Below are 115,343 nucleotides of genomic sequence, written 5' to 3' on the forward strand. Positions count from 1 at the left end.
TTACAGCATTAGATCCGGCCTCCATTAACGATAACGCTTGTATCGAACAAGTCTATTGCTTGTTTTTTACCAGAGCGATTTCATTTAGATTTGTACATGGACACACATGTAATACACCAGGGGCGTAACGTAAAGCGGATTCGGGAGATGCTTGGGATCAAGCAGGATGTTCTGGCAACGTCATTGGGACTTAGTCAGCAGTCAATCTCTCAAATAGAGCAAAAAGAAGTATTAGAGATTGCTACATTGCAAAAAGTATCAAAAGCCCTTGGCGTTTCAGAAGACGCCATAAAGAGTTTTTCTGAAGAAGCCGTAGTTAATATTGTAGCCAATACGATCAACAACCATGATCAATCGGCTGTTGTAAATTACTATCCAACCTTCAATCCGATTGATAAAATAGTTGAATTGTACGAAGAAAAATCAGCCCTTTACGAGAGAATGCTCACACTGGAAAAAGAAAGAAATGAATTGTTACTGAAACTACTAAATTCAAAAGAATAAGCTGGAAAGAATTTACCATTTTTGGGCAAATAGAGGAGACGCATCGGCTGCGGCTTGCCCGTGTTCTAATAGAATTTCACGATATTTAATCAGTGCAATAGACTTATAATCAGCTTCTGATATAAAATCAGGTAGCTTAAAAACATCTTTAGCAATCACATTTCGCATCCACATTTCAGCGATCGGCGAATGTTCTAATTTGGGTTCATAACCTGAAAATCTAGTCAGCTACTTGGGCAATGAAATCAGCTTGACTCAGTTGACCCTGCCAATAGTTTTGCACGAGTAAGCGTAAATAGGGTTCGTATGGTATGATTATACTATCACTCGGCAAATAGCCAAGATGGGCCTCAATCAGAACGTGCCCTTCTCTCTTGAGGTTTGGTATATTGTGGCATCAAGAAGCAGATTATCCCAGCTTACTGTATCTAGACGAGCTTCCAGGAGTGTTCCAGTAAAAACGATTTCAAAACATTTATCGTCACTGTTATTTTTTTAATATTTTTTTGACGCACATCCATTGTCCGCACCTATATTATAAGTGATCCAATTTATTTATATTAGCATAATAATATTAAATATCAAGGCATAATTTATTAAAATAAAGATAGTTTCCTTTACTTTAAACTAAATTATCATGGGAGAAAAAGAAGTCCACGCTCAGCAGTATAAAGAGCGCTTTGATTTAAACGAGCAACAAGCCAAAACATGGGGAGAATTTCTTAAACGGAAACGCGATTTCACGCAAAGATACGGCGCTGATTATACTGACATTTTGCTGAAAGACGAGAAAAAAACATTAGAGGCTAAATTTAGCCAAGATCATAAAGATTTGAATGAACAACACTACCAAGAATGGTTGAAATATCACGAAAATGAACCACAGAGTAAGCCTTACAACCTACCCAAATTTCTAAAAAATCCAGAAGGAATAAAAGACCAAAGCAGAACTGATAAAAGCCCTAACCAAGTCGTTAGCCACACTTTTCGTCAACCACTATTTGTTAATCCTTTTAAGCAAGTAGATGAAGTACAACAGAACCTACCCCCCAGCCAAACAAAGAATAGTGAGGCATCAAAAGATTTTTTGAACACAACGCACCCTACGTCAATAGAAAACTCTGAAAAAGAAACTACAGAACTAACAGAAAGGAAGATTGACACCATGTCTTCACGGTTTTCGCAGAGTTTGAGGTATACTCAAGCTCGTGAGAGTATTGGGCAGTTCTCCGGGAAAGTGCGTGACCTAAAGACCAAAAAGGGTAAAGATAGAGAATAAGCTTTGTCTATGTCAGTCCTTATCAGGTTCGATGTGCCGACCTTTCGTTCTATTTGGCGTATTAGGTCGATCCCCTTTCAACCAAGATGGAAGTCGATCCCTAGTTTGCTCCTTTATAAGTTGCTGCCTACCTGCTTGAAAACCGGCGTTTCGTATATTCTCAACATTAATTTTCGCCAATTGCTCAGCAAGTTCTGGCATGTATGCTGCGATGGTATAACCTTCATTAAAGCCTTTTAAATAGTCTGGTTCGACTTTATCTTGATCTTCCATAGTTAGAACGTATTTTTAGCGTTTTGCTCAAGATAAGCTTCAACTGAAGCTCGGTCGTAAAGAATAATCTTTTTTTGCGGTTGAGTAAAACGAATCTTCCCTTCATCTCTCAATTTCTGCAATGTTGTTTTCGATTTGATATTTAAAAGCAGCATCGCTTGTTCGTCGGAAACCCATTTTTCTTTTTCCTGCCCTGCCTTCTCTATAAGCCGAGCAACAACCTGCTCAATCAGAATATAAAAAGCTTCGTCTTGCAGGCAGATTACTTCCATTTTATTTAATAAACGTAAGATTAAAGCTGTAAATAAGTAGACTATTATTTATAAGAAATCATTTTTAATTCACTTACTCTTATTTTCTATTTGCAAATTAAGATTATTAAAGCCGACAACCTTATAAAATTGCCCAAGCCGTGTAGTTTCTTCCCCAATGCCTGATTTCACGAATCCAAATAGTACGCGCAACCATTGCAATCCCATACTTATTATTGATCCGTGAATTAATCTGTAAAGAAGGCTACCTCCTTTTTATGGAAGAAGACCTGAACTAGTTTCCGATTCCCCTCTAATAAATTGACCTGTTCTAAGACCGCTACCGTCAGATCATCTAAGGACAGAAACACTCGGTTTTTCAATCCCTGTTTGATCTGATTCCACACTAATTCGGTTGGGTTTAGCTCGGGACTATAAGCTGGCAAACGCTCCAAGTGTACTCGTCCAGGGCGCTCTTTTAAAAATGCTTTGACTGCTTCTCCACTGTGGATCGAAGCCCCATCCCAGATAATAAGCAAATCGCGCTTACGATAGCGACTGCACAACTTGTCTAAAAACCAGATTATATCTTCGCCACTGAAGGAGTGATCCTGACCTCCGACATAAATGCGACCATTAGGAGCGATAGCGGCAATCAAGCTCAGATGGTCCCGACCTGCTTTTTCCATTAATACAGGCGTTTTACCTCGCGGTGCCCAAGTTAAACCCAGCATGGGCAATAAATAACAGGCTGACTCATCGACATAAAGAATGACTCGTTGCTCAGCTTGCGCTTTTTTTAAGTTCAGTCGGACCGCCGATGCGGTAAGTGTTCGACTCGCCATTGCTCGACTCGTTGGGCGTTCTGCTGACGCGCTTTGGGCTGCGGTTTCTGCCGGCTCCATTCGGCCTTTTTCAGTAAACGCCCCACTTGTGAGGGATCGTAACTAACACCAAAGAGTCGCTTGATGACTTCATTAACGCGTGGTCTTGTCCATATATGACCTGGAAAGCCATGATGTTCAGCGCCTTTGTTTAACTCCTCAATCAACTGCGTTATCTGCAAGTCGGTTAGTCGGCAAGCTGGTCCGGTGGGCTTATGCCAAGCTAAAGCGGCTTGACCGTCCTGGCGATATTTTTTCAGCGTTCGGCTGACCCATCCTTCAGTTAGGCCTAGGGCTTGAGCAATCATGGTTTGTTTCCAGCCAGCCTCTTTTAGTTCTGCACACCGTCGACGCAATAACTCATAGTCAGATGGTTTATAAGTTGCCATGACCAACAAAGAATCAAGCTTTACAAGCCTACTCACGGATCAATAAAGGAAGATACCCAATTCTGGCAATAATCCTGATGATTATCATTTATTCTGGACACAGAGCGATTACTTTTCAAATACTCGAAATAGAAAAGAATATAACTCGAAGGAAATGGCAGACCTCCCATGGAGTGAATGGTTGGAAACGGTAGGATAATGTAGCTCCTGTTCTCGCCCTTTACCGGCAAATAGTTTCTGTTTCAAGACATAGATCACTCCATCCCCAAAACAGCATCAAGCGCATCATCAGCTGTTTTATTTATGAAATTGCTCTGATACCCAATCGTGGTTGTGATATTAGAGTGCCGATAAAGCTTCTGTAACATCTGAACCGGTATTTTGTCGCCTGAGATATTGCCAAACGTATGCCGCGCAATGTGCATGGTTACAGGCTTAGCAATTCCAGCCCGTTCAGAGATTATGGTCAGAGCCTTATTAAGCCGTTTTACAGCATAGGAAATCTTCCGCTGTACATGGTATGTATCCTCTGAGTCCTCTAGCACTTTCAACTCGGGGAATATTAAATCGTTTTTCTTTGGCTGTTTTTTATATTGCTTCAGAATAGCAAGCACTTTTTCAGGCGTTTTCAATGAACCGGCCTTGTTGTTCTTGCCCATCGTATAATGCATCCGGTCATCTTGGAAATCCGACCATTTCATTCGCAAGACATCCGAAATCCGCATTCCAGCAAAATAAAAAGACACTAACCATATGTTCCGTGCGTGATTCAAATATTCGTTATCAGACAGATCAATCTGTTCAAGGTTTTTGACTTCTGATGGTACAAGTCCGATCTTTATGGAGTCTGGAAACTTGATAGAAATCTTGCCTTTACCGAACGGATAATATTTCGCATCGACCATATTACCTGCAATCGCCTGATTATAGACCGTTCGGATAACGATTAAATGATTGATGACCGTGCGTTCACTAATCTGGCGTGTACCCTTCAGATAAGCCCTAAAACGGTTTAAAAGTGGCACATCAATTTCAGAGAAAGTTATATCAGCTCCGTCTAGGAATTCACGAAAATGCTTGATACGAGCTTCATCGGTTTTTACACGGTTGTACTTACCCTCATTCCGCATATTTTCGATACATTGGCTAGCCAACGTAAAAAATGATTTACCATCCTTTGGCTTGATCTGCTTACGAATGGCGCTCACCGATACGTCTTTTTGTTGGACTTGAAGATCAATCAATTTATCACTGACCTCCGCTTTCTTCTTCAGGATCAAATTATTCAACCGTGTGGAATTGGGGTGGCTTTTCTTGACTTTTTGACTTGAAGCATCCCATTCACTTTCAAGCAGGTTAAACCCCAAATGAAAAAAGGTTGATTTTCGATCTTGGGTAATGCGTAGAGCAAGCGGATATGTATTATCTAGATTTCGCTTTTTGCGCAGGACAACTTTAATTGCTGAAGCCATAAAATGATTATATTAGATGCGGTAAATCACTCTAATTGAGGCCCAAACAAAAGCATTTGGTACAACATAGGTACAACAAATCGTGTTTTTTTATGGTTTCCTGTAATTCAATAATAAATATAAATATTTGATAATCAGCAGATATTAAACCATATCGCACCATATGAGACCATATTCCATAGAATTCATAACCCTAAGGTCGGCAGTTCGATCCTGCTCCCCGCTACTTAGCAAAAAAAGTCCTTTACAAGCACGTAGAGGACTTTTTTTATGCTTTAAGAGGCTTTTTGAGGTGTGTGCTGAATGCAACACAATAAACTTAGTGCATTTATAAGTATGGTTCAATACTCTTAATATATGAATTTCACTCCTATATATTCCTTCTGAAATTGCCTATAGCGTTTCACTTTTACCCTGAATTAATTAGCGCTGCGGTTCTTTTATACATTTATTCCCCTATATAGCTTAATCAAGTAGTGAGCTAGCTCAAGTTCTACCCTTGTGCAGATCCGTAGCCGATGCGCCTGCAAGTAAACGTAGACTTGAAGAATCAGTAGGTATTGATACTTCCTTTACCGTTAATGCTATACGTCATAGTCTTGCTAAGCGCAGGATACGTGTCATTAGCGTGTGCATGCAATAATCATAGTAGCTGAAGAGTTGCTCCGGGCTAAATATCCAAAATTGCAGTGAGACCATTGGAACTAATTGGAGCCGACGTATGCTGATGTGTCACTTTCCAGCCGTTTTCAAATTTTGAAAATCCGAGTGTTATTCGATTCTTCATACTCCTTAAAACAGCACCGTCGCTTGAAATAGCTTGAAACTGAATCAGGGCACTGGCAAATCCTACATTGCCTGACTGATGAATATTCACCATGTCGAAGTCAACTTTTACTTTTTCTTCCCCTAAAGAACCAAGCCAGTCTTTAATAACTTTACTCCATTCCAGTGAGTTCGACTGATAACCTTGATCCCACATATCGAATATAACGGCTTGCTCATCGTACAGATTGATCATGGCCGTTGTGTCCTTACGCCAAGCAGAAGTTTGGTAAATCGTGAAAAATTCTTCGATCTCCATAAAACCTATTTTAATTTTTTAAGGATTTTCCTAGTTCTCTCAAAAGTGCAGTTAGCTAAGTCCAAAACACCCGTCGAAGACAATGTGGCTCTGGTAGAAGATGGCCACATTCTGGAGATACCCTTCGTTTTGCCCTTTACTTTATAGGGTATTATACAAAATCACGGGCCTCGTCTTTGGTATCGAACACCCGCCAGGGCTGGAAACTGGCTTGTGTTTCCCCTTCAAAATAACCGACTTGGTACGGCTTGCTCATGGAATAAATATAGTGAACCGTCTGTGATTTTACAAAGCAATGTCCAACCTCATATATCTGTAAAGTACGAAATAGCATTATGGCGGTATTACACCACAGATGGGTATTATATAGTAATCAGCTCTAGAGCGACTTATCCTTGAATCAAGCGAAGCATTACATTTGCACAAACATAACGGTAGCCATTTTTGAGGTCGTTTTTAAACAAGCCATTTCCATAATGTGTTAAAACTGGCCGAGCAGTTTAAATTTGAATTGCGACATAGTTACACTTTATCCATGACCTCTACGTGACGGGTTTTAGCTAGATAAACCTGGGTTGATCACGTGTTTTTCCCCTTCGTACCTAAACGGATGAATAATGAATCAATTCAAACGGGCTATGACCAAATGTGGATGGTTGGAAAAAAGGATTTGGCCCAGGGAATTGTGGATGTTGACCCGATTCCAGATGCAACCAGTAAACGGTGGGGAGTTAGCGCAATACTGCGTATACCCACCATTTTTGGCGAATCCCTTTTACCGCTGATCGACACCCTAAAAACCAAAACGGGATCGAGGCACACGTTCCATGACACAGCTACCTTTCATGTTACCTTACGGTCCATCGAGTTTTTCCGAAAAGATGTACCCGATGGAGATTTTGCAGTTTGTACCTATTCGAAACTTTTACAAGAGCTTGCCCCGCAGTTTTCTCCATTTGGTATTCGCTTTGCCGGTTTGTCGGCCAATCGAGTGGGCATCATCTTACAAGGCTATCCGGTCGATGCGCAAATTCAGTTATTCCGTCAGCAAGTTCATCAGCACTTAGCTAACCATCAATTTCTTCAAGGGCCGGAACAACAGAATCCCCGATTAAATACCCATATCAGTTTGGTCGTTTTTGGCGGCCCTTTAAAAAATGGCCAGGATCTAATCCAGTATGTAGATCAACACCGTCGAACAGGCTATGGCCAAATGGAGGCCAGTTCAATTGATCTGGTTCGCTATGAACGAGATGAACGCTCCGTGAAAATTGTCACACTTGATCGATTTGCTCTAGGTTAACAAACGCTGTTTAAATTTATTTAGCCATTCGCGCTTAGCAGTAGAGCATGGGTGTCTATCTATAAAAATAATTGCTCCATCCTGGTCATGAACTGGATTACACGAGAACGCCCGAAAATCGACCGAATGGCCTGTCCCTGGCTCATCAAACGGTTTATCGATACCCAAGCCATCATTCTGTTCGCCCCAGAAGATCAGGCAATCCACCAGGCACAAGTTGTAGACGCTATACCGTTTGATGTACCTGGTGTCGAATACACACATTACGAAGATCGTTGTACATTCGACTACTTCCTTCAAAAACATGCGCTCACGGATCCGGCTTTGCAGATCATCGCCCCCATTATTCGCGGAGCGGATACGGTGAACTGAAAGTAATCCAGTCTACCTGATGCTATAAGGAACTGTAATTGTGTCGGTCTCTATTTCATTACTGACATGTAAATTCCGATCCCGGATCTGAATTCGATACTTCGTCACGTAGTTCTTGTAGCTTGTTCCGTAATGATAGATTTGGTGCAAGTCCAGGCTACCTTCAATGGCTCCTTTCTGGCCTTCCCGGCTCAATTGAGGAAAATATAAGGTAGTATTCTCTCCAGAAGTAATCGCCTGATACTGGTCGTTTTCAAGGCGATACGCAGTGATCCTGTAATTCCCCCACCCGCCCGCCTGCGTGTAGCGACCCGAATCAAGGCTGGATAATGGTATGTTGTTACCCAGATCGCCATCCCCATCTTTAAATCCGATGGTGATCACCAGGGAGTCCCTTTTTTGCTGTCCAACACCTGATCCGCCTTCAAGTGTATACCGGCTAAGCCCTTTAAACTCAATTTGAGGAACATTGGAATATTGAGGCTCTGTAAAACAGGCTGTGACCGTCAGGCTTAACGAGAGTATAAAAGCATATCGGAGCACTACCCAGTTGAAAGTACGCGTTTGTAGCATAGTCTTGTAATAAATGTCCTGATGAGTCTATAACCGATTAACTGAAATCCTTGTCAATTCCGTATTCTAATGCCCTAAAACTTATACTAAAACAAGAGTAAGTAGTCTCAAAAAAAGGAGATTGATACTATAAAGTTAGTATTACTTTTTCACGAAAATATTTTACACATATACCTATTACATTTACTTATAATTGTCAATAATTAAAATAAGTAACAAAATCAACATTTATTCATGTCCGTAGCAGCTAGAAATAATGTGCAATTACTTGGCAATCTTTTGTCGGATAAGACAATTGTATTTGCTCATGGGTTTGGTACCGACCAGCGAGCCTGGCTTGAAGTCGTCTCGGCCTTTACCGACGACTATAAAGTTGTTTTGTTCGATTATGTAGGCGCAAATGAAAAAACAGTTCCCTTCTTTACTAACTGGAAATACAAGCACCTGCATGCCTATGCAAGCGATATCTTAGACATTATTGAAGAGCTTGGTCTACAAAATATTACGTTCATTGGACACTCAGCGGGCGGCATGACCGGAGCGTTGGCTGCTATTCAGGAACCAGACTGGTTTTCCCGACTCATTTTACTAAATGCGTCACCATGTTACGTCAACCAGGACGGTTACGTTGGTGGTTTTAGCACGGCTATATTAAGTGAGCTTTTTGCTCAGATGGAAACTAACTTCCACGCCTGGGCTAGCGGTTTTGCCCCCATGGTTATGGCAAATCCAGATCGTCCACATCTGGCCAATTCCTTTTCCAGTACTCTTTCGGCGATGCGACCAGATGTAGCACTGGCCATCGCGAAAGTTATTTTTTATTCTGATCATCGGTTAGATATAGGACAACTGTCTCATCCAACGCTACTGATTCAGGCACAGGAAGATGTTGCTGTTCCGCATGAAGTTGGCTATTTTCTGGAGAAGCATATTCCCAATTCGATCCTGACTTTTTTGGATACAGAAGGGCACCTGCCCCACATCAGTGATGCAGACAAAGTGATTAGAACCATTAAACCGTTTCTTAATTAACTAAATGCCTGGTTCTGTTGGCCAATCAGGTCTTTTAACGCAGACTGCCTGATTCTTATACCCAGAACCAATCGGCAAGCTTAGCTTGTCGATCTATACCTTGTAACCCATAAAACATGATTGACTTTAACGGTCTTGAAAAACGATTTCGGGCTATTGAAGAGACTGAAATTGGTCCGAAGTTATTGGAGGCCTATGCATCGGAACTACTTCCCTTTCTAGGTGCAGATGTCTGCTACATTATACAGGAACGAGATGAATGGACAGCCGCCGTACTGTATTCCACCAATCCTAAACTGACGGCTTCCTATGTCAATCCCACTCAATTCAACGACTTAACCCAATCAACATCGTTTTTTCTTGAACTAGATTTTGTGCCTCGCCGGGCATTGAAAGAATTACTGGGCGTTTATTCCTATGTCGCTGGTTTTCGCTTACGTAATTATACATTTAAAGGCTGGATTGTAGTAGGTTGGACCAAACAGCCTGCATTCTCAGCGAGTGACATTGAGAATGCCCTCTATAGGTTGGGTGATAAAATATTGATCTGCACTCTATCGTTCCAGCAAATTGCGCTGGATCAGCAATATAGGTTCCTGTTTGGGGTGGTTCCGCAGGCAATTGTGCTCATTAATGAAGCCGAAGACATAAACTGGGTCAATCCATCGGCTCTTGAGTTATTGAATCTGGAAGCAGGTGACCTCCGCCCATCATCGGCCAGTTTATCGGTAGGTATGCTCCAGCTCCGAAATCGTGCGCTTAATAAGGACACCATTAACCAAACAGCTTCGGAACTGATTAGTAATCCGACCTTTGTCAGTAAAGAGTGGATTTGGACATTTCCCGAAAAGGTATTATCTGTTTTTACAAAACCTATTTTTTCCCCTTATTTCAAGGGCCGAATCTGGTTATTCAATGACGTAACTGAACTGTATCTTAAACATCAGCAACTTTCCGACGCCAACCTGGAAATTGAAAACCTTATCAGTGTAATCGCACATGATTTAAAGTCTCCCCTATCCACGATCAGTTTTGTTTTTAGCTTCCTGCCTATGATTGGGCCGCTGAATGATGAGCAAACTGAAAGTATCGAACATGGTCAGAAAACGATTAAACGTGGCCTTAATCTGATCGATAGCATTGTTTATTTCAACAGTCTGGCTACTACTAATCAGCCCATAGAAACGGAAGATATTGAACTGGATAATCTGATCGATATGGTTGTCGATAGCTTTTTAGCACAGGCTTATCAGAAAGAAATTTCACTTCATATTGAGCGCAACCATCCGCCAGTTATCCTCCATTCAGATCCTAAATCGCTGGTTCGCATTCTGGATAATTTGATCAGTAACGCACTGAAGTTTTCGCCATTTGGCCGGAGTGTGCATGTGCAAACCGAGCTAGTGAACCATCAGCTAAGGATTGCCATCAAAGACGAAGGGCCTGGTATATCGCCCGACGACCGAGTCAAACTTTTCAAGCGATTCCAGCGATTATCGGCTCAGCCTACTAATAACGAAGGTTCATCGGGTCTGGGACTGTCTATCGTAAAATCACTGACTGAAAAACTGGGCGCGACTATCGAAGTTGAAAGTATAGTACACCTAGGTACAACTTTTCGGATAGTCTTTCCGAGCGTCAGCCTGTCACGCTCAATCTCACCTACCATTCCTGAAAAATACTGACCGCTGACGAAAAAAGAACGAAAATAAGCTGCTTCAATGACTACATTTTCCTCAATATCCCCATTCAGTCAGTTTAGATGCACATCAAACTCTCATTTTCGTACGTACTTACATTCCTTCTGTTGCTGATTGTCCTGTTAGAACTTCATGAAACAGTGCATATTGTTGTTGGGTATTTCATTTGTGGCTGCTGGGGACCACGCGACTTTAATGTTTGGTCTTTGTGTAAAGGTTGCCCTGAAAATCATCCACTTTGGTGGGTCGCCACACTGGCTGGCCCTTTAGCGTCTTTTGCACTTATGTGGCTGGGAATGATTTGGTTGAGTGCTAAGCCATCCAATAAAACCCTCCTAGGCTTTTCATTGGTTTTTGCCAATATTCCCTTTGGCAGGATCAGTAATGTGATGATGGGTGGTGGCGATGAAATGGTGGTGACCAGACATTTTCTTAAAGCTGATTACAGTCGTACGCAGATGATTTTAATCTGTTCGGTTTTGGTGTTGTGCCTTGGTTTACCCCCGATCATCAAAGCCTATAAGGTGCTGACTAACCGACGAGCCTGGCTTTATCTACTTGGATTTTTAACGCTGCCTTTGCTCTTCTTATTGATTTATGTACTAACGGGATTGAACTCCCTTTTAACCAGAGGCTTCCTGGCAACTCCCTGGATTATGGGCACACCCGTATTAATTACTCTTCACACCAGTATTGCTTTAGTGGGCCTGATCTGGCTACGAAAAAACCTATTTAAATCAACAAAAAATTTACGTATATAGAGAGTAGTTCACTATTGAGAATGAGTTTATACGCGAGAATTCACTCTAGTTATAAACTTAACTCAACGTAACACAATGACGACATTGACCATTCGGTGGGGGTTCTTTTTAGGATTTGGACTATGGTTAACCGGATTTATTGCAGCATTTGCACAGCCTACCCTCCCCCAAAAACTACCTGTTTGTACAATTCCTGAATTGACCACCCAGCAAAAACAAAGCCTTCAGAAGCAACTCGACTTCGTCCTTCAGCTCAAAAAATCGTCCCGCCTTCCAACTGCTTCTTCCATCACTTACGTACCGATCCGACCCCATATTTTTCGGACAAGCAACGGGTCAGGAGGTTTCGACCTGACGGCTCTCAATTTTGCGATGGCTCGAACGAATCACTATTTTTTACTAAATGGAACCGGTATCCAATTTTACTTCTGTGGCGATACCCCTGACTATGTTGATAATGATGATGCGTATACTGATTTTGATCAAAATCGGGACCGAAACCTGTTGGTTGACGTCAGGAATGCCCTGAATCAGTATTATTTCAATTTCTCTACAACAATCTCTGGATTTGGCTATTATCCTTACGATGACCTAATATCGACACGCTCTTATATTTCTACTAATCACTATAATGTAGAGGGCCAGCTTATTGGCATAGCCAACTATACAATGCCTCATGAGCTGGGACATAACTTTTTTCTTTATCACACATTCAGCCCCAATCGCTCGACTGATGAGTTGGTTACGCGGGGTGCAGGCGCGAACTGTTCTACCGCTGGAGACCTTATCTGCGATACGCCTGCTGACCCTTACAACCTGCCGGGCGCAACCATTGAGACCAACAATTTCTGCGTGACATATACCGGCACCATTACCGATGCAAATGGAGATTTATATACGCCACTAGTTGATAACTTTATGTCCTACTATCCGTATTATGCCCGCTGTCGTGACGATAAGTTTACGCCTGGGCAAGTTGAACGTATGCAGGAAGCGTTGTATATGCGACAGCATTATATGAATTGCACGCTCGATTGTCCACCCACGAATGTAGCTTCACCCACGAATCTATCTGTCACTCCTACAGCAACTTCGGTGGTACTTACCTGGCAGGATAATGCCAGTAATGAGATGGGCTATTTCATCGAACGATCCTCCCCTCAAACGGATCTTGTGGCCATTAGTGGTGTGGGGCCTAATGTGACTACATTTACAGATACCAGCGCCAGAGCAGGAATTGCTTATTCCTATCGCATTCGCCCTTCCAATACAACTACGGGTAGCCTAAGTCCAATTGTGTCGTTGGAAAGTGGGTTTTATACCATTAATTCCGGCGCATGGAATGATCCAGGTATATGGTCTTTTGGTCAGGTACCAACTGAAACGGATGACGTGCATATTAGACATGCAGTTACCGTACCTCAAAATTACAAGGCAAAAGCACAACGAATCATTTATGAATCACCTGTGAAAGTGACACTTGACAATGAAGGTGAGCTCCTATTGAGTCAGTAAAACAAACTAATTCTATGGCGTTTTTTTAGGCAGCTTGGTTGCGTAGGGTGCTACCCAAAAAGCGGCCATGACTGCGCTTAACCAGGCTAATCCTGTACATCCCCACATAATCACCTGAAAACTATGCAGGAAGGCCACCTGAATAGCTCGGTGTATCAAAGGTCGATTAGTTGTAGCGATTCCAGTTGGAATGGGGGTAGCGCCCAGTAGATTCGACTTCGCCTGTAAGGCAGCTTCAACACTCGCGGGCAAATGCAAGGTCTGGATTTGTTCACCTAGCTGATAGCTGAAGGTAGCCAGGACCACCGAACCGGCCACAGCCAGCGCTAATACGGCAGCGGCACGAGCAACAGCATTGTTAATACCTGAAGCAGTTCCTGCATAATGGCTCGCCACCGAGCCCATGACCGTATTGGTTAGCGGCACCACCGTTAGTGTCAGGCCAGCACCAATCGTCAGCACAGCGGGTAAAAAGGTGAACCAATAGTCAGTAGGTCCACTAGTGAGGCCTATCAGTGACAGTCCTAAGAAGCCAAGACCGGTAACAGTCGGCCCCAAGATCAACAGTCGTCGGGGACCATACTGATCTGACAAATCTCCTACCCAGCGGGAAAGCAAGATGAGCGGCAAGGGCAGTGGAATAAAGGCCAGTCCCGCCAGAGCAGGTCGATACCCCTGGAGCTGCACCAAATTAAGCGACAGGAAAAAGGAAACTATACTTAGGGCTCCATATAAAAACAGAGTCAGTAGGTTGGTGCCCGCAAACGTGTGCACCTGGAATAACGACATGGGTACCAGCGGTTCCTGCTGTCGCGTCTCAAACCAGACGAAGGCGGCCAAACTGATCAGACCGCCGATCAACGTCCCATAAACAGCCGGCTGATCGGGTCCCAGTGTCGACCACATGGTAAAACTATACGTTAAACCGGCCAGGCCAAGGGAGGACAATCCACCCCCGATGTAATCGATAGTGCCTTTAGTAGATTCATCCCGGGTTTCGGGGACTTTCCAGTAAATAATCCCCAGGGCAGCCAAACCAAGGGGTAAGTTCAGTAAAAAAACGACCCGCCAGAGTCCTTCTCCAGCCAGCAATCCACCCAGCAAAGGCCCAGCCACGCTGGTCAGGGCACCAGCGGCCGACCAGGTGCCAATGGCCTTGCCGCGCTGCTTATCGGCAAACACGGCCGTAATAATGGCCAGACTTCCGGGTATCAATAAGGCACCACCCAGTCCCTGCCCGGTGCGTGCCGCGATCAGCCACTCGATAGACGGAGCCGCTGCGCAGGCGGCTGAACAGGCAACGAATAAACTGATGCCGATGAGCATTATTTTCTTTCGTCCCAGGTGATCTCCTAGTGCACCGCCCACCAGAATCAGAGCAGCCAGCATCAGGGCGTAGGCATTGACGACCCAGACCAGTTGGGTTGCATCGGCTTTCAGACTCCGCTGAATGGCAGGTAGGGCAACATTGAGGGCAGAGGCATCAATGGAAGCCATGCTGGAAGCCAGAATCATGGCTGTCAATATCCAGTTATGGGATTGACTCGAATTTTTACCAGGTAAGGCCATAGGAATCCGTTAGGGGTAAAGGAAAGTGCCCCTACCAGATAGATAAAGCAATTTAATCGATATTGGTTATATTGAGCCCTGAGCCTCTGGAAATCAATTCATTCGATATGCGCTTCGGCTCGAATCGATCATGTCATTGTTTATAGTGCGTCCCAATTACACCTGTTTAAACTAAAATCAACCTGACATCAATGAACCTTTCCTCAAAACGACGCGGATTTTTAAAACGATTAATGGCCGGCTCAGTAGCTGCCTTAACGCAACCCCTGCTTGTAGAATCTGCTGAAGCTGCCACGCACCCAGGCTTTCTGTCAGATTCGCCACAAGTAGTCGATGAGGCCTATTGGCAGACCATTAAGGAGCAGTTTGCTGTACCGGCTAATCTGATGATGGTCAACGCAGCCAACCTCTGTCCTAGACCTCAATTCATTACCGATCTGATCCGGGTGACGGCAACAAGTTTAGAAAAAGATGTCTCGTTTCAAAATCGATCCCAATTTGAAGCCAGGCGTCAGCTGGCATTGGAGAAATTAGCCCAGTTTATCGGTGTCAGCAGCGCCGAAGTCGGTATTACCCGCAATACGACCGAAAGTAATAACATGCTGGTCAATGGGCTTGATTTTAAAGCGGGCGATGAAATCATCATCTGGGACCAGAATCATCCGACGAATGGTCTGGCCTGGGAGCAGAAAGCCAAACGGCAAGGTTTCACGGTCAAGAAAGTTAGTATTCCTGCTGGTTTTACCACCACCCAGGATCTAATTGCCCCCTTCCAGCAAGCCATCACTCCCAAAACCAGACTGATCACTTTTTCGCATATTTCCAACTCAACGGGACTGATGCTACCCGCTAAAGAACTGTGTCAGTTAGCCAGTAGTCGGGGCATTTTGACACTGGTTGATGGCGCTCAGTCTTTTGGATTTATGGAGCTTGATCTTAAGACCATGGGGTGCGATTTTTATACAGCCAGCACGCATAAATGGCTGATGGGCCCTCTGGAAAATGGAATTCTGTTTAGCAAAAAAGAACATCTGGCCAAGCTGTGGCCCAGTGTAATTGGCGTGGGTTGGCACGATGATACCCAGACCGTCGACAAAAAAATATGCCTACTGGGCCAGCGTAACGATCCTACGACTTCAGCCCTGCCCGCCATTCTTGATTTTCACGAGAAAATTGGCCGCAAAACCATTGAAGATCGGGTTCGCCATTTGACGCTTTATTTGAAAGAATCGATACAGAAACAGATTCCTCAGGCTTCGTTCATCACTCCCCTATCCGCCCAGATGAGCGGAGGTATTGTAACCGTGTCGATACCGGGCAAACCATCGGCAGATCTGTTCCAGAAATTATACAGTGATTACGGTATAGCCTGTGCCTCGGTGGGCAATTTGCGCATTTCACCCCATATCTATAACACGCATTCGGACTTGGACAAGCTCGTAAAAGCGCTGGTTACGTTATCCAGTTAACGGGATTTTTCGGATAACCTGATCTTCCCAGTTTAGCTTTTAGCCTATACTATCGATTAAACCTCCTGAACGATAAAGCTTTCATTGGGATTGGCTTGCACGACAAACGTCTTGGTCAGGGTTTCTGTGCCCGTTGCAATCGTCATCTTGTAGGTACCAGCGCCTAAGTTTGAGAAGTCGAATTGTTGACTCAGTCCATTTTGTAGGGCTACGGTTGTGGTATAGACAGATTGACCATTGGCATCCCAGATAGCAAGCTGCCCTTTGGTTTGAAGAGGTTGAACATAAAGTTTGATTTTATGCTCGGCGGTCATCACCAGGCGGGCCTGGGCGGCTGTAGGTTGAGTCGTCGATTGATGAGCGAACGATGCTGAACTGGCTACCAGTCCCAACATCAGAATAACTACTTTTTTCATGGCTTTAGTCGTAATTGTTTCTTTGTCTCGTTTAACCGGATCGCCGGTGCAACTGCGTTGGCGATTCGGTGAGACAAAGTTGCCATGAGACTGTTGAGCTAGAAAATGAAAGATGCTGAGTACAAGAATAAGGTTACTGAGTGTGGATTATTGACTGATGAATGCCTAAAAGGCTTCTCACTCAGTTAACTCATTGACTAGTAGCTATGATTGCAAATCATAAAACCGCCACTTGGTTTTAAAGTCTTTCGGCAATGGCTGATTTGTCAGGATGGCACGAATCATTTCAATGGGCATCGAATTGATTTGCAGGACGGCGTCATGAAATTGCTTATGCGTCATTTTGCCACTGTCGACCAGTTCTTTCTTTAGTGCCAGAAACTGAAACCCGCCCGTCATATAAGCCAACTGATAAAGAGGAGGATAGCCCCCAACAAACGAACGCCGAACTTCGCCCTCAGCATTGGCCCGCTCATGCCCAACCCGCTCGACCAGGAAGTCGATGCATTGCTGAGGTCCCCATTTGCCCAAGTGATAATTGAGTGAAAAAATAATTCGGGCGCACCGGTGCATCCGCCAGAATAGCATCCCGATCCGATCTTCCGGCGACTGTGGAAAGCCCTGATCCCACAGCAGCATTTCCCAGTACAATGCCCAGCCTTCGATCCAGAACGGAGTATCGAAACTACGGTACGTTTTGTAGCGATTGTTCATGAAGCTCTGCAAGTGATGCCCGGCAATCAATTCATGATGTACCGTTGCGCGCGAAAAATGAGGGTTGTTGCCCCGCATGCTCATCAGTTTGTCGGGATGTTTCATGCCCTCAGTCGGGTATGAAATCTGAATAGACTCGCCCCCTAAAAAGAACGGGTTGACCAATTGCCGCTCCGGCGACATCATGGTCATTCGCCAGGTTTCTTCGGCAATAGGTGGAATAGTAATTAGGTCTTTTGCTTTCAAAAACGCGACCGATTCGTCCAATAAGCGAAGAATCATCTCAGGCTGTTTGCCAGCGGGTACGTAACTGTTTTTTACTTTTTCCTGAGCCGCTTTCCAGTTATCGCCAAAGCCCATTTCGCGCGAGGCTTTGAGGAGTTCGCGGTCACACCAGGCAAACTCCTTGTTGGCCATAGCGATCAATTCCTCGGGCGAGTAGGCAATCATTTCGTTTTGCAATTGGCGCAGTAATTCCGTTCTACCAACGGCTACACCTGCAATGCCACTGCCATCATCCTTAACCGGCGCTGCTTCCCGGCTCTTCTTTCGGAAAAAGGAGGTATAGGCCGTCAGTACACTATCTGCTTTCTGGTATGGCTCAGGTATCCACCACGAAAAATCCGGATCATAGTGATTGTAGAAGGTGTAAATGCTTTTCAAGGCTTTCTGGAGCCCATCGGCAGTTAGTTCGGCCCGTCGCAGCAACGCCCCATCCAACTTCGTGTTCTTGTCAATTTCGGGTTGAATCTTTCGAATCTGAGGACCGATACCTGCCAGACTCTGAGCAAGTTGCCGGGCATCCAGAACGTGCCCCCGACGACGTAATTTCTCAGCGGCATAAATCGTGTCGGCAAAGGGAAACCAGGCTTTAATTTGTTCTCGTTCCGTCGCTTCGTCGGCTAGCTTATGGAGCTGTTCCTGCAAATCCCGCCGAAACAGTAGATAATCGACTCGGCTATCGGTGTTCATCCGATCAAAATTCAGTTGCTCTAGCTGCTTCAAATACTCAGTATCCAGTTTTTGAAACCGCTCCCGACGCTCAGGAGAGCCGGTTATTGTATAAAATCGACTCAGGCTGCCAAAGTCGGCGTAATACTGGGTTAGTAGATGGTGCACATCACTACTCTGCGGGTTCACACTGCTGAGTGGATTAGGCTGAGCCATCAGACTGCCTACCAGCAACAGCTTCGCAATCAGTAGCGAACAGCCTAAAAATCGTTGATGTATCCTATTCATTTTTTGTGTCAGTAGTGTAGGGTTGATTAATGCTTAGGCTTCAAAGACGCATGAGTACCTCGTAGCCAATCTGCCAATATTGCCGATTGGAGCGCCGTTGGAGCAGATTGCCGGGTTAGTTTCAGCTGCCGAACCTTTTTTGTGCCGAGTTGAATTGATTTTGTGTCGGGCTGCCCTTGTTGCAACAATTGTAGCGTTACGGTATCACCGGCGACTTTCGTCTGGCTCAGTGCCTGAATAGCCGCTACTGTAGCAACCTGATCATCAATCAGTAACAATTGATCCCCGGTTCGTACGCCAGCTTTCCAGGCAGGCGATTCCCAGTCAACGCTGGTCACGAACACACTGTCTCCTTTTGCCCTTGTTGCAACGCCCAGCCAGCCACCCGGTTGTGCCTGTACATTGTCTGTCAGGTTCAGGCCTGCATAAGCCAGGTAGTTGGCGTAGTCAATAGGCTTCACGGTTGAGGTATACTCGAAAACCTTAGCCAGCGATGTTCCCGCCGTTTTTTCGCAAACCGACCGGAATTCATCATCTGTAAAGCCCCGATTTTGGGTTCGATAGTATGTCTGATAGAGCGTTCGCATGACATCATCGAGCGACTTCTTATTCTGGGTCGCGTGCCGAATGGTCAAATCCAGCAAAACACCTAAAATTGCTCCCTTTTCGTAGTACGAAATGCTCTTATACGCGTCATCGCCAGTTCGGCCAAAGGGACCGTCTTCCCAGGTTTCGTAACTGGCCTGGGTTGCCGATTGATGCAACCGGCCGGGCTTATTCTCAAACGAGGTCATCATAGATTGCCAGGTGTTGAGCACGTCGTCCTGTGACATTAGTTCCGCCCGGCGCAGAATCAGGTATTCATAATAGACCGTAAGTCCTTCTGATACCCAAAGCATGTTGGTTCGGTTTTCGTGTTCGTAGTCGAATGGGCCTAAGGCGATGGGGCGGATGCGTTTGACGTTGTAGTGGTGAAAATATTCGTGGGTCAGAAAACTATACATCCGCAATCGACCCGCCGGTTTATCCAGGCCCGCTCCACTGAAACTGATGGAGGTCGAATTTAAATGTTCGATACCGCCACCACCCGGTCCGATGGCCAGAAACGTATAGTGTTTGTAGGGAATATCGCCAATAACGGCCACACTGCTTTCCACGATTTTCTTCAGATCGGCGATGAATTGCTGCCGGTCGAAATCACCCATATTATAGCCAACAAAATAATGCGGCACACCACCAACAGTAAATGCGGGTAGTTGCTCCAGTTTACCCATCAGAATCGGACTGTCATATAATACATCGAAATCGGGCGCTGTGAACGTATGACGCTGCCCAGGAATTGAGTCCAGACCAGTAGCAATCAGGTCAGGCCATTCGGTGGAGGGATGAAGCGTGATGGTAACGGGCTGCTTTAGTTGATTAACCACGTGAACAAACAACCCGGCGGGTGAGATATAACCCTTATTCTCGTCGAGGTAAGGGCTCGCGACAAAGTTGCGGGTTGCCTTTACGTCATAGGTAAACACCAGTTGCTTCGCCGAGCCAGTCTGTACTACCCAGGTGCTGTTTCCAGTTTTTTTCCAGGCAAGGGCTTTTTCCGATTCATCTGTAACCCGAACATTGTCAACATTGGCTGCATAGTTCATCATCTGGTAGTAGCCGGGTGTCCAGGCGGGCATTTTTAATGTCAGCGTCGGTACATTTCCAGTCGGGCACCGAAACGTAACATGATACATATGCGTGGCCGGTTGCGCCATCGCTACATCGAAATGCCAATTGCTCGCCGACGTCTGTGCCTTAGCAACGATATTGTTTAACAGCAAAAAGAACGTTAATAGCCATACATAGACTGACGACCATTGGGTGGCTACCTGCATTCGTTTAGGATTCATAGTTTCTCCCTTGTTTTTCAAAGGATTAGAATTTTCAAATTCTATTTTTTAGCCCCTCTCCCGTTTTGGGAGAGGGGTTGGGACGGTCGGCCGCTGCCGTGAGGGGGAATAGATTACGCCTTACCCTGCCGACTAATAAGTACATAGTAAATAGGAACTCCCAGGAGAATAATGCCCAGGCCCGGCAACGTATAACGCGTCTCGAAAATGAGCAGCAGCACCGCCAATGCGAATGCGATGACTACATAAACGGCGGGCAGAAATGGGTAACCCGGAGCCTTATACGGTCGTGGCAATTCAGGGCGATTCCAGCGCAGGCGGTAAATACCCAGAATGGTTAGAATGTAAAATAACAACACCCCGAAAATGACCAGTGCCAACAGGTTGTTGTACTCACCTGTGAGGCACAAAACACTAGCCCAGATACACTGCATCCAGAGGCTATAACCCGGTACATCATTCTTGTTGAGGACGCTGGCCTTCTGGAAAAACAGCCCGTCTTTCGCCATAATGTAATAGACGCGGGCACCCGACAGAATCAGGCCATTGTTGCAGCCAAACGTAGAGATCATCGCCATAATGGCCATGATGACGGTGCCGCTGCTGCCAAAAATATAATCAGCCGTCACCACACCAACCCGATCGCTGGGAGCAAAAGCAATGGCTTTCAGGGGGACTACCGCCAGATACATCACATTGGTCAGGATGAAAATAATGGTTACCACCAACGTGCCCAGGACCAGACTCAGGCCAATGTTACGCTCGGGCCGTTTCACTTCGCTGGCGATGGATGTGATGCTGTTCCAGGAGTCGCTCGAAAAGAGTGTTCCTTTCATTGAAATGGCAATCGCGCCAAAAGCCGCCAAACCAGCTAGTGGGGTGTACGACAGTTGGTCGCCCGTTAGCGTCAGGCTCGACAGACTCCAGGCGTTTTGCCAGTTAGCCTCCCAGATATCGGAGCGAGCGCCCCAGATGAAGCCGCAGATAATTAGCCCGAACAGTGACACCAGCTTTATGATGGTCAGAAAGGTTTGCAGCGCAGCCCCGTCTTTCACCCCGCGACTATTAATGTACGTCAGCAGGGTAATTACTAGAATCGCTACCAATTGAGCCGCCGATAGCCGAAAAAAGCCCGCTTCAAGCAAAATGTTGGTGTCGCTGAAGGCTGGAATCAGGTAGGCGGTGAATTTGGCAAAAGCGACCCCCACGGCAGCAATCGTACCCGTTTGAATAACAGCGAAAAACGACCAGCCGTATAGAAAACCAACCAGCGGATTATACGCTTCCCTTAGGTATACGTACTGACCACCGGCTTTGGGGAACATGGCAGCTAACTCCCCATAACTAACGGCGGCAATTACCGTTATGATACCGGCCAGCAACCACATAAACAGCATCCAGCCAGCCCCACCGACGCTGCGGGTTATCTCGGCAGAAACGATAAAAATGCCCGATCCGATCATGGACCCAGCCACAATCATCGTGGCATCCAGTAAACCCAGTCGCGGCACAAATTCCGTTGTTGGTTCGGTCTTGGTTTGCATAGCGTAGTTACGGTTTATATTTGCTGATCTATGTTCATCACCAAACAACTGTTGGTGTTTGAGTTGAATGACCACTAATTCTATGGCAATTAAATCATTCTATTGTGTATCTAAATGAAGTAACTTTCGTACTTGTTAAAAAACTATCAGTACTTGCTAACTAGTGCGCAATGGAGGCCGATCCTGGCTACTATCTTCGTTGTATAATTTACTTACCTTAGTACACTGACTGAATCTATTGGGTAACGTATCAGGCGTTTACTGAGCTGTACGACACCTATCTGGAAACACTATCCACTCCGGCCTTACGTAGGTTAAACCGTCAGAAACTTAACGAAGCTGATACTATTTTGCTAACGAAAGACGCTCATTGCACATGTTTATAAATCGACTAAAAACAGGGCTGGTACTGATGTTATCCACCCTACTGGTAGCAGGATACGCTCAGCCTAAATCGGGTGGCGATTATCCAATTCAGCCTGTGCCGTTTACGTCGGTAAAGGTAACCGACCAGTTTTGGGCACCCCGCATTCGGCTCAATCATGACGTTACTATTCCGATTGCCCTCAAGCATTGTTACAGCACGGGGCGGGTCGATAACTTTCTCATCGCCGGACATCTGAAGCAGGGTAGTAAATTCTGCACCGAATTTCCCTTCGACGATACCGATATTTATAAAATCATTGAAGGGGCCAGTTATTCGCTCCAGACCTTTCCAGACAAAAAGCTGGAATCCCGCATCGATTCATTGATCGATTATGTAGCGCGGGCGCAGGAGCCTGACGGATACCTCTATACGGCCCGAACCATCGACCCACTGCACCCACATCCCTGGTCGGGGTTGAAACGCTGGGAAAAAGAGTCGGACTTGAGCCATGAACTCTATAATAGCGGTCACCTTTTCGAAGCGGCCGTGGCGCATTATCAGGCGACGGGTAAACGATCGTTGCTCAATGTTGCGATTAAAAACGCAGATCTCTTGGTCAAGGATTTTGGCCCTGGTAAACTCCATTACGCCCCCGGCCATCAGATTGTGGAGATGGGATTGGTGAAACTGTACCGAACGACGGGCAAACAACAATACCTGAATCTGGCGAAATTCCTGCTCGATGTACGCGGTAAAGGCAAGGAGTACAGTCAGGATCACAAGCCGGTTATTGACCAAACGGAAGCTGTTGGGCACGCGGTCCGGGCTACTTACATGTATTCGGGTATGGCCGATGTAGCGGCCATTACAGGCGATAAAGCCTATCTGAATGCTATCGACCACATCTGGAACGATGTCGTCGATGACAAATATTACATAACGGGCGGCATTGGTGCCGAGGGTGGCCACGAAGGATTTGGCAAAGCCTATGACCTTCCTAACATGGCGGCTTACAACGAAACCTGCGCGGCTATTGGCAACATCTACTGGAACCAACGCCTGTTTCTGCTCCACGGTGATGCCAAATTTTATGATGTACTGGAGCGAACACTCTACAACGGAATGCTCTCGGGTGTATCGCTCAGTGGCGACCGGTTTTTCTACCCTAATCCGCTCGAATCGAAAGGACAACATGCCCGTAGTGCGTGGTTTGGCTGTGCCTGCTGCCCCAGTAATGTGTGCCGGTTCATTCCGTCGGTGCCGGGCTATGTCTATGCGCAACGGGGAGATCGGCTCTACGCTAATCTATTCATTAACAGCACGGCAACGATTACGCTCAACGGTACTGCCGTTACCGTGGCCCAGGAGACAAAATACCCCTGGAATGGCGACGTCGCGTTTACGGTGAATCCAGCCAAAACGAAAGCGTTTGAACTGGCTATTCGAATTCCGGGTTGGGCGCAGAATCAGCCGGTTCCGGGTAATTTGTATTCGTTTGCCAGTCAGGAAAAAACGCCTGTCACGTTAACGATCAATGGCAAACCTGTTTCTTACAAACTGGAAAATGGTTATGCTATTATCAGCCAGTCGTGGAAGAAAGGAGACGTCGTTCGACTGTCGCTGCCTATGGATATTCGCCGGGTGGAGGCCAGCGCTAACGTGAAAGCCGATCAGGACAAAATAGCGCTGGAACGGGGCCCAATCGTTTATTGTGCCGAGTGGTCAGATTCGCCAGATGGCCATGTTCTCGATCTGATCGTTCCCGATAATGCGCCGTTACAGGCTGAGTTTAGCGCCAGCTCACTAGGCAGCATTGAACTGATTACGGGCGATGTACAGAAAGTAAAGCGGGGACTGAACAACGAGATTGAAACCAGCCCGGCCAAACTCACGGCGATTCCATACTACGCCTGGGCCAACCGGGGCACCGGCGAGATGGCCGTCTGGCTGGCCACCAAACCGACGGCGGCTAAGCCAACGCCTGTCCCAACGATTGCCTCAACCAGTACGATTTCGGCTTCGCATAAAACCAAGGCGCTGATGGCGTTGAATGATCAGGATACGCCGAAAAACTCGAATGATCGAGACAATTTGTATTACCACTGGTGGCCGAAAAAAGATACCCTGCAATGGGTTCAGTATACCTTCGAAAAGCCCGCTATGGTTTCGTCGGCCAAAGTGTACTGGTTCGATGACAGTCCGTGGGGAGGATGCCGGATTCCGGATTCTTGGAAATTGCTTTACCAGACTGCAGCCGGCGACTGGCAGGAAGTAAAAATCAAAAAACCTTACACGGTCACCAAAGACAAGTTTGACGAGATTGCCTTCGAACCGGTACAAACGGGTGCGCTACGCATGCAGGTACAATTGCCCAAAGAAGCAGCCAGCGGCATCATTGAATGGTCGGTAGGCCATGACTAAAACTAAATCCCTTGAAAGGGCAGACAGCGTATCCTCGGTCTGTGTCTCAAGTTCTCGCTTGGCTTCGCCGAGTGAGGATTATTATTTCAAGGGCCTCCGGCCCGTTTTATAGTAGTCTACCGGCCAGAGGCCGTCAAAAAATAGCCCTCACTCGGCGAAGCCAAGCGAGAACTTGAGGCTTCCCATTCCTGATAAAACAACCATGAAAAAACTAGTTGTCACGATTACGCTATCGCTTCTAGCGGCAATAGGCTTCAGCCAGTCCTATGCCCCTGAACAGGATAATCCAACCGTAAAAGTGAAACCTGTGGTGTCCATCAAAGCGTATGCCTTTCCGCTCGGAGCTGTTAAACTGCTCGACAGTCCATTTAAACGGGCGATGGAAGCGGACACGCGCTACCTGCTGGAACTCAAACCTGATCGGCTACTCTCAGAGTTTCGGGTGCATTCGGGATTAAAGGCCAAAGCGGAGAAATACGGTGGCTGGGAATCATCGGGCCTGGCGGGACACACTCTTGGCCATTACCTGTCGGCCTGTGCGCTTCAGTATACCACCAGTAACGATCCCGAATATTTAAAACGAGTCAACTACATCGTTGATGAACTGGCCGAATGCCAGCAAGCTCGGAAAACGGGGTACGTAGGAGCCATTCCGCGCGAAGACAGCGTATTTGCCGAAGTGTCGCAGGGCATTATTCGCTCGCGGGGATTCGATCTGAATGGAGCCTGGTCGCCCTGGTACACCGTGCATAAAGTGATGGCGGGTTTGCTGGATGCCTATCTGTATTGTACCAATGACAAAGCCCTGAAAGTCAACGTAAGTATGGCAGACTGGGCGGGTGAGATTCTTAAAAATCTGAATGACGAACAGATTCAGAAAATGCTGCTCTGCGAATACGGCGGCATGAACGATGTGCTGGTGAACACGTATTCGCTGACGGGCAACAAAAAGTACCTCGATCTATCCTACAAATTTCATGACAAACGTATTCTGGATTCGCTGGCGGTTCATAAGGACATTTTACCGGGTCGGCATTCCAACACGCAGGTTCCCAAGCTGATTGGTACTATTCGGCGCTACGAACTGACGGGCAATCAGAACGATTTTGCTATGTCGGATTTCTTCTGGAATACGGTTGTCAATCATCATACCTACGCACCGGGCGGCAACAGCAATTATGAATACCTGAGTACGCCCGACCAGCTCAACGATAAGCTGACCGACAACACAATGGAGACCTGCAATACCTACAACATGCTGAAGCTAACCCGGCATTTGTTTGCGCTACATCCCAGTTCTTCGTACATGGATTTCTACGAACGCGGTCTTTACAACCACATTCTGGCGTCGCAAAACCACAAAACGGGCATGGTGTGCTATTTTGTCCCCTTGCGGATGGGTACCCGAAAGCATTTCAGCGATGAGGAAGAAAGCTTTACCTGCTGTGTAGGTTCGGGTATGGAAAACCACGTCAAGTATGGGGAGAGCATCTATTTCAAAGGGGCTGACGGTAGCTTGTATGTTAACCTCTTTATACCATCGGAGCTGAACTGGACCGAGAAAGGATTGCGTCTGACGATGACATCGAATCTCCCCACCGATCCCACGGTATCACTGACCGTTCAGGCCGACAAAGCTATTGCTGTACCGATTCGGATTCGTAAACCTAGCTGGATTAACGGCGAGATGACCGTTCGAGTCAACGGCAAATCCGTGTCGACTACCCGGATCGAAGAAGGATACGTAGTGATTGCCCGGAAGTGGAAAACCGGCGACAAAATCGAATTTACACTCCCGGCTAATCTGCGCTACGTTGCCATGCCAGACAATCCGGCCCGGCAGGCCTTTTTCTATGGCCCAGTCCTGTTAGCGGGCGATTTAGGAGCCAAAGAACCTGATCCGATGCAGGGCGTTCCTGTATTCGTGACCAATAACACCGACCCAAATCAGTGGCTCAAACCTGATAGCCAGCCACTTGAATTTGAAACGACCAATACAGGCACCCAATCAGCCGTAAAGCTGAAACCGTTTTACGAACTTCAGGCAAATTATTACACGGTGTATTGGGACGTATTTACGCCCGAAAGTTGGAAAAAGCAGCAGGCTGTTTACGAGCAAAAACGCCGAGAAGCCGCAGACCTGGAACGCCGTACCGTCGATTTGCTGCGGGTGGGTGAAATGCAGCCCGAACGTGATCACAACTTCACGGGCGATAAGCTGGAAACAGGCGAAGATCACACCCGCAAATTCCGGGTAGCCAATGGTGGTAGCTCCATGACGTTTACCATGAAAACCGACCCGAATGCGCAGAACATCCTGATTGGTACGTACTGGGGAATGGATAATCGGGGACGGCTGTTCGAGGTACTGGTCGATGATAAAGTGATTGCCAGTGAAGACCTGAACAAGTACAAGGAAAGTCGCTTCTACGATATTTCGTATACGATTCCCGCGGAATTGACGAAAGGGAAAGAGTCCGTTACTATTAAGCTTCAGGCCAAACCGAACAATTCAGCGGGGCCGGTTTATGGCCTGCGGTTAGTGCGTGAGTAAGTCGTGAATGAACCAGGTGTTGATAGTTAGTCAATTATGGGATTATTTTTTTATCATTCCGACCTTAGGAGGAATCTCAACGTTGCGTATTAGTCAAGCTTGAGATTCCTCCTAAGGTCGGAATGACAGAAAGCATCCTAACGTTTTCTACAAAAGGAAAAGTTAAAAATATACTAATGAAGCCCTTATTGTTCAAAATTCCGTCTGTCGATGATCGGTCGTTTCGTATCGAGCAGGATAATCTGGCGCATTTTTATGGGCATCTGCATTTTCATCCAGAGATTCAATTGACGCTAATCCAGGAGGGCGAGGGTACATTGATTGCCGGCGACAAGATCGACCGATTTATGCCCTACGATATTCTGATGCTGGGTACGAATCTTCCGCACGTATTACGAAGTGATCCAGCGTATTTTCAGCCCGATTCAACCCGGCGCTCGACGTCAGTTTCTATTCTGTTTCGCCCAGAACAACTGGCGTCAACCGTATTCGAATTACCCGAGACCCGGCATCTGAACCAACTGCTCCAGGAATCCCGGCATGGGGTTCGGTTTCGCAGTCGGGAAGGGCATCCACTGGCCGAACAGTTAACCGCTATTCCAGGGCTTCGGCCATTCGAACAATTTCTGAGTCTATTAACGATACTGGATTATCTGGCGGCCAATCCGGCCCGGGAAGTGCTGTCGGTGGTGGCATATGAACAACCACAGCGCCCCGAAGATCACCGACGCCTGGAACAGGTATTTTCGTATATTCTTGAACGGTACGATTCGCCAATCTCGCTGGACGATGTAGCGAATATCGCGAATCTGACACCAGGAGCCTTCTGCCGCTTTTTCCGTCAGCATACCCGCAAAAAGTTTTCGACCCTGCTCAATGAAGTCCGTATCGAACATGCCTGCCGTCATCTGCGCGAATCCAAGCAAACCATTAGTCAGATTGCCTTCAGTTGTGGGTACACAAATCTGTCAAATTTCAATCGTCAATTCAAAGAAGTTACCGGGTTAACTCCCGGTGATTATATTCGAAGCTATCACAATCAACAGGTAAAAAAACAGTTCTCTACTTAGTTAGACTTTACAACCGCCATCCATCTCTATGTTCACAAGACGAAACTTCCTGCGTATTTCCAGTCTTTCTGCCGCACCGATCTTGTCTGTGCTGGACGAGTTCCCAAAACAATGGCTGTCGGACAGTCCCGAACCGGTGCCTGTTCGCTTCACGGGAGATGGGCCGATTTATTCGCCGACTGACTTTATTGCCAAACTTGGGCAAATCAATCAAGCGCAACCTATCGAGCGGGATGTTTATGGAAAAGGGGGTAGCATTGATGCATTAACCAAACAATTTGCGACGATCACCGGTAAAGAGGCTGCTATTTATCTGGCCTCAGGTACGTTGGCCAATCAACTGGCGATTTCAGTGCTGAGCGGTGACAATACAAAAGTATTCACTCAGGAAACCAGTCACGTTTATCGCGACGAAGCTGATGCGGCTCAGTCGGTATTTGGCAAGCGGCTCATTCCACTAGCGCCTAAGAAAGCCTATTTTACGGTAACCGAACTCCAGCAGTCCATTGAGGAACACAATCAGGGCGAAGTGTTCAGAAGCGGTATTGGCGCCGTATCCATTGAAAATCCAGTTCGCCGATGTGATGGCCAGTTTGTTCCCATCAACGAAATCAAACAAATAGCGGCTTTCTGTCGGCAGCAAGGCTACAAACTACATCTGGACGGCGCTCGTCTTTACATGGCGGCCACCTATTCAAACACATCCATAGCCGAGTATGCGTCTTACTTTGATACGGTCTACATCTCCCTCTATAAATACCTTGGTGCAGCAGGCGGTGCCGTTCTTTGTGGCCCCAAAGCAACGATTGACCGGATGGAACATTTAGCCAAAATTCATGGGGGTGTTGTCTTCATGAGTTGGGCCAATGCGGCCATGGCCCTGCATCATCTGACAGGTTTGGAGGATCGCCTGAAACGTAGTGCCGATCAGGCTTCCCAATTGTTTGCCCGACTTAATCAATTGCCTGATCTTAAAATCACAGCAATTGAAGGGGGTACCAACATATCAAATCTACAATTGTCCCGGTCTGTGAATGCTAAAAAACTGAATGAAATCCTGTGGCAGAAACATCGTATTGGCCTGGCAGGAGCGAACGCCGATGGATTACTAAAGTTGATGGTGAACGATAGCTTATTAAACCGTACAAACGATCAGCTTGTGACTGCCTTTAAAGAGGCTCTCACACAGGCCAAAGCTTAATATTTCTGTAATTATTTTTCTCTTTTGAAAGCAACAGCTTCAATTTCTACCAAGTAATCTGAGTTGGCTAAACCGGCAACAACAATTCCAGAAATAACAGGTGGATTACTCAGCTTTTTCAAAAAACTTTGGGCTCCTTCAAAACCCTTTCTCACGTCCTGACCCTGTACAATATAAATTGTCAATTTAAACAAGTCGTCTAGCGTTGCATCGCAGGAATGTAAAGCCGTTTCAATGTTTTTTAAACTATATTCTGTTTGTAAAGCGATATCCCCTTTCCCAATTATTTCCAGGTCTTTTGTTATTGCATTCTGTCCGCCAATATAAATTGTGCTTCCATTTCCTTTCGTAATGGCAATTTGAGAGAAAGCTGGATTTTTTAATAATTCATCCGGATTGAGAAATTCAATATTTGAGTCCATATCTTATTTATAAAACAATTTTATCCACAGAGAACACAGAGATATAATCTATTAAATATTAACTCTGTGTTCTCTAAATTGTTGATCAAACACGTTAGTTTAGCAGTAGAATAATAGCGGATTTTCCTCCAACGTGTAGTTCGTCAGAATTGGCAGTCAGCGTTTTGCCATTTAGTACATATTTTTTGCCGCGAAGCCCCTTCTGTTTAATCGTATAATTCCAGTCAGCGTTTTTTGACGAGAGGTCGTATTCTGTACCCCTACTGGTTTTCTTTACGGCAAAGGCAATCAGGTTATTGCCAACAGGCAGGTCTGAGACGTTGATGTTGTCCCAGCCAGAGGGCAGATTTGGCGAAAACGTGATTGTTTTTTTGTAAGCATCTGGTTGTACGCCGAATACGTGCGTTATCAGTGGCACGGCGAGTCCGTAAATTGTCCAGGCCTGATCCGGGCACCCATAATCAGGCATCATTTCCGAAATAGACCCCGGCAATACCCGACCAAACGTCTGCACTAGTTTATTGACGTACCACATCGACTCATCGGTACGCCCATAGGTAGCCTCTGCCACAGCCTGAACACCGGTCGCAATCGTCATCATGCTTCTTCGTTCCACGGCAGAAAGGTAGGGTCCATACGCACCCGTATGCTCGGTACGCACTTTATCGAGAAGTTTGATTGCTTTATCGGATGGCGCGATACCAGATTCTATAGGCGTACTGATCACCCAGTTTTTATTCGTAAACCACCCCTTTTGTGTTCCTTCGGGAAACGTTTCCAAATGGGCAAGCAGCTTCTTGTAAAACTCTTCCTTTTGGACAAATTCATGTGAACGGTTGTCGGCTCTGGTCTCCAGTTGAAGTTGTTCTATGGCTCCTTTTGTGGTCGTGATAGCCTGTTCACGCGTGCCATAGAAATCGCAATAGCTACCTTCCGTTTCATCCCAGAACAACGTATTGACCAAATTTTTAAGGACTGTTGCTTTCTGCGCGTAGTCCTGTTGAGCCGCAGGGTCGTTAACGATAGCTGCCATCTTTGAGGTAACGTCCAATGCCTGCTGCGTGTATACGGCCACGTCAACTAGTTCAGCATTAAGCCCTTTAACCTCCATAATACCATACCCTTCAGGAAACATATTGCCATTTTTATCCTGATCTGTCAATAACCAATGGATGCCTTGTTTGATATATGGATACATTTCCTTGAGGAAATCCACATCGCCTGTCCACTCAAATACCTTCCAGACAGCTATGGCGAACTGGGCTGTTTCCTGGGTATTACCCTTATTGCCCACAAACCCATTTGACGACATTTCGTGGATGATACGTCCGTTTCCATTCGTTTTTTCAGAAACCTGTTTAATTGTCCTGAGGGTAGACTTTGCCAGTTCATGGCCCCCTAAAGCCACTACCCCTTGTTGAGCATAAGAGTTGTCGCAACCAAAAAGCCAGGGATATTCGATAGCACCAGCTCCCAGAAAACGGCCAATGCCTGGCAGATCACTAACTAACCATTCTGTATCTACCTTGCCCCAATTGACTACCTGTTGTAGTTTCTTATCCGGAATATCTAGTTTAACCCGGTTTATAATAGATGCGTAATAAGCCTTTTTTTCAGCCAATAACCGATCCTGGTTTTTTAAAATAGCTTCATAACTAGCCAGTGCCGATTCACTATTTTTAGTCGAGCCTGCTATTACAAAAACAGCCGTAATCTGTTCGTTCGGTTTAATCGTCACCCGGTGCGTTGACGAGGCAGATTTGCCCAGTCCTATCGTTTCAGTTGGTGTCGGAACATTTAGTGCATGACTACTCGCCGGAATGGATGATCCCCAGACAGTAAACCAAGAATTTTTGACATCCCGCGCTAAATAAACCGATCGGTTAGCGTTCCAGGAAATTGAATCTGTAGCATCAATTATATTATTTTCTTTTGAAAACCATACAGGGCTAACGTCAGTTTTTGCAACGAAATCGACAGTTAATACCCGCGATTTAGAAGTGCTATTTTTTATCGTATACGTAACCACAATTCCCTCCTTTCCTTGTGGGCAATATTGAAACCGTTCTACCTGAATGCCATCCAGAATTGGTGAATATAAAAATTTGCTACCGTACGGATATGTGATAAACTCGCGGGCATCTTTTAACCAGGCAGAAGCTCCTCCTTTTTCATTAGTCAATTTCAACCAGAAGCCATCCAGCAATTTTATAGGTGCCATCCATAATCCCCCCATTTCTCCTTTTACATGCGAACCCAGATCGGGAAAATCGCCATTCTGTGTGCCTACTATATAAGTTCTATCACCGGCAGTAATATAGGGTTTCGTTAAATTGGCGCCCTTGTTAGAAAGGCCATTCATTAGTTCAGCGCTGTACAAATCGTTGCTTTGCCCAAACGAATTGCCCGCAGTGAGTACTTCTATAATTGACACGAGTAAAGAAACTGCACAACTAAATTTTCGCATAAGTTTAAGGGTATTACTGTATAAAACTGAAAGCTACCGAATCGGCCCGTTTCATCATTGCAGATCCACTACTTTTTTTGATGAATGCCTCTTCATTTCAGATACAGTAGCATCTTTATGCGATCGGTTAGCATTGCGCACCGACCGCCGGAGACCGTATCTTTGACCAGGCAATAATGAACCTGGTTTTATGATGCGCTGGCGATGGTTATTGTGGTTAGTCTTACCGCTGTTAATGAGCCCGTTGGGCTTGCTGGCACAGCCTTCTGACGTGTCGTTTCAGCATTATACTACGGAGGAAGGTTTATCGAATGATCAGGTTACGGCAATCCTGAAAGACCGGCGCGGGTTTATGTGGTTTGGCACCGTTAACGGACTGAATCGATTCGACGGTCTACAATTCACGGTTTACAAACGAAGCGGGCCACGACAGGCCGGGCCAGGCTTGGCCGGGCAAGCAGATGGGTTACCGGGCAATTATGTTGTAAGTGATGGGTTGGTGGAGGATCGGGATGGATTCATCTGGGTCTCTACCAACCGGGGCCTCTGCCGATACAATCCTCAAACCGATCGCTTTCAGGCATTTCCGATTCCTCAACAGCGCGATAGTGTAGCCGACAATGACTTTGTGTCGCCCGTCCGTTTCGACCAGTCTGGCTTTGGCTGGTTCGCATCGGTCGATCATTTGTACCGCCTGGAACCACATACCGGTCGCCTAACTTCTTTCCCGGTGCCAGCCATTCGGCCCAGCACTTATCCCATACCTTTTCCTGACCGACAGGGGCACCTTTGGATGCAGCATTGGGGGGCTATTTATCGTTTCGACCTAGCAACGCGTCGGTACACATACTTCATCGGAACGGATGATAAGCACCCAAACACAGGGCTCCAGGTAGAACTATTAACTACCGATCAGCGTGGACAGCTTTACGCGATCATGAGTCAGGGAGAACTATATCGCTATGACGCTGCAACGGATCGGTTTGGCAAATTTCTGGCCCATCCGGGTGGCATTACAAGTCTGGCGAATGATAAGTTGCCGGATGGTCGACCTTTTCTCTGGTTGGGCGGGTACAATCGGCTAACCGCTTATTTGCCCGCAACGAACCGATTTACCGATTTCACGCATGTAGCCAATGATCCGCTGAGTTATCCCGGCGGCACTGTCGGAGTCATGAAGTCCGACGCACAAACGGGTATTGTCTGGATCGGAACCTCGGAAGGTTTAACGAAAATAGATCCGGTAGCCCTGAAATTTAGTCGAAAGTGGCTCACAAACTCCGCTAAGGAGTCGCCTGAACCGGTAGAAATTGTTCGTCAGGATGATCATAATGATGATCTGTATTGGGTCCTGGGGCACAACAGGCTTTATCGCTGGGATCGTCAGTCTGGTTTATTACAGGCAGTGTCTACCGATTCCCATCTATCCAATCGCTTGTGCTACGATATGATTCAGGACAGGCAGGGTCGGTTATGGATTGGTCTAGCAGGAGGGGTTGCGGTCTATGATCCGGCTACATTTCGGTGGCAGATTCGGGACGATATTGGCCCAAAAGATCGAAAAGACAAGGTAACGGTACAAACACTGTGTCAGGGCGCTGATGGTCGAATCTGGCTGGGTACCACGTTCGATGGTCTGTTCTGGTATGATCCCACTACGAATCAAATCCAGTATTGGTCAACTCAGGCTTTCAATCCGTTATCGACGGGTATAAGTCTGCTGCAAACCGATCTTCGTGGCTGGATCTGGGCGCAAACCCGATCGGGACTATTTCGATTAAATCCGACTACCGGGCAAACAAAGCGGGTTCAATTGCGCGGGGCGGAGAAAGCCGTTCAACCATCCGACCGACTCCATAGCACCTTTCTGGTCGATAGCCGGGGGCAGCTATGGGTATCGGGAATTGATTTTCTGGTTCAGGCCGATACCAGCGGGCAAATTCACCAGACATACACGCTGACGAATGGTCTGCTGGCCGACCACGTTTTCAGTATTACCGAAGATAAGCGAGGGCACCTTTGGTTAGCAACCGATGAGCAATTGCATGAGCTGGACCTCAAAACCCGACACTTCAGGTATTATAACAAAGCGAACGGGTTATTTTCCAACACTCAGTTTAAACCGATTAGTACGGATCGGCAGGGCACGTTGTTCACGGGATTTTTCGGTGCGTTTGCGTACTGGCAACCCGAACAACTTCGACAGAATAATGTACCGCCCCCAGTAGTGATTACGCATATTCGGGTCAATAATCGACCGAGGGCCGTAACATCTCCTATTCAACTCGAACCATCCGAAACAACGCTGTCACTGGATTTTGCGGCCCTTAACTACAGCCAACCCGAAAAGAATCGTTATGCTTATCAATTGCTGGGCTTCGATCCCGATTGGGTAATGACCAATGATCTGACAGCAACGTACACAAATCTGGAACCGGGAAATTATACGTTCCGGGTAAAGGCGGCTAATAACGATGGGGTTTGGAATGAGACGGGTGCTACGCTGGCGATTCAGGTGGTACCACCCTATTGGAAAACAAGCTGGTTTCGATTGGTTGTTGTGTTACTGATTCTGAGCATTCTTTACGTCAGTTATCAGTACCGCGAACGGCAACGCCAACATCTCGAACGCATTCGTAACCGCATTGCTACCGATCTGCATGACGATATGGGCTCAACCCTCAGTAGCATTCGTATTTTCAGCGATGTCGTGCAACAGCAGATTGCGCCGACAACCCCCGAAGCAGTGCCCATTTTACAACGGATCAGCAACAGTGCGACTACGCTATCGGAGTCGATGCAGGATATTATCTGGACCATTCAAACGAAACATGATCGGCTGGACGATGTGATTACCCGCATGCGCGAGTTTGGCTTAAAAATGGCTGAGGCTAAAGGAATTACCTTTCATATGCAGGTGTCGGATCAGTTCGAAAAGACGCGCCTGAATGTTGAGCAACGGCGCAACCTGTACCTTATTTTTAAAGAAAGTATTAACAACGCGGTGAAATACGCTAATCCTTCCCGGATAGATGTCGAATTGAGCATCACGACTGGCAAACAATTACACCTGACGATTAAGGACGACGGGCGCGGTTTCGATACAGCTACCGTTCAATCGGGCAACGGCTTACCTAATCTGCATAAACGTGCCCAGGAAATAAAAGGAAAACTAACGCTGACATCGAAACCGGGAAGCGGGACCGCTATAGAACTATTCACTAAATTATGACTGACTCCATTAATCTGGTTTATTACGAAGACAATCGGGACCTCCGCGAAGGCATCTCCTTTCTGCTTCAGGCCACGCCGGGTCTGGAACTACTGGGCGCGTTTGCCAACTGCCGAAATCTGACCAACGAAATGCGTTCTCTGCAACCCGATGTGGTGCTTATGGATATTGATTTGCCAGGTATTACGGGTATCGAAGCCGTGCCCATTGTCAAGGCAACCTCGCCCCAAACTCAGGTGCTGATGCTGACCGTATTCGACAACGAAGAGAAGATTTTTCAGGCGATACGGAACGGAGCGAGTGGTTACCTGCTCAAACATACGCCCCCATCGGAGATCCTAGCAGCCATTTTTGACGTTCACCGGGGCGGTTCGCCCATGACAGCCAATGTTGCCCGGCAGGTACTCCGCTTTTTTCAACAACAAAATGCCCTGCCTACCGATAAACCATCTGCCAAAGAAACCGCGCCAGAATCCCGCCCTGACCCCGACGACTATAAACTGTCTTCCCGCGAACTGGACATTGTGAAAGGGTTAGTAGCGGGTTACAGCTACAAACTCATTGCCGATGAACTGCATATCAGCATCGACACCGTCCGCTCCCACATTCGCCACATCTACGACAAATTACAGGTCAACTCCAAGACCGAAGCTATCCTGAAAGCCATGCGCGAGGGGTTAGTGTGAGGACAAGGGTGCCTCTTATTGATTTGAATTAAAAACCGCCGAAAATATTAGCCCACTGCTTTAGCTGTGGGTCTATGAAAAAACGCCCGATACGATAACCGTTTCAACGGTTTCAGCTCCTCATAAACCGTTGAAACGGTTGGTTTCATTCGGTTTCTTTCTGGTAACCCACGGCTTAAGCAGTAGGCTGATAGATGGCCTTTTCGACGCTTAATTATTTCACATCAATCAGGGTGTTGGGGGCTAATAGGCTTTTCAACTCAAACTTAAGGCAATTATGCCGCCCAATATCAGCACACTGGCAAGTAGCCTTCGTTTGCTATCTTTTTCATTGAATACTCGTGAACCCATAAATACACCTAACAAAATGCTTGTTTCTCTGGCTGGCGCAACGACTGTCAACGGCGCATATCTCAGCGCTTCCAATACCAGTATGTAAGCAGCAGGACTCAATATGGCAATGGCAATAATGATCCATTTATGCAGTTTTATCTCTCTTTTTAGTTCTTCTTTTTTGGACAATATGAAGGGAAAAAGCAAAATAGCCCCAAAAAGATTGGTAGCCAGTGTGAGCGGCAAGGGGGATACGGCATAGGACTTTACGGCAATTGTGTCATTAAACGTGTATAAGGCAATAAACAAACCCGTAAGCACACCGTACGTAATGCCTGTCATTAGTTGCTTGTTGTCATCTTTTTTAAAGCTTAATCCGGTTATCAGCAGCACTCCTGCAATCATTAAGATCAAGCCAATAGTTGTCGTTATCCTCACCTGTTCGTGTAAGAATAAAATAGCCGCTATAGACGAAAATAACGGCCCTGATCCTCGGGCAAGCGGGTATACAACAGAAAGATCAGCACTTCTATACCCCTTTTGTAATACGATATAGTAGCCAAGATGCAGTACTGCGCTGCTTACCGAAAACCATATGAGTGGTTGTGAATAGGTAATGTCGCCCTGCTTTAGTTTAACGAGTAATACGGGTAAATACACAATATTACTGGCGATATACATTAACCAGATATAAGGCGTTTTTCCTTGTGTTTTTTTGGAGAGCAGATTCCAGGAAGCATGTAGAACGGCAGCGGTTAGTACCAGCGATAAAACGTATAAACTCATTTCCGGTGGTTAAATGGCGAACTTTTAGGTTGTAGTCAATGACTCTTTCAGAGTTGCAAGTTAGCCAAAGTACGCTTCATGCCATTTTAACAGGCAATAACTGGACTTTCACTATCAGAGCCGATTTATCATTTAAAAATCCCCTGTAACCTTCTAAAGACAAGGCAGTTTCCAGTTCAATTTTAATCCATTTACTACTGGATCTACTTTAATCAATCATGAAATCTGTTTCTCTGACAGGGGTGAAATTTTCCATCTTTCTTACGCTACTGATATTGTCAATAAGCACGCTGGCGCAAAAAAAGGCAGTCGTGGATTACACGCCCCCAAAGCAATATGGACCAAAGGCTTTGCAGGAAGACTTTTTGATTTTTAGAAAGACCCTGGAAACTACGTATCCCAGCCTGTATCGCTATGCTGATTCGGTGACCATCAACACGTATCTGGACAAGCAATTTGGCCTACTCAATAGGCCGATGGACGAAACTGAATTTTATAAACTAATTGCCCTCAGCTGTGCGCGTCTAAACGATGAACATCTGATTGCTAAGCTTTCGCCTGACTATTTCAAGAATCAGTTTTTCAACAAGGTTAAGATTTTCCCCTTTACCTTCAAGATCATCAATCGCCGATTTTATATTGTAAAAAGTGCCTCCAACCCCTCTCCTATTAAACCAGGTTCCGAGCTTATTTCGATCAACGGCCGATCAATGGAAGAGATCTTAACTCGGCTGCTCCCCGCTATTCCTGCCGATGGTTATATCCAAACGTTTAAAATCCGCCATCTGGAAGATTACTCGACTACGCAGGAAGAGAACCTGTTTGATATAATTTATCCTCTTTTTGTTGAAGAAGCGACTTCGTTCCGCCTTGAGTACATTCCAGTTGACGAACCGACAGGCAAACAAACGGTAGTCGTTGCCGGTCTGACTAGGGACGAGTACCGAAAATTTTATACAGAGAGACGAGTTCTTGAAAAACCGCTTACGTTTACTTATTTGAAAGAAGATGTAGCGTATTTAAAGATTAGCTCTTTTCTGGGCTGGCACAGACGAGCGTTCAAGCAAAATTTCGATTCGCTTTATCAAGTCGTTTTTAATGAGCTTAAAGTCAAAAATACCCCGCATCTGATTCTGGATCTACGAAATAATGAGGGTGGAGACGGCACCGGAGAGAAACTGATTGCTTACCTGCTTCAAAAGCCCTATCGACACTTTGATTACCTCGAGAAAAAATATATTGGCCTGCCTCCAGTAAGTACTTATTTGGAGAGCGGAAACCAGCTCTATGTAGCAGATTCGATGGTTTATAAAACGGCAACTGGTAGCTACCGACCCAAGCCAGAATACTACCGTCGTTGGACGCCCCTTTTGCTGGAACAGCAGCCTAAGGCCAATCATTTCAATGGGCAATTGACTGTACTCGCCAACGGTGCTTCGGGCTCAATGGCGGCTGTAGTCTGTAGTTTTCTAAAGTCGAATCAGCGAGCGGTTTTTGTCGGCGAAGAAACTGGCGGGGCTATGGAAGGCCCCACAGCGAGATCTTTCACAAAATTAACGTTGCCCAATACCCATATTAGCATTGGCGTGCCGTTAACCAAAACAGTTAATGCCGTAACCTACACCAAAGGAAGAGGGGTAATTCCAGATTACTGGATTGAGCCTACTATCGACGACCTGCTTCATGGTGTGGATACAGAACTGAACTTTGCCCTGAAGCTAATCAATCAAAAATAAACAAAGTTTAGAAAAAGAGAACCCGTACATTTTTCTCCGTGAAAAATCAACGTACCTTTGTCATCAGATGATATGATGAATACACCAATCAACAGAAGATCATTAGCGGATGAGGTAGCTAATCAGATCCAGACCTATATTCAGTCAGGGCAGTACGTGGCGAATCAACAATTGCCTACTGAACCAGACCTGATGAGACAATATGGGGTTGGGCGTTCTACCATTCGGGAAGCAGTCAAAATGTTGGTAAATGCTGGCTTGTTACGCGTCCAGCAAGGAGTTGGGACATTTATTGAGCAGAATCCGGTTAGCAACGAGACATTACATCAACGCTTAAAACGGGCAGAATCAAAAGATATTGATGAAGTACGGCAACTGATAGAAGTTAAAATTGCCCAAAAAGCCGCGATCAATCGTACCCAACAGCAACTCGACCAGATTGAAGAATTTCTAAATCAACGGATTCAGGCATCTCTTGACGGCAAGACGGAGGAATGCATCCAAGCGGACATCAACTTTCATCTGAGTATTGCCAAAGCCTCCGGTAATGAGATTTTAGCCGATATGTACGAGGCCTTTTCCACCCGTTTGAAAAGCTGGTTTTTACAAATCTATCCTGACACGAGTACGTTTATCCAGACGAATGATCTTCACCGATCTTTATTTCTGAGTATTAAAGAGGGTAATGAAGAAAAAGCGTTGAATGATGCCAGTCGAATTTTAAGACATTGATTTTTTTTATTATTAAACATCAGATGATATGATGAGTAACTCAATTAGTCAGCCGTTGTCAACCGCGACGCAACAAGCTCAACGAACCATTTATCCAATCCTGCTGGCCGTTAGTTTTGCGCACTTGCTCAATGATACCATGCAAGCGGTTATTGCTTCCGTCTATCCCCTGCTCAAAGTCGATTTTCACCTGAGTTTTGCCCAGATCGGTTTAGTAACACTTGCTTATCAATTAACTGCTTCTCTGTTGCAACCGTTTGTCGGTCTTTACACGGACAAACACCCTAAACCGTTCTCGATTGCCGTAGGTATGATCTTTTCATTCGTGGGAATCATGGCATTAGCCTGGGCATCGTCCTTCGGTTGGATTTTATTCGCCGTCAGTCTAATTGGGATTGGCTCATCCATCTTTCATCCAGAATCGTCCCGTATTGCCTATCTGTCATCAGGTGGCAAACGAGGGTTGGCTCAATCGGTTTTTCAGTTAGGCGGCAACAGCGGTAGCGCGTTGGGACCTTTGTTAGCTGCGTTGATCGTGGCACCTTTTGGCCAACATAACCTGATGTGGTTCTCGGTAGCGGCTTTGCTGGGAGGAGTTTTAGCCATCACAATCGGGAAATGGTATAAGGGCCACGCGTTGCCTAAAACAGCCAAAACAGGATCGTCAATCAATCCACTGGTCACTCGTAATCAAGTTATTTTCTCCCTGGTGATCCTGCTTCTGTTAATTTTCTCAAAGTATGTGTACCTGGCGGGCATGACCAGTTATTACACATTCTTTTTGATGGACAAGTTTGGCCTTACTATACAAGACGCTCAGGTTCATCTGTTTATCTTTTCAGCAGCCGTTGCCATTGGTACCGTAGCTGGCGGCCCACTGGGCGATCGGTTTGGTCGTAAATACATTATCTGGATTTCGATCCTGGGAGCCGCTCCCTTCACACTGCTACTGCCTTATGCGGATCTATTTTGGACAACCATTCTGTCGATCTGTATCGGCCTGATTATTTCGTCGGCCTTTTCAGCGATTGTGGTTTATGCCCAGGAACTCGTACCCGGTAAGGTGGGCCTGATTGCGGGGTTATTTTTTGGTCTGTCTTTTGGCATGGGGGGACTGGGTTCAGCCTTACTAGGCAGCCTGGCCGATCAAACCAGTGTCAGTTATGTGTTTCATGTTTGTGCTTTTCTGCCTTTAATCGGCATTATCACTAGCTTTCTACCCAAGCTCAAACATAACTAATCATGTCTCGTTAGCGATCTGTCATAATCTAATAGTCTAAAAATCACATCATCTGGGGGCCTTGGCGGGCCCTTTTCACATGTTTGTGCGATTGATGGATGTTTGGTAGACGGCCAACTTTGTAGCAACTAATGAACGCTACAAAATGAACCGTCAACTTTCCTCCAACAACCTCATGGCCAACTTCTTCAGCTTCTCCGAGATCGATCTGCTCGTATTTGGCCTAATTGTACTATTTAATGTTAGCCTGGCTGTTTCGGCGGCCTATGCCCAGCCATTGAGTCGACCCAGCGTGGTCGGTTCTGTTCGTGACGCGGCTGGAAAACCCGTTGAATTTGCGACAGTTCTGTTGCTGAAAACGGGAGATTCCGCACCAGCTACGTCGTCGGTTACCAGTCAATCAGCTTCAGCGGCTAAGCTCGTTAAAGGAGCCGTAGGTGATGCCCATGGACGATATGTTTTTGACAATATTGGTCCAGGCACGTATCAGGTTGCAGCCCAAATGGTCGGGTATCAAAAAACTACGTCCGCCCTGTTCACGGTTGTCGCAGATCAGCCTGAAGTTAAGGTGCCGCCTATTACGTTGCTCCAATCGTCTCAAACACTTGGCGAAGTGACGGTTGCGGCCAAGAAGCCTTTCATCGAGCAATTGCCAGACAAAACGGTGATTAACGTAGAGAACAGCATTGTTTCGGCAGGTGGAACGGCGCTGGAAGTGCTGGAAAAAGCACCGGGTATCCTGGTCGACAATCAGAATGACCGTATTACCCTGAAAGGTCGCGAGGGTACACTAATCATGATCGATGGGAAGCCGACCTATCTGTCGGCGCAGGAAGTCGTAAATCTGCTCCGCAATACACCGTCCAATGGCGTTGAAAGCATCGAACTGATCACGAATCCATCGGCTCGTTATGATGCGGCTGGCAATGCAGGTATCATCAACATTCGGCTCAAACGGGGCAGTCGCAAAAGTGGTACTAATGGTAGTTCAACCCTGGGCGCAGGCTATGGCCGATTTCCGAAAGCGTCGGCAGGGCTGACACTTAACCACCGGGCAGGCGGGTTGAACGTATTCGGGAATTACAACTATGATTACCGGGAAAGTTTCGGTTCTGTCGATGCGTTGCGAAAGTTCGGATCAGGCGACTCGCTGACAACCGTGAACAACCTCGGCTACCGGCCCAGTACGGCCCAAAACCATACATTCAAGGTGGGTGCCGACTATGCACTGAGTAAACGAACTTCGATCGGGGTGATGGCAAATGGTCTCATCAGCAATAACCAGGCGACGATCGATAATAAGAATCTTGTCTATGATGCAAAAGGCCAACTGGAGCAGACAGTAACCATGATTAATGTGTCGACCCGAGGTACCAATCGGTTGGCTACCAATGTGAATTTTAAGCATACATTCGATACGCTGGGTCGGGAATTAACGGTAGATGCCGATTATTCACGGGTAACGATTCAACCGCAGGATAACATGCGGACGCGCTATCTGGGGACCGGTGGCGAAGAAACGCAACCCGAACTTATTCAGCGGAACCGACCACCTTCTACGGTAACGATTCGAGCCGCCAAAGCGGATTATGTTCATCCGCTACATCAGGGCGGGCGCCTGGAAGCTGGTGGTAAGATTTCCTACGTGACATCGGATAATGACGTTCGTTTTGAGACACTTACCGAAAATGGTTACGTAGCTGATCCGCAGCGAACAAATCATTTCCTGTACGATGAAACAATCACGGCAGGCTACCTCAACGCGAACCGTGACTGGGGCAAGTGGTCGGTACAGGCTGGTATTCGGGCGGAGCATACGCGTTCGCTCGAGAATTCGGTTACGCTGAGTAAGGTGATCGACCGGAACTATCTAAACCTGTTTCCCAGCGCATTTTTGACCTATAAGGCAAATCAGGATCACCAATGGCGGGCTTCCTATAGTCGGCGCATCGACCGGCCTAACTACCAGGATTTGAACCCTTTTGTGTACGTCATGGACCCCTACACCTATAACCAGGGCAACCCGTTTCTGCGTCCGCAATACACCAACGCGTTCCAGGTGAGCTATACATACAGGAACGAAACCAACATCAGTCTAAGCTATAACCATACGACCGATGTCATTACGGGTGTCAACGAGCAACAGGAACGGGTGATGCGCGTAACGACTGTAAATCTCGCTGCTCTGGACAATATCAATCTGAGTGTAAGTCTACCCCTGAAACCAACTAACTGGTGGAATCTCCAGCCGAGTGCCAATGTATTCTGGAATGCCTACAATGCCGAGTTTGCCGGCCAGCGACTCGACTACCGACAGCTATCTGCCAACCTAACGCTGAACCAGAGCTTCATCCTGCCTTACGGGCTAACGGCCGAACTATCAGGCTTCTATAATTCACCTTCAGTGTATGGAATGATGCACTTTAGAGGTATGGGGCAGTTGAGTGTGGGATTACAAAAGAGTCTATGGGACAAAGCGGCCACCTTACGTCTGAATGTCAGCGATATACTGCACACGATGCGATCGGGCGGTACGCTAAACTTTGCGAGCACGAACCTAAGCTTCATCAGTCAATGGGAAAGTCGTGTTGCACGTTTAACGTTCACCTACAATTTCGGTAATCGCAACCTGAAAACAGCCCGCCAACGCCGATCAGGTGTCGAAGACGAACAGAATCGCATTGGTGGTGGCAACAATTAAGAACGATCGAGAAATCATGAAAAAACTACTCTTTATACCCCTCTTTCTGCTAACTCAGATTGTCGTAAGCGCGCAAGTTCTGCCCCCCGAGGAACGGCAGAGCACCATCGACACGGTACTCAAATTACTTAACGAACGGTATGTTTTCCCGGATGTGGCTCGAAAAATGGAGCAGTTCGTGCGTAGTAAACGAGACGTTTACAGCACGATTACAGAGGGTAATGCCCTCGCTGCTCAATTGACCAACGACTTCCGGTCCATTGCCCACGACAAACATCTGAACGTTGGTTATCACCCCGAAGGCATACCCGATGAGCAAATCTGGAAAAAGGAACCAACATCCGCCGAACGTGAAGCCCAACGGGCGGGTATGCGTGCCGGATTACTACATGAGAATTTTGGCATTCTGGACGTATCCGTGCTCAAATTCAACATTGGCTATCTGAACTTTAAGTACCTGGCTCCCCCCGAATTTGCGGGTGAATCGTATTCAGCGGCCATGAATTATCTCGCCAAAACCGATGCCTTAATCATCGACTTGCGGCAATGTAGGGGAGCCATTTCAGAGCATGCCATTCCGTTTTTGTGTAGCTATTTCTTTGCTGAACCAACGCATTTGAATGATCTCTACTGGCGGGATGGCAACATAACCAATCAATCCTGGACTTACGCGGAAGTACCCGGCCATCAATACCTGAACAAACCGATTTACGTGCTAACCAGCAAGCAAACCTTTTCGGGCGCAGAAGAATTGGCGTACGATTTGAAAAACCTGAAGCGAGCTACTTTACTGGGTGAAACAACGGGCGGAGGGGCCAACCCAGGTGGAACGCAGCGGATCAATGCGCATTTTGAGATGTTCCTGCCCTTCGGCCGCGCTATTAATCCCATTACCCATACCAACTGGGAAGGCGTAGGAGTTGAACCAGATAGTGCAGTTTCGGCGAAACTGGCCCTGTACAAAGCTCAGCTGCTGGCGTTACGACACATCATCGCCGATTCTACCACAGAACCCAATTGGCGAACTGAACTGACGACGCAGCTAACGTCTCTGGAGAAGAACCCGCCCGTTTTTATCAGGCATACGTTCACGCTGAAAGGGTACCCACAGGCCAAGCAGGTTGCTCTAGCGGGCTCTTTTAACAACTGGTCTCAAAGTCCGCTTGTCCGAAAAGGGGATTCCTGGGTAGGTGATGTGGACGTAGAGCCCGGCAAGGTTTCCTATAAGTTCATTGTCAATGGTCAATGGATTATTGACCCCGCCAACCCACGAACTGAGGGGGATGGGAAATACACCAATTCGGTTTTAGAGATTGTGCGTTAGCCTGCTATTCGATTCAACTTTTTGCTTGCGTCAAAAAGGATACTTCTATTACTTTGGGCAAACCAAAGCAGTTACTTAAACGTATGCGCTACTTCTTTTTAGTTGTTTTAATCCACACCATACATCTTTTTACACACCAGTCTTCATTAGCCCAAACGATCGTAAAAGGGGAACGTAGCGGCATCAGGCAAGAAGTACGTATTGATGAGCATACAAGACTCTTTGACAAGACTTCGGGTAAACAAATTTCCTATCAGGAATATCGGGCGTTGATCAAGGATGATCCGTTCGGTTATCACCTGGAGCCCATTATTGATGAGTATGGCCAAGCCAGTGCCTACAAGATTCGACCTACCACTGCCGAGGAGAGAGAAACGCATAGTTTCAAGGATTTTGAATCAGGCCCGAAACCTAAGATAGGTGAACCAGTACCTGAATTTATCATGAAGGGGATTGACGACAAAGTGTATCGATCAACGGCGTTAAAAGGCAACGTCATTGTCCTGAGCTTTTGGATTAGTTTAAGCAAACCGTTCTGGGGACCAAATCATGCAAAACTCTTCGCCGATGCACTGCACCCCTATCAGTCGGAAACGGGTCTCATTTCGTTAGGTATTTTACAAGAGTCCAAGGAAGCTATAGTCAATGTAATGGCTACCGAAACGCTACCGTTTATTCCTGTTCCTAACTCGTATGGCTTTAATCGAAAATTTCAGATAACTACAGGCCCAAGCTTTATGGTCATTGATCGATCAGGAAACCTGGCCGCTCTTGTCGAGGGATCGGAATACGATGAATTACGAAAAGCCCTGCAGACCGTAAGCCGCTAAAACCGAACCTTTGCTCAAAGCTTGACAATCTAAATAGAGCGCTTTTATATAACCCCGTTCTCGCTTGGCTTCCCGACCGGGCGACATAGAGAGCTCTATTTTCGGGTACAAGTCGTGAATCGTGAGATAATCCGATACACTTCCTGTTGATTGACAACACCCAGGGAAATCACACGGGTACGGGTATTTATTCTACTATATGTCAGTGCTTCCAACGAGTCGCATACTTCGTGGTAACTCGTTACGCTTGTAGGTACTGTTTGATTGGTCACCTGAACAGTCTCAACAAGTTGACAATTATAACAGGGACCTGGCTGTTTTGGAAAACAGGCGGATAACGTTACACTAACCAGCAATAAAAGTAGATATTTCAAAATAATAGTCAGTTGTTGTTTAGTCTATACCAGACTGTGTAAATATAGGTACCTGATCGAAATTCCTCGTTCAGTAGCGGACACTAACTGTACGCTTTCGGACATCCGCGAGTCCCCCCTCTAGCTATAAATGACTAATAAACAAGCCTTTACCCTATTGGCACTGCATTTGTTTAGCAAATAGCAAGAAAACAAAGCCTGTAAAGAGAATACTATGGGGAGAGCCTACCTGGGCGAATTTGAAGAACTCGTCCTGTTGACCGTAGCCATCCTGAATGGTAGTGCCTATGGTCTCAGCATTGCGGATGAACTAAAGCAGCGCACCCACCGATCAATAAACCTCAGTGGTGTACATGTGGCTTTATATCGCCTGGAAGAGAAGGGCCTGGTGCAATCCGAGTACGGAGGTGCGACAGCTACGCGCGGAGGACGTAGAAAGCGCCTGTTTAGTATCACTGCAATTGGTCAGCAAACGTTGAGTGACCTGCGGGAAGTGCGCAACGAGCTTTGGGCTGCTATTCCAACGCTTAGCTTATCTTAACGTATGGCAAACTCATCGCCCCACCCGCCTGCCTGGGCCGATCAACTGCTGAGCTGGCTATGTCCGGCCGAGTTAGTCGAAGAGTTACTGGGGGACCTGCATGAGCAGTTTTACCAGCAGGTACAGAGTCTGGGCGAATCAAAAGCTCGTCAGCAGTACATCTGGGAAGTGCTCCGGTTTGTTCGGCCTTATTTTCTCCAGCAACGGGCATCCAACATCAGCAAATCACTTGAATACCCATCACCTTTTTTTTTGAGTCCTGACATGATCCGAAATTACGTAAAAATCGCCCTAAGAAATCTGATCAAGAATAAGTCCTACTCGGTCATCAACATTGGTGGTCTGGCGGTAGGCATGGCCGTGGCGATGCTCATTGGCATTTGGATAAATGACGAATTATCCGCCAATAAGCACCATAAAAACTACGAAACCCTCTACCAGGTAAAAATGCACCAAACCTTTGATGGGCGCAGAGGTACGCAGGATGCCATACCGTTTCCACTTGGCGACGAACTACAGGCCAAATACCCAGACTTCAAGGCGGTAGCGATGTTCGATTGGGGGAGCAATCGTTCGCTGGTCGTTGGCAATCAAAAATTCCTTAAAGACGGACATTTCATCGGCGAAGATGTCATCGATATGTTTTCGTTGAACATCCTGAATGGCAGTAAAAACCCACTAAAGGAGCCATATTCGATTGTACTTACCGATGAAACGGCTCAGGCTATTTTCGGGAATCAGGACCCGATTGGTAAGATCCTCAAACTGGACAATATGGTGGATTTGAAAGTAACCGCCGTAGTAGCTAAGCAGCCAAAAAATGCCACGCTTCAATTTGATTATCTGCTTCCGTGGCAACTACAGGAGAATATGTATGACTGGATAAAAAAATTCCACAAAACAAATTGGGGAAATAACTCCTGGGGCGTTTATGTCCAGCTCAAAGACGGGATAAATCCAGAGCAAACCAACGCGAAAATAAAAGATGTAGTATTATCCCATTTATCATCTAATGAAAACACGGTAAAACTCATTAAGCCCGAAGTGTTCATCCACCCGATGGCCAAATGGCGACTTTATTCCGATTTTACCGAAGGAAAAAATACGGGTGGTTTTATTAAATACGTTCAGTTGTTTGGTGTTTTTGGTTTATTTATTCTGGTCATAGCCTGCATTAATTTCATGAACCTCAGCACGGCTCGTTCCGAAAAACGGGCCAAAGAAGTGGGCGTTCGAAAAGCCGTTGGCTCGGGCCGGGAGCAACTTATCGGGCAGTTTTTGAGTGAATCCATTTTGATTGCCGGTATGGCACTGGTGCTGGCGTTGGGCATCGTGTTGGTGTCGCTGCCTTATTTCAATACGCTGACCGAGAAAACGATGACGATTGGATTCGAGAACCCCATCTTTTGGGGGATTATGATCGTTTTTACGGTATTCACAGGTCTACTGGCAGGCAGCTACCCGGCGCTTTATCTGTCGTCGTTCAACCCCGTCAAGATTCTCAAAGGGGGCGTTCATGTCGGAAAAAGTGCTGCTTTGCCCCGAAAGATCCTGGTTGTTGTTCAATTCACCTTTTCCATTGTGCTGATGATTGGTACCATCATCATTTATCAGCAGATACAGCATGGCAAAAACCGACCGATTGGGTTTAACAATAGAGGCCTTATTTCGGTCAATTCCTCCAAAGATTTAATTGACCACCTTGAAGCCCTTCGCAGCGAATTACTGGCCTCGGGGGTGGTCTCGTCTATTTGCAAATCCAATTCACCACCGACTCAAATTTGGAGCAATAATAATGGCTGGGAATGGAAGGGATCGACTCCCGCGGAGAAATCTGTTCTTTTCAGTACCATTGCCACTAATTTCGATTACATCAAAACAATTGGGATTAAACTCAAAGAAGGGCGGGATTTTTCAAGGGACTTTACGACCGATTCCTCAGGTGTAATTTTAAATGAAGCCGCTGTCAAACGAATGGGATTGAAGCATCCTGTAGGCGAGATACTAAAATGGAATGGCAGAGATCGGACAGTTGTTGGGGTAATTCCTGACATCATGATGGAATCGCCCTACCGCGCCATTTCGCCCCTGACCATTGTTTTTGAAAAGGACTGGGTCAGCTTCATTTGCGTACGCATAAATCCAAACGTAGCCTCTTCGGTAGCCATCGACAAAATCCGGCCAATTTTTGATAAATACAATCCTGGTTTTCCGTTCGATTATAAGTTTGCCGATACGGAGTACAGCAAAAAATTCAGCTACGAAGAGCTAATCGGCAACCTGTCGGCCATTGTTTCCCTACTGGCCATATTCATTTCCTGTCTGGGTTTATTTGGTCTGGCTTCCTTCATGGCAGAGCAGCGCACCAAAGAAATTGGCATCCGTAAAGTCCTGGGAGCCAGCGTAGCCAATGTGTGGGGCTTGCTCTCCAAAGACTTCGTTCTGTTAGTCATTATTTCGTGTTTAGTCGCTTCGCCCATTGCCTGGTATGCCATGAACCAATGGCTGGAAGACTACACCTACAAAATAAGTATTGGGGTCGGTGTCTTTCTGACAGTCCTTGCTATGGCTCTGCTAATCACCTTGTTGACGGTTAGCTACCAGGCGATCAAAGCCGGTTTGCTCAACCCAGTGAAGAGCCTGAGAAGCGAATAAAGACTGGAAATAATGGGGAAAATCAGCCTTTTCGGGCTGATGCAGCTAAGGGCATACGCTCAGACACTAATTGCCGCATACGACCATAACTACGGTTCGCTTTCAGCTGACTTTTGGTTAGATGCCGACACTGTAAACATTCTACTTTACCACCCTGGCCGGTCCGCTGGTCAATGGGCGAAATAGTTTGAGCCTGAAGGCAGTGATCGTTGGTGTGATAGACTAACTGATGAAGTGTATAAAAGGGGGATACTTGTGCCATGATGATAAACGTTTAAACGTGAGCTAATAGATAACTAAAATTTAGGCTAATGGTTATTTGCCAGCTCTGCCCGTTACTATGTAGTCAAGTATAACGCCTGACACTGACCAGGCAGTGGCCAGGCGTTATACGTTATAATCGCTAATCGGCTATTCCTGGACAAAGCGTAGTCGTACTGTGTGAAGCATAGCTTGCTCTGATTTCGATACGCTTAGCTTTTTCCCCATCAGTTGTTGAGTTAGGTCCTGATTCAACAACTGATCCTGACTAACTACCTCTACGTGCTCAATTCTGTTGTCAGTGCTGACCCGAAACCGAATAGCTACTGAGGAGTTATGAGTCGTCCTTTGCAATGATTTTGGGAAATTAATGTAATGAGCTAATTGTTGTTGTAGCTCTGCCTCTGGGCCTGTTTTGGCTTCAGACGGTGTGTAAAGTCCAGATACTAACCAACCAAGGATGAGAGGTAATGCGCGAAAATAGTTCATGGAAGTATTTGATTGTCTGTTTAGTTAACATGACAAATGTAGGATGAGCTATAACGGCTTGCCAGTCGGAATTGGTGGTTAGTGGACCTTAAGGCATACTTGGCGCGGATACTGGTTTGATTGGTTTTATCAATCTTCGTAGACAGAGGTTGATAGCTTTACGAGTTCCTTAAGGATCGAGTGGATCGTTGGGGTCCATATGCAGGCTTTCCTGTGTTGGGTAAAATTCAATGTCGTGGGGCGAAATACGGTGCTTGTCTCGGTAAGGCAAATAGCCTAATTCACGGCGGTTTCGATCATCAAAAGCACTATTAGTGGCATAGTCTGTCTGGCTTTGGGTAGTTACAAACACACATCGCTTATCCATCGGAAAACCGTACCGAATCAGGATGCGATTGGCATTGCGCAAATTCGTGGTTGTATGCCGGGCATGAGGGTCAATCAGTATAGCCGATTCGGGAAGTGCATGTTTCTGCATCAGGTAGCGTTTCATTTCGACGGCTTCGGCATAGGGACCACGAAATGGATAGCAATAGCCACCACTCACCACAACAAAGGGTGCCCATCCTTTTCGATACCGGGCAGCAACTAAATCCAATCGCATTTTATTGAGTGGACTAAGGGGAGTTGTAGTCAGTTCGGGTCCATTACCCGGCACAACAATAGCGGCATAGCTGTAGCTCTGCCACTTTGTTAGTTTGACACGGGCGAAGGCTTTTTGATTATCACGCTGTTCCATGGGTTCATGACGGGCAGGTTCATCGCGGTCATTAGCATCCATCAGTTGCATTGCTACGGCCAATGAGGGCTGATAGACCAACGTCATCGTATCAGCCTGCTCGGCCAGATAAGCACATATATCTTTTAGAACCGTTCGGTAATAACGACCATGAACTGGATAATTCGCTGAATCTATTCTCGGATATCTCATTTTCTTCCCGAGCCCAAACTGGTCGATAATGTAGTTGATTCCCAACACATACTGACTCCAGGCCCGGACTATTAACTCATTATTGGGCAACGTAGTAAAGCGCTGGTAGCAACCCGATGGGCGTAAGTGCGCATTAATGAGTTGGTCGAATACAGCTTGGTTGTGATTATAAAGCGTTTGTAGAGCTGATATAAATTGCAGCGAATCAACTGACGACCACCGGAACCCACTCATCAGCGACTCAGGTGTATTGCACGTATCCTGAGCGTGTGCTTTAAGGAGATTGATCCGTTGGTGCAACATAGCTTTTAACGTTGCATCCTGACTAATGATCTTCTGAAGAGCCGGTGTATGCTGAAGGACAGTAAGCAGGTAGAAGTTTTTATCGACCACCCGATTTTCTGAAGCTAACAGCCGATAGGTTGGCTGAAATCCGGTCTGAGCTTGTCCCTGTAGCGCATAGAGTATACTGAGCCACAGAATGCTAAAAAGTTTATAATTCATCGTGGTAAAAAAAAGCGGGATGCCAATTGGCATCCCGCTCGTTATAGGTATGATTTAATACCCTGGATTCTGAGCCATCCCCGTTGGATTCAACTTGTACTCGTTAAAGGGAATCGGGTAATAGTAATCTTTCGTACCAAAGTTCGTGAGCTGGGCAGCACCAAAGTCCGCCTGACTTTTTGCGCGGATGTAGGCCGTCAATTCATCTGGTGTAAAGAACCGCAACAAGTCGAACCAGCGCTGATTTTCAAAGGCCAGCTCAACCCGACGTTCGTGCAAAATGGCTAATTTGAGCGTTGGGTATTTTGCACTGTAGGCTGGATTTGTTTTCGCTACGTCATAGAGTGGCAAATTTGCTCGCTGGCGTACTTGATCCAGAAAGCCAGTAGCCGTGGCTTCGTCACCAAGGTACAGATTCACTTCGGCTAGCATCAGAATCACGTCAGCATAGCGGATTAACAACCAGTCGTTACCTCCGTAGCCGCTTGTACCGGCAGTCGAACTGGCATCCCGAAACTTAGTGATGAAATAATCCTTCACCACCGATGCGTTGGCGTATTTGATCGAAAAATCTTTTCGAGGATCGCCATCTTCGTAATCCTTCACCAGATCAGGGGTTACGTTCCCACCGACACCCGTTGTGGTTTTCAGGGAGTTAATCGTCTCGCCCTGCGCCTGATTGTTGGCCGCAATACTCGACGAATAATTGATATCGCCCTGCTTGTAGACAATCTGAAAAATGGCTTCTGGATTAGTCGTTTTTTTACTCACATCAAACACATCCGTATACGGAATTTCCTTTAGCACACCGAACGTCCGTTTGGTATAAGCGTTTGTCAAAAACGTTTTTGCCTGGGCTAGATTTGCTGCTCGATTCGCCTGATCCAGCGTTGTTGCCATTGTGAGATACACCTGTCCCATCAGCGCATTACCCGCTACTTTCGAGACACGGCCCTTATCGGCCGCAGATCGAACATCAGGAAGCGTGCTATTGACCACATCGGTCAGGTCAGCCACAATCTGAGCGTAGACTTTCTCTTTTTTCTCCCGAAAGGTATTCGCCGTTACCTCGTCAGTCGTAGTCAGGGGTTTGGTCACTAGCGGCACATCGCCCCATTTACGAACCAGATGAAAATAAATCAGTGCCCGGATGAATTTAGCTTCGGCCTGGTACTGGGTCTTTGTATCTGTTTTGGCATACGTCACATTTTCAGAACCCGCCAATACGTAGTTCGCCCGGGTGATCGTCTGATAGAGTGAAGTCCAGTGCGTTTGCAGATAGGAGTTACTGGGTAACAAAGCAAACGCGTTAAACTGGAACGGTTCACCCGCATTTGACTGGTTGTCGTTTCGTCCGGTGTTATCCGACCGTTCTTCCGAAAAAAGCCCGCTGCCTTCGGCAATGCCGTTGTTATCCCGCAAGGCATTGTACACGCCATTTAGTGCCAGCAGCACATCGTTTTCCGTCTTGTAATAATCAGCGGTGGCAATTGCGTTCGGATTGGTTTCTACCAGAAAATCCTGACTGCACGACCCCAGCGTAAGCAGAGTTAGCAGTACTAAATATCGAAGAGATGATGTATACGTCATGATTATGTCGGTTGCTGAACCATGTGATGAAAAACGGCTAATGCATTGTCTAACAGCATTCACCTTCTTCAACCTAGCTCATTTTCATTAAAAAGTGATGCGTGCGCCGATGTTGTAGCCTCGTGCCAGTGGGTACTTTCCGTAGTCTACGCCCGGTGCCAGGTTTGCGCCGTTGTTATAATCTACCTCCGGATTATAGCCTTTGTATTTGGTGAACGTGAAAGCGTTGTTGACGTTCGCGTATAGTCGCAGACCGCTTACCCGTACTTTCGTTAGCAGAGAGGCTGGCAGATTATAGCCCAGCGTAATATTCGTACAGCGCAAATACGAACCGTTTTGCAAATAAAAGGTCGAAAGGCGGGTGCTATTACCTTGTGTACCACCCCGTGATGCCCGGAAAACCTGACCATTGCCCGGCTGGTCTTCTGAACGATAACGATCCGCCACCACTGAGTACTGATTACCTGAACCTTCCATATTGAACAGGTAATAGTCCTGACCATCAAGTACCTGACTGCCGTAAACGCCATTGAACGATGCGTTGGCATCAAAGGCTTTGTAGCTGGCGTTGATCGAAAAACCGTAGGTAAATTTCGGATACGGGCTACCAATCACCTGCTTATCGGCATCATTCACTACCCCATCTCCATTGACATCCTGAAAAATCAGGTCACCGGGTCGAAGCGGGTTAGTTGACGCCGTTGAACGGGCCGGGCCTTTCAGCACATAGCCTGCCGGGAATGATTGGGTGGCGGCATTGTAGACCGCATTATCGGCGGCCAGATTGTCCACATCTTTCTGACGCACCATACCAATCACTTTGAAGCCGTAGAACATACCCACCGGTTGGCCTTCCTGCGTAATGTGGGTGATGTAAGACCGTTCAGCTCCGGCCACCAGAATCGTGTTAGCCCCGCCCATATTGAGGACTTTGTTGCGATTCAGGGAAATATTACCACTCAGGTTCAACTTGAAATCCTGGGTCGAAACGGCCCGGCCATCCACCTGAAACTCAATTCCCCGGTTCCGAATTTTGGAATTACGCAGGTTAGTCAGAATACTGGTCGCACCAGAAATCGCTGAAATAGGCTGATTGAACAGTAAGTTGTAGGAATCGCTCAAATAGGCATTGGCAATTAACAGCAGCCGATTGTTGAACAAGCCCACATCCAGACCCAGATTATACTGCGAGGTCGATTCCCAGCCAAGCTTCTGATCTTTAATTGGTCCCGAATAGAAGGCTGTCTGAATAGTACCTGAGCCAAATACAGCACCGGTTGGGCTGTTCATGGTTTGTAGGTAGTTGTAGTTACCAACGTTATAGTTACCCGTTAGGCCCCAGCTTCCACGAAGTTTAAGGGTTGAAGCCGCGCCAAGCCAGTCGGTATAAAATGGTTCGTTCGAGATAGTCCACCCGGCTGATAGCGACGGAAAATTACCCCAGCGGTTAAGCGGCCCGAACCGCGATGAGCCATCTGTCCGGAAAGCGGCTGTCAGGTAATAGCGGTCGTCGTAATTGTATTCGGCCCGCGCCAGATACGACAGCAGGGTTTCTTCCTGTTTGCCGGTTCCTGTAAAGCCAACACTGCTTGTCGCGAGTGACGTAGTTGTGTTTGGAACAGCACTGCCTACTGCAGACGGTAAATTCAGAAAAAAGTTAGTAGCATCGGCTCCTTTGGCCGTTATTTCCTGAACCGCATCATTCTGGAACCCCTGCGCCGACACGCTGATCTGATCGAGATTCGTTTTCTGAGCCGAATAACCAACCAGTCCATTCAGCCTGTGCTTACCAAACTGTTTGGCGTACGTAGCTGTAAATTCGGCCAGCAGGTTTTGTGTACTGAGTGTTAGTGCCGAAGCGGTAGCCGCTGCAATCGCCTGAGGTGAATACGGCGGGTTGTTGCCATTGCTCAGGCTGGTGGGCAGGTAATACTCGTATTTTTCGTTGTAAGTCTGCAAACCCACGTTCGCTTTCGCCACCAGTCCTGGAATGATTTCGTAGCTGGCGGTACCGTTAAACGTACCCCGAAGACCTTTGCGGGTGATATTCGTTTCTTCGGCCACAGCCACGGGATTTTCAATGGTCTGGTATCCGTATACGGGCTGTTGGGAGGCCATTTCATTTTTTATCAGATTGCCGTTGTCATCACGAGCCCGGAACGTCGGCGCATAAATGAGCGCACCCAGAATTGGTCCCTGATTGAATCGGCCTTCCTGCACTTCGCGGTTATTGGTCGAAGTAACGAACATGCTTGCTCCAACCTTAAACTTCTTGCTGACATCAGCGTCGATATTCGCCCGGAAGTTCAGGCGCTCCTGTTTGGTCGCAACAATAATTCCCTGCTGATTCTGGTAGCCACCACTGATCAGGTACCGAACGCCGTTAGCGCCCCCCGAAAAGGTAAGGTTATGGCGGTTGACGGGTGCGTTTCGGTAGAGTTCATTCTGCCAATCTGTATTGTATTTGGGCGCGATGAGTTTCTGATTGGCAAAATCATAAAAATCCGTTGGAATACTGACCGAGGCAGCGTTGCCTACATTGGCAATCCGTGTAGCGTTGTTATCCGAGAACATGGCATCGCTCCAGGTTTTACCCGCATTTTGCACTAAATCGCGGTACGTATTATTACGACCGTCGATCACTAGTTGCTCAAACCCGGTGGCATCCAGTAGTTTTACCTTTTTGGCTAATTGATTGATGCCATACTGGTATTCATATTCGAATTTGCCTTTACCATCCTTACCTCGCTTTGTCGTGATCAGGACCACACCACCCGACGCCCGCGAACCGTAAATGGCTGCCGAAGCCGCATCTTTCAGAATATCAATGCTTTCAATATCATTCGGATTAATGAATACATCATTACCCGCCGGGAAACCGTCGATAACATACAGCGGATCTGAACTGGCGTTGATGGACCCAATACCCCGCACCCGGATTTTGGTCGAATTATACGGAGCGCCCCCCACCTGCGATACCTGAACCCCGGCGAGTTTTCCCACCAGCGCCTGACCCAGCGTGGGAGCCGCTATATTCAGTTCACGCGCCTTTACATTGGCAATTGCTCCGGTGACGTCACTCTTCCGCAAGGTCTGGTACCCCACGGCGACCACTTCACTTAACTGATTGACATCCTCTTTTAATCGGATATTGAACGTAAGCTGCGAGCCAACAACAATCTCCTGGGTCACAAAACCCACTGACGAGACAACGAGTGTAGCTCCGGGATTTACCTCAATGGTGAATTGACCATTCGCGTCCGTAACGGTCCCTTTGCGCGTTTGCTTTTCAATGATGTTGGTGCCCGGAACCGGCTGATTCTGTTCATCGACAACAGTGCCGCTTATCCGGGTTACGGATCGGGTACTAGCCTTGAGGGGTCTATCGGCCAGCGCCGTTCGATGAGCGAGTGGGCTGATAAGCAGTGCCAATAAAAGCACCGCTCTGCCCAATTGAATTGAGTAGCGATTCATGTCAAGTTGTATAATTGTTGGATTAGTTGTACAGATAAATAAGGATCGAACGCCTTACCAGGACAGGCTCATGAAGTTCGCGTTGTTCGTTCGCGACGAAGTAACAGCAAGACCCATTTTCAGGTCGCCAAGGAGAGCAAAGCCTTCTAATTCATCGGCTTTGTCTATATCTATTGTCTTAATCACCGTTTCCCGGCCCGACTCAATAGATTTTTTAAGGTCAAGAAACGTAAATCGCCATTTCCGGCCTTCGATCTGGTTTTGAATCAGGACCAGCATGCCTTTTGACGGAATCCAGTGCAGGTTTTGCACCCAGGGCGAGCAGGTGAACTTTTTCACCACCACACCCGGCTCGCTGGTTTTTTTCGCTTTGGCCAACAGTAGCGGATCATACAGTCGTACTTCATTCGCTTTATCACCATAATCAGCGGTCGCCACGTACCATTTATTTTGGTACTGGACGTATTCGGGCCGAGTACCCTGAATGCAAGCGTCATCGTCGATGGTGTGTAATAGATTATTGTCTAATGTACCCGTCCGGAGAAGCCCGGCCCAGTTAACTAAATAGATGACGGCCCGCCATTTCGTCCCTTCGGGATTGAGTCGGATACTATTGCCGATGAATGTTGGCCCAGTTTTATTGTAGGCGATTCCCGTAGGATGATTAATAACATCCTGGCCGTCTACAGTCAGTTTAACTTGCTGACCCGTGTAGCTTAATGCGTCGTTAGTATGGGTATAGGTGCGGATGACGCCCACTTCCCGGTCGCCATATAAATAGACTTTCCCCTGTTGGTAACTCACTCCCTGACAGGCACCAAGTGAGTCGACGGTGATGGATGACGTTAAAGACAGATCAAAATCTCTACCTAAAAAAGACGATAATCCGATTAGGCAAACTACAGTAAAGAGTAGTTTCATTAGGTACGTTTAGCGTTGAGGAAGTGAGCTAATCAGGCCGATATTGTAGAAAAACTCTCTACGTAGTCAGCTAGTCGCTATCAAAACACAAAGGAAGCCGCCAGACATTACCTCAGTTTTATTCAAATGTTTCCAAACTGTTAAGATTAGTCTATCAATCAGTTGGTGTCTCACCCGTTCTCGCTTGGCTTTGCCGAGTGAGGATTATTTTTTTAACGGCCTCTGGCCGGTGTGATTACGAATAACGTCCAAAACGGGCCAGAGGCCCTTGAAGGAATAGTCCTCACTCGGCGAAGCCAAGCGAGAACGGGGGTCTATCAATCCGTTGATGCCTCTTCTATAGCATGCACCAGTAACAAAAAAGCGCCCGACCATTGGTCAGGCGCTTTCCGCACTCTCTTCTTAACCTAATTAAATAGATTGGGATAATCTGAAATGATGCCGTCAACACCTAATTGGCGAAGACCTTCTATCTCAGCTTTCGTATTTACTGTCCAGGGAATAATCACCATACCTTGCTGGTGGCAGGACTTCACAGTTTCAGCGGTTACCGATTTGTAATAGGGACTGTAGGTATGTGGTGTGAAGCCCAATGTGGCCAGATTTTCAGTCAGTGATTTCGTATTCGCTGTCAGGTACGACAATGAAATATTAGGAAACTGTTGATGAATCAACTGCAATGGCCGAGCGTCAAACGACTGGATGGTCAGTCGCTTACCCAGGTTTTTAGACTGGCAAACCGCCAGCACTAAATCGACAAACTCTTTGGGTTCGGGATGCGAAACCCCATCCCCTGCTGGCGCTGATTTGATCTCAATGTTGTACATCGGCATAGGCAATCCCTTCGCTTTAGCGTATGTTTCCACCGAGTCGATCAGTTCGGAAAGAAGCGGTTTGTACGCCTTGAATTTCTGCTGTTGGGCAAATTGAGGATGCGGTTTACTGCCCACGTCAAATTTCTTGATGTCAGCATAGGTCAACTGATATAAATTGATCGACTTCTGCTCTTCGGCTGTAACCGGTGTACCATCCGGTTTTAGGGCTATCTCCGAAGACATATACGTATCATGCGAGACAACCACCTGCTTGTCTTTCGAGATTACCGCGTCCATCTCAAGTGTCTGAACCCCCAGATCAAGGGCTTTTTTCATGGCTGGAATCGTATTCTCGGGCATCAACCCACGAGCACCCCGATGCCCCTGCCGATCAAATTTAGATTGGGCAAACAGAGTATGTGCGCACAACAACAGGCTTAAGACTAGTTTGATTTTCATTAGATTGTCTTTAAAGGTTAAACGCAAAGGCGCAAAGAACGCAATGGATAGACTTGCTTTGCGACCTTTGCACCTACCCTTTGCGTCTTTGCGTTTAAAAAAAAATTAAAATCCGTAGCGTAGACCAATCTGAATTTGGAACGGATCGCCCGACGGTGTAACGGCACCTGTTGCGTTTACGCGATAAGTAAACTGTTGGGCTGTCTGACTAAATGCAGGGACGGCCGCGTTGCCTCCTGAAGCCGGAATACCCAGCGCATACAACGCCTGATTTCCCAGAGATAGGTTTGTGCCCTTGTTTCGATTCAGCAAATTGGCCACGTTGAAGGCATCCACTGATAAATCAATATACTGTCTTTTTCTAAACAATAGGAACCGCTTGCTGGCCCGCAGATCGAAAACGCCGTAGAAACCATTGATGCCGCCGTTACGTTCGGCAATCTTGCCTGAGTTCGCATTGATGTAATCTTTAAGGCTCTGGCTGGCGGTGGGACTATCCAGCAGGGTCTGTAAACCAGTCCGTACATTGGCAGCCACTTCCGGGTTGTTTCTATCGAAAACGAAGGCCAGATCATTCGTTGTCACAAAGTCACCATTGTTATTAGCACCCGACAGCAGCGAATACCGCGTACCACCAATGCCCGAATAACGGAACCCTACCGAGATACCATAGAACGAAGGCAGTGTACCATAGATGACCAGTTTATTTCGGAACTGATTGTCGGAGTAACTCATTTTACTTAGATCGCGTGGATCATCTTTTACTAATTGCACCAGGGTTGCCGTGTTAGCCACATTGCCATTGTATGACGTGTTGTCTTTGGTATCGTTCCAGGTGTAGCTGGCCGAAATTTCGCCATCCCGGAAATACTGATACGTTCCATCCAGCACAACGGCAAACTGATTTACTTTACCCTGACTACCTAGCTCAAGTACTCGACCCAGCCGTTGGCTGATCCGGCCCTGCTGCCAGTCGCCCGCGCCGTTCGAAGGCATTGAATTTAGGGGCACATAAACACCCCGGTTGTCTTCGTTAGCTAGTCGAAAAAACGGTTGCTCTACAATGTTTCTGTCTACGTAGGTGTAGTTATGGCGAGCCATCGACGCATAGCCAGTCAAACTAACTTTCAGTTTATCAGTGAGATAGCGCGTATACGACAGGTTCGCTTTGTAGAGTACCGGCACCCGGGCATCGGCACCAGTCATGTTGATGGTTGGTAATTGAAAGGCTGCCAGTGAAGGAATATTGGCGTAGTTAGCCCGGTAAGCGGCAAAATCCGGCGTTGGTATGTTCGGAGCCCGTACATCTACGGTTCCATAATGTTTACCATCGAAGGTGAGGTTGTTGATGATGACGTAGTTGTTGATGTCCGATGCGAACACACCCGCTCCGAACCGGATGAAATCCTTGTGCGCTTCGTTGACATCCCACGTTAACTGCAACCGGGGCTGCGCTACGAATGATTTAAGTTGATTATCGGTACGCAGTTTCAGGTCATCAAAAACTACTTGATTGAAGGCTGCTTTTGGATAAATCCCCAAATCGAACCGCAACCCAGCGGTCATATCCAGGCCCGGAGCTAGTTTCGTACTCATCTGCCCGTACAAACCGGCGTTGAGTGTATTACCAACAACCGTTGGGTCGGCTACCAGGGGCACTTCCCGGAAATACCGATAGGGTTGCAGCCGCTCAAACTTGTCCAGTGCCGAAGCAGCAACATTATTGACAACTTCTGATGTATAGTGGAAACGTCCGTTGACTTCACTCCCATACAGCGACTTAGCATGGGTGTACATCAGGTCGATACCAAATGTGTATTGCGCTTTGTTGGTGTTATAGTACAGGTTATCAACCAGTTGAATCACGTTGTTGGTGAACCCTTCCTGCGCAAAGCGGTGCCCCCCCATCTGGATGCTAGTCGCCCGACTGACCCCATCAATGGTCGATGCTACGTTCTCTACGATGTTGCGGGGAATATTGGCAGCCGGCAGCTGATCGCCAGGGGCGCTTTTCTGATAGGTGTATAAATGTTGAACTTTCAGTTCGTTGGTAATCTGCGAATTGAGCGAAGTACGCAGTGTAGCCAACAGGCTATTGTCGATGTTGAAATCATTACCATACGATTCGTAGATATTAATGGCGGTGTTGTCGGCCAGTCCCAGCTTGTTGCGATCGTTGGTGTAGTTGTCACGGACAGTCAGCAGGTTTTTCTCGTTGATCTGCCAGTCAATGCGGGCAAAACCAGCATCTGTAGGTCGAACTTTACTGAACGTGCCATACTGGGCTGTATTGGCCGTGCCATATTTAGTCTGGGCAATGCTCACAAACCGGTCGAGGGTAGCTCGGGTAACCAGAAACCGGCTTTCATCGGCAGGCGTCTGAACATCAGCAATTATCAACGGACGCGAATCCTGCTGATGATCCCACACAACAAAATAGTGTAGTTTGTCTTTGATGATCGGCCCACCCAGCGAAAAGCCGAATTGGTTGGTCGAGAACGGAACCTTGCGCTCGTTGCCCCGAATGTCGTACCGGCTTGATAGCCAGTTGGCACGTGTGTAGTTAAAAATACTGCCTGTTAATTTGTTCGTGCCCGCTTTGGTCACAGCACTGATAGTACCCCCACCGCTACGACCGTAAATAACATCATATTGGTTAGTAACCACTTTAAATTCGCGTACGGCCTCAATGGAAATCGAGTAAGGGGCTCCGCTGCGGCTGGTCGTTGGACCAGCCGATGTTGGGTTTTTGGCTGTCGTGCCATCGATTGTAAAGTTTGTCGACGAACCAAGCTGCCCGGATAGATTGGTCCCCCGGCTCAACGGCGACAGATCGGTTAAGGAGGTGAAATTCCGGCCATTAACCGGAAGAGCAGCAATTGACCGGGCCGTTATAGTCGTAGCAGCCCCCAGATACTCCGTCTTATTTTTCAGTCCTGAGGCCACCACCTGCACAACTTCGAGCGATTGGCCGTTCTCTTCCATGTTGAGGTTTACCCGGATGGCATCACCCTGATTCAGTGTATAGCCAGTTCTTTGCTGGTCGCCAAAGCCAACAAACGTAACCCGAATGGAGTATGGTCCACCCAGCGGCAATTCTTTGAACAGGTATTCACCCTGGGCATTGGTGACGGTCCCTGTAGTAAACCCCGTCGATTCGTTACGAACCTGAACGGTAGCACCCGGTAGCGGTGATTTCTGTTTTTCTGAAATGACCCCGGCTATGGAAGCCTGCGTAGTTTGGGCTGTTGTTTTGTTGATGAAGAAACAAGAAAAGAGAAGCAGCCAGAAGGTAATAAGTAGGTATTTTTTCATGCAGCAGATAAGTGAAATTCTCGGCTGCAAAGAGAGTGGAACTACTCGGCTTTAATGTTATTTTAATATTAACAAATTGTCATTTTTGTTAGTGTATATACCTTCTTTATATGGTACAGGAGCGAATATGGCACGTATAACCTAGTGGTAGGTAGACTACTATCGCCATACGAAAGTACCCACAGCGCCAGCCGACAGTGTTGCGGTGGCTTGCTTGCCCTCACTATCAATAGTGAATGTCTGCGTGGATGGGCTATCGTTCAAAACAATCAGCACCATGCGGCCATCGGGCGTTTTGAACGCAACATTAGGTAAGTTTTTCACTTCATCGGATGCGATACGAACCGAACCCGGACGCACAAATTTAGAAGCGACTGCCACATTGTAATAAGCTGGATTCCGTTTGACGGAGTTCCCATTGATGGTTAACGCTCCCAAACACTGATCACAGCCACCGGGCGTGTGTGGATTTTGTTTCGGATCGGCAGCAAGATTCCATTGCAATACGGTTCGACTCCAGTTGCGGGTGGCGCCAATAATAAGCTCGCGAACATGCCACGCCAAATCGCCTTTCAGATTACCGGGTGCCCCTATCCATTGCTCTGTGAAGTACAGGTTTTTATCGGGATAGGCCTTATGTACCTCCGAGAGCGCACTGATAGATCCTCCGTACAAATGAAAAGCCGATCCATCAACGTATTTCCGAGCGTCGGGGTCGCTCAGGACGGTTATCGGGTAATCGGGCCGGTCAGCGTTATGGTCGTAAAGAATGATTTTCGTTTTGAGCTTAGCCGCTTTGAACGCAGGTCCCAGGCTTTTTTTGATAAACAGGGCCTGCTCGGCAGGCAGCATCAGCAAGCTAGGATTATTGCCCGGATGCAGCGGCTCATTCTGAATCGTGACAGCATCCAGTTGAATCCCCTCTTTTGCCATACCCTGAATGTATTTCACAAAATAGCGAGCGTAGGTATCATAATATTCAAGTTTCAGGCTTCCTCCTTTCGAGTTCCCATTGGACTTCATCCAGGTTGGTGGAGACCAGGGTGACCCCAGTAGTTTGATAGCTGGATTGATGGCGAGAATCTCTTTTAGAATCGGAATCAGATGCTGCTGATCGGGTGCCAGACTGAATTTCGCCAGGGTCGGATCGGTTTCGCCAGCGGGTAGGTCATCGTAGGAAAACACTTGCTCATCAAGGTCTGATGCACCGATGCTCACGCGTAGATAACTAACGCCAATGCCCTTGCCTTCGGTCGAGAACAGTTCTTTGAGCAGCTTAGCCCGAGCGGAAGTTTCCATTCGGCTGATGAGCATAGCACTCCCGCCCGTCAGCGTATAGCCGAAGCCATCAATAGTTTGGTAGGTTTGCGCCGGATCGATATGAATTGTTGGCGAATCCTTTCGCCCATCCTTGAAAGTCAACGAGGGCTGCTGAACGAATAAAACCGGCCGCGTCGGGTCCGTTAACCAAAATTCGATCCGGCCGGGAGTGGCCCCGCCTGGATTGGCCTGGCCTGAGGTGGCCCGATCAGAAGATGCCCGTTTTGAGCTAGTTTGTCCATAGCTGGCATTCGCGAAGGAGACGAGTAAGCTTATCAGAAAACTAACCAGAAACAACCGTACTGGGTGCTTATACATACGCATATTCAGGGCTCATATAGTGATTGAGACTCCCTGCGAATGTAAATCACTTTTTACCAAAAGCTACTGATGCGTTTCCGAAATCGATTTGTTACTCGCTGGCGATCGCTTCGTTTTTCGCTTCCGCCGATTCAGGTGGACATTCTTCAATTCATAGTGAATCCCCTGAACTTTAGCCGTTTCCTGGTAATCGTGGAGCATATTAAAAATATCGTGATCAATAAAGGGCGCTTTGGTCCCATCAATTAGTACTTCGTCACCCGATTCAAGCGAGTTCAGGGCTTCCTTCAATTGCGGTTTACTGAGAAAATAGAGATCTTTTTCGAATTCAATTGTCACTTTGTTCCCATTACGGGCCAACTGAAAAGTGGACTGGAAATTCGTGTACAGCACATACATGATTCCAACAACCGAACCGAGCGCAATACCAATGAGAAGATCGGTGAAGACAATACCAACGACCGTTACCATAAACGGCACAAACTGACTCCAGCCATCTCGGTATGTTTTTTTGAAAATCGACGGTTTCGCTAGTTTATAGCCGACCATAATCAGCACCGTCGCCAGACAGGACAAGGGAATCAGGTTGAGCAATGCGCCCCCTAAAAACACCGCCAGCATCAGAAAAACCCCATGTAGTATAGTCGACATACGCGTTCGGGCTCCGCCATAGACATTAGCCGATGTCCGCACCACAACCGACGTTACCGGCAGTCCGCCAATTAAACCCGACAACATATTACCAACGCCCTGCGCGATTAATTCCTGATTGGTAGACGATATACGTTTTGCTGAATCGAGCCGATCAGAGGCTTCGAGGTTCAGTAGAGTTTCGAGGCTGGCAACCAGGGCAATCGTAGCGGCAACTCCATAAATCTGTGGGTTGCTCAAACTACTGACATCAGGGAAATAGAAAATAGAAAACAGGCTTTTACCGGGCGATATAGTCGGAATTTGCACCATGTGCTGATGAGCCGTATCACCCAGGTACCAATCAGGAACTGCCACCCGAAAGAACTCATTCAAGGCCACGCCGGCACACACGACTACCAATGCAGCCGGAAAACTTTTGAAGATCGTTCGACTACTTCGCCCTGCCAGTACATCCCAGATAATTAAAAAAGCGAGTGAAACTAAGCTAATGACCACAGCACCCGGACTAGCTGTTTCGATAGCCCGGTATATTTCTGAGATGGTATTTTCGCCATCGGCCAATTGCTGAAACTCAAATTCTCCTTCATAGTCATTATCGCGGCCCAGAGCATGCGGAATTTGCTTCAGAATAATCACAATTCCGATGGCAACGAGCATTCCCTTAATAACGCTATCCGGAAAAAAACTACTGAAACGACCTGCTTTAATCAGGCCGAGTAGTAATTGCATCAGGCCCGCCAGAACAACAGCAACCAGAAATGCTTCGTAAGAGCCTACTTTTGCAATGGAGTCGGCCACAATAACCGCCAAACCGGCAGCGGGTCCACTCACACTAATTTCGGAACCCGATAGCAGGCCAATCACCATGCCACCAACCATCCCCGCTACCAGGCCTGAAAACAAAGGGGCACCCGATGCCAGAGCGATACCCAGGCAAAGCGGCAAAGCCACTAAAAAAACAGACAAACTAGCGGGAACATCCCGTCGAAAATAGGCTGCTTTATAATGCGTAAGGGTGTGAAGAGGGCTAACTAATTTCATAAACGGTAGTTTTGCAGGCTTTGATGCGAGTTTGTAACGCCCAATCAATTGAACTCGTTGCACAAAATTAAAAACAAATTAAAATTTGATTAAAAATCAATTAATAAAAATTGTTCACTCCACTTTCTCCCAGCGAACGGCAGTTTATTCAGCATCACCTTACCGATGATGTTCGGATAGTATTGCTACGCCCAAATCCGCCTGGATTAGATGTAAAAAAGCTGGCTTCCCAAATTGCAGCCCGGCAAAAAGCTCGGGAGAAATTACCTACCTGGTACGCGAACGATCAATTAATTTTCCCACCAGCACTGTCTGTAGAACAGGCATCTTCTGAGCGAACAGCCCTCTATAAAGCCTCGCTCGTGCAGGGCGAATTACTAGTCGATCTCACGGGGGGTATGGGCGTTGACACATGGGCATTTGCCCAGCAGGTTGCACACGTAATGTATATAGAACACCAGCCCGAACTGGCGGCACTGGCAGCTCACAATTTACCGCTACTGGGTAGTTTGAACGTAACGGTTCAGGTCGGAAATGGCTTATCCTTACTCGACAATCAAGAAGGGAACACGCCCAAATGGAGCTCACTGGCCAAACCCGCCGACTGGATTTATCTGGACCCTCATCGGCGCGATGAGCAGGGTGGACGAGTTGTAAGTCTCGAAAGCTGCGAACCCGATATTACCCAGCCCGGCGTCGTTTCAACCTTATTAAAAAGGGCCAGAAAAATTTTAGTGAAGGCATCCCCGTTACTTGACATCGATACAGCCGTCAGACAGTTATCTGATTTAGTCGAATCGGTGCATATTGTGGCCGTTCAGGGAGAAGTCAAAGAAATTTTATTAACACTTAGTAATCAACTTATTAAAAAAGACGACATTAAATTTAACACTGTTAACCTGTTAAATAACAAAGTCGTTCTGTTGCAGTTTCAGTGGCAGGAGGAACGTGGTGCCGCTGTTGAGTTGGGCAACCCGCAACGGTACATTTATGAGCCCAATGCAGCCGTGTTAAAGGCTGGCGCATTTCGATTAATAGCCGCCCGGTTTGGCCTGGCCAAGCTGGCTCCCAACAGTCATTTATACACGAGCAATGAATTAAGGTCGGATTTTCCCGGCCGGATATTTGAGCTTCAGGACATGATTAAACCAGATAGTAAAGCCGTGAAAGTAGCCGTTCCAGACCTGAAAGCGAACCTCACTGTGCGCAACTTCCCGCAGACGGTAGCCGAGTTGCGAAAGAAATTATCGTTGCGTGAAGGGGGGGCTATTTATATTCTGGCAACAACATTACTAAATGGCGACAAACGCTTGTTGATTACAAAAAAAGCAGATCAAAACCAGTCTAACTAACTTAACAACATCCCGGCGCAAGCCAATTAAACTACATACAACCATGAACACTTTAGTACGTTATATCCTGATTATAGGGCTATTAACCATCAAAACTTCAACCTTTGCTCAAACCGTTTATGCAGGAGAAAGCACGATTGACAAGGCGAAAGTATCGGGCCTCTATTTAACGCTACAGGGCGATGGCAAGCAGATCGAAAAAGATTGGGAAACACAACTTCAGAAATTCGGCCGGCTCACGTCGTCTCGTGGCACCTATCGTGTTCCCAATGCCAGTATTTCATCAATTTCATCAGAGCCGATTAATTTAGTTAGTACAGTAAAATCATCGCGGACATCGGCTACTATTTTTGCCGGTTTTGACCTCGGCAATGGCAACTTTGTAACGCCGGGTGGCACAGGTTACTCAGCCGCCGAAGCCCTATTAAAAGGCTTTGCCGACAGCACCTTATATGGTCAGGAAGTAAAAACGGCCGAAGGCGGATTCGATGAAGCCCAGAAGAATCATCAGAAAATGGTTCGAAAGGGGGAACAGTTGCAGCGCGCTATTGAGCAAAATGGCAAAGAAAAAGAGAAGCTGCTGAAGCGGATTGATGAAAATGCCAAGGAGCTGGAACAGCTAAATAAAGATGTGGAGACCAACAAAACCGATCAGGCAACAGCGCTCACGGAATTGGAAAGTCGCAAAAGCAACATCGAAGCCGTGAAGGCGAAGAAGAATAATTAACGCTTAAAGGACTCGATTTTACGATGCCATTAGTTGGCTAAAGATCACTCAGAGCCGTCACCGTTGTGGCGGCTCTAATTGTTTATAAGAGTCTGATCACCCGCAAATCGCTGTCGAGTTTGAAATAACCCCGATCCAAGAACCCAACAATCGCGTTTAGTTTCGCTTCGAACGGCGTATCGCCGTAGGATACTGCGCCCACCCCAACGATATGCACGTTGGATTTCCCAGCCCGATTTCGTGCTGCGGTGAGTAGCACTTCGGGTTTATACGGACAGGCAACGTAGGTGTCGCAAAGGGCTGCATAGTCGGCAAGTATACGGTTGCAATCTGTTTCGGATAAGAATTCGACGCCGTGTCGGGGTAGCTGGTTCTGGATTTCCTGAATTCGGTTCATGGCTGCAATCTACCGATTTCGATTATCGTGTGTTTACCAAATCGTTCGGACTAGTCTCCTGTTACTTGTTCTCAATAGAGGCTGCGAATATACCTCTATTGAGAATATAATGATAAAAAGCGGCACAACGGCGAGCCTCTGCCGTCATAAAAAACGTTGGCACCAAGGGCACCAACGTTTGATCTAACCCATAAGTGCTTACGCGGGACATATATGTGAAAAGCGTAAGCGGCAACAAATTAGTTATAGCTAATCAATAACCAGTAACTTAATTAATTATACGGCGGTAGCTAATTAGTATCAGCTAGTTATGTGTCAAGACAAGGGAAATAAGGTTATTTAATTGGCAGTTGAATCATTGTCGAACTACTAGTACCTAGTTGTGTCGTTGGCAGGCTACCATCCCACTTAGCAATCCACTGTTGCTGAATAAGCATGGGGGTTAATGTTTTTTGTTTTAGCTCATTGGCCCTCGCTTCTGCCTCTGCTTCAATGATTTTAGCCCGTGCAATACCACTAGCTTTCGTAACGGCAATTTCAGCGCTGGCTTTTTCGGCGGCAACCTGGTTGTTGAGCCGTAACGCGTTTTGTACCGCGGTATTCTTAGCATCAATCATAGCCTGTAACGACTCAGGCGGTGTGAGATTCGACGTGATGTTTTCGAAAGAGAAGCCGTCATCGGTCAATGATTTGCGCAATTTTGCCTCTACCTGTTCTTCAAAACCAACCCGGTTATTGACTAAAGAATCGGGTGTAAAGGTGTTGGCAACATCGCGGTAGGAGTTATAGACAATCGTGCGTAAGATGTTATTCTCAATATCGGGGAGTTCTTTCCGGTATTTCCGATACACATTGGCTCCCTGGCCTTTCACTAAATGGTAGTTTAAGGTAGGGTCAATTTTGAAAAGCGTCCCTCCTTTTGCACTGACCGTAAACGGGTCAAAATCTTTGGTCTGTGTGAAGGTAGGATACTGTTCAATGAAGGACGTAAGGGGATTAAAGAATATCCATCCCGTTACATTCTCAATGTCATTGGCTCCCCGATCAGAACCGATCTTGCTCACCTTAATTCCTTCGTGGGAGGCATCAACGGTGGTGCAACTTTTACTAATGATGACAATCCCCAACAGGAGTCCGATACTCCAAATAGCAATACTTACCTTATTCATTTTGAGTTGTGGTTAAATGGATTCTTAGTGAAGGCTTTAGTTTTAAACGAGATAACGAGTAACCCGGCCAGGAAGAATAGTCCGACGATATTTAGAGCGGTGTTTTTCTGATTGAGCAGTGTAAAGCCCGTATCAACGGACAGAACAAAACAGACAGCCCAGGCCAGGACAAGAAAAATTCGTTGTGTGTTCATTGGTGTAAGGGGTTATTTTCTACTGGCGAAGGTAATCGCGGTAGAACCCCTTGCCCGATTATTTTTTTTAAATGGCCAAAACAGCCATTTTTCGGGCCAATTGTCTGTATGAAGCTGGATTAAGTCGTCAAGCCAGTCTCTTTATTAAACCAGTCTCGACTGGTTTAATAAAGAGACTGGCCCCTCTCCCAAAACAGGAGAGGGGTGCAGAGTGTGGATGCAAGTTAGAAATTAACAGACCTGCCCTAAAGGGGAGAAAATTTGGGTAGGCTGCCCCCCCCTTCAGGGGCTGGGGGGGTATTTTCAGATAAGGGAAACTTCTAGCGGAGTAGCCAGGGCAGTCCGTTTTCGATACCTTTCGAAATGGGCGTTAGCCGTTGAAACGCATCTTTCCGCCCTTCCACATCAGCCGTGTCGAACCGTTTATACGTAGCCCAATCGACATAAGCGGTATTCGTATGCTTATGTAAAAAGCCGCCAGAGGCAATTTTTTCGGCATCCAATTCTGGGGTATACACGACAGTCAGTGTAACCGACTCCGTTTCACCTTTTGGATAAAATGTCCAGGTTAGCTTCATAGTCCTCAAAATTATAAAATCTTCCGCTATTGATGAATAGCCACATTTCGTCAGCTAATCACCACTTATAAAGCGATTCCTACCCAACATAGAGTTAAGCCATTGAGATCTGCTTTGTCCGCTAGCTTTGGCTTCGTTCCTCCCATTGATTTAAATCGAATGAAAATTAGCCCTTTAGTAGTCACCGCAAGTTTGCTGTTCACCTTAGCGCTGGTCGTTCATACGGCACAGGCGCAAACGCCAAAAGAATCGCTGCTGATTACTCACCTTGTCAAAGGTGCCAATCAGCCAGGTGCACATTCAGAAGGCGACGTTTTTCTCATGGTCAAAATTGGGAAAATCGAGTACATAGCCGAGCTTGAATCGGGCAAAGTGGTCAGTCAACACAATGCAGACGTTGTTGGTGGTGGCCTGTGTGGCAATTATGCCGAAGTCAGCGTAAATCTGTTAAATAAAGCCCAGCAGGAAACAGCCCAGGGAGCCGGTCAGGTATTAAAATTCAGCAACGGCAAATGGAAAATGATTGCCTTATCGGAAGGTGATTACGCCTGCGACAAATTGAAAGGCATCTCTCAGGCCGTTATAACCTGCTTAAAAGTCGAGTGCAATTGAGTTTCCAACAGTTCGCCTTTTTTAACCAACACTTACCTACAATTATGAAAATTTTAGCCATCCTGTTTCTGTCCATTTTGGTTCTTGGTTTCCTGTTTGTCCAATGGGCCAACAAACCAGAAAATGTTGAGGCATTACAGAAAAAACGAGCCATGGAGGCCGCTCAAAAAATAAAGGATGAGAAAAAACAGGTCGCCATTCAGAAAGAGCAAGTTGTTGTTCAGAAAGAAATTGAAACGAAAAAAGCTAGTATGAAACTGGCGATTGACGAGAACTTTGCCAATAGTCGGTTTGAACAACTTGACTTCAGGTACAGTAACATCAGCTATTTTGACGTCAAGAAAAATGAATTGAATTTTTCGGGGATGGTTTACAAAGGCCAAAATCCGCAGGCTTATTTTATGATCTCCAATGATGACTTTGGCGATTTTACGGCAGAAATGCAGACGGGCATCTGGGGTGGTGATTCCTACGCAGGAATTTTTTGGGGTGCTCAACCCAATGGTGACAAAAATCCCAACCAGTATCAGGCGGCTTATGCGTCGCCGAATACCCTATATGTCGAAGCCGGCGATGATGAGCATTTCGGTCTTGGCGGCTTGATTTCGAGCGAAAATAATCAACTGCTTCGTGTGGAGCGATTTGGCAAACACGTACAGATTAGTGTGAACGGCAGAGTTCTTTTTAACGAAAATGTAGCATCAGCCGAACGAGGCAAGGTCGGCATTATCATCGGCCATCGGGGCGGAATTCGTCCTAATATTGAGTCCATTAGCATTGGCATAAAACAGTTTAAAGTTTGGCAATAACTTCTCGCTGTAACGTCAGTTGTGTATATTCGTGGAAGCAAGGATAATCTCTTTCGTTTCGTATGTCGTCTGGCGACCAGGTCATGTTTTTCTACTTAGGCGCAGTTAGTGCGATCTGGGTACTAAACGCCGTGCGGTGGAGTTTTTCCAGGAGTTGGATCGATGGTCTGTTTACCCTGCTGGTGCTCATTTCACTTACTCAGTCGCTCTACTTCTCACTATTTGGCGATACCATTCAATTAACAAAAGCGGGCTATTCGGCTAGTCATAGCCTGCACCGGGGCCTGATAAAAATCATTTTTCTGGAGTTGATTTACCTGCTCTTTGGCGGTGTCAACTGGCAACCTTCGTCGAGGAAATGGTGGCGCTGGGGGCAGGCCGGTATGGCAATTTGCATGCTGACCGATATTGGGTTACTCTTACTGTCAGACAAGGATTGGTATCAGACATCAGCGGGCCATATCGTTTCTGGATTGTACTGGTGCTTACTCATAGGCATCAGTGTGTTGGGTATCCGAATAGCGGCCAAACGACCAAATGCTACCGGAAAAACATTTATCATGGGTAGTATTTTTATGCTGCTGAATGAGATGTACGTCCTGATCTATGCATTGATCCATAAATGGCCTTTTCCAGACACGATCGTATCCATTGATTTGCAAAGACAGCTCCTTTGGGGCGGACGCATCTTTGAATTGCTCTGGTTTTCGATTTGTCTGGTTTTCTACCAGCGCTATGTGGCCGTGACCAAGGCGATCGAACAAACCCAATTGACCGAGCAATTAAAGCAGGAACGGCTGGAGGCTGAATTGTCGATGCGCCGATTAGAGCAGGAAAAGACCGATGTTCAACTACGAGCCTTGCAGGCCCAGGTCAACCCGCATTTCCTCTTCAACAGCCTTAACTCGTTATCTGCCCTGATTGATGACGATCAGCAGCAAGCCAGTCAGTTTGTTGATCAACTTAGCCTGGTTTACCGATACTTATTAAAAACAACCGACCAATCCCTAACGACGCTTGCCAGCGAACTCGACTTTATTGATTCATATTATCACCTGCTCAAAACTCGTCATGGTAATGGGTTAACACTCACGGTACACGTCGACTCTGCTTACCAAACCCGATTAATTCCGCCCCTAACCCTCCAGTTACTGGTCGAAAATGCCGTGAAGCACAACATCATCCTGGCAAGTAATCCGTTATGCATCGATATCTTTACCGATGAAGTTGGCTATTTAGTGGTGCGTAATAATCTCCAGCGCAAGCGAACGCTTGTTTTATCAAATGGAATCGGATTGTCGACTATTCTTACCCAGTATCACAAACTCGACCAGCCAGCCCCAGACATCATTGAAGGCGATGGCAGGTTCACGGTTCGCCTGCCGCTCATTCAATCTCAGGTCGAACTCGTTTAGCCCTGAAATTGCCTAAAGCACTTTTCCTTCCTTAGCATATTCCCGCAGAATGGCGCTTTCCAGGCGTTTGCGATCCAGGGAACGCGACTTATCAGCCAATACTTCCACAGCGCAGTAATGCACTACATTCAGAATACTGGCTCCTGTCATTTCAAAGCGAGCGGCTATCTGCTGCCAATCAATATCGTCGGCAATATGAATCTGAGTGGGTAACGTTCGCTGCCAGATCGCCTGCCGTTCTTCGGTTCGTGGTATTGGAAAATGAATAATCGTCTGGAAGCGCCGAATGAACGCTTCATCGATATTGGATCGCTGATTGGTTGCCAGAATGACCAGCCCGTTATAACTTTCAATGCGTTGCAGTAGATAGGCCACTTCCTGGTTGGCATACTTATCATGAGCATCGCGGATATCCGTCCGTTTACCAAATATGGCATCGGCTTCATCGAAAAAAAGAATCCAGGATTTGTTCTCCGCCTTATCAAACAGTCGCGACAGGTTTTTTTCGGTTTCACCGATGTACTTAGAGACCACACGCGATAAGTCGATACGAAACACGTCTTTGCCCGTGTGCTTTCCCAACAGGGTAGCCGTCAGTGTTTTACCAGTACCTGGCGGGCCGAAAAACAAAGCTCGATAGCCAGGTTTAATCCGTTTCCCCATGCCCCAATCCTGCAAAAGCGTATCGTTATGCGTAATCCAGTGTTCAATTTCACGTATCTGACGCTGCGTACCGGGGTGCAGCACCAAATCACTCCATTCCATAGCGGTCTCAATGTGTTCGGCCGGAAAATCAATACTGAAGCGCGGTCGACTGACAACTCCTATCGTTAATTGTTCTACCAGCTCAGCATCAAGCACTAAACGCCCACTCATGGCAGGTTCACCTTCGTGCACAGGTTCAAGCCACAAGATGTGTTTCTGCGAAAACCAGTGTTCATGGCTAAGAATAGACTGAATATCAATCCGTTTGCTTAACTCATCGCCTGCCAGTACAAATTGGGCCGTTTCGCCGGTAGGGATAATCCCCCGGTGACTTGCCCCCTTAACTCCACCAAATTCGGGCAGGTCGCCCCCTTCGGGCAGGAATTTGGCAATGAGTTGATTAAAAAATCTCGGCTGCAAGTGAGGGGTCAGAGCCAGCAGCAACAGTACATATTCATCGAAAGAAGGTTGATACGTTTTAATAAATGCGGCAAAAGGCGAGTCGTCTTCGTAGTAAGCCGTACCGCTCACCTCTATTTCTTCTGTCTGCCCAAAATGCACTTTCAGCCGACCGGTAACGACCGACCGAAGGTAATTGAGCGCAGTGGTGAGATTAACGGCATTAACCATAGGAGGCTTACTGAGGCTTATTTATACGAAATTATTGGTAGCACAGGCGATTAAAAGAACACAGTTATCATGGAGAAAATTGTATTTATTTCATCACGCTAAACAGTCAAAAAATCGAGCAATTCAACGTCTGTTTTAAGAAAATCTATCGCTTTTTGAGTTTGGTTTTTATTTTCTTTACTCCATCGTTTATTATAGGCAATAACGTGCATAATGGAGTTGCTCTCTCTATATATTTGAATAGTCATCCATGTATTTTTATCGACTTGCTCTTCAAGAAGTTTCCACCCATACTCCATTGTTAAAAGCGAATGAAACGCGTTTATTTGCTCATTGGGGTCAAAATTTAAGGAAGCTTGCCAATCGAAACCTAGCCAGTGATAGATGACTAATTTACCAGCTTTTATTTCAATCGCGTCGAATCCTGGCCAAGTAGTTGGATTATCCGTTAGTTCAGTTTCGATAGGGGGTTTAGGGCTTTGTCGTTCAAATACTACCTGTTGATGCTGATCAGGTTTAGCACCTAACTGAAGATAATCGTTTAGTTCAGTTTCAGGGTTTTCTGAATGGTGACTTCTGTGCAGTAATATGGCTAGAGGAAGACAAAAGCTGGATAAAGTCATGCTCCAGAGTGGATGGTCGGGGCAAAGAGCCAAGTCGAACAAATTTCCTATATTAGTTTTAGGGATCAGTTCCAGCCATTCATGCTCAGTGTCGATGTGCCCTTCATGTATTCCTGTATGTTCTAAATCAGAGAAATCGTTTTCAATTATTTTCCTGATCAATACCTGAAGGCTTCGATGCAGTTTATGATTCGGTAGTTTTAGTTCAGCAGCCCTTTTTAAATGATTATCGGAATGGCTATTACCGATGTAAGCCAATAAAGCTAAATTGGTAAAAACAGGAAAAACAGTATCCTGCCTCAGTACATTATTGTCTTTTTCTACGTAATAAGCTAGCCACTTATCGGTGAATTTTTTAGTCTCTTCATAAAGCTTATCGTCCCCACACATAAGTCCCAAAAGGCCTAATTTATGATTACCGATTAATTCTGTTTCCTTCCCCCAATTAGCCAAACTTTTAATTAGCTTTTGGCGGATGTCAAATCGATTGGAAGCAATATTAATCCAGGCCATTCCAGTATTAATTAAATTGTTTGTGTAGTAACCGTTACATTTCCTAACACCTGAGATACGTCCTCTTTTGATAAGCTATAGGGTTCTTTAGTTAATATAGCCCTTAATTTTACCATGATAACCCCTTTCACTTTTGCCAGCGTGGCGTCACTGATTTTAGCTTTACCCGCCAGAAAATAAGTGACGGTAACTTGCCCGGACTTCAGCAGAGAATCTATCTTTTTTACTTTATCTAAATCTCCACTTTCAAGAAGTTTTTCTCGTTTTTGGGTAATATTAGTCAGCAGATTATCGGTTGTTGCCGAGAACGGATTATCCCTCTCCTGCTGCTTTTGCTGGTTCTGGTAGCCAAAGTATTGCGGATGGTCCCCAAAAGCTCCTTTCGTATCGCCAATATGCAATTGACCTCCTCCTGGTTTCGAACTGCTCTGAATACCAAACTGGTCGAAACCAGGGTCCATAAGCCTTTTATCCGAAGCAACCAATGATTCAAATTCAGGCTTATTCGCTTTCAACCAGTCGTCAGCTGCTTTCTCAGCTGCCAGAAGCTTTTCATTGCTTGTTGTGCGTTGCCAGTTACTCCGAGTTTCATTCCAGAACCAGGTAGTTCCGGCGGAATCTTTGCAATAATCATGGAGATTTCCCCCATGCGACCGGGCTTTATATTTTTCAATGGGCTGAACAGCTCCCGGTGGCACACCATGACCATCATCCTCCTGAAGCTGAATCGAATCCTTAACCGGGTTAACCTCTCCTCGAATATGGTACTTAATACCTGGCTCATCCACCACCGTTAACGAAACTAACCGATATTTTTTCTTAATGGACGCAAGAGTGGTAGTCATTTTCTTCCTATCCATTTTAGGCTCTTTTCCGGCAGTTTCGGCTTCTTTTACGGCTGCGTTCAGATCTTTTTCTTTTTCTGCTGGCGACCGGGTATCGTCTTTATCCTTGTTGAATAGATTTTTCATCTTCTTCAACATCTCCCCTATCCAGGCTACAATTTTATCCAGTCCCCTATCAATTGGTTGACGGATACGCTTGATAATGCCGACCAGTTTGTCGGGTACGTTGCCCAGACCGACAAACTTGGCCAGGAACGCGATGATGACGGTCAGCGTGTTGGCCATGACCTGTTCAACTTTCTTGGCAGCGCCTTCTACCTGACCTGAGGCAATGGCGGAGATGGAGTCGATAAAGGAAGCGACGACGGCAGCAATCTGGTTGATTTTCTGGATGAAGAACGTAACGGTATTGTAGATGGCAATAATGGCCTGCACGACTGCGCCCGCCGGGTTCAGCATGCTTACCAGTTTCATAACAGCGGCTTTGACCACCTCGGTCGTAATCATCTGAGTGATCTGAGCGATCATCTGATCTTTCATCTCACTGAGTTCAGCTTTGATCTGATCCCAGGCGGCCACAGGTCCATCTTTCACAAGCGTAACCAGTATACCTGCCGTTTTTTCCAGCACGACCAATACAGGCTCCGGAATGATTTTGACCAGTTTGCTGCGAATATTTTGCCAGGTCAGGCCCAGGACGGAGAGTACCAGCTTGATGATCTCGAATAAATCGAATGACTTTGGAATATATACCCCTGCTTCGCCAAGAGGTCCGGTAAGCCACTTGATCAGAGCCGTTTTTAAGTGCTCAAGAATGTTACTCGCAAACAGTTCAAAGCCTCGTTTTCCCGCCTTCACCAGGTTATTAACAAAGCCAATCGGGTTTTTCAGGATGGCGTGAAAAGCTGCTTTGGCTTTCGCAATGTAGGGCATGACGCCGGGTGCCACCACCGAGAAGAGTATCTCCAACAGGCTGATAACCTGATTGAGGCCCCAACTGATAAAATCGGACGCGATGCTGGCAAAGGAGCCGACAATTTTGGTGAATGCCCCGGCTACTGTAATAATATCCTGAAAGGTCAGGGAAGTCAATGTATCGACAATTCGGCGCGGGATCGTGCGAACGAAGCCCATTAAGCCCTCCAGCGCGCCCTGGAACCACGCCCAGGCACGGGGAATGGCGTTGCCTTTTTTGATGTTTTCCCAGATTTCCTCCTGCCCTATCAATTTCATAAACCCGCCAATGAGCGTATCGGCATTGCGGGGAACCGGTTCGCCCGTAATGGGGTCTTCGCCGAGAATGGCTTTGAGTAAATCATAACCACGGGTGCCCTGAGCCAACGCAGCCAGGGGTTTCAGAATCGCATCCTTAACAATCTTCAGTATTTCGGTTACGACGTTGCCTGCAAAGTCAATCAACCGCCCGACGGGTTCGCTAAAGATGCGTTTGGCCCGATCCCACACGCCCCCAAGGTCGAATATATCGGTCCAGCTAAGCGAGTCGATGAAGCGATCCAGACTGGCTTTCAGATCACTTCCGATGTTGCCCAGCGTGGCCAGTTTCTGCTCAACCCAAGCTCCGGCCTTGTTGAACACTCCATGATTGTCGAGTGCCTGCGTAATCAGGTGCCCGCCCGGTACTAACTCCACCAGCGCCCGTAGAATATTGGCAGCACTCCGATCGGTAGACTGCATATTGATGGGATTGAACCCCAATATGATGGTCAGCAGTCGGTAACCGGGAATATTGTAGGCCTTATCGGCGAAGTAATCCAGAGCATCCTGTACGCCCAATCGCTGAATGGGCGGTGGTGTTGTGGCCGTTGCTACTTTGGGACTACGCTGAATCGAATGGCCCTGTTGTATAGTATGGGTCAGTTCGTGAGCCAGCAATTGCTTGCCATCGCTGGTACCGGGCTGGTACTGATCGCGGGAGAAAAAGATGTGATTCTGATATGTAAATGCTCTGGCACTCAGGTGATTGTTTATACTAGCCGATTCGGGATCACTATGAATTCGGACATTGCTAAAGTCGGCACCAAAACGCGGTTCCATATAACTACGTACATCGCCCGACATCGGCTGCCCACCCGTCGTTTTGTTCTGAATCGCCGACTGCGTACTCGCTGCAACGGCGGGTGCCCCATCACCGCTTTTTCGCTGCAGTTTATCATCTTCTTTCTTTTGAAGCTTGTCGTCCTGAGCCGGGGCTTTCTGGAGTTTATCGTCTTCTTTCTTCTGAATTTTCGTTTCGTTCAGCTCAGCCTTCTGCACCTTATCGTCGGGCATACTGGCTTTCTGAATTTTGTCATCTTCTTTTTTCTGAAGTTTATCGTCTGGCTGCCGTTGTAGTTTGTCATCTTTGGTGGAGGTTGCCGGGGCAGGCATCCGCATGACTTTATCCGCCATTTTATCGGCTTCCTGCTCAAATTTATCGCCGGGCTGATTCACCCGCATTTTCATCTGAACAGCGGGGGCAGCGGTCTGGGTAGCTGGCTCGAAAAAATCACCACCACCCGCCTTCGCAAAGAAAGGCTGATTCGTTACCTGAGAAGCAGGTTTCGAAGGGGTTGCCGATGATTTATCTGAGCCGGATTTCATGGTTAATTCATGCGTTTTGTCTCTGTTATTGCCATTCTACCCGAAGCATAGTTTTCATCCAGGGCAGTTGTATCCGTGAAATGAGCCAGGGAAGTTGATCGACTAAAATATCGAAGGATGCCGTTTCAACCTGCAACAGCCAGTCACCATCGGCCCGCAGGGAGAGCTTACCGGGTCGTATCAGAAACGTACCGCGCAGGGCGTCAGTGGACGTATTGCGCAACGCTTCCCAGTAGCGGACAACGGTTCTGAGTAAAACGTCCGCTTCTTCCAGTTCAGTAGCTGTCAGTGCCACGTCAGATTCTACCGGCATGTCCATCGGCAAATTGCATAGCACTTTAGGCAACAAAAGCTCGTATTCCGGCGCAACGGTTTGACCAGTAGCCAGATAATACAGTAGACAGAGTGCTCGCTCGGGTTGCACTAACTGATCTCCCTGAGCAATTCCCAGCGCGCCAAAAAACTGGGCCAGAAATGGATGTAGCAAAACTAGTCCCGCATGATCTACATAAACCCCTTCCTGTACACTCAGTTGCCCGTTAGCTTGACGCTGTGTATGCTGCTGGGCCTCTTCGTTTTCAGGATTCTGCCGGACCTCATCGTTTTTTTGCTCGATCGTTGGGGGTTGAGTAGACCATTTTTCAGATTGCGTGACACTGGGCCAATGACGTTCCAGTTGCTGTTTCAGCCTGTCCGTTTTTACAATCGGAAGTGTATGCCAGACCTCAGACACAATCTGTTGCTCTGTCATCTGCCTGTGCTCGGCTAGATGGACAAAAGCGGTTTCCCAGAGCTGTCGAGTAACCAGCGCAAGTTCGGCAGGTTCACTTCCCGTAGCATGCAGAACTGTCAGGACAGCATGTAATATAGGTTGGTTTGCTGGCGACAGTCGGGTAAATAGAATTTCCAGAAAAACTGGCGAAAACTGGCGTATCAATCGGTTCCGTACAGGAGCAGAACTTAGTATTGATCGAATGCTGTCTACGAACGCGCGTCTCGTTATAGTGGCTTCAGATTCTTTATGCCACGAATCCAGTAAAACCTGCTCAAGTGTTTTCCCAACTGGCAGGCGAAAAAACCAGGGTAGGCTTCCAGTCTTCAGGAAATACACAAAGGCCTCCGTCACCGATTGTGCATTTGTCTTGCGAACACTAGTATGATCGCTTTGGCCTGGATTCACGTCCACCAACGAGTTTTGCAGCTGAATAGACTGTTCTAAAGCCCGTTCCACCAATTCGACGATGTCTTGCTCCAGTCGATCCAGGGATACGACACCCGCGTCGATCTCCAGTCGGTCAATATACAGATGCCCATCCGACGGTGCACACCGATCCAGCGCCCGCTCGATGGCGGGCAGTAGCCAGTTCCGGCAGAGCTCCGGGAGCTGGCTATGGAGCGCCATGCCCTCGGATTCCGTGCCGTTCAGGTCGATATGGACATATTGTTGTCGGATGATGTGGGTCATTGCTGAACAGTGGTAGTCGTTGTCCCGAAACAGCCTTTGGTGGTAATTACTGTCAGACGCACTTTTGCGCCTAAGTTTCTGAGCGTAACAGCGTCAATTGTGTTACCAACGAAGAGCGGTTCAGCCGCCATAGGCACATCCCAGACCCAGGCTAAAATATCACCCACCGGTACATTCGTTTTCCCTGTAAATTTAAAGAGAGGTATTCCTGCAGGTACATTGGAAATGGAAGCCTGCACTTTAGGCGTGGGTCCAGTACAACGGGCCTCGTAATTCGTATGTTGGCATTGATTGCGATCGTTGTAGTTAAAAGCGGGAACTGGGGCTATTTTGCCAGATCGCCGGTTGGTCAGAATAGCGCCATCGAATGGCGCACCCGCAGCATCCTTTTCATTCGTGTAGCGCATCGTCAGGCTGAAGGCCCCCTCGGATATGTTCACGGAATAATCAAAGTCAAGGCTGAACGTATCATCAATAAAATGCTCAATCAAGAGTACACCAAATGGGTCCTTATCCGTTGGTTCATACGTTATCACCAGGCGATTATCGCCATGATCCTCATCGGCCTGCTTCATAAACTTCTGTACGACCTCATTCAATTGCTTGATCACCTTCCCGATAGCACCCGTAAAATCAGCCCGGAGTGCATCTACAGGTAGCTGAAGCGCTGTTTCAGAACCAGGCAATTCGATAGGCTTACCGTTAAACTGGAATCTCACAGCCGACTCCTGTTTGTAGGCATTATACGCCACAAGCTCACCAGGTGGCTGAATCCATAATCGATAAGCAGCCCGAACCGATTTACCATCGCTGGGTAGGTTGCAACAGGCATGCTGCAAGTCGATGGTGGCTGTCCAGTTATTGGTATCTCGTACTGTAATCGTAACAGCCTCTCCACTCTGAACCGGATCGGTACTGAATACGTCCTCATTGATTTGCAGCTCGTCGGCAGCTCGCTTGTAAAAATACGGGGGCGTCCCACCTTTGATATGAACAGCGGCCTGATATTGATTCTCTTTGCAGGAATAATCGGCCTCCGACACCGTCAGTCTTAGGAACGCTGGTATGGTCACCTCCTGAACTTCCGTTACGGCCCCAACAGCGTCGGTGACAATCAATCGGCGTACACCGGCTGCTACCGTTATAGGTCCATCAATAGAAACAGGAGCCGCATCGTCAATCTGAACCTGATAGGGGGCAGTGCCTCCCGTTGGCTCAATGGTCAGTGGAGCGTCCTCATTCTCTGTGGTAAGGCCGGCACTCACTGAAAAAGCAAGAGGTGGCAGACAGGTGTGATTTACAGTTTTGGTGGCCGTGCAGGAACGATTGTCGGTAATGGTAATCACCACATCCGTATCGCCGGGCAAGGTATCGCTGGTGTACTGGTTGCTGTTCGCAATGGTTCCCCGATCAGCCGTATACGGCCCCTGGCCACCCTGAATGCCGAACGTAACCACATACGTATTGGTCGCATCGTCACTGCATATATACCGCGGTTCGCCCAGAACAAGCTGTTGGCCAATCTGAATCGTTTGCGGGTACGATTCCGTCGTTTCGGCATCCTGAATTATCAGCTTGCGGGAGCCCGTATTCAGCGAAAGAATTCCTTCTAGTGGCTTGTAATCGTCCCCATCTACTTTCACACTATAGGGTCCTACGCCACCTTTCGGAGTCAGGGTTACCTCGGCCTGGCCGTTCTCATTCGTACAGCCAATAACATACGTAAAGGAGGGCTTAACTTTGGGTAGTACAAACTGCACCGACGAGCCCGAACCATATAAATAAGGCAGGTAAAAATCAGCGATCACCGTGCCATCCGTCAATTCATTAACGGCATCGGCAATGATCTTTTTCAAGGCATCTTCCTGAGCGGGAGGAACTTCTGTTGGTTTTGGAGGTACTACACCCGTCAAGGCGCCTAACACCAGCCGGATATCGTCGTTAGCCGCCAATAGTCGATCCTTACTAATGCGGGAAAAAGCATTCAGTAAGATATTAGTATTGGCGAGCGGTTGAGCTGGCTGCGCCGAAGCCAGGAGTAGCGTCGATGCCTGTAATCGGGTTGCTGTAGCAAGCTGAAAGGCATTCAGGTTAACCATCAGCGTTGGAGCAACCGGGTCCGGATCATCATGGTAGACGAGGACAAATGTACCGCCCATGGGCACGCCCGCTTTATGCTGAATGCCTGGATTTTTTTGCAGGAAGAAACTAAGAAACTGTTGCTGTTTGAGTTCTTTAAGCCGTCGTTTATACTCATCCTCAATGGATCGAATGGGCTCGAGTTTGCAGGTGAAGAGAATCTGCTCAAACTGGTTTATCAAATCCGCTTCGGGCAGAAATGGAGCCAGGGCTGGGGGTTGTTTTGTTACTTCATCACTTCGGAAGTAGCGAATCATCCCATTCAGATCCTGGTATTTATTCTCGAAGTCGGCAAAATTCAATTGATCCAGGCTGTCAGGTATACTTTCAGCCAGTTTGGTCAGGTAATAAATAGAGACAACGAAGGGTTGAAATTTTGGGTTGGGGGCAATGGTAGCGGTAAACAATTTACAAAAGACAAGCAGGACTGTATTGCTATCGATACTGTTTTGATCGACCTCGATATACGGCATTCCCTGCAATTGGGCCTGATATTTTTCATACCAGGCGCCTAATGTTCCGGCCGCATAGCTGTAATTGGCTGCATAGGTTTTAAGCAATGGTAACTGAGGGGTTCCGGCAGGCTCTTTCCCGTCGATCGGCAGGTTGTAAAAATCCCGAATCCCCTCTGCCAGTGCCGACAGAAGTTCTTCTCGGAAGGCATCGAACAAGGCTTCCAAATCCTGAAATCGGGTCGATTCCTTCGTTAGATCAATGGCTATTTTTTCGTCGAAAGCGCCCGTTCGTAACGCAACAATATCGATGGGCAGCCGGTATTGACTTTTCAGACTCAACAGGGTGGTCAGTACCGATTGATAGTTTTTCCCCAAATGCCCTTCGATCCGCAGGAAATTATAGGGTTCCAGATCATACCGCAACGACTGAGTTACAAATTTGGGTGCCGCCGGTACGTATTCATCCGACCGATAGCTCAAGTTCTGATTGGCCCGATTCCGGCGGGTTTTCTCCGCATTCCAAAGCTGAAACAAAGGTGTGGAGCCCGTCTGCTGATAATAATACGGAATCGCTTTGGTCGATAGCGGAGCCGCCGACAGGCTGCTGGGCGTAATCCGAATCTGGACATCGGTTGGCGCGTTAGGTACTGAATTTGGCAGTGGTGGGTTCAGCGTAAACTGTGCAATCATTTCCGCTAATCGCTGGAACAACTGCCGGAGTTGATTCTCCTGCTCTTCGCAGCCACCAACCGCCGATGATGCGACGAAGGTCTGCCGATAAACGCCGGGATTGGGCGTCGACGAGGGAACCGTCAAGCCGAGCATCAGGTGCTGAGGAAACAACGTCTCCGACGGACAACACGCACATAGTAACTCCAGCCCGATTTGGCACAACTCAGTATACCCCCGAATCAGGTCATCGAAAAAGTCATAATAATATGGCAGAAAACGTACCTGATCGGTAGTAGTCGGAGCCTGATCTAAAAAGCCAAATTTGGTAGCAAAATCAATGGACGGGTCCGGAAAATCGGCCACGATGGGCTTGAAAGCCGCATAAGCCGCTTTGAGGGCGTCACCGATCGTTTGAGCCAATTGATCGACTTGGAAAACCGTCTGGAAGCCCGCCAGTACGTCGTTGGACGTTGCCGGACTGGTATTCGGTACATCGTACCGGGGCATGCGCAGATCCGGCAGATTCAGGCGAGTTTGCAAAGCGGCTTCCAGTTCGCTGGCCGTACTACCAACGTTAAGGTCGTTTGCACTGGCCACGATTTTCACTAAATCGGCCGTTTGAATCAGCAATGGCCGTATCCTGACGTCCATTTCGGCCCCTTTATCATCGCAATTGTTAGCACTACAATTGCGAAGTTTTGCCGTTTTAAGCTCCAGAAACAACAGTACCGCTTTGCCCGTCAGGAAATTTGCGGGTGTATCCAGCGTTGTGACATTCGGTTCATCTTTCGGAAATAATTCCCACAACTCATAGGGAACGGCTGGGACCGGGACAGTATCCATAAAAGGCGCGTAGGCCAGATCGTCTGTCACTTTTCGGTAGCCGACCAGCTCCACATCATCCGGTTGCAACACCAGATACCCCGCCGACGTAATCCCGCATCCTTTCGACAGGGCAATACTCTGACGGACAGCATCGTATCGGATGGTCAATCCGCAGACGATTCCAATCCCGATGAGGTTGGCCCGTGTGAGTCGTTCCTGTTCGTCTAAATAATCGAAGACCTGGTTCAGGTGATCGTTCGTAAGGACCTGATTGGCCTCAAATATGGGATAGTTAAATGCGGTCGCTTGCATGGAAAGTTGCGGTTTTAGCTAATTGGGGGCGGATCATGATTTTTTGATGGGATAGTTGCCGAGGGCCGTACTGCCTAACCGAACGGGGTTCTGATCGCTGCCATCATCGCAGTCGTGCAGCGTAGCGCCCGGATAGGTATTGCGTAGCTTACTGAGGAGATCCACCACCATCCAAAGGCGATAGGATACCTCCATATAGGAGGCATAACGCTCCGACAGCAACGCACTCAGTGCCGTAACGGTGTTGGCGGTGAAGGTAAAATCGGTACCGAGTTGAAGCGCACGGGGCGCAAATGTGCTAAAATCCAGTTCGCTAAACGCGAGCCCTGAACGGATATTACCCGCCATCCAGGCATAGAAATCCATTCCATAGTTCGACAGAATCGCGGTGGCACGCTGGCATAGTTTAGCCTGCTGATCCCGCGACAGACTTGCACCGGAACCCACTACATTGCTGGTCAGAATCGCTTCAACATTTTCCTGAAGATGTTGTTCTGTCCAGTCAATAGCCGCATTGGCTCCCAGCCAGGCTTGCCAGACATTTTCAAACCGTTCGAATTGCCATCCAGATAAGGCAATCTGTTGAAAATAAGTCACCATCATGCCCAGCACATCTGCCCACAACGCATCCTCCAGAACCGTCGTGCAGGCAATGTCTGCGGCCTTTAGGTTCGTCGTAAATACTGTCGTCAGAGCCGTTTTCAGGGAATCAGCATGAAAAAAAAGCAGCGTTTTATCGGCGTACCAGGCATGGAAGACTTTACTGAAAGCGGCATAAATAGCCTGGGCACATGTGCAGGCTTCCTGCTCACTGGGGCGGGTGCCTCCGGCCGTTTTACCGGTTGTTTCCAGTAAATCGGCCAATTTGGTGATAACCGGATCGCAGGGATTTTCGATAAACCCATCATTGCCTATCCAACAGATTTTGGGCAGCAGATGCGATGGAGTTTCCTGCTGGATCGTCGTATTGGCAAACCGACGCATCTCCATGTTTTCGCTGAACGGCTCGATCCAGCCCGGCATCACAAACGTTAACCGGAATGAATAGGGATCTTCGTCGCCACAGGTACCACAGTCGCCTTCGGCGCAGGCCGGATACAAGGCATCGCCCGGAAATTTGGGGCGTAATAACAGGTGTTCGGCCAAAATGGCGCGCTCGTTACTACTCCAGTTTACCAATTCAGTTTCAATTGGTTGGACTTCTGCTTCGGTTGTAAACAGGTTGGGATATTGTCCGAGTAGATCCCCATTGTCGGCGGTAACGGTAAGCCGAAACTGACCCGATTCGGCAGTACGTTGATAGGCATCCGGCTGAATCATCCGCTTTAGGATATCCCGAAACTGCTGCCATGCTTTACGGGTTGCCTCTTCTTTCAGGGCTTCATTTACAGCCAGCGGCCCTTCTAACCAAACCGTATTGTTTTTGTCTTTCAGTTGGTAATGATCGATGATAAAGGGACCTTCGGCAGGGCCCGAAAACGCCCACGAGAACGTTAGATCAGGATACCCAAGCAGGAGGCTAATCCGACGCTTCAGGCCCGGCACATTGGCTGGATCAGTAAGGTTTTTCTGTTGGTTAAAGGCTCTACCTCGGTCGTGACTAATTGTTGGATAGGCCTTTAGAAAGGAAATCTTGTCGCCAATCAGGTGTTCCTGAGCCACCTGCTCTCCCTGTAAATTGGTCAGTAGAAAGGCATAATCGCCAAACTGTTCCCCAAAGCGAGCCATCAGGTGATCGAGAAAGCGGTTTCGTCGCTCTTCAAATTCCGGCACAGTTTCGACCATTGACTGCAAAGTCGCAGCCGTCAGGCCCGTTGCGGGGTCCGTATTGACAAGTTCGTCCCATCCCTGAATATCGTCCTCTCCGAACAACCGGCTAAAATAGGTCTGATTACTAGCCGGATTCAGTGAAAACAGGCTAGCGGTATTGGTTACCTGTGCGAAGGCATTTCCCAGAAGTTGTTCAAATACCATCAGATACGCTTTCAATTGCTTTGCCTGTGCCTTTCGCAATGGCGTCGACCGAGCGGGTAAGCCTTCCGGTCCAATGCCGTAGGTCACGGGGAGCGTGTACTGAACGGGGAAATAATCGTCCAGCCGACGATAGGTACCGGCGGGCGGCAGTAAATCCTCTCCTACTGAATCGTCAGTTGTGGAAATGTTGAACTTCGGCTGCTCAGCTTCTCCGCGTAATTGTGTCAGCGTATCGCTGGCTTCGTCTAGTCTGGGTTGAAATGGCAGGCCGTTTTTGTAGAACAGGAAGTTCGACTGATTAAAATACAGTCGAGGCTGGTGCTGACTGCTCATAAACAACTGCCATCGGGCACTGGATTTATTCGCATCGAAGTTCAGGCTCGTACCGACTTGCGTCGGGTCAGCGGCCCCTTTCACCACATTCCCTTCCGAGTCGTATTTAGCCAGCATCAGGTCATTTACGGCTACGACCCCCTCGATATCCATCAATCGATTGATGATGTCCGAAGTTCGCAGGACCGTTTTCAATTGGGCTGCTGCCAGGTCGTCAGACTTAATAAATCCGTTTTTCAGTTTTGGCCCGTTGAAGATGTCTTCCACAGCTTCTCCATTGTCCATCAGCTCTTTCAGGCTGTAGAACAGAACAGGCGGATTCATATATTGGTCGATCTGAAACCAGATCTCAGCCTGTATGCGTTCGATGTCTGCATCGGGCCGCACTTCCACGTCGGCGCAAACCGAAACGTCCTCCACCTCCACGCCTTTCACCCGGCAAAAATCTTCGTCCAGGTTCCGAAAACACTGCAATGCCCGTTTGGCCGCTTTAACCGACTCCGCTACGTTGAGCAGTTTACGGCAGTATCGCCAAATGGCTCCCGTGGGCGTTGAGTTACCCAGTTGGTTCATCAGGTCGGCAACCGTTGCCTGATTTTTAACGAACGTATCACTGTAGATACGCACGCTAACATTCTCAATCGTGATTGTCTTGCCGCCCGCCACCGGTTCAATTTCATAGCTGGCGTAAAACAGCGAACGCCAGTTGTTTTGAAGCAGTTTATTCCCAGCCGGTGTTTGGTCGAACGAGGTACTATCCGTTTTACTCCTGTTGAATTTCAGGAGTTTAAAGGTTGGCGGATTTGTTTCGTCGGCGAAAACGGCTTTATTTTTTAACAATACATCCCATTCATCCCATTGCTGAAGCTCCCAGTTCGGAAAGCGCAATTCCAGTTTAACGGGATGCCGTTCCCCGTCATCGTCAAAGATGGCGTAGGCATACTCAATTTTCCGGTCGTTCAAATCGCCCAGCTCCGGGTCGGCTTCCAGTTCAAGTAGCACTTCGTATAAGCCGGTTGGGTCGACTTGCACGGGCTGGAGTAGTGGATCAGTAGGTTTCTGATACGATAGCGTCAACTGGTCTTTCTCACACCAGGCATAGTAATGCAGATCGCAGGCGCACTTTTTACTGGAAATCCAGGCATTCCGAATTTGATCGAGATCGATGAGCAGCCGACGAAAATCATCTGGTGTACAGGGATTTATCGTTAAAATTTCCCGGGCTGTAAAAAAAGCCTGATCAGGGTACAGTTGGCGTGACGGATCGGGCGGAGTCGTTGGCGGCTCAGTCGTCAGAATATCCTTAATATCCCATCCGATTCGATAGGCGACGTCAGTCAACGCATAACACAGGGACTCATGGAGTGTGATACCCGAATCGTGGAGGTTATAATCCGTCCAGAAACGGCTCCCCATCTGCTCAATAAATCCAATTCCCTCTCTGCGCAGCTGGAAAAAGTCCTGGGCAGGTTTCAGAACGGGCTGTTTAGGTATGATAAGCGGTTGCTGGCTCATGCTTCGCAGGGGCAGTGGTCGGAAGCCGGTACATCTTCCGCCGGTTGAATGACTGTGATGGTGTGGTAAGTGGCCGGTACAGAAACCAGGATTGAGATGGCTTTTGATCCTTCAATCTCCTGCTGGTCCTCCGTTCCGGGTAGGTTATTTATATCGTGGAATAGCTGAAAATCAGTTACGTAATCGACGTAGGACTGTTCTTCTACGAAATTGATCAGTAGGGATTTGTAGACTTTACCTCCGAATGAAGGACCGCCCGAACTCGCAAAAGCCCAGGGCGACAGAAAACGGGTAATCGCTTCCTGCAATCGGACTTTATAAAAAGTTTCGTCGAACCCATCGTAAAACTTGACCCGGAATCGAACCCGTACACCTTCGAACTGTGGATTTTTGACATGTAGTTTCACGAAGGAGGAAAGTCGCTGGCTTAGGAAGTCGTGAATCTCTTCCAATACGCCCAGACTCGTGTAGGGCTTCAGCGGATCGCGCTGATTCTGAATTTGTTGATCAGGAACTGCAATCAGCGTGACATGACCGGGCGCCAGTTCTTTGTAAATACCCGGTTCATAATAGGTGTGATTGAGGCATTTCACTTTATACAACTGCGGGAAAGCCTCCAGTACCAGCCGTTCATAATCCCAGAGCCCAATTGCCCGGTCTTTATGTCGAAGGCGTTCACTCACCCGCGTATAAAATCCCTGGGATGCCTCTTTACCACGCCCGCCAAACGTAGGAAACGGCTGATCTATTTTCTTAACGGCGGCATCGGGCTGATCTAGTTTGGTAATCGTTCCGGCGGGGAGCACCTTGGCCGGGAAAGCCGGATCATTGCCCTGATCGGTGAACGTGACGCGCAGTGCCTGTGCAGCAACACGGATCAATCGGCAAACCGCTTCGCTCTTTTCCACTACGGCTACCCGTATCCAATGCATTCCCGTTGGCAGCAGGCTATTAGCTGCCGTCGCGTCGCGGGGCATGGACAGGGTAACAATACCCGAACGGACAAATTCGCCCGTTGTGTCCACCACCGCTTCTTTAGGGAAAGCAACCCAGTTATTTCCGCTCAAATAGCTCCAGGACAGGTGATTTTTCGGCTTTTCGGCATTTGGATCAGCCGTGCCATCTGCCACCTGAATGAGGAGTGCGAGATTCTGAGGAGGCATCAGGTTTGTCACGCCGATATAAAATTCACCCTCATGGCTGTTCATCACACCGGCCTCGGCATGGCTAAATGACGGCAGCAACGTAGTTGGCGCATTGGCCGCCAACGCCGGGTGTCGCTCAGCCATACCGAAGGGTGCCAGATGATAAAATTTAGCCCCTGTCTTGTCTTTACTGGTTGTCGAATCCAGCAAAATAGGGTCGGCCGTTACGGAATAGCCCAGACGGATGGATGCCAGTTCGGGAGGCTCTGGAGCAATGGGCAGGGTAGTTGGTATTGTACTGGCCTGCAATGCACTAAAATTCACCAGTTTGTCCGACAGATTGGCCAATTTGAATATACCTGTCTTCGCCAGTATTTCAGAAGTTACCGTTGCTTTTTCCTCAGGCGTTGCAGCTGCTGTTGCGGTGGAGTTCGCAGTTTCTAACGCTGCGGAAGCCCCTGCCGCGGCTACAGCCGCCAGATTTGCCAGGTAGGCGTTCAAATCTGTCTGCCACTTTTTATACCCAAAATCGCCATTGGTCGATAACCTCAGAAAGCCCCCAACTGTGGTCGCACTGAAGAAATCGTCGGGCGAATAGTCGACCGTTACGGGCGGGTTTACCGGAATCGTTAGTTGAATTGGGTTGGTCCGTATATCTACAGAATTGGTTAGGGGTGCCCACTCTCCTTTGTTCAGGTACGCCATCGCCAGTGTTGGCAGCGTGGCCGGAAGCTTTCGCCAGGCCAGATCAAGGTAGATAGTCGGGTTTGGCTTCTGAAAGACTTCTTTACTACCGATCAGCAACGCCGAATTCTGCTGCGGAATTGGTCCAAATGGCTGGAAAGGCTTCGACAGATCGACTGGTCCGAAATCATTACTGACGGCCAATGCTTTCAATCCGGGCTTGTTCAGATTTCCATTTTCGTCAAGACCAACCGAAACTGAAATGGTGCAACTTTTCACCACAGCGGTTTCCAATTCAGCATAATCATATACCTGATCGGCTTGCTGATTCAGGATGACTTTAACAAGCGGGTATGCTGTCTGGAAATCGCCCCCATGCAGTTCAGCGTTATATGGCAGAATTGCGGGCACATCGGCTTCGAGGACAAACGACAGCGTTGCCGTTTGCGAATCGGTGGTTGCGAAATCGACTGGCATAGAGAACCATCCTTTTTCGGTGGTCAGGTATACCGTAACCTGACCACCGAATGTCCGTTTTTCGGTTAACAGAAACGTCAGGCTTATTTTTCGGTAGCCGCCAGTCAGATAGAGCACAGGCGAAGCCAGAGCGAAACCTACCTCAGCCTTAGGCATCAGAATAGCCTTTAGCGCTCCATCTACGTATTGTTTATTAAAAAACGGATGCCAGGAACCATCGGCAGAGGTTAAGGCTGCCCCTACTCCATCCTGCGAATTGGCCACCGGCGACGCATACAGACGCCCGACCTGCTTATTGGCATTGGCGTTTTCGCCGGTAACGGGTTCGTTTGTGTGCCGGTAAACGGTTTTCAGCGCCGTTACTACCGCCTGATTGGCCACAAAATCGGCATCATTGACAAAAAAGACATCTTTACTCTGATCATCCTTCCCCGCTTTAAACAACTCGCCCTTCTCCACCAAAAAGGAATCGGTTTGTTTTGCCAGTTCCAGCAAGAGGTGAGCATGGCTAGGTTCGGCTGGTTTTTCGCGCAGATGCAGAATATCGCGGCAATAAAAATCAAGGTGCCTACCTGTCAGGGTATTGGTTTCCTGACGAGCGTATTCCTGAAGGCGCAAAAAGGCCAGAAACAGCGTATAATGCGGTTCATGATCGTCCCGTTTGGTCAGGGTATCGTTCAGCGCTGTTTTAGCCATCGCCACAATCCGGGCGAATACCTTCAGGAATTGGTCAAAAACAGATGTAAACAGGTTGTGAGTGGCAATATGATTGATTTTCTCAAAGACCGTTGCACCCGAACCATACACTCCAGCCTGCGCCGGAATGCCTTCTACGAATTTTGTCCAGTTGGGGGATTTATCGGTTATCCAATCGGTCGATAAGCCATTCTTATAGATCGTACTAAACGGAATTGCCGGGTTGCCCATCAGCTGAAAATCAGGCTGACTATTTACAAGTAGCGACGTTGCTTCGTCCAGTTCATCCTCATTTGGTGCTGCTTTCAGGTTGGGTTTATAATAGGCTATCAGACGCACAAAACTAGGCGCTAACTGATTTTGAATCAGGTTCTGTAGCGTGCTTTTGAGCGGAACATCTGCGGGCAGGTTTTCTTTTAGGGTATCCAGCTGCCGGGCAAGCGTAGCCGCATAGCCAAACAGATACCCCAGGTAGTTTTTTAGGTCCGGTTCGTTCGTCTGATGGCTATTGTCATTCAGAAAATCGAAGGCTTCCTTGACGCGGGTTTTGTAGGCTGTTACATCTGCTATAGCCGCTACCGCTAGTTGTAGCGAAACATCGTTCGAGAAGAATTGCTCCCAATTTCCTGAAGCGGCATTACTACTGTTGTAATAGATCAGGTAACGGGCATAGGCCTGGGCAAACACCATTCCGTGCGCAATGGTCCGCTCATTTACAGGTGCATAGCCAGGATCAAGCGCACGGCTGTTGCGCTGTTCCTGACTAGTTCCTTCGCGGACGAGTTTTAACGGGTCGATGTTCTGATTGCAGTCCATTCGGTTGATGGCTTAATTACGGTCGGGCAATAGATTCAGTGTGGCCGTAAGGTTGATGTCTGAGCCTTCCTGGATGTAGTATGGGAAGACGAAATTGAAGCGCGAATTGGTCGTTCGCACCGTATAGGTCACCTCAATCAAGACGACGCCTTCTAATTCACGACTACTGTCCAGAAGAACATTTTCGAGGTCAATTCGTGGTTCGTAATACAGAATAGCCGACTCGATTTTATCTTCCAGCAGTGTTTTTGTTGTGGTGTCGAGGCTTTCATAAAGCAGTTCCTGCAGGTTGCAACCATAATCGGGCAACATAACCCGTTCGGTCGGAATGGTCGTCAGCAATACCTCTAAACTAGAGGCAATGTCTGCTTCCTGTTCCAGCATCTCGACGCCCGAAAGCCTCATATTGAAGGTTGGCGGGAATGACCAGCCACGGCCCAGAAAGGATAGATCCATTGAACAAGGTGTTTTTTACAGTTTAGTTAATCTGCACGATGCCTCCCTGAATCACAGTTGCAGCATTCCCTTTCACGGTCGTATTTGCGCCCGACAGTTCGGCAGTGCCTGTTGCCTGAGCTTTCAGCGACGACTGGGCTTTCATCTCAACCGTCATTCCTTCGATTTTCAGGTTTTTGCCCGCCTTCAGAATCAGGTCTTTATCGCTTTCAATCGTAATCCCTTTACTGTCCATCGTAATTTTATTCCCGTTCTTATCTTCGAGCTTGATATCATTGTCTGAGAGGGTAATTTTATTCCCTTTAGGCATCTCAAAGGCCAGGGTTTTCTTTCCATCGTCAAACGTCATTTTTATCTTCTCTCTCGATACGTACCCTTTTTCGTCGTTGGTTTGCGAAGGGGGCTTTGGTGCCGGTTTTTTACTACTGTGGCACATGCCCAGCACAATCGGATATCGGGGATCATCCTGTAAAAAACCAACCATTACCTCGTCGCCAACTTCCGGCCTGAAATAGGTTCCCCGGTTGTTGCCTGCGTCCAGGGTTACAATGCGTGCCCACACCCCTTCTTCCTGTGGGCTCACCAGCGGCAGGCGAATCTTGATGCGGTCTTCGCCATCAGGATCTCCTTCCAGTTTGGTTACTACACCAATTTGTAGTCCGCTCACGGCTGGCAAGAGACCAGCTGCCGGTAGTGGCCTTAGGTTGTAGGCTTGCGCAATGGGTTCAGGATTAAGGCCAAACTGCACGTCGGTTTCCCAGTTTCCTCCCGCAAACTGATGCCAGATACCCGTCACCAGCACCTTCCCCTGAAGCCGATCGCCAATGCCTCCCAATTCAATTACTTTGCCCGGCATTACCTCCGCTGTTCCCTGAAACCGAACCCGCCCGCGAACTTTAGCCAGACGTTCCCGGAGCAGGCGACCATCGGCCCAGGCCTGGAGTTCGGGCGTTGAGAGCTTGCCACCGTGGCGCAGGTCGTGGGCGTTTCCTCCGAGTACTCCCGCCAGCGCCGTGGGCGTTAGATTGCCCGTATTGGTGGTCGTGGGTTCACTGGCCTCAACCTTCACCATCTCCTGATCCGTTGCATTCCAGCTATGGGTTGTAATACCCGGACTCTGTAAGCGAGCGTCGATTTCGGCATCCAGTTCAAGAATCGTGGAGCCAAACGCAGCGTTTAACACCGGACTTTGCCCCATATCGGGCTTGACGATTCGGAGTTTGTCGTCTTCCACCATCACGAACAGACCGTTGGCTTCGGCCCGGCAAAGCATGAAATCCCAATCTGTAGCCTCATATTGAACGACTTCCGGGAGGTTGGGTTTCGTGGTGGCCACTTCCTTGGCGAGTTTATAGCGCCCAATGATTTCCTCCAGAATATCATTGTCTTTTTTATTCTCGTAATAGGCACTTTTCAGTCCTGAGGTCATTTTCACAGCTTCATGGCGACACTCAACAATCAGAAAGCTGCCGTTTTTACGGATTTTTATGCTGTACTTGATAACGATACCTTTGAAAACGGTAGACTCATTCGAGCGGTAACCCAGTTTGATTTCGATCTTTTTCCCTGGGATGAAATGGGCTTCATTACCAACAGCAAACGTTCCTTTCGACGCTTCGCCATCCTGGATATGGATTGTTGCCGACGGTATTCGGTTCATATCCCGCACGATAGTGAGCGAAGCCAGGTGAATTGTACCGGGAATTTCGGTGCCCTCCACCAGCACTTTTACCGTGCAGACATCCGGCGTTGCCGGTGTTGAAATAGCCGATGAGCTAGCGTTGTTGGCCACAGTTGGCGTTAGTTTGACGTTTTATCAATCGGCGGAAATATGAGTTCGGTACCCGGAACGAGTTGGCGGAAATTACCAAGTCCGTTAATCTCAGCTACTTTCAGGTAGTAGCGTGTATCGCCGTAAATCTGGTAGCACATCAGAGGCAACGAATCACCAGCTTTGACCAGGCGCACATGCGTGAGATCGGGCGAGCTTTTGTTTTCTTTGGCTGCCCGCTTCATCTCCTCGATGCTACTCTTGAACTTCACCTTCGCCACTGCCCGGATGGGGCTCCCATCTGGCTTGAATAGTTTATAGGTGATGCTCAGCTCCGTTACACGCCCTTTAAAAATGGAATTTTCGCCCCAAACGAGTTTAAAATGCCGGGGCTCGTGCGAGTCGCCCTTGTATTCGATCAATACCTGCTTGAATTTCTTAATGTCATCGGCGATGTTATCACGGGGATTATCGTCGATGATGCCGGTATTGTCGAAGAGGAATTCGAACGTGATTTCCTCCGGTTCGGTGTACTCATACTTCAGTTGTTTACCGCTGGTTCCCTGTCCCTGCCCTGATCCCGAAAATTTGAGTTTATACTCGAGTGTGTAGGTTTCCGGATTGATGAGTGCTTCGAAATACGCATCGTTCTTGATGGCTTCGGCTTTGCCACCGGTTTCGGCTTCTTTCGAGTCCTTAAAACCCAGAATAAGCATTTTTTCTAGTTTTCCTCCGGTTGCCATCAGCGTTCCTGTTTTTCCTGAAGTATCTGCAAGACCTGTTCAACACACTCAGCGATCAGCGCATCCTTGTCCTCGCCACTACCCCCACTCGCCGGTGGTTGAGACGCGGGTTGCGCCGTTGCCCCACCACCTGCTGACGGGGCATTGACCGTAACGCGGATGTGCAGTTCTCTGATCTCAATAGGCATTGTTTATCAATGATTTATCCTGACTCTATGTATTGATTCATATCCTCGGTCTGTGTCCTCACAGAACGCCTGTGGCTACCCTTCGTTAAAGCGTTCTGTGAGGACACAGACCGAGGATACGGTGATTCTAAAAACTGACTGATAATACCCCCCAGCCCAGGGTGTTAAGTTAGCCCCTCCCGCAACGGCGGATCGCCCAAAACAGGAGAGGGGAGCAAATCGGGACAAAAACCCAGAGCTTAACAGCCCTGCCCTTTAGGTAATTGGGAGGCCCTTTACTTGATGGTGAAATACCGATAAATCAGTTCAAGCGTTTCGATGACGACGGCGTTGTCGTTCGCGTTCAGGTCACTCACGAGCCATTTTTTAGGAATAGCATGAAACACACTCCAGGTGCGCAATGGCTCACCCTGTTCATTCATGAGAATGATGTTGATATCTGATGCCGTAAACGTTCTATCACGGAAGGCATTCAGGAACCAGTCGATCACGGCAGAATCGGTGAGCATCCCACGTTTCAAAACGAGATCGGCATACTTCGTCCGCACCGGGAGTTTGTGTGTAAAGCGGTTTTCGCCCCCTTCTTTAAACTCTTCCGAGTCGTATTCAACCGACAAACCCGACACAGACTGAAATCGAACGTCGTTTTTGTTCTGGCTGATACTGAATTCCACTTTGTAATAAAAGCCCCAGGGCGGATAATAATCGACCATGATCCGACACGTTTAGTCCGTTTGCCCAAAAACTCAAATCCTCATTAGTTTCAAACCCTCATGGGCGATTTCGATGGTTTCTACGGCAATTTCGTTCGCATCTGATTTGAGGTCAGGCGCAGTCACTTTTACCGGAAAACAACGGGTAGCCGACCAGACAGCTACAGGTGTGTGTTTTTCATTCAACAGCCGAATTGTCACATCCCGCCGACCACCATCTCGCGCGTTGGCAATTTCATCCAGCCAGGTGTTAAAGTCGAAGTCACCCTCGAATTTGCCGCGCTTCATGGTAATGTTGCTGAACTTTCGCATGCCCGGCATCTTTATTTTGTTGAAATCTTTGCTGTCGCTGTGTCGATATTCGATGACTTCCACCTGCATATCGAGGCCGGTAATTTCGGTGAAGCTAATTTTTGCGCCACCCCAATCCACTTGAAACTGAAACCGGGGTAAAGGATATTCCTGTGCCATAATGTGTTAGCCAGTAAAGGGTGAAAGAAGTATGTTAAATGCCTAAAATCGGGTAGCGTAGGTAAATCCTACAATCGCTCAGGATTCGGCCATTTTGTGTGAAAACTTCAGAATAATGAATTCAGCCGGTCGTACAGCAACCAATCCGATTTCGAGATTCATCCGTCCTTCCAGAATATCCAGGGCCGTCATGGTTTTGCCCAGACCTACAGCCACATAAAACGCATGTTCGGGTTTAACGCCCTGCAAAGCTCCCTGACGCCAGAGCGTAGTCAGGAAGTTTTCGATCATCGACTGCATCTTTACCCAGGTGTTGGCATCGTTGGGTTCGAAAACGAACTGCTCAGTGGCTTTTTTAACGGATTCTTCTATAAAATTGAAGAGCCGCCGAACGGGCACATACCGCCATTCGTTGTCGTTGCCGGCAAGGGTACGCGCACCCCAAACCAGTGTTCCTTTACCCGGAAACGCACGAATAATATTGATCGACTTACCGGCGTTGACATCCACATTATAAGCGCCCTGCTGCGTTTGCGAGACCTTTACCATTGGGCTTATCACGGCATTCAGGCTTACATTAGCTGGCGCTTTCCAAACCCCTCGTTCATTATCAGTTTTGGCGTAGATACCTGCTACCGCTCCACTTGGCGGAAGTTGGTTAAGTGCCTCCCCGCCTTTGTTGACCAGCTCTTTAAATTTACCAAAAGCAGCCAGCAGTGTATCGTTGAGACTTTTTTCAAACTCATTTATACTACTCTGAATGGAACTGATCATTTGAAGGGCATCCGTCAAGGCAAAATAGGCGGCTCCTTCAATCACATCGGCGCGTTTTTTCAGGCTATCAACGGTAGCCGGATATTGTGCGGTTACCGCAGCTTTCTGGGAAACATCCTTTAATAATGTGGCTCCATCTGCAAAACCGAGTAGTTTGGCGGTGGCATCCAGGGTAGCACCTGTCTGGACAACGTTTGCAATAGGAGCAGCTGAGGATATAGTGATGGCTGCCAGGTAAGCATCGGCATCAGCTTTTACCTGATCGGCCGCGATTTTCGCATCAGCTTTTGCCTTCGCATCGACAGCTAACCCAGCATTTGCGGGGTCAGCATCAGCGTCAGTTTTTGCTTTATCGGCTGCCGTTTTAGCATCGTCAGCGGCTGTTTTAGCATCATCAGCCGCTTTCTGGGCTGCTGTTTTGGCAGCGGCATTAGCGCCTTGTAGAACAGAGTGCGAAACCAGTGTTGTTATTGAGTTGTTCAGCGTGGAACCTTTCAGATAGGAGGCTATGGTTTTCTTGATTTCAAACTTCGAACCTGCCACATCAGGCTGTTCATTCAGGCTCTGAATTGCCTGTAAAACACTCAAAGTCAATCCTGTAAATTGCTGCAAAGCAGTTACCAACTGAGCGGCTGTGCTCGCATCATTGGTCGCCCGGTACGCATCCAGTGCAGCTTGCAGCGAATCATCAAGCGTTTTATCGGCCGATCCGGTTATCGCAGTGACACCATTGATCACCGACGTACTGGCCTGCTCAACTAGCTTAATGTCCCGAATTAAATTCAGAATGTCGGCATCGGTTGTCAGGCTTTCCAGTTGAATGTCGGTTCCGATGCCATCCCGTTTGAGCGATAGATTTCTTCGCCAGATCTGCCGCTGAATGTTAGCATTGATCCACGGCCCATAAGCAGCTCCGTATTTTAGATCATTGATACCAATACTCGTACGGAAATTCGCAATTTCTTTATCGAAGGCTACAAAATCGGTTGTTTTAACCAGGTCACAAATCGCCACCCGATCTTTGAGCGTTGCACACTGGCCCAGCGCCGTCTGTTGCAGTGCATAAGGCCCCTTATCGACAGAAACCGCATCGGGCAACAGAATGATCGTTGGTTCATCCTCTTTCTCCAGCTCAGCCAGGCCGTTTGCAATGTCGTCCGATTTAATGCCTACAGCCGAGGCAGGATATAGCCCAACCGAGATGATAAAGCAACGCCCTCCCCCATTGGCATAAAACATCCGTAGACTATCGTATAGATACAGTGCACTACTTGCCTGGCTTCTGACAAAGTTGTTGTTGTTGTCCAGATAAATAACGACATCCTGTGATGGAGCTCCGCCAAAAACCTCCTCGTACTCAGCAATTGATTCAATAGGCGTAGGTTTCAGGATGAGCGATTCGCCATTTCTGATCGCCTGTTCTGTATACCCGACAAATGCCGGAATGGCTGTTTCGACCGGGGCGATGGAAGGCGGAAATTTGGGAATTTCCTCGACGTATACACCCGGAGTATTATACACTGCTGCCATAGTTTAGTTTTTTAACAAGTTGATAATGCGACAGTTATTTAGTGATAGTAGAAAATAGGCCCGTAATTCGCTGGGGATCAACAGGGTCAAAAGCAATGGTAATCGAATCGGTTGACGGTCTTGGCTTCATGCTTTCTTCGCGGCTTACTTGACGATCAGGACTAAACCAGGTAAGCGGAAGTGGAGTAGGCTCCTTTGAGAGCAGATTGCCCGTTAGCTTATCGTAATACGCCCGGAACGTTGAGCGATTTTTCAAATGAATCTGAAAGACAGGGGGAATTGCTTTGGGCAGCCCACGAGGAATGCCAGGAGTAGCGCCATCGGTAACGCAACTAAAATCGGCATCATCGGGACGCTCGACGGCTATCCTGACGAGCGCGTACACCGTATCGGGAATTGCATCGGACAGTTGTACACCGCGCAAACCAGCTTCAGGAAAATCGACCAGATCAGGGAGAGGAGCGATGACTGGAATGTCTTCCTGATGCACAAAGACCGGCAGGTTTTGGGCCTGTGAACCAAGCTCCTGAGTCAATGCGCCAGGCTGATCGCCTGTTAGCTGAAGCAAAGCCGTATTGTCCAATACGAGCGACTCAACTTTAGCCTGATCGCTATCCGTAAGTTTGGGAATTTCTTTCGATAAATACAGGCTTTTTACCCCATCTATCGTTCGGGCTGTACCCGTCAGATTCGACAGAACAGCAACCCCCTGCTTATACCGATACATGGTATTCTCCCGTCGGTTAACATACTCAGTAATTGTCTGCTTAGGGAGCGTTAAGGCCGTATAGGTGAAGAAGTCCGTATTTTGTACCGTTAGCACCAGTTCAAGCAAAGTATCTGCTGGCACAACTGTTCCGGCTGGCACAACCACTACGCAACCCAACGCTGTATTTTTATAAATGGCACCCAGTTTTTTTAATAGCTTTTCGGTCGGGCTGGTAGGCGCTATGGCTAAAAACTGACGTAAATCATAAGTCAATAATCGATCTTCCTGCTGCTGCTTTGTCAGCAGATCGAATAGAATGGAGCCCTGATCCAGCCAATAATGGTGAAACAGCCGCAGTTCGAACAATCGTCGATACCCATTTTGAACGCGCTCTGCCATATCAATTCCTTACAGGTTTTTTATGATAGAAATCACTGACCACGTCTGTAATCAAGCCGCTTTCGTTCAAGACGGCTTTAAATTTCAGATCGAGCATGCGTAGCGTGTACAAGGCAAATGGGTACTGTTTTCCGCCCAGTGTTCCCCACAAGTAATTGATCTCTTCTACGGTTGGTGAATACAAGTCGAAAATCAACTTGAATACCTCTAATTGATCGCGTTGATTAGTCAGAGCAGGCGGTGGATTTAATGAATCCGGGTCGACGTTTTCCTGGGTAAATGTTTTTTTATATTGAAAGAACTGAAGGCCACGGGACAACATCAGCAAGGCGCTCGGATACTTGATATGCGTTGACGCCATGAGGATCTGAAAATTCAGAAAAATGGGCGGGTTTTCGTACGTGACACTGAGTTTGGCGTCGTTTCGAACGTAATTAGGCAGGTTCTTTAAGGTTTTCTCCTCCCGAATATTAACCACTGATAACACAAGCCGATCCCGGGGTACCAAGGCATCAGACCCGCCCGATCCCAGTCCTTCTGCCAAATTGCCGAGAACGGCTTGATTGGCATCTACCTGATTATCCTCAGGCAGGTTATATGACTGGAGATGACGGTTTAACTCGTTGACGATGATACTGAGCGCGTGCGCAATCATAGTTAAATCTCCTAAAGGTGTGTGGCTTATTAGTCGCAGGAAGTCAATCGTAAGGAAACAACCGAGGGCAGATTTTTTTATACTAGTTGATCAGTAGAGCATTGATCGAATGTAAATCGGCAATAGGGTTACTAATCGCATATTTTGATTTAACGGTATAATGAATTATCAATGAGCCCATAGGCGTGATTACGCAGAGAGCCCCGGATCATGTATGATCCGGGGCTCTCTGTTATGTACCGTACTAATCGTATGCTGGTTGTAATTCGAGTTTTGTACTGGAAAGAAAAACCTACTCCTGAGATTCTTGAGTTGGTTCTTCGGCTACTTCCTGAGGGAGTTCAATTGGTCGTATACTAATTGTGTTTACACCATTTATTTTGACTCGATATTCCCAATCTTTTTGGATCTTGTTCCCAAAGTATTCTTTGAGTAACGGATGAGAAAAGCTGGCTCCATGCTTAGAGGTTTTCTTTCGCTCAATTGTGCAATGTATTCGTTGATCGTTTGGAAGAGTTACTACGACAATTTTACCATGATCACCAAAATACGAATCAACACTAGCTGGTACGTTCACAATACCCTGTTTGTGACTGGCTAATTGTGCAGAAATCGTAAAAGCGGGTTGACTCGGTAGTTTCTTCGGTTGACTGTCTGTAGACATGAGACTTTTTTATAGTGAAGCACAAAGGTATATAATAATAAAATCAGTAATTTACTATGCGGGACAGAATTAGCAATTACGCTAATCTCCCGGTCATTTCTTCCACGCTCCAAGCAGCCGTCGGATGATGATTATTTCACCGATATGGTAGGCATTATGATCACCGATAAGCAGGGCTTCGCGAAGTAAATTCTGTCCATCGCCATGAGCAAAAGGTGCGTATAAATCGTTCTGAGGGTCATTTAGCAGCCCAATAAAGTCAGTACGGTCCTTCAGAATCTGATCCAGTGCCTGTTGCCAGGCGTCCTCATTTGGAGGGGCAATCTCTTTGGCCCAGAACCCATCCGGCCAGGGGGGCGACTGATGGTCTGCATTTCGGGAAAATTCGAGAATATCCCATTGAACCGTTCGAATATGATCTACTAATTGCCAGATACTATAAGGAAGTTTATCTGGCTTTACGCCCCGTAGTTCGGCGGGTAAGCCCTTAACCGCGCCGTCAAACGATTGGTGTGCATTGCTATCCGTCAGTAAACTGATCAGTTGCTTCCGTACGGCTGAGTTTATGTCTTCGACAGTCTGATTGGGTTGAGTCATGATGCTTGTAGTCTGGTATTCTATAACTACCAATTTTTGTCAGAAGTAGTTTATTTTTTAGGTTATCAGTTTCACCTACCTTCGAGTCTGTCTGCTTTAGTATCCATTTCCAATCCAGACATCCTTGAATTTTCAGGACAAAACTGGCCCTTTCCAGTTATCAATTCATGAAAGCAATTAGCATAACTCACCCCGGCGATAGCCATGTACTTCAACTACAGGAGCGCCCTATTCCACAACCCGAATCAGGGCAAGTGCTGGTTCGGGTACGGGCAGCTGGCGTTAATCGAAGCGATATCCATTTGCGGGAGGGTAGTTATGGCCCCGATCCAACCGGTCAGATTCCGGGCCTGGAGGTGGCCGGTGTTATTGAAAAATGTGGCCCTGATACCAGTCGCTGGCAGGTTGGTAATCGAGTTTGTGCCCTCCTATCTGGCGGTGGGTATGCCGACTATGTAGCAGTCGATGAACGGCATTGCCTACCCATTCCGCCCAGTTTATCCTTTGTCGAAGCAGCCGCTCTACCCGAAACGGTGCTTACCGTCTGGTCAACAATTTTCCAGTGGGCGCATCTGGCAGCGGGAGAAAATTTACTCGTTCACGGTGGTAGCAGTGGCATTGGCGTTACTGCCATTCAGTTGGCAAACGCATTCGGAGCCAACGCCTATGCAACGGCGGGCAGCGACGAGAAATGTGCCGCCTGTGAGCAATTAGGGGCCATCAAGTGCATCAATTACAAAAAAGAAGACTTCGAAAGGGCACTTACAGACGTAGGTATCAATGTCGTGCTGGACATGGTTGGGGGCGATTACACGCCCAAAAACCTTCGCCTGCTGGCTACCGACGGCCGACTGATGTTTATTAATGCCATGCAGGGCGCCGACAGCCAGATTAACATTCCGACGCTGATGCAGAAACGAATTACGCTCAGTGGCAGTATGCTCAAACCACGCGATGCTAACTTTAAAGCTGCATTGACTGCCGATGTCGAACACCATGTTTGGCCATTGTTAGCTGATGGACGCCTGAAAGCGATTGTTTACCGAACATTCCCGCTCGCAGAAGCGGCCCAGGCGCAACAACTTATGGCTGATAGCGAACACATTGGTAAGATTATTCTTGAGATTCCAGACGAATCGTATTAAGCGCTAAACCATGGCTACTACATTTCTTACCGCCGAATGGCGAAATTTAATATTTGCCAACTATGTCCTCGATCGCCGGGTACTTGATCCATTGCTGCCTTATGGAACCGAACTTGACGAGTTTAATGGCATCTGCTACGGTAGTTTGGTGGGGTTTTATTTCCAGAATGTAAAGCTATTTGGAAACGTATCGGTGCCTTTTCATCGCCAGTTTGAAGAGTTCAACCTACGCTTTTATGTCCGACGAAAATCGCCAACTGGATGGAAACGAGGTGTCGTATTTGTAAAAGAACTGGTTCCCAAATTCGCCATCTCGCTGGTAGCCAATACGCTGTACGGCGAACCATACGAAACGCATCCAATGCGTCATCGTTGGGATATCCAGGAGAAAGTCCAGTATATCGACTACGAGTGGGAAGTTGACTCAAACTGGAACCACATCCGGGTTAGTGCCGACCGTACGGGCCATCCCCTTGTTCCAGAAAGCGAAGAAGCTTTCATTACCGAACACTATTGGGGGTATACTAAACGGGGCAACGGTCGAACATCGGAATATGAAGTGGTTCACCCACCCTGGAACATCTACCCCGTGAAGACGTATGACGTTCGTTGTGACGTAGCGACGCTGTATGGAGCTGACTTTGCGCCGTTTTTTGACCACCCACCAGCCTCGGTGTTTCTGGCTGACGGCTCAGCAGTAGAGGTCAAATCAGGCGAGGCAATAGACCGTTAATTTTCATGATTTCTGTCATTGTAATTGGCCTTATTTAGCACAAAAATCAGCGTCGAATGGCTTGGTAGAGTGCGAGAAAATTCGTATCTTTCGTATAGATAATCAGAACGTTAAGTCCTATGCAACCTTCGCAAACACCCTCCGCAGGTCCGTTTTTACCTAGCCCGGAAAACTTCCTCAACGACGTTGACAATTGCCTCAGTTTGTATACGCTAAACGAGTTGAAAGATCGGCTGGTTAATCAATATCGGACGAATCCATTGATCAATACTGAAGCTTACGATGCCATCTGGAAAGCCATGCACCGGAAATCCTGGGCTCTCAAAGGCAAGTGGAATAAATACCATCATCGCTTCCTCGCCATTTCCTAATTACATAGACAAAATTTTAAACACGGAGGCATACATGATCTTAAATACTTTGTGTTCTCCGTGCCTCCGTGTTTAAAAATCTATTCCATTACTTAATCCAAACTTGCTGCGTAAACGCCCCATTGATGGCGGCATCCCACACCTCAACCCGAACCCAGGTTCTATTTTTCAGATTGGTTGTTAGATTGAATGCCTGTTTGCCAAAAGGAAGTGTGTGCGTCAGGTCGATGCGTTCGCGAAACACCTGCTTGCCATCGCCCGATATGATTTCGGCAAACGTTAGCGGAAATGTCCAGTCAACAGTCAGCGCAATTGTTGCTTTGCCGTCGGCGGATAGTGTAAGGGTTTCGCCCGCACCTTTTCCATTGACCGTAAAACGAGGCAGCATAATCTCGCCCGTTGTTACGAAGAATTTACCCTGCTGCATAACATCCAGAATAGGCTGCCAACCCTGACTGTACTCTGGCAGTTTATCCAATTGTAAATAGTTGACATTCAAGTGAGCATAGGTTTCGTTCTCCGGCTCCATTGAGAAAATGTCAGATTCTGCTATGACGTGTTTTTTCAATCCCCAGTTAGCCATATCATCCATCAGATCTAACACGCGTCGACTCAATCGCGGCTCCGACAAATCGGCGGGGATGTTTTTCCAGGCCGCGCCAAAAAAGTGATCAGACTTATAAAAATCTTCGTCTTTGTACTGATCCGGGAAACCGGTTGAGCCTTTGGTTCGGGCGTGGGCTGTCCAGGCCAACCCATGCTCAACTTCCAGCAGTTTCAGCATATCGTTCTTATCGGCAATGCGATATACTTTCCCGTACGTCGGATCATCCATCACAAACGGCATTTCGGGTTTACGGGACATAATCCAGTACACCGGTTTCGGAAAAAAGTCCAGCCAGTGACCACCAAAAAAATTATTGGGTTCTTCGCCCGGAAGCAGGAGAAAATCACTGTCGGAGAGTCGTTTGCACTCACTGAACAGGGTCTTTAGCTCCAGAAGTCGCTGGTCATCTGGCCCTTTAGGATGGCCGGGGCCATGAAATTCGGCAAGGTGTACGATGTTGACACCCGAGTTTTTGAACACCTTCACAAAATTGGGCACTTCAGGTACCGGCTTGCCCGCCAGCACCGTATTCATGGTATGCTCATTATGAAAATGGCTCGACATGGTTTTGTAGCCGGGCACCACCGGGTACTTGTCATTATGGGTAAATTGCTTCACCTCGTCCAGCGCTTTGGCGGGCGTATCTGTACTTAGCAGGAAAAAAAAGTTTAGCCGCTGCTGGGTTTTCGGGGGGGCGTTCACCCAGGGAACCCACCGCCGATCGCCCATTAAATCCTGCCGGATACCAATACCAAAATCAGGAACCAGGCTCCGATAATTGGTCCCGTACCACGTAAAATCCAGGTTATACGCTTCATCCAGCGGGTAAAAATATTGGTGAGGTGCCGGAAATACGGCCAGGCTTCCGTTGTTAGTTGTCCCGATAATCGTCCGGTATTTGACGGCCTGCGCTTTATTTGGCTGCTTCAGATCGGCCGCAATGCGTTGCATCTGGTTATCAGTGTCCGACCAGGCAAGGGAACTCCATACTGGTTGTTTGGTCACCAGACCCGCATCGTAGAGAATGGCTGTCGAGTCAACTTCAGTGGCCATCACCGCAGCAACATTAACCAGAGGGCTACCCGCATAGACCGTGATTTCGAGAGCACCACTGAAAGTAGCCGCTTTCACCTCCGAGAGCCTAACGACGGTTCGGGTACCGATGGTTTTGACGCTGGCAGTTCGTTTAGTCAGCTCAACAGCATATGATTTGTGGGGTAGCTTGTTGGTCTTGTCGAAGAAGATATTCCAGCCATTTTGGGAGACCAGATCCCGTTTGCCAATGGTTAGTACAAAGGCCGGATCTAAAGCTTTGGCGATCTCATGGACTTTCCCCTGCCGGGTTAGCTGAAGGCTATTGAAGAGCGGTTTAGTCTGTTCGAGGTTAAGGACCAGCTTTGCCGTTTCTTTTCCTTTCGCTGGCCAGCTCACCACCAAACTATTTCCCTGACTGATTACGCTAGTGCCACTTTTTTTCTGATACCCAGACAAATCTACCGGTAGCTGTGCGTAAACAACCGGGCAGATTAGCCCCAACAAAATCAATAATCGTTTCTTCATAAACCTTCTCCGTTATGATCCACATAAGGTAGTCATCGGGAGAATCTAATGCCACAACCCGTTCAGACGATGGCATTCGCTTTCGTAAGCTCTATCGAATAAACGACAGCAATATGTTCACTACCTCTTCTGAAGCTTCCTCGGGCGCGTAATGGCCACTACCGGGAATTACCTGCCCACTAACGTTAGTCAACCCACTCTCGCGAAATCCCGTTAGGTAATCGTCAATCTTTCCGTATTCACGTTCCCCACGCAGATACAGTAAAGGTGTCTGGACAGGTTCGCCTTTGGCTGCGACATTGTCTTTTTCATCCTGGCCAAAAGCTCGGTACCACTCAAACCCCGTATGCAGGGCGTCATAACTCGAATAGGCTTCGGCATAAGCGTTTCTGGCCTGTTCTTCAATCTTGTCTGGTTTTGCCGCGATGGTGGTAAAGAAATAATCGAAATAAATGCGCTGTTTTCCCATCACCAGCGCTTCGGGCAAGTCTGGAATGGAGTGAAACGGGAAATGCCAGATATGCGGATTTTTCTTAACCTGACTCCACGGTTCAACCCCTGGCACAACGACGTTCATAATGACGGCCTTGGAGAGATCATTTGGGTAGGCACGCAGGAAGGCATAAGTAACCATCCCGCCAAGGTCATGCCCGACCAAAGTTACTTTAGTCAATCCCAGTTCGGCAATTACACCCTTTACATAACGGGCAATAGTGCGCGTGTCATTGGCAGGAATTTTCTCAGATTCTCCAATCCCCGGCAAATCAATAGCAACGACGTAGAATTGCCCGGCCAAACCAGTCATGACATTCCTGAAAGCCATCCAGTTTTGGGGAAATCCATGCAGGAAAAGAATAGCCGGATTATCGTTTTGGCCTGCTGTGACAGCGTGGATCGCTGTGCCCTCTATTGATAGTTGCTGCGAATGAAAACCCGATTGCTCGGATAGCTTATCTACACTTTTCATAGATTATCGTTGAGCATTTGTTCACGAATCAAGTCAAAATCAGCTTGACCAATTTCAAAAAAACCGAAACGGAACGGATAGCCCCAGGATTTTTTGTTCGGTATAAAATCAAGCTCGCCAATAAGCGGCACGATGGAAACGTCTTTGGTGGGATAAAACGTCACGTTCCGGCGGAAAGGGACAAAGTTGTCTGCCATCGTAACCTGATAAATAGTCTCATCGCTTACCTGCCCGATTGCCGTAAACGCCTGACATTTTTCGTCGTTTTCCAGGACTAGTTTTGGCGAATAGAAGATCACCCAGTCGTTCATCTTCATCCGTTTGAGCGGAGCCTCCTTACCGTGGTTAGCTTGCATGAAGCCCCCGGAAACGCCCCGCATGACATGGTCTTTTGAAGCGACTACTATCCAGTATCGTTGCGCCTGATCCATACCGCCTTCGTCTATCAGATTATGGTGTTCTTAGAACTGGTCATCATACTTTGGCCGGACTAAATCTGCCAGCTTCTTCGGAGCGACTTCACAATAAGCCGCCGTCAGGGCGTCCAGCAGCGTTTCTTCGTTTACTTTCTGTAAACTAACTAATGTCCATCCCTGTTTGCCCCATTTGTTGGGCACCGGGTAAATGACTGTCCGATCAAAGGTTGAAAAAAGATCCTGGTCGATTTCGGATAATTTAAGACAGCACCGATTTTCCTTGACGTTGAGCGTAACAACGACCTTCTTACCTACTTTGAACGACGTTTTGTCGAAGTGTGGCCCTTCGGTCATTTCAGGAAACGACAGGGCCATCTGCCGGAATGTATCAATGTCAACCATGAGTTAATGAGCGTTGATTTTTTTGTACGTCTGAGTAAGCCGAACAAGCTTGTTGACAACTGGCTTATTTCGACCCCGGTGCCAGGCCATCGACACAACCAGGTCGGGAGATTTTTCGCGAAGAGGCTTAAATACGACATCCGAAAAAGGCCCGTTAGACAGCATATCGACAGTTAACGTTATGCCCAAACCGGCGCTAACCATATTGATCCGGGCGGCTTGTGAAGAGCTTTCCTGTAGAATATTCGGCCTGTAACCCGCTTGTTCAAAGAGACGAAGTTGCTCATCAAGCAAAGCCGGGTTTTCATATCTCGGACAGAGAATAAAATTCTCTTCCCGCAACTGAGCCAACGAAATAATATCTTCGCCAGCTAACCGATGATGCAACGGTAACACAACGACATAGCCTGTTTGCCCTAAAGGCTGGCTGGTCAGGTCGGGCAAACTAACGGAGCCATACGTAAAAGCCACGTCCAGTCGATCCTCGACTAAAGCCGTAGACAGCGTCAGGTTGCAGCCCTCCTGTAAGATAAGTTTAACGCCTGGATAGTGCTGTTTAAACTCCTTCAACAACGGAGTAAGAATGGCCTGAAGCATTGCACTGTCGTAGCCTATCCGCATTTCTCCTATTTCGCCCTGTCGCACCAGTCTGGCCTTCGCGACCGACCGTTCTACTTGCTGGAGAGTTTTACAGGTTTCTGCCCAGAATACCTTACCCACATCGGTCAACACGACTTTCTTCTTATAGCGAATAAACAAAGGGAAACCCAGCTCGTCCTCCAACTCTTTAATCTGCTTACTGACAGCGGGTTGAGAGATATTTAGGCGGTCGGCGGCCTGACCAAAATGTAACGTTTGGGCAACGGCTTCAAAATAGCGAAGATGGCGTAGTTCCATTGATAACTAGTGGTTATGAATGCGATTACTATTCACCATCAATTCGGGGATAGAAATCGGCGTTGTCGAAGGTTGTTCAGGCAAATCAAGTATAAAAATCATGAAAACTGTTGAATTGAGTGCCTTTGGAATTGAACACTTACACGTAGTAGAACGTGCCGAACCTACACTGAAAGAACAGGATGTGCTCGTACAAATTGAAGCGGTATCGCTCAATTATCTCGACTTAGCCTTAATTAAGGGTGTCTACAAACCCGATCTGGCCTTTCCAGCCATTCCTACATCCGACGGTTCAGGAACCGTACTGCAAGTTGGCAATGCAGTCACTCGCTGGAAACCGGGCGATCGGGTCACGGTTCATTTTAAGCAAGACTGGTTGTCGGGCCCAACAACGGCCGAAACCGAAGCCCGACGCGTGGGCGTTACTTTACCGGGCGTACTTGCTCAACGCGTAGTGCTTCCAGAGCATGGACTGGTCAGGACACCCGATTCACTAACGGCCGAAGAAGCCTCGACACTACCCATTGCGGGACTGACAGCCTGGTCGGGATTGCTGGATGAAGGGAATCTACAAATTGGGCAAACCCTGCTGGTACAGGGAACGGGCGGGGTTTCGCTTGCAGCACTTCAGTTGGCGAAAGCGTCTGGTGCGCGTGTTATTGCGACAACCAGTAGTGACGAAAAAGCGCAGAAACTACGAACGTTGGGAGCCGATCACGTTATCAACTACCGCCAAACGCCCAATTGGGAGCAGTCAGTCCTGGAATTAACAGCGGGCAAAGGCGCCGACATCACATTGGATGTGGCTGGTACAGAAACCTTTACAAAGTCGATGCAGGCTGTTAAACAGAATGGTTTTGTCGGCATAGTGGGCTTTCTCTCGGGTACAGAGGCTCCCATGAATCTGTACATACCAGTCTTGAAGTCGTTGACCTTAAGAGGGCTGAGCGTCGGAAGCCGACAGGCCTTCGAACAGTATTTACAAGCCCTAACCGTTATGCAGATTAAGCCGGTGATTGATCGGGTATTTCCGATTGAACAGGTACAGGATGCCTTCCGGTATTTTGAGAGCGGTCAACATTTCGGCAAAGTCGTTATTCGGCTGTAGGAGTCAATTTTTTAAACCGCAGAGGCACAGCGAACGCAGCGTAATAAGAGGATGGCTAAAAATCAGATTTTCATTTACTTACCTTACCCAACCTCTGAAGGGCAGGGTTGCTAAGTGCTCTGTTTTTAGCCCCTCTCCTGTTTTAGGAGAGGGGTTGGGACGGTCGGCCGCTGCCGTGAGGTGAAGGCCACTTGCCCTCACCCCCGACCCCTCTCCCGAAAACAGGAGAGGGGAGCAAATCGGGACAAAAATTTAGAGCTTAACAGTCCTGACCTTCAGGGAATGGGGGTAAAACCGAGACTGTTTTTATGTAATTTAGGCAGCCTCCAAAACAGTGACTGTAAAGCAACAATAACTTTATCTGATAGCAGCGTCGCTAATAGCCCCAATCTCACTTCAACACAATTTCGCCCGTTTGCGCATCCAGAAGCAACGTAGATCCTGCTGTTAAGGGAATACTGATCGATTTACCATTTTTCAACTGGATTGTGCGTGTGCCGCCGTCTTTAGTATGAACCATCAACAGACCCGAGTTGGCGTAAGTAAAATCGTTCTTTTCGTTGTAAATATGGCACCCTGCCTTTCGGAAAATTTCGCGAAATCCGTCGATACCATTGAGCGGTAAGCCGCAGAAAATCGAGGTAAATTCTTTGCCTTGTTTACGGGCAATAACGGGCTGATTCGCCCCTTCCAATTCGGCCAGTGACTGAGCCGATTTATCGTTTATCACAACCAGTGGTTCCACAGGACCGCTGAATTTGTAGCTATAGTTGGGAGACAGAAATTTGACAACTGGCGCCTTATCGACAGTGGCCCGTTCGAGGTTCATGCCGGTCAGCGATTTGACGAAGGTTAGGTCAAGACGGTCGCCATTGGTGTAGCCAGTTAGGTAATTCCAGACGATTGTCCGGCCATTTTTCGCCACTTTCTCCTGAATGAATTTCCGCTGGATATCCGTCAATTTGTAGACGTTCATAAATACAACAGCCTTGTACTGATTCAGGTTAACCCGATCAAGATCAAAGTCGTAAATCTGATCGCCAACCGTTCCCGAACGCAGGGCTTGTTCGATGGAATGGTCGAGCACATTCACAGTGATTGGCAACGGAGCCGATTTCAGGTAATAAAACACATCCTGACTCCAGACATAGAGTACATCAGCTTCTGACTTGTAGGGAACGACTAGGCGCTTTTCAAAAAATTGCTTTTCCTGCTTCATACTGGCCAGATAATTAGGATCATCCCACCAGCCGAAACCCTTTTGCGGGCCGAAATCATAGAACCAGAAACCAATGCCCCGCATGAGCGGCAGTAAGGCACACCGCTTCATAATGTTGGCATAGGTAGTGTCGTACCGGGATATATACCGAATGTTCTCAAAGTCATTTTTATACAGATAACCGTTGTCAATTTCATCGAACCAGAGCTTGCCATGCAGCAGTGTCGATTCAATAATACCCCGTGAGTTCCCCGAACCGCCAGCCTTCCGACTATCAGGCCAGTAGGTTTGTGGCGCTGACAGATAATCAATGTAGGGGCTATCCAGAATCTGCCTGATGAATAAATGCCCACCCACCGTCTGGCGGTTGAACGTCATGTGCAGGTAGCCGTAAAATATACCAGTGACAATGGGCCGCGGCCAGGTTTCCTTAACGAGTCGACAGAAATACTCGGCGTCCTCAGCCACAACTTGTTGCTGGGCAGTGAAGTAGTCAATGGTACGCTGCTCCTGAATAGGATCTTTGAAAAAACCGTCCTGGGTTTTGAGCCGCTCAGCCGTGTTGGGCACAGTGGCATTATCGAGCGTAAAGGCCGTTGATTTCCAGGCTTTTTGTAATGCCTGATTGGTTTTGTATTTCGCTTTGAGCCAGTTACGAAAATAAGTTGTCATGGCTGGGCTCGTATCGGGGTCGTGCTCGATGAAGCCCCAGTAGTGCCACTCGCCATAAATACCACCCGCTACGTGCATGCCGATTAGGGCATTGCCTTCGGGTGTTTTCGACAGTTTTTGACACAGCTCGACTAGTTTCTGCCCAGATTCCTGTTTCCATTTAGCCGATGCCAGACTCGCCCGTAAGGCCGCATGAATATCGTGCTCTTCGTTATGAAAGGGTGGTCCAGCTTTCAGGGTTGTATCGACTGGTGCGTCGGCAAACTGAGTACATTCGTCGGGGTGGGCTTTGTTCCACCAGAAGGGTGCATTGACGTGAATACGTATTACTACGCTGGCGTCGGGACATTGATCGAGAACTCCCCGCACCTGACGTTGTGCTTTGCGGATATCGAGGGTATCACTGGCCGATGACCAGATATCTTCGAGCCACAAGTCTACCTGAAAAAGCCGAAACCCAATCTGACAGAAGTTGTTAAGATTTCGGGCGGGCACTTCCTCCCACGACCACCGTCCGCCATAGGCGTGCGTCAACGCATAGAAGGTGGGGGCTTGGGGAGCTCCATTGACAAACAGCGTAGGCCGACCATTGTACGGCTTTACCTCCACTGATTTGGGTGATTGAGCGTAGAGAATCTGGCAGAGACAGACTAGAAAAATGGAATAAGCAAGCTTCATCGGAAAGGGCGGAACGAACTATATCACCTGTTCAGCAGCCATTTATACTGCTGGGTTAACAGGATACTAATTACCCTAAACGAATTTCCACTCTCTCCTACTCTGTCATCAGTTGTTCTGTCTCTACCTGAATACGGTTTCCTGGCTCGCCCGCAAACTATCCTGTTTACGAATGGAATTAATTGAGCCCTCAACAGATCGCCTGTTAATTGAATCCTGCCGGGCCGACAGGCGCAGAACCTCCGACCGATGGTCGCTTGTCTTGCGTAGCAGCCAGCCAGCAACCACCAGCAATAGTATCAATAGAAAGATTTTAGCCGCTTTCACGGTAACATTTTTTTAGACTATCGCTCCTTTTTTAGACTATCACTCCTGCCGACTGTACTCATGGCTTTACTCCGAGATAAACTATTAACCTTAAAAACGGCATAAATAATCCCGATTACGATAAAAATGGCCAGAATAATAAGCGGTCGGTTTTGAGTGAAATCCTTCATTATTGGTTTATAAGCTTAGGTTGGTGTTTGGAAAGGGACTTAAGTTTTGCCAGTGGCGTCAATGATTCTTTATGGGTAATAGCGTAGTATCCGGATGAACCCTGAGGGGTCGCCAGTTCATAGCTTTGCTCTTCAGCGCGTTTTTGCGGTTGAACTTCCTGCGGTGTCTTTGCTTCAGCTTTTTTCAGTTGGCCAAGTTTGTAGGCTCTACGGCTACTAATTGTCTGGTAAGTAATAATAGTCAGCAGTACTAGAATATAAAGAGGAATGCTCATGGGTATACGCGTTAATGTTGAGTTGTTACGATCGGTCCATAGTTAAGTTAAGAAAGGGAATTGGAACGCCGGGATTAATGGTATGTTAGAATTAGTAATAGCTAGTTATAGTTTAGACTTAGATTATAGCCAAATGGTAACAAAATGTTGTCAATTTCTTTTTTCTTCTTTATTGATCGATCTATAGCAACAATCGGGCCACCTATAAGTCGCTCATTAGTTGGGTTAATTAAAGCACAGTTTACCGGCCAGGCCCTTTTTTAGAACTTCGCCCGCGATAAATTACTCCTTTTGTTCCAATAGCTGCTGCAATGCTTTTTTGCCGTCTTCATTGCCAGGCCAGAGCCTAATTGATTTTCTATACATGGCGATTGCCTCCTGCTTTTTGCCCTCTTTTGCCAGAGCGATGGCATAGCTGTCGTAGGTGTTTCCACTTTTGGGAAATAGCAGCGTATTGAGCTTAAAAACCTCCAGCGAGAGTTCGTTATGATTGGGCAACGATGCGCTTAGTAAATCGAATCCGAGCCGATTCATTTCTAACTCATCTACATAATAATGCGTACTGTCATCTTTCAGAGAATGGAACGTACTGATGGCATGATCGGCCCCTTTCGTAACCAAGGCTTCTCCATAAACTCTTACTAGCGACTGCTTTAGCTGAATGTCAAGCGGTGGCCGATCGTTCAGGATATTGGACAGCGACACCATAACCTGAAGCGGATTAGAATCGGTATTATCGTAAAAGATAATGGTCTGGGGTTTGGTGAGGTTTCTGTGCAGGAACGTGGTTAGCCCAACAATATGACCATCATGAAACATAAACCGGTTGACCGGCTCTGTCTTGCTGGAATAAACGCTCCAGCCCAGGCCATATGAGCGCGTACTGCTCCCCGTATGAAAAACTGTCCCGTTATTTAAGACTACGGGCGTCGATGCCGCTTCCAGTAAGGCCGGACTAATCAGTTTTCCGGCAGTTAACGCCTGATCAAAATGCCATAAATCCTGGATAGTACTCACAACGTTGCCCGGCCCTATTAACCCACCTAGATTGTAGTAGGTGTAATATTGGTTATGATCCAGCGAGTCGACCTTGTGGTAGGTTGTCATATACATAGTAGGGCGCGTATATCGGGTTGTATTGCTCATGCCTGCTTCCCGCACATACGTCTGTTCCATACCAGCGGGCGTGAACACGTTTTTTTTCAGATAAGCGGGAAATGGCATCCGGCTCACTTTTTCGACCAGCATGGCCAGTAAAAAATAGTTGGTGTTGTTGTATCGATAATCTGCGCCGGGCTGGAAGGTTAATGGCTTTTTCGGGTCTACCAGATGTTCATACGCCTGTTGATTCGTAATGATCTCTTCCGGGTGCGCTTTTACATAATCGTCTTCATACCGCTCCAGACTAGGCAGACCAGAGGTTTGCGCTACCAGATGTCGAATGGT

Annotated in this window: 90 protein-coding genes (1 of these 90 only partly in view); 32 read left to right on the forward strand and 58 right to left on the reverse strand. The window is 47.5% G+C overall.

Translation table 11 applies throughout. The annotated features are described in order from the left end of the window. Window positions 1-96 precede the first annotated feature (96 nt). On the forward strand, window positions 97-504 hold the full coding sequence (locus tag GO755_RS25570) for a helix-turn-helix domain-containing protein (protein WP_157588149.1): 408 nt from the start codon (window positions 97-99) through the stop codon (window positions 502-504). A 12-nt stretch (window positions 505-516) separates the two neighbouring features. On the opposite strand, the gene GO755_RS25575 is transcribed toward GO755_RS25570, so the two are convergent. Then, window positions 517-672 carry a hypothetical protein gene (locus tag GO755_RS25575; protein ID WP_157588150.1) on the reverse strand — a complete coding sequence of 52 codons (156 nt, stop codon included), beginning with the start codon at window positions 670-672 and terminating at the stop codon, window positions 517-519. Window positions 673-1,141: 469 nt separating this feature from the next. On the opposite strand from GO755_RS25575, the gene GO755_RS25580 reads away from it, so the two are divergent. Next, the gene (locus GO755_RS25580; protein ID WP_157588151.1) at window positions 1,142-1,783 is read left to right on the forward strand and encodes a hypothetical protein; all 642 of its coding nucleotides are present in this window, start codon (window positions 1,142-1,144) and stop codon (window positions 1,781-1,783) included. 12 nt (window positions 1,784-1,795) lie between these two features. On the opposite strand, the gene GO755_RS25585 is transcribed toward GO755_RS25580, so the two are convergent. From GO755_RS25585 to GO755_RS25605, 6 genes are all read right to left on the reverse strand, one after another. Further along, window positions 1,796-2,056 carry a hypothetical protein gene (locus GO755_RS25585; protein ID WP_157588152.1) on the reverse strand — a complete coding sequence of 87 codons (261 nt, stop codon included), beginning with the start codon at window positions 2,054-2,056 and terminating at the stop codon, window positions 1,796-1,798. A gap of 2 nt (window positions 2,057-2,058) precedes the next feature. Beyond that, window positions 2,059-2,328, reverse strand: coding sequence for a helix-turn-helix domain-containing protein (locus tag GO755_RS25590; protein WP_157588153.1), 270 nt, complete (start codon window positions 2,326-2,328; stop codon window positions 2,059-2,061). A gap of 227 nt (window positions 2,329-2,555) precedes the next feature. Beyond that, window positions 2,556-3,152: an IS630 family transposase gene (locus tag GO755_RS41555; RefSeq protein ID WP_227687083.1), complete on the reverse strand. Its 597-nt coding sequence runs from the start codon at window positions 3,150-3,152 to the stop codon at window positions 2,556-2,558. After that, entirely contained in the window at window positions 3,113-3,580 is a 468-nt protein-coding gene (locus GO755_RS41560) for a winged helix-turn-helix domain-containing protein (RefSeq protein WP_227687084.1), read from the reverse strand. Before GO755_RS41560 ends, GO755_RS41555 begins: the two co-directional genes overlap by 40 nt. Window positions 3,581-3,834: 254 nt before the next feature. Beyond that, entirely contained in the window at window positions 3,835-5,052 is a 1,218-nt protein-coding gene (locus GO755_RS25600; protein WP_157588154.1) for a site-specific integrase, read from the reverse strand. A 670-nt stretch (window positions 5,053-5,722) separates the two neighbouring features. Then, window positions 5,723-6,136, reverse strand: coding sequence for a YybH family protein (locus tag GO755_RS25605; RefSeq protein ID WP_157588155.1), 414 nt, complete (start codon window positions 6,134-6,136; stop codon window positions 5,723-5,725). 610 nt (window positions 6,137-6,746) lie between these two features. Here GO755_RS25605 and GO755_RS25610 point away from each other — a divergent pair. Next, window positions 6,747-7,439 (forward strand): 2'-5' RNA ligase family protein, encoded by a 693-nt coding sequence (locus GO755_RS25610; RefSeq protein ID WP_157588156.1) that lies wholly within the window; start codon window positions 6,747-6,749, stop codon window positions 7,437-7,439. 87 nt (window positions 7,440-7,526) lie between these two features. Beyond that, window positions 7,527-7,811, forward strand: coding sequence for a chromate resistance protein ChrB domain-containing protein (locus tag GO755_RS25615; RefSeq protein ID WP_157588157.1), 285 nt, complete (start codon window positions 7,527-7,529; stop codon window positions 7,809-7,811). A 12-nt stretch (window positions 7,812-7,823) separates the two neighbouring features. Here the strand turns inward: GO755_RS25615 and GO755_RS25620 are convergent, their stop codons facing one another. Next, window positions 7,824-8,384 (reverse strand): hypothetical protein, encoded by a 561-nt coding sequence (locus GO755_RS25620; RefSeq protein WP_157588158.1) that lies wholly within the window; start codon window positions 8,382-8,384, stop codon window positions 7,824-7,826. A gap of 234 nt (window positions 8,385-8,618) precedes the next feature. On the opposite strand from GO755_RS25620, the gene GO755_RS25625 reads away from it, so the two are divergent. From GO755_RS25625 to GO755_RS25640, 4 genes are all read left to right on the forward strand, one after another. Further along, the gene (locus GO755_RS25625; protein ID WP_157588159.1) at window positions 8,619-9,416 is read left to right on the forward strand and encodes an alpha/beta fold hydrolase; all 798 of its coding nucleotides are present in this window, start codon (window positions 8,619-8,621) and stop codon (window positions 9,414-9,416) included. Window positions 9,417-9,532: 116 nt separating this feature from the next. Next, the gene (locus GO755_RS25630; RefSeq protein WP_157588160.1) at window positions 9,533-11,101 is read left to right on the forward strand and encodes a sensor histidine kinase; all 1,569 of its coding nucleotides are present in this window, start codon (window positions 9,533-9,535) and stop codon (window positions 11,099-11,101) included. A 77-nt stretch (window positions 11,102-11,178) separates the two neighbouring features. Beyond that, window positions 11,179-11,877: a hypothetical protein gene (locus tag GO755_RS25635; protein ID WP_157588161.1), complete on the forward strand. Its 699-nt coding sequence runs from the start codon at window positions 11,179-11,181 to the stop codon at window positions 11,875-11,877. A 75-nt stretch (window positions 11,878-11,952) separates the two neighbouring features. Further along, the gene (locus GO755_RS25640; RefSeq protein ID WP_157588162.1) at window positions 11,953-13,392 is read left to right on the forward strand and encodes a M43 family zinc metalloprotease; all 1,440 of its coding nucleotides are present in this window, start codon (window positions 11,953-11,955) and stop codon (window positions 13,390-13,392) included. A 12-nt stretch (window positions 13,393-13,404) separates the two neighbouring features. On the opposite strand, the gene GO755_RS25645 is transcribed toward GO755_RS25640, so the two are convergent. Further along, a complete protein-coding gene (locus tag GO755_RS25645; RefSeq protein ID WP_157588163.1) occupies window positions 13,405-14,961 on the reverse strand; it encodes an MFS transporter in 1,557 nt (518 codons plus the stop codon). Window positions 14,962-15,152: 191 nt separating this feature from the next. Between GO755_RS25645 and GO755_RS25650 the strand changes: the two genes are divergently transcribed. Then, window positions 15,153-16,430, forward strand: coding sequence for an aminotransferase class V-fold PLP-dependent enzyme (locus GO755_RS25650; RefSeq protein ID WP_157588164.1), 1,278 nt, complete (start codon window positions 15,153-15,155; stop codon window positions 16,428-16,430). A 56-nt stretch (window positions 16,431-16,486) separates the two neighbouring features. Here the strand turns inward: GO755_RS25650 and GO755_RS25655 are convergent, their stop codons facing one another. The 4 genes from GO755_RS25655 to GO755_RS25670 form a co-directional block, all read right to left on the reverse strand. After that, window positions 16,487-16,846 carry a T9SS type A sorting domain-containing protein gene (locus GO755_RS25655; protein ID WP_157588165.1) on the reverse strand — a complete coding sequence of 120 codons (360 nt, stop codon included), beginning with the start codon at window positions 16,844-16,846 and terminating at the stop codon, window positions 16,487-16,489. A gap of 204 nt (window positions 16,847-17,050) precedes the next feature. Further along, window positions 17,051-18,727 carry a DUF885 family protein gene (locus GO755_RS25660; RefSeq protein ID WP_227687093.1) on the reverse strand — a complete coding sequence of 559 codons (1,677 nt, stop codon included), beginning with the start codon at window positions 18,725-18,727 and terminating at the stop codon, window positions 17,051-17,053. Window positions 18,728-18,825: 98 nt separating this feature from the next. Further along, on the reverse strand, window positions 18,826-20,691 hold the full coding sequence (locus GO755_RS25665; protein WP_157588167.1) for a M61 family metallopeptidase: 1,866 nt from the start codon (window positions 20,689-20,691) through the stop codon (window positions 18,826-18,828). A gap of 113 nt (window positions 20,692-20,804) precedes the next feature. After that, complete coding sequence (locus tag GO755_RS25670) at window positions 20,805-22,235, reverse strand: APC family permease (RefSeq protein ID WP_157588168.1); 1,431 nt, start codon at window positions 22,233-22,235, stop codon at window positions 20,805-20,807. Between the two features lie 376 nt (window positions 22,236-22,611). Between GO755_RS25670 and GO755_RS25675 the strand changes: the two genes are divergently transcribed. From GO755_RS25675 to GO755_RS25690, 4 genes are all read left to right on the forward strand, one after another. Then, entirely contained in the window at window positions 22,612-25,023 is a 2,412-nt protein-coding gene (locus tag GO755_RS25675; RefSeq protein WP_157588169.1) for a glycoside hydrolase family 127 protein, read from the forward strand. Window positions 25,024-25,225: 202 nt separating this feature from the next. Continuing rightward, entirely contained in the window at window positions 25,226-27,577 is a 2,352-nt protein-coding gene (locus GO755_RS25680; protein ID WP_157588170.1) for a glycoside hydrolase family 127 protein, read from the forward strand. Between the two features lie 176 nt (window positions 27,578-27,753). Then, window positions 27,754-28,647 carry a helix-turn-helix domain-containing protein gene (locus GO755_RS25685; RefSeq protein WP_157588171.1) on the forward strand — a complete coding sequence of 298 codons (894 nt, stop codon included), beginning with the start codon at window positions 27,754-27,756 and terminating at the stop codon, window positions 28,645-28,647. A 28-nt stretch (window positions 28,648-28,675) separates the two neighbouring features. After that, window positions 28,676-29,848 (forward strand): threonine aldolase family protein, encoded by a 1,173-nt coding sequence (locus tag GO755_RS25690; RefSeq protein WP_157588172.1) that lies wholly within the window; start codon window positions 28,676-28,678, stop codon window positions 29,846-29,848. Window positions 29,849-29,859: 11 nt separating this feature from the next. Here GO755_RS25690 and GO755_RS25695 read toward each other — a convergent pair whose 3' ends face one another. Both GO755_RS25695 and GO755_RS25700 read right to left on the reverse strand, forming a co-directional pair. Next, entirely contained in the window at window positions 29,860-30,270 is a 411-nt protein-coding gene (locus GO755_RS25695; RefSeq protein WP_157588173.1) for a RidA family protein, read from the reverse strand. A gap of 94 nt (window positions 30,271-30,364) precedes the next feature. Next, entirely contained in the window at window positions 30,365-32,737 is a 2,373-nt protein-coding gene (locus GO755_RS25700) for a GH116 family glycosyl hydrolase (protein WP_157588174.1), read from the reverse strand. Between the two features lie 190 nt (window positions 32,738-32,927). On the opposite strand from GO755_RS25700, the gene GO755_RS25705 reads away from it, so the two are divergent. Beyond that, window positions 32,928-35,969 (forward strand): sensor histidine kinase, encoded by a 3,042-nt coding sequence (locus GO755_RS25705; protein ID WP_157588175.1) that lies wholly within the window; start codon window positions 32,928-32,930, stop codon window positions 35,967-35,969. After that, on the forward strand, window positions 35,966-36,655 hold the full coding sequence (locus GO755_RS25710; protein ID WP_157588176.1) for a response regulator: 690 nt from the start codon (window positions 35,966-35,968) through the stop codon (window positions 36,653-36,655). Before GO755_RS25705 ends, GO755_RS25710 begins: the two co-directional genes overlap by 4 nt. Before the next feature lie 255 nt (window positions 36,656-36,910). On the opposite strand, the gene GO755_RS25715 is transcribed toward GO755_RS25710, so the two are convergent. Beyond that, window positions 36,911-37,774 (reverse strand): DMT family transporter, encoded by an 864-nt coding sequence (locus GO755_RS25715; protein WP_157588177.1) that lies wholly within the window; start codon window positions 37,772-37,774, stop codon window positions 36,911-36,913. Between the two features lie 218 nt (window positions 37,775-37,992). Here GO755_RS25715 and GO755_RS25720 point away from each other — a divergent pair, with 218 nt between their 5' ends. From GO755_RS25720 to GO755_RS25745, 6 genes are all read left to right on the forward strand, one after another. Further along, window positions 37,993-39,510: a S41 family peptidase gene (locus tag GO755_RS25720; protein WP_157588178.1), complete on the forward strand. Its 1,518-nt coding sequence runs from the start codon at window positions 37,993-37,995 to the stop codon at window positions 39,508-39,510. Window positions 39,511-39,582: 72 nt separating this feature from the next. Continuing rightward, the gene (locus tag GO755_RS25725) at window positions 39,583-40,242 is read left to right on the forward strand and encodes a FadR/GntR family transcriptional regulator (protein ID WP_198174931.1); all 660 of its coding nucleotides are present in this window, start codon (window positions 39,583-39,585) and stop codon (window positions 40,240-40,242) included. A gap of 28 nt (window positions 40,243-40,270) precedes the next feature. After that, window positions 40,271-41,482, forward strand: coding sequence for an MFS transporter (locus tag GO755_RS25730; protein ID WP_157588179.1), 1,212 nt, complete (start codon window positions 40,271-40,273; stop codon window positions 41,480-41,482). Window positions 41,483-41,627: 145 nt separating this feature from the next. Beyond that, window positions 41,628-44,183 (forward strand): TonB-dependent receptor domain-containing protein, encoded by a 2,556-nt coding sequence (locus tag GO755_RS25735; protein ID WP_157588180.1) that lies wholly within the window; start codon window positions 41,628-41,630, stop codon window positions 44,181-44,183. Between the two features lie 16 nt (window positions 44,184-44,199). After that, on the forward strand, window positions 44,200-45,507 hold the full coding sequence (locus tag GO755_RS25740) for a S41 family peptidase (RefSeq protein ID WP_157588181.1): 1,308 nt from the start codon (window positions 44,200-44,202) through the stop codon (window positions 45,505-45,507). 83 nt (window positions 45,508-45,590) lie between these two features. After that, on the forward strand, window positions 45,591-46,337 hold the full coding sequence (locus tag GO755_RS25745; protein ID WP_157588182.1) for a TlpA family protein disulfide reductase: 747 nt from the start codon (window positions 45,591-45,593) through the stop codon (window positions 46,335-46,337). Window positions 46,338-46,432: 95 nt separating this feature from the next. On the opposite strand, the gene GO755_RS25750 is transcribed toward GO755_RS25745, so the two are convergent. Continuing rightward, window positions 46,433-46,711, reverse strand: coding sequence for a hypothetical protein (locus GO755_RS25750; RefSeq protein WP_157588183.1), 279 nt, complete (start codon window positions 46,709-46,711; stop codon window positions 46,433-46,435). Window positions 46,712-46,925: 214 nt separating this feature from the next. Here GO755_RS25750 and GO755_RS25755 point away from each other — a divergent pair, with 214 nt between their 5' ends. Together GO755_RS25755 and GO755_RS25760 are read left to right on the forward strand one after the other, a co-directional pair. Continuing rightward, the gene (locus GO755_RS25755; RefSeq protein ID WP_157588184.1) at window positions 46,926-47,252 is read left to right on the forward strand and encodes a PadR family transcriptional regulator; all 327 of its coding nucleotides are present in this window, start codon (window positions 46,926-46,928) and stop codon (window positions 47,250-47,252) included. A gap of 3 nt (window positions 47,253-47,255) precedes the next feature. Next, on the forward strand, window positions 47,256-49,907 hold the full coding sequence (locus GO755_RS25760) for an ABC transporter permease (protein WP_227687085.1): 2,652 nt from the start codon (window positions 47,256-47,258) through the stop codon (window positions 49,905-49,907). Between the two features lie 22 nt (window positions 49,908-49,929). Here the strand turns inward: GO755_RS25760 and GO755_RS25765 are convergent, their stop codons facing one another. The 10 genes from GO755_RS25765 to GO755_RS25810 form a co-directional block, all read right to left on the reverse strand. Continuing rightward, a complete protein-coding gene (locus GO755_RS25765; protein ID WP_157588185.1) occupies window positions 49,930-50,169 on the reverse strand; it encodes a hypothetical protein in 240 nt (79 codons plus the stop codon). 149 nt (window positions 50,170-50,318) lie between these two features. Next, window positions 50,319-50,657: a hypothetical protein gene (locus GO755_RS25770; RefSeq protein ID WP_157588186.1), complete on the reverse strand. Its 339-nt coding sequence runs from the start codon at window positions 50,655-50,657 to the stop codon at window positions 50,319-50,321. A gap of 169 nt (window positions 50,658-50,826) precedes the next feature. Continuing rightward, window positions 50,827-52,092 carry a YdcF family protein gene (locus GO755_RS25775; RefSeq protein WP_157588187.1) on the reverse strand — a complete coding sequence of 422 codons (1,266 nt, stop codon included), beginning with the start codon at window positions 52,090-52,092 and terminating at the stop codon, window positions 50,827-50,829. A 54-nt stretch (window positions 52,093-52,146) separates the two neighbouring features. Next, on the reverse strand, window positions 52,147-53,682 hold the full coding sequence (locus GO755_RS25780) for a RagB/SusD family nutrient uptake outer membrane protein (protein ID WP_157588188.1): 1,536 nt from the start codon (window positions 53,680-53,682) through the stop codon (window positions 52,147-52,149). An 87-nt stretch (window positions 53,683-53,769) separates the two neighbouring features. Continuing rightward, complete coding sequence (locus GO755_RS25785) at window positions 53,770-57,156, reverse strand: SusC/RagA family TonB-linked outer membrane protein (protein WP_157588189.1); 3,387 nt, start codon at window positions 57,154-57,156, stop codon at window positions 53,770-53,772. Between the two features lie 54 nt (window positions 57,157-57,210). Then, a complete protein-coding gene (locus GO755_RS25790; RefSeq protein ID WP_157588190.1) occupies window positions 57,211-58,077 on the reverse strand; it encodes a hypothetical protein in 867 nt (288 codons plus the stop codon). Between the two features lie 407 nt (window positions 58,078-58,484). Further along, window positions 58,485-59,351, reverse strand: a complete 867-nt coding sequence (locus tag GO755_RS25795) for a glycerophosphodiester phosphodiesterase (RefSeq protein WP_157588191.1) — start codon at window positions 59,349-59,351, stop codon at window positions 58,485-58,487. A gap of 105 nt (window positions 59,352-59,456) precedes the next feature. Further along, entirely contained in the window at window positions 59,457-62,666 is a 3,210-nt protein-coding gene (locus GO755_RS25800; protein WP_157588192.1) for a TonB-dependent receptor, read from the reverse strand. Window positions 62,667-62,825: 159 nt separating this feature from the next. Continuing rightward, complete coding sequence (locus GO755_RS25805) at window positions 62,826-64,304, reverse strand: glycoside hydrolase family 30 protein (RefSeq protein ID WP_157588193.1); 1,479 nt, start codon at window positions 64,302-64,304, stop codon at window positions 62,826-62,828. 66 nt (window positions 64,305-64,370) lie between these two features. Further along, window positions 64,371-66,002, reverse strand: coding sequence for a SulP family inorganic anion transporter (locus GO755_RS25810; RefSeq protein WP_157588194.1), 1,632 nt, complete (start codon window positions 66,000-66,002; stop codon window positions 64,371-64,373). 110 nt (window positions 66,003-66,112) lie between these two features. Here GO755_RS25810 and GO755_RS25815 point away from each other — a divergent pair, with 110 nt between their 5' ends. Next, a complete protein-coding gene (locus tag GO755_RS25815) occupies window positions 66,113-67,354 on the forward strand; it encodes a THUMP-like domain-containing protein (RefSeq protein ID WP_157588195.1) in 1,242 nt (413 codons plus the stop codon). A 43-nt stretch (window positions 67,355-67,397) separates the two neighbouring features. Next, window positions 67,398-68,081 carry a hypothetical protein gene (locus tag GO755_RS25820; protein WP_157588196.1) on the forward strand — a complete coding sequence of 228 codons (684 nt, stop codon included), beginning with the start codon at window positions 67,398-67,400 and terminating at the stop codon, window positions 68,079-68,081. A gap of 82 nt (window positions 68,082-68,163) precedes the next feature. Here the strand turns inward: GO755_RS25820 and GO755_RS25825 are convergent, their stop codons facing one another. From GO755_RS25825 to GO755_RS25840, 4 genes are all read right to left on the reverse strand, one after another. Beyond that, complete coding sequence (locus tag GO755_RS25825) at window positions 68,164-68,478, reverse strand: hypothetical protein (protein WP_157588197.1); 315 nt, start codon at window positions 68,476-68,478, stop codon at window positions 68,164-68,166. A 335-nt stretch (window positions 68,479-68,813) separates the two neighbouring features. After that, window positions 68,814-69,647, reverse strand: coding sequence for an SPFH domain-containing protein (locus tag GO755_RS25830; protein ID WP_157588198.1), 834 nt, complete (start codon window positions 69,645-69,647; stop codon window positions 68,814-68,816). Continuing rightward, window positions 69,644-69,841, reverse strand: coding sequence for a hypothetical protein (locus GO755_RS25835; protein ID WP_157588199.1), 198 nt, complete (start codon window positions 69,839-69,841; stop codon window positions 69,644-69,646). The genes GO755_RS25830 and GO755_RS25835 overlap by 4 nt, the downstream gene beginning before the upstream one ends. Window positions 69,842-70,161: 320 nt before the next feature. Next, window positions 70,162-70,419, reverse strand: a complete 258-nt coding sequence (locus GO755_RS25840; RefSeq protein WP_157588200.1) for a hypothetical protein — start codon at window positions 70,417-70,419, stop codon at window positions 70,162-70,164. A gap of 159 nt (window positions 70,420-70,578) precedes the next feature. Here GO755_RS25840 and GO755_RS25845 point away from each other — a divergent pair, with 159 nt between their 5' ends. The 3 genes from GO755_RS25845 to GO755_RS25855 all read left to right on the forward strand — a co-directional run bounded on the left by GO755_RS25845 (window position 70,579) and on the right by GO755_RS25855 (window position 73,255). Beyond that, entirely contained in the window at window positions 70,579-71,031 is a 453-nt protein-coding gene (locus GO755_RS25845; protein ID WP_157588201.1) for a hypothetical protein, read from the forward strand. Between the two features lie 44 nt (window positions 71,032-71,075). Then, window positions 71,076-71,840 carry a hypothetical protein gene (locus GO755_RS25850; RefSeq protein ID WP_157588202.1) on the forward strand — a complete coding sequence of 255 codons (765 nt, stop codon included), beginning with the start codon at window positions 71,076-71,078 and terminating at the stop codon, window positions 71,838-71,840. 62 nt (window positions 71,841-71,902) lie between these two features. Then, entirely contained in the window at window positions 71,903-73,255 is a 1,353-nt protein-coding gene (locus tag GO755_RS25855) for a sensor histidine kinase (RefSeq protein WP_227687086.1), read from the forward strand. Between the two features lie 12 nt (window positions 73,256-73,267). Here the strand turns inward: GO755_RS25855 and GO755_RS25860 are convergent, their stop codons facing one another. The 18 genes from GO755_RS25860 to GO755_RS25945 form a co-directional block, all read right to left on the reverse strand. Next, window positions 73,268-74,590 (reverse strand): ATP-binding protein, encoded by a 1,323-nt coding sequence (locus GO755_RS25860; protein WP_157588203.1) that lies wholly within the window; start codon window positions 74,588-74,590, stop codon window positions 73,268-73,270. 98 nt (window positions 74,591-74,688) lie between these two features. Further along, window positions 74,689-75,726: a hypothetical protein gene (locus GO755_RS25865; RefSeq protein WP_157588204.1), complete on the reverse strand. Its 1,038-nt coding sequence runs from the start codon at window positions 75,724-75,726 to the stop codon at window positions 74,689-74,691. Window positions 75,727-75,737: 11 nt separating this feature from the next. After that, window positions 75,738-79,172 carry an eCIS core domain-containing protein gene (locus tag GO755_RS25870; protein WP_157588205.1) on the reverse strand — a complete coding sequence of 1,145 codons (3,435 nt, stop codon included), beginning with the start codon at window positions 79,170-79,172 and terminating at the stop codon, window positions 75,738-75,740. Window positions 79,173-79,197: 25 nt separating this feature from the next. After that, window positions 79,198-80,637 (reverse strand): contractile injection system tape measure protein, encoded by a 1,440-nt coding sequence (locus GO755_RS25875; protein ID WP_157588206.1) that lies wholly within the window; start codon window positions 80,635-80,637, stop codon window positions 79,198-79,200. Further along, a complete protein-coding gene (locus tag GO755_RS25880) occupies window positions 80,634-85,040 on the reverse strand; it encodes a hypothetical protein (protein ID WP_157588207.1) in 4,407 nt (1,468 codons plus the stop codon). Before GO755_RS25880 ends, GO755_RS25875 begins: the two co-directional genes overlap by 4 nt. 33 nt (window positions 85,041-85,073) lie before the next feature. Beyond that, the gene (locus GO755_RS25885) at window positions 85,074-88,862 is read right to left on the reverse strand and encodes a hypothetical protein (protein ID WP_157588208.1); all 3,789 of its coding nucleotides are present in this window, start codon (window positions 88,860-88,862) and stop codon (window positions 85,074-85,076) included. Continuing rightward, window positions 88,859-92,680 carry a baseplate J/gp47 family protein gene (locus tag GO755_RS25890; protein ID WP_157588209.1) on the reverse strand — a complete coding sequence of 1,274 codons (3,822 nt, stop codon included), beginning with the start codon at window positions 92,678-92,680 and terminating at the stop codon, window positions 88,859-88,861. The genes GO755_RS25885 and GO755_RS25890 overlap by 4 nt, the downstream gene beginning before the upstream one ends. A 12-nt stretch (window positions 92,681-92,692) precedes the next feature. Continuing rightward, window positions 92,693-93,136, reverse strand: coding sequence for a GPW/gp25 family protein (locus tag GO755_RS25895; RefSeq protein WP_157588210.1), 444 nt, complete (start codon window positions 93,134-93,136; stop codon window positions 92,693-92,695). A 22-nt stretch (window positions 93,137-93,158) separates the two neighbouring features. Then, window positions 93,159-94,928, reverse strand: a complete 1,770-nt coding sequence (gene vgrG / locus GO755_RS25900) for a type VI secretion system tip protein VgrG (RefSeq protein ID WP_198174932.1) — start codon at window positions 94,926-94,928, stop codon at window positions 93,159-93,161. Between the two features lie 8 nt (window positions 94,929-94,936). Then, on the reverse strand, window positions 94,937-95,650 hold the full coding sequence (locus GO755_RS25905; protein ID WP_157588211.1) for a CIS tube protein: 714 nt from the start codon (window positions 95,648-95,650) through the stop codon (window positions 94,937-94,939). Beyond that, window positions 95,650-95,838 carry a DUF5908 family protein gene (locus GO755_RS25910; protein ID WP_157588212.1) on the reverse strand — a complete coding sequence of 63 codons (189 nt, stop codon included), beginning with the start codon at window positions 95,836-95,838 and terminating at the stop codon, window positions 95,650-95,652. Before GO755_RS25910 ends, GO755_RS25905 begins: the two co-directional genes overlap by 1 nt. A 275-nt stretch (window positions 95,839-96,113) precedes the next feature. Further along, window positions 96,114-96,551: a phage tail protein gene (locus GO755_RS25915; RefSeq protein ID WP_157588213.1), complete on the reverse strand. Its 438-nt coding sequence runs from the start codon at window positions 96,549-96,551 to the stop codon at window positions 96,114-96,116. Between the two features lie 33 nt (window positions 96,552-96,584). Then, window positions 96,585-97,022, reverse strand: coding sequence for a phage tail protein (locus tag GO755_RS25920; RefSeq protein ID WP_157588214.1), 438 nt, complete (start codon window positions 97,020-97,022; stop codon window positions 96,585-96,587). Between the two features lie 78 nt (window positions 97,023-97,100). Beyond that, a complete protein-coding gene (locus tag GO755_RS25925; protein ID WP_227687087.1) occupies window positions 97,101-99,326 on the reverse strand; it encodes a phage tail sheath family protein in 2,226 nt (741 codons plus the stop codon). Window positions 99,327-99,360: 34 nt separating this feature from the next. After that, window positions 99,361-100,434 carry a hypothetical protein gene (locus GO755_RS25930; RefSeq protein ID WP_157588215.1) on the reverse strand — a complete coding sequence of 358 codons (1,074 nt, stop codon included), beginning with the start codon at window positions 100,432-100,434 and terminating at the stop codon, window positions 99,361-99,363. A gap of 1 nt (window position 100,435) precedes the next feature. After that, window positions 100,436-101,089 carry a DUF4255 domain-containing protein gene (locus GO755_RS25935; protein WP_157588216.1) on the reverse strand — a complete coding sequence of 218 codons (654 nt, stop codon included), beginning with the start codon at window positions 101,087-101,089 and terminating at the stop codon, window positions 100,436-100,438. Between the two features lie 292 nt (window positions 101,090-101,381). Then, entirely contained in the window at window positions 101,382-101,753 is a 372-nt protein-coding gene (locus GO755_RS25940) for a hypothetical protein (RefSeq protein WP_157588217.1), read from the reverse strand. Window positions 101,754-101,846: 93 nt separating this feature from the next. Then, window positions 101,847-102,350 carry a DinB family protein gene (locus tag GO755_RS25945; protein ID WP_157588218.1) on the reverse strand — a complete coding sequence of 168 codons (504 nt, stop codon included), beginning with the start codon at window positions 102,348-102,350 and terminating at the stop codon, window positions 101,847-101,849. A 167-nt stretch (window positions 102,351-102,517) separates the two neighbouring features. Here GO755_RS25945 and GO755_RS25950 point away from each other — a divergent pair, with 167 nt between their 5' ends. From GO755_RS25950 to GO755_RS25960, 3 genes are all read left to right on the forward strand, one after another. Continuing rightward, window positions 102,518-103,495, forward strand: coding sequence for an NAD(P)H-quinone oxidoreductase (locus GO755_RS25950; protein ID WP_157588219.1), 978 nt, complete (start codon window positions 102,518-102,520; stop codon window positions 103,493-103,495). 10 nt (window positions 103,496-103,505) lie between these two features. Then, the gene (locus tag GO755_RS25955) at window positions 103,506-104,228 is read left to right on the forward strand and encodes a YqjF family protein (RefSeq protein ID WP_157588220.1); all 723 of its coding nucleotides are present in this window, start codon (window positions 103,506-103,508) and stop codon (window positions 104,226-104,228) included. Between the two features lie 119 nt (window positions 104,229-104,347). After that, on the forward strand, window positions 104,348-104,599 hold the full coding sequence (locus tag GO755_RS25960) for a hypothetical protein (RefSeq protein WP_157588221.1): 252 nt from the start codon (window positions 104,348-104,350) through the stop codon (window positions 104,597-104,599). An 88-nt stretch (window positions 104,600-104,687) separates the two neighbouring features. Here GO755_RS25960 and GO755_RS25965 read toward each other — a convergent pair whose 3' ends face one another. From GO755_RS25965 to GO755_RS25985, 5 genes are all read right to left on the reverse strand, one after another. Beyond that, the gene (locus GO755_RS25965) at window positions 104,688-106,766 is read right to left on the reverse strand and encodes a CehA/McbA family metallohydrolase domain-containing protein (protein ID WP_157588222.1); all 2,079 of its coding nucleotides are present in this window, start codon (window positions 106,764-106,766) and stop codon (window positions 104,688-104,690) included. Between the two features lie 91 nt (window positions 106,767-106,857). Beyond that, a complete protein-coding gene (locus tag GO755_RS25970) occupies window positions 106,858-107,733 on the reverse strand; it encodes an alpha/beta fold hydrolase (RefSeq protein ID WP_157588223.1) in 876 nt (291 codons plus the stop codon). Continuing rightward, on the reverse strand, window positions 107,730-108,164 hold the full coding sequence (locus GO755_RS25975) for an EVE domain-containing protein (RefSeq protein ID WP_157588224.1): 435 nt from the start codon (window positions 108,162-108,164) through the stop codon (window positions 107,730-107,732). Before GO755_RS25975 ends, GO755_RS25970 begins: the two co-directional genes overlap by 4 nt. A gap of 30 nt (window positions 108,165-108,194) precedes the next feature. Beyond that, window positions 108,195-108,551, reverse strand: a complete 357-nt coding sequence (locus GO755_RS25980; protein WP_157588225.1) for an MmcQ/YjbR family DNA-binding protein — start codon at window positions 108,549-108,551, stop codon at window positions 108,195-108,197. A gap of 3 nt (window positions 108,552-108,554) precedes the next feature. After that, window positions 108,555-109,448: a LysR substrate-binding domain-containing protein gene (locus GO755_RS25985; protein WP_157588226.1), complete on the reverse strand. Its 894-nt coding sequence runs from the start codon at window positions 109,446-109,448 to the stop codon at window positions 108,555-108,557. Window positions 109,449-109,548: 100 nt separating this feature from the next. Here GO755_RS25985 and GO755_RS25990 point away from each other — a divergent pair, with 100 nt between their 5' ends. Further along, window positions 109,549-110,556 carry a zinc-dependent alcohol dehydrogenase family protein gene (locus GO755_RS25990; protein WP_198174933.1) on the forward strand — a complete coding sequence of 336 codons (1,008 nt, stop codon included), beginning with the start codon at window positions 109,549-109,551 and terminating at the stop codon, window positions 110,554-110,556. A gap of 391 nt (window positions 110,557-110,947) precedes the next feature. On the opposite strand, the gene GO755_RS25995 is transcribed toward GO755_RS25990, so the two are convergent. From GO755_RS25995 to GO755_RS26010, 4 genes are all read right to left on the reverse strand, one after another. Continuing rightward, window positions 110,948-113,125: an alpha-amylase family protein gene (locus GO755_RS25995; protein ID WP_157588228.1), complete on the reverse strand. Its 2,178-nt coding sequence runs from the start codon at window positions 113,123-113,125 to the stop codon at window positions 110,948-110,950. Window positions 113,126-113,248: 123 nt separating this feature from the next. Continuing rightward, entirely contained in the window at window positions 113,249-113,452 is a 204-nt protein-coding gene (locus tag GO755_RS26000; protein WP_157588229.1) for a hypothetical protein, read from the reverse strand. A gap of 169 nt (window positions 113,453-113,621) precedes the next feature. Beyond that, window positions 113,622-113,897 carry a hypothetical protein gene (locus tag GO755_RS26005; RefSeq protein WP_157588230.1) on the reverse strand — a complete coding sequence of 92 codons (276 nt, stop codon included), beginning with the start codon at window positions 113,895-113,897 and terminating at the stop codon, window positions 113,622-113,624. A 282-nt stretch (window positions 113,898-114,179) separates the two neighbouring features. After that, on the reverse strand, window positions 114,180-115,343 hold the 3' portion of the coding sequence (locus tag GO755_RS26010; RefSeq protein WP_157588231.1) for a serine hydrolase domain-containing protein. 381 nt of this gene lie beyond the right edge of the window; the window shows 1,164 of its 1,545 coding nt (coding positions 382-1,545); its start codon lies beyond the right edge, outside the window — the gene reads right to left on this strand; its stop codon occupies window positions 114,180-114,182.

This window comes from Spirosoma arboris, from assembly GCF_009754945.1.
GTDB lineage: Bacteria > Bacteroidota > Bacteroidia > Cytophagales > Spirosomataceae > Spirosoma > Spirosoma arboris.

Excerpts from the sequence above, each read along its gene's own strand:
- GO755_RS25570 (WP_157588149.1), top strand. The coding sequence starts at position 97 with ATGGACACACATGTAATACACCAGGGGCGTAACGTAAAGCGGATTCGG.
- GO755_RS25575 (WP_157588150.1), bottom strand. The coding sequence starts at position 672 with ATGCGAAATGTGATTGCTAAAGATGTTTTTAAGCTACCTGATTTTATA.
- GO755_RS25580 (WP_157588151.1), top strand. The coding sequence starts at position 1,142 with ATGGGAGAAAAAGAAGTCCACGCTCAGCAGTATAAAGAGCGCTTTGAT.
- GO755_RS25585 (WP_157588152.1), bottom strand. The coding sequence starts at position 2,056 with ATGGAAGATCAAGATAAAGTCGAACCAGACTATTTAAAAGGCTTTAAT.
- GO755_RS25590 (WP_157588153.1), bottom strand. The coding sequence starts at position 2,328 with ATGGAAGTAATCTGCCTGCAAGACGAAGCTTTTTATATTCTGATTGAG.
- GO755_RS41555 (WP_227687083.1), bottom strand. The coding sequence starts at position 3,152 with ATGGCGAGTCGAACACTTACCGCATCGGCGGTCCGACTGAACTTAAAA.
- GO755_RS41560 (WP_227687084.1), bottom strand. The coding sequence starts at position 3,580 with ATGGCAACTTATAAACCATCTGACTATGAGTTATTGCGTCGACGGTGT.
- GO755_RS25600 (WP_157588154.1), bottom strand. The coding sequence starts at position 5,052 with ATGGCTTCAGCAATTAAAGTTGTCCTGCGCAAAAAGCGAAATCTAGAT.
- GO755_RS25605 (WP_157588155.1), bottom strand. The coding sequence starts at position 6,136 with ATGGAGATCGAAGAATTTTTCACGATTTACCAAACTTCTGCTTGGCGT.
- GO755_RS25610 (WP_157588156.1), top strand. The coding sequence starts at position 6,747 with ATGAATAATGAATCAATTCAAACGGGCTATGACCAAATGTGGATGGTT.
- GO755_RS25615 (WP_157588157.1), top strand. The coding sequence starts at position 7,527 with ATGAACTGGATTACACGAGAACGCCCGAAAATCGACCGAATGGCCTGT.
- GO755_RS25620 (WP_157588158.1), bottom strand. The coding sequence starts at position 8,384 with ATGCTACAAACGCGTACTTTCAACTGGGTAGTGCTCCGATATGCTTTT.
- GO755_RS25625 (WP_157588159.1), top strand. The coding sequence starts at position 8,619 with ATGTCCGTAGCAGCTAGAAATAATGTGCAATTACTTGGCAATCTTTTG.
- GO755_RS25630 (WP_157588160.1), top strand. The coding sequence starts at position 9,533 with ATGATTGACTTTAACGGTCTTGAAAAACGATTTCGGGCTATTGAAGAG.
- GO755_RS25635 (WP_157588161.1), top strand. The coding sequence starts at position 11,179 with ATGCACATCAAACTCTCATTTTCGTACGTACTTACATTCCTTCTGTTG.
- GO755_RS25640 (WP_157588162.1), top strand. The coding sequence starts at position 11,953 with ATGACGACATTGACCATTCGGTGGGGGTTCTTTTTAGGATTTGGACTA.
- GO755_RS25645 (WP_157588163.1), bottom strand. The coding sequence starts at position 14,961 with ATGGCCTTACCTGGTAAAAATTCGAGTCAATCCCATAACTGGATATTG.
- GO755_RS25650 (WP_157588164.1), top strand. The coding sequence starts at position 15,153 with ATGAACCTTTCCTCAAAACGACGCGGATTTTTAAAACGATTAATGGCC.
- GO755_RS25655 (WP_157588165.1), bottom strand. The coding sequence starts at position 16,846 with ATGAAAAAAGTAGTTATTCTGATGTTGGGACTGGTAGCCAGTTCAGCA.
- GO755_RS25660 (WP_227687093.1), bottom strand. The coding sequence starts at position 18,727 with ATGGCTCAGCCTAATCCACTCAGCAGTGTGAACCCGCAGAGTAGTGAT.
- GO755_RS25665 (WP_157588167.1), bottom strand. The coding sequence starts at position 20,691 with ATGAATCCTAAACGAATGCAGGTAGCCACCCAATGGTCGTCAGTCTAT.
- GO755_RS25670 (WP_157588168.1), bottom strand. The coding sequence starts at position 22,235 with ATGCAAACCAAGACCGAACCAACAACGGAATTTGTGCCGCGACTGGGT.
- GO755_RS25675 (WP_157588169.1), top strand. The coding sequence starts at position 22,612 with ATGTTTATAAATCGACTAAAAACAGGGCTGGTACTGATGTTATCCACC.
- GO755_RS25680 (WP_157588170.1), top strand. The coding sequence starts at position 25,226 with ATGAAAAAACTAGTTGTCACGATTACGCTATCGCTTCTAGCGGCAATA.
- GO755_RS25685 (WP_157588171.1), top strand. The coding sequence starts at position 27,754 with ATGAAGCCCTTATTGTTCAAAATTCCGTCTGTCGATGATCGGTCGTTT.
- GO755_RS25690 (WP_157588172.1), top strand. The coding sequence starts at position 28,676 with ATGTTCACAAGACGAAACTTCCTGCGTATTTCCAGTCTTTCTGCCGCA.
- GO755_RS25695 (WP_157588173.1), bottom strand. The coding sequence starts at position 30,270 with ATGGACTCAAATATTGAATTTCTCAATCCGGATGAATTATTAAAAAAT.
- GO755_RS25700 (WP_157588174.1), bottom strand. The coding sequence starts at position 32,737 with ATGCGAAAATTTAGTTGTGCAGTTTCTTTACTCGTGTCAATTATAGAA.
- GO755_RS25705 (WP_157588175.1), top strand. The coding sequence starts at position 32,928 with ATGATGCGCTGGCGATGGTTATTGTGGTTAGTCTTACCGCTGTTAATG.
- GO755_RS25710 (WP_157588176.1), top strand. The coding sequence starts at position 35,966 with ATGACTGACTCCATTAATCTGGTTTATTACGAAGACAATCGGGACCTC.
- GO755_RS25715 (WP_157588177.1), bottom strand. The coding sequence starts at position 37,774 with ATGAGTTTATACGTTTTATCGCTGGTACTAACCGCTGCCGTTCTACAT.
- GO755_RS25720 (WP_157588178.1), top strand. The coding sequence starts at position 37,993 with ATGAAATCTGTTTCTCTGACAGGGGTGAAATTTTCCATCTTTCTTACG.
- GO755_RS25725 (WP_198174931.1), top strand. The coding sequence starts at position 39,583 with ATGATGAATACACCAATCAACAGAAGATCATTAGCGGATGAGGTAGCT.
- GO755_RS25730 (WP_157588179.1), top strand. The coding sequence starts at position 40,271 with ATGATGAGTAACTCAATTAGTCAGCCGTTGTCAACCGCGACGCAACAA.
- GO755_RS25735 (WP_157588180.1), top strand. The coding sequence starts at position 41,628 with ATGAACCGTCAACTTTCCTCCAACAACCTCATGGCCAACTTCTTCAGC.
- GO755_RS25740 (WP_157588181.1), top strand. The coding sequence starts at position 44,200 with ATGAAAAAACTACTCTTTATACCCCTCTTTCTGCTAACTCAGATTGTC.
- GO755_RS25745 (WP_157588182.1), top strand. The coding sequence starts at position 45,591 with ATGCGCTACTTCTTTTTAGTTGTTTTAATCCACACCATACATCTTTTT.
- GO755_RS25755 (WP_157588184.1), top strand. The coding sequence starts at position 46,926 with ATGGGGAGAGCCTACCTGGGCGAATTTGAAGAACTCGTCCTGTTGACC.
- GO755_RS25760 (WP_227687085.1), top strand. The coding sequence starts at position 47,256 with ATGGCAAACTCATCGCCCCACCCGCCTGCCTGGGCCGATCAACTGCTG.
- GO755_RS25765 (WP_157588185.1), bottom strand. The coding sequence starts at position 50,169 with ATGGCACAAGTATCCCCCTTTTATACACTTCATCAGTTAGTCTATCAC.
- GO755_RS25770 (WP_157588186.1), bottom strand. The coding sequence starts at position 50,657 with ATGAACTATTTTCGCGCATTACCTCTCATCCTTGGTTGGTTAGTATCT.
- GO755_RS25775 (WP_157588187.1), bottom strand. The coding sequence starts at position 52,092 with ATGAATTATAAACTTTTTAGCATTCTGTGGCTCAGTATACTCTATGCG.
- GO755_RS25780 (WP_157588188.1), bottom strand. The coding sequence starts at position 53,682 with ATGACGTATACATCATCTCTTCGATATTTAGTACTGCTAACTCTGCTT.
- GO755_RS25785 (WP_157588189.1), bottom strand. The coding sequence starts at position 57,156 with ATGAATCGCTACTCAATTCAATTGGGCAGAGCGGTGCTTTTATTGGCA.
- GO755_RS25790 (WP_157588190.1), bottom strand. The coding sequence starts at position 58,077 with ATGAAACTACTCTTTACTGTAGTTTGCCTAATCGGATTATCGTCTTTT.
- GO755_RS25795 (WP_157588191.1), bottom strand. The coding sequence starts at position 59,351 with ATGAAAATCAAACTAGTCTTAAGCCTGTTGTTGTGCGCACATACTCTG.
- GO755_RS25800 (WP_157588192.1), bottom strand. The coding sequence starts at position 62,666 with ATGAAAAAATACCTACTTATTACCTTCTGGCTGCTTCTCTTTTCTTGT.
- GO755_RS25805 (WP_157588193.1), bottom strand. The coding sequence starts at position 64,304 with ATGTATAAGCACCCAGTACGGTTGTTTCTGGTTAGTTTTCTGATAAGC.
- GO755_RS25810 (WP_157588194.1), bottom strand. The coding sequence starts at position 66,002 with ATGAAATTAGTTAGCCCTCTTCACACCCTTACGCATTATAAAGCAGCC.
- GO755_RS25820 (WP_157588196.1), top strand. The coding sequence starts at position 67,398 with ATGAACACTTTAGTACGTTATATCCTGATTATAGGGCTATTAACCATC.
- GO755_RS25825 (WP_157588197.1), bottom strand. The coding sequence starts at position 68,478 with ATGAACCGAATTCAGGAAATCCAGAACCAGCTACCCCGACACGGCGTC.
- GO755_RS25830 (WP_157588198.1), bottom strand. The coding sequence starts at position 69,647 with ATGAATAAGGTAAGTATTGCTATTTGGAGTATCGGACTCCTGTTGGGG.
- GO755_RS25835 (WP_157588199.1), bottom strand. The coding sequence starts at position 69,841 with ATGAACACACAACGAATTTTTCTTGTCCTGGCCTGGGCTGTCTGTTTT.
- GO755_RS25840 (WP_157588200.1), bottom strand. The coding sequence starts at position 70,419 with ATGAAGCTAACCTGGACATTTTATCCAAAAGGTGAAACGGAGTCGGTT.
- GO755_RS25845 (WP_157588201.1), top strand. The coding sequence starts at position 70,579 with ATGAAAATTAGCCCTTTAGTAGTCACCGCAAGTTTGCTGTTCACCTTA.
- GO755_RS25850 (WP_157588202.1), top strand. The coding sequence starts at position 71,076 with ATGAAAATTTTAGCCATCCTGTTTCTGTCCATTTTGGTTCTTGGTTTC.
- GO755_RS25855 (WP_227687086.1), top strand. The coding sequence starts at position 71,903 with ATGTCGTCTGGCGACCAGGTCATGTTTTTCTACTTAGGCGCAGTTAGT.
- GO755_RS25860 (WP_157588203.1), bottom strand. The coding sequence starts at position 74,590 with ATGGTTAATGCCGTTAATCTCACCACTGCGCTCAATTACCTTCGGTCG.
- GO755_RS25865 (WP_157588204.1), bottom strand. The coding sequence starts at position 75,726 with ATGGCCTGGATTAATATTGCTTCCAATCGATTTGACATCCGCCAAAAG.
- GO755_RS25870 (WP_157588205.1), bottom strand. The coding sequence starts at position 79,172 with ATGAAATCCGGCTCAGATAAATCATCGGCAACCCCTTCGAAACCTGCT.
- GO755_RS25875 (WP_157588206.1), bottom strand. The coding sequence starts at position 80,637 with ATGACCCACATCATCCGACAACAATATGTCCATATCGACCTGAACGGC.
- GO755_RS25880 (WP_157588207.1), bottom strand. The coding sequence starts at position 85,040 with ATGCAAGCGACCGCATTTAACTATCCCATATTTGAGGCCAATCAGGTC.
- GO755_RS25885 (WP_157588208.1), bottom strand. The coding sequence starts at position 88,862 with ATGAGCCAGCAACCGCTTATCATACCTAAACAGCCCGTTCTGAAACCT.
- GO755_RS25890 (WP_157588209.1), bottom strand. The coding sequence starts at position 92,680 with ATGGACTGCAATCAGAACATCGACCCGTTAAAACTCGTCCGCGAAGGA.
- GO755_RS25895 (WP_157588210.1), bottom strand. The coding sequence starts at position 93,136 with ATGGATCTATCCTTTCTGGGCCGTGGCTGGTCATTCCCGCCAACCTTC.
- GO755_RS25905 (WP_157588211.1), bottom strand. The coding sequence starts at position 95,650 with ATGGCAACCGGAGGAAAACTAGAAAAAATGCTTATTCTGGGTTTTAAG.
- GO755_RS25910 (WP_157588212.1), bottom strand. The coding sequence starts at position 95,838 with ATGCCTATTGAGATCAGAGAACTGCACATCCGCGTTACGGTCAATGCC.
- GO755_RS25915 (WP_157588213.1), bottom strand. The coding sequence starts at position 96,551 with ATGGTCGATTATTATCCGCCCTGGGGCTTTTATTACAAAGTGGAATTC.
- GO755_RS25920 (WP_157588214.1), bottom strand. The coding sequence starts at position 97,022 with ATGGCACAGGAATATCCTTTACCCCGGTTTCAGTTTCAAGTGGATTGG.
- GO755_RS25925 (WP_227687087.1), bottom strand. The coding sequence starts at position 99,326 with ATGGCAGCAGTGTATAATACTCCGGGTGTATACGTCGAGGAAATTCCC.
- GO755_RS25930 (WP_157588215.1), bottom strand. The coding sequence starts at position 100,434 with ATGGCAGAGCGCGTTCAAAATGGGTATCGACGATTGTTCGAACTGCGG.
- GO755_RS25935 (WP_157588216.1), bottom strand. The coding sequence starts at position 101,089 with ATGATTGCGCACGCGCTCAGTATCATCGTCAACGAGTTAAACCGTCAT.
- GO755_RS25940 (WP_157588217.1), bottom strand. The coding sequence starts at position 101,753 with ATGTCTACAGACAGTCAACCGAAGAAACTACCGAGTCAACCCGCTTTT.
- GO755_RS25945 (WP_157588218.1), bottom strand. The coding sequence starts at position 102,350 with ATGACTCAACCCAATCAGACTGTCGAAGACATAAACTCAGCCGTACGG.
- GO755_RS25950 (WP_157588219.1), top strand. The coding sequence starts at position 102,518 with ATGAAAGCAATTAGCATAACTCACCCCGGCGATAGCCATGTACTTCAA.
- GO755_RS25955 (WP_157588220.1), top strand. The coding sequence starts at position 103,506 with ATGGCTACTACATTTCTTACCGCCGAATGGCGAAATTTAATATTTGCC.
- GO755_RS25960 (WP_157588221.1), top strand. The coding sequence starts at position 104,348 with ATGCAACCTTCGCAAACACCCTCCGCAGGTCCGTTTTTACCTAGCCCG.
- GO755_RS25965 (WP_157588222.1), bottom strand. The coding sequence starts at position 106,766 with ATGAAGAAACGATTATTGATTTTGTTGGGGCTAATCTGCCCGGTTGTT.
- GO755_RS25970 (WP_157588223.1), bottom strand. The coding sequence starts at position 107,733 with ATGAAAAGTGTAGATAAGCTATCCGAGCAATCGGGTTTTCATTCGCAG.
- GO755_RS25975 (WP_157588224.1), bottom strand. The coding sequence starts at position 108,164 with ATGGATCAGGCGCAACGATACTGGATAGTAGTCGCTTCAAAAGACCAT.
- GO755_RS25980 (WP_157588225.1), bottom strand. The coding sequence starts at position 108,551 with ATGGTTGACATTGATACATTCCGGCAGATGGCCCTGTCGTTTCCTGAA.
- GO755_RS25985 (WP_157588226.1), bottom strand. The coding sequence starts at position 109,448 with ATGGAACTACGCCATCTTCGCTATTTTGAAGCCGTTGCCCAAACGTTA.
- GO755_RS25990 (WP_198174933.1), top strand. The coding sequence starts at position 109,549 with ATGAAAACTGTTGAATTGAGTGCCTTTGGAATTGAACACTTACACGTA.
- GO755_RS25995 (WP_157588228.1), bottom strand. The coding sequence starts at position 113,125 with ATGAAGCTTGCTTATTCCATTTTTCTAGTCTGTCTCTGCCAGATTCTC.
- GO755_RS26005 (WP_157588230.1), bottom strand. The coding sequence starts at position 113,897 with ATGAGCATTCCTCTTTATATTCTAGTACTGCTGACTATTATTACTTAC.